Genomic DNA, 96,893 nt, shown 5'->3' with positions numbered 1-96,893 from the left:
GGCCTGCATTTGTTGTGGGGCCCGAATGGGTGATTCCCATTCTCCCTCTGGGGCGCGAGCACGCGGATCACCAGCGGAATCGGGGTAACCGCGGACGTGATCGAACGCCCGGATGGTGGATCACACCCGTCTCCGCGCAACCATCCGCCGATTTCCGGTGTCCGGCAGTTGACTGTTGCGGTGTCCAGCAGTTGACAGTGCGGAACGCGTGATTGCGCGGATTGCTCAGTCGGATGCCACCGCGGTCGACAGCCGCCGGGCGGCTTCGATCACCGCCGCGCCATGACGACGTCCCGGTGAACGGGTCAGTCGCTCCAGCGGCCCGGACAACGACACCGCGGCGATGACGGTGCCCGCCTCGTCGCGGACCGGTGCCGACACCGAGGCGAGTCCGGTCTCCCGTTCACCCACGCTCTGCGCCCACCCCCGCTCCCGCACCTGGGCGAGGACCGCCGCGTCGAAGGGGGCGGCACCGATCAGGTCGGGCTCCGGCTCGTCGGCGAACGCCAGCAGGACCTGCGCGCCGGACCCCGCCGTCATCGGCAGGGCGGCGCCGACCGGCACCGTGTCGCGCAGCCCGCTGGCCCGCTCGGAGGCCGCCACACACAGCCGCAGTGCGCCGCGGCGCACGTAGAGCTGGGTGCTCTCGCCGGTGGCGTGGCGCAGTTCGGTGAGGATCGCGTCGGCCTGGTCGACCAGCTCCCACGGCAACGGGGCCGCGATACCGGCGGCCGCCGCCAGCCGCGGACCGGCCACGAACCGCCCGGCCGGGTCGCGCCCGACCAGCCGGTGCACCTCGAGGGCGCTGGCCAGTCGATGGGCCGTCGCCCGGGTGAGCCCGGTGCGCGCGACCAGATCGGTGAGCGAGACGGGGCCGTGCTCGACGGCGGCCAGGACCAGGGCCGCCTTGTCAAGGACGCCGACTCCGCTAAGCTGTTTCATAAGCTGATACTGCCATCCTGAATCCTGGGACGACAACATCCTGGGGTGGCGACATCCCGAGCGGACCATCTCGGGACGACGTCACCCCACGGCGCTCACCGGCCGACGACGCCGGCCCCGCCAGCCCCGCCAGCCCTGCTGGCAGGGCTGGCACCCGGACGTCCCGACATCCGGGCGGTTCGGCGTCGTGGCGTCCGGGGCTGTGGCGCCCGGGATGTCGGCACCCAGCATCGACGAGCGGCGCGAGAACGACGAGCGCCGGAAACCGGAAAGGAGCGGGTCGGTCATGGGCCGCACACTCGCGGAGAAGGTCTGGGACGCCCATGTGGTGCGCGAGGCCGAGGGCGAACCGGATTTGCTGTACATCGACCTGCACCTGGTGCACGAGGTCACCTCGCCGCAGGCCTTCGAGGCGCTGCGGCTGGCCGGGCGGCCGGTCCGCCGGACCGACCTGACCCTGGCCACCGAGGACCACAACGTCCCGACGACGGACACGCTGCTGCCGATCGCGGACCCGGTGTCGGCCGCACAGGTCGAGGCGCTGCGCGGGAACTGCGCCGAGGCCGGTGTGCGGCTGTTCCCGATGAACGACCCCGGCCAGGGGATCGTGCACGTCGTCGGACCGCAGCTGGGGCTGTCCCAGCCGGGGATGACGATCGTGTGCGGGGACAGCCACACCTCCACCCACGGCGCGTTCGGCGCGTTGGCCTTCGGTATCGGCACCAGCCAGGTCGAGCATGTGCTGGCCACCCAGACGCTGCCGCAGCGGCGGCCGAGGACGATGGCCGTCACCGTCGAGGGTGACCTTCCCCCGGGCGTCACCGCCAAGGACCTGATCCTGGCGATCATCGCGCGGATCGGCACCGGTGGCGGTGCCGGGTACGTCATCGAGTACCGCGGTGCGGCGATCCGGGGCCTGTCGATGGAGGGCCGGATGACCGTCTGCAACATGTCGATCGAGGCCGGTGCGCGCGCCGGCATGATCGCGCCGGACGAGACCACCTTCGCCTACCTCGCCGGCCGTGAGCGGGTCGCCACCGGCACCGACTGGGACGACGCCGTCGCCTACTGGCGCACCCTGGGTTCCGACCCGGACGCCGAGTACGACCACGAGGTCGTGATCGACGCGACGACCCTCACGCCGTATGTCACCTGGGGGACCAACCCCGGCCAGGCCGCCCCGCTGGGCTCGCCGGTGCCGACCCCCGAGGACTACGCCGACCCGGCCGCCCGTGCCTCGGCGCAGCGGGCGCTGACCTACATGGGCCTCACGGCCGGCACCCCGCTGTCCGAGGTCGCCGTCGACACCGTGTTCATCGGGTCGTGCACCAACGGCCGGCTCAGTGACCTGCGGGCGGCCGCCGAGGTGCTGCGTGGCCGGCGGGTGGCCGACGGGGTCCGGGTGCTGATCGTGCCCGGCTCCATGCTGATCAAGGCCGAGGCCGAGGCCGAGGGTCTGGACGAGGTGTTCGAGGCGGCGGGCGCGCAGTGGCGCAGCGCCGGCTGCTCGATGTGTCTCGGGATGAACCCGGACACCCTGGCGCCGGGGGAGCGCAGCGCCTCGACGTCCAACCGCAACTTCGAGGGTCGCCAGGGCCAGGGCGGACGGACCCATCTGGTGTCCCCGGAGGTGGCCGCCGCCACCGCCGTCACCGGCCGGCTCACCGCCCCGGCCGACCTGTAGCGCCCGGACCGTCCCGCGCGCTCGACCCTGTCGTCGTCTCACCGCAGAAAGGAGCGTTTCCGATGGAGGCGTTCACCACCCACACCGGACGGGCCGTGCCGCTGCGCCGCAGCGACGTGGACACCGACCAGATCATCCCCAGCGACTGGCTCAAGCGCATCGAGCGGACCGGTTTCGGCGCCGGCCTGTTCTCCGAGTGGCGCGCGGACGAGAGCTTCGTGCTGAACAACCCCGCCTACGCGGGCGCCTCGATCCTGCTCGCCGGGATGGACTTCGGCACCGGCTCCTCCCGCGAGCACGCCGTGTGGGCGTTGCAGGACTACGGGTTCCGGGCGGTCATCTCCGCCCGGTTCGCCGACATCTTCCGGGGTAACGCGCTCGGTAACGGCCTGCTGCCGGTCCAGCTCGCGGCGCGGACGGTGGAGCGCCTGCAGACGGCGGTGGAGCAGGACCCGACCCTCGAGATCACGGTCGACCTGGTCGCCCGGGAGGTCCGCGGGGCCGATGTCACGGCGTCCTTCGAACTGGACGACTTCACCCGCTGGCGGCTGTTGGAGGGTCTCGACGACGTGGGCCTGACCCTGCGGCACGAGGAGCTCGTCACCGCGTTCGAGCGCACGCGGCCGGCCTGGTTGCCGACCACCGGCTGACCGGGTGACCCACCCCCGCGCGTGTCCCCGAGCCCCTGCGGCCAAGAATGTGATCGAAATCACATAAGGGCCGACAGGGGTGCGGGGGCGGGTTGGTGACTTGCCCTGCGGTGTCGGCAATCCGGTCACCGGTCATCGCCCGAGGCGTTTGGATGGCTACGTAGCAGAGTGGGCCTGCCCCCGTTGGAGGCGGCTGGCGACCAAAGCGTGACATTGAGCCCAAAAATTCCGGCGGCACTCGTCACTGAACGTGATGAATCTACCGGTTGGTTGGGGTGGTTCGCACAGCACGCATCCCGTCGCCCACTGGCACGAACCCGATGACGTGCGGGTTTGTGTGACGCGACACGGTGGCGGGAATTGCCCTCGCCAGTGGAGATGCCTACGGTGCAGCGCAGTGTGATGCCCGATCTGCTCCCCATCCCGCGCCCTGCGGGGCGTCCGGAGGTTGTCGTGAACAAGTCCCAGTTGGTTGACCGCATCGCCCAGCAGATCGAGGGCGGACGATCGAATGCCACCAAGGCGGTCGACGCGGTGTTCGACGCGATTCAGGAGGCCGTCGCCAGCGGCGAGAAGGTGACGATCACCGGCTTCGGCGTGTTCGAGCGGGTGGAGCGCGCCGCGCGCACCGGCCGCAACCCGGCGACCGGCGAGCCCGTGCACGTCGCCGCCTCCGTCGTGCCGAAGTTTCGGCCCGGTTCGGAGTTCAAGTCCAGCGTCTCGGCGAGCTCGGACTGACCGGCGGTGCGGGCGCCGGTCACGGCTGGCTGGCGCCCGCCGGTGCCGGTTACCGGTGCCCGCGCCGGACGGCCTGCGCCATGAGGTCATGCTGGTAGTCCGCGAGCCGGACGTCGTCCGACCCGCTGGTGTGCCGCTCCCACCGGCCGTCGGAGCGCAGGTCCCAGGCGGAGACCTGGTCGGAGAAGGCGTGGTCGAGCAGGTCGCGCAGGCTGTTGCGGTCCGCCGACTGACCCACCCGGACCAGCGCCTCGATCCGACGGTCGAGGTTGCGGTGCATCATGTCGGCGCTGCCGATCCAGAACTCGTCCGTGGACGCGAACTCCAGCATCCGGCTGTGTTCGAGGAACCGACCGAGAATCGATCGGACGCGTACGGTCTCCGAAAGTCCGGGCACACCCGGGCGTAGTGCGCAGATCCCACGGACCAGGCAGTGCACCGGCACGCCGGCCTGGGAGGCGTGGTAAAGCGCGTCGATCACCTGCTCGTCCACCAGGCTGTTCACCTTCAGCCGGATGCCACACGGACGGCCCTGCGCCGCCGCCCGTGCCTCGGCGTCGATCCGGGCCAGGATGCCGTCGCGCATGTGCTGGGGGGCGACCAGCAGCGAGCGGTACTCGGTCTGCCGGCTGTACCCGGTCAGCACGTTGAACAGGTCGGTGAGGTCGGCGCCCACCCCCGGGTCGGCGGTGAGCAGGCCCAGGTCCTCGTAGAGCCGGGCGGTCTTGGGGTTGTAGTTGCCGGTGCCGACATGGCAGTACCGGCGCAGCCCGCCGCGCTCCTGCCGGACGACCAGGCAGGTCTTGCAGTGGGTCTTCAACCCGATCAGGCCGTAGACCACATGGCAGCCGGCCCGCTCCAGTTCCCGGGCCCAGCGGATGTTCGCGCTCTCGTCGAACCGAGCCTTGATCTCGACCAGCACCACCACCTGCTTGCCTGCCTCGGCGGCGGCGACCAGCGCGTCCACGATCGGTGAGTCGCCGGAGGTGCGGTAGAGCGTCTGCTTGATCGCCAGTACCTGCGGGTCGGCGGCGGCCTGCTCGATGAACCGCTGCACCGAGGTGGTGAACGAGTCGTAGGGATGGTGGACCAGCACATCGCCCTCGCGCAGCACCGAGAAGAAGTCGGGGGTCTCCCCCTCCTCGATGGACAGCCGCGGATGGGTGATCGGAACCCGCGGCGGGTCGCGCAGCTCCGGGCGGTCCAGCTCGTAGAGCGCCCACAGCGCCGACAGGTCGAGCATGCCCGACACCCGGTGCACCTCGCGCTCGGTCACCTCGAGCTCGCGCATGAGCAGCGACAGCAGGTCGGTGTCGATGCCGGCGTCCACCTCGAGGCGGACCGCCGGGCCGAAGCGTCGCCGGGCCAGTTCCCGCTCCAGGGCCTGGAGCAGGTCCTCCGCCTCGTCCTCCTCGACCTCTAGGTCGGCGTTGCGGGTGACCCGGAACAGATGCGAGTTGATCACTTCCATGCCGGGGAAGAGCTGGTCGAGGTGGGCGGCGATGACCTCCTCGAGCGGCACGAAGCAGGCCTGCCGGTCCGGCTGGCCACCCCCGGCGCCGCCCTGGCCGCGACCGGCTCCACCCGCGTCCGGCTCGTCGGGGGACACCGGCACCAGCCGTCCGACGTTCTGCGGCACCTTCACCCGGGCGAAGCGGTCGGTCTCCCCACCTGGCTCCCGCACCTGCACCGCGAGGTTCAGCGACAGGCCGCTGATGTAGGGGAAGGGGTGGGCCGGATCGACGGCGAGCGGCGTGAGCACCGGGAAGATCTGCTCGTGGAAGTAGTCGTGCAGCCGTTCGCGCTGCGCCTCGCTGAGCTGGGACCAGAACCGGATGCTGATCCCGGCGTGGGCCAGCGAGGGCACCACCTCGTCGGTGAAGCAGCGCGACTGCCGCTGGGACAGTTCGGAGGCCGTCCGGCTCACCAGGTCCAGCTGCTCGCGTGCGCTCAGCCCGTCGGCGGAGCGCACGGCCAGACCCGTGGCCTCCCGGCGCATCAGCCCGGCCACCCGCACCATGTAGAACTCGTCCAGGTTGCTCGCGAAGATCGCCAGGAACTTCGCCCGCTCGAGCAGCGGCGTGGCGACGTCCTCGGCGAGCGCGAGCACGCGGGCGTTGAAATCCAGCCAGGACGACTCACGGTTGATGAACCGGTCGGCGGGAAGATCCGAGGGCGCGGGGGTGCGGGGCGCCTCCAACGGCTCGAGCAGACCGCTGCGGGCCTTACGCTGAGGCTGCTCGGGTCGGGTCGCCATCAGCTCGCTCATGACACTAGATGGTGCCAGTCCCCGGCGAACTCGGCACTGCGGCCGAATGGTCCGAGTGCCCCGCTCAGGGCGCGGTTGGCGGCGCGGTGTGGTCTGGGTCTCCCCCGACTGTCCCCGCTGTGAGTGGCTGGTCGCGGTAACGACAACCCTCGACCCGCCCGTCAGGGCCGAGTTAACGGTGTGGAAACACCTGGCGGCGACGATCGGCAGCGTGAGCGAAACATCGGCGCTCGCCGGGTCGGACCGGTGGGCTGACGGCGGTCGAGCGGGTGGGGCGGCGACCATCCGGAGCGTGTCCGAACTCACAGCGGCCGGCGTTGGTGGCGCCGCGACGGGTCGATCGTGAGCGGTCAGCAGGTGGCCACCGCCGCCGAGGATCTGCTGGGGCTGCCCGCCGGAACCCGGGTCGGCTACCAGATCACCCAGCGGCTCGGCTACACCTACGACGGCGCGGCGACCGCGCTGCGACACCGTCTGGTGGTCGTCCCGCCGCGGCGTCATGGTGACCAGTCGGTGCGGGAGTCGAGTCTTGTGGTCTCGGCGCCGGCCGCCGAGGTCACCTGGCAGCGCGGCGCCGACGGCCTGCGGGTGGCGGTGATCGAACTGGCGCGGGTGCCGTCCCGGCTCGACTTCGACGTCGAGGTGACCCTGGAGCGGATGGTCGGCGGTCCGCGACCCGCGCTGCGCGCCACCGCGCTGGGCGGGCGCAGGTTGCTCGCGTCCACCTCCCTGACCGCGCCCGACGCGGCGCTGACCGCCGCGGCCCGGGCGCTGCGCGCCGAGGACCCGCTGCTGACCGCCCGCCGGTTCTGCGCCTGGGCGCACAGCCACATCCGCTACGTCCCCGGCAGTACTGACGTGACGACGACCGCGGCCCAGGCCCTGACCCGAGGAATCGGGGTCTGTCAGGACCAGGCCCACGTGATGCTGGCGCTGTGCCGGGCGGCCGGTCTGCCGGCCCGGTACGTCTCCGGGCATCTGGTCGGCGACGGGCCGTCCCATGCCTGGGTCGAGGTGATCGTGCCCGACGGCCTGCCGGGCCGGCCGCGCCAGGCGGCTGCCGTGGGTCTGGCCGGGCTGCCGGGCGCGGTCGCGGTCGCCTTCGATCCCTGTCACGACCGGGAGGCCGACCTGCGCTACGTCACCGTCGCCGTCGGGCGGGACTACACCGACGTCGCGCCCACCTCGGGGCGTTACACGGGCACCGGCCGCGGTCTGCTGCGGACCACCCAGCGGGTGAGCGTGCTGGCCGTCCATCCGCCCGATGAGCGCTCCCCGAAGTCGATCGACGACCGAGAGTGACGACAGGCACCGTCAGGACCGCGCGGCACGCGGGATGCGTCGCCACTCTTTGTGGTAGGGCAATCACGAAATAGGGTCGCGTGGGGCGGCAACGACTCCTTGGCAACTTTCTGCGATCAGTTCGGCCGATGCGCGCGTTCTTCGCGGATCCCACTGTCCCGGGTGGCCGACGCACGGGGGAGGAGGGCGAGGCGGGTGTTGCTCGTCGACGCCACCGCCGTCGCCGCTGGGCTGGGTGCGGCGATCAGCTGCGGCTGGGCCGGGCGCCGGCTTGGCCGCTCCAGCGGCCGTTGGATGTGGTGGCTTGCGCTCGCCCTGTCCTGCTGGACCCTGGGTCAGGCGGTCTGGCTGGTGCGGCGCTTCGATCAGGCGATGGACGGCCGCCGGGGGATCACCCAGGTCGGCTACCTCGCGGATGCCGGACACCTGGCGATGCCGGTGCTGGCGCTGGCCGCCCTGGCCAGTGTGCCGGCGCGGCACGTCGGTCGACGCGGGGACCGGCCCTGGCCGCGCGGCGGGTCGGCGTCCCGGACGCGGCAGCCGGTGATGCCGCTGGGGCCACCGGCGACCCTGCTGGGTGCGGCCGGTGTCGGCGGTGGCCGGTGGGGCCCGGCCCTGGCGGCCGGCTTCGGCCGCACCGGCGCCGGGATCATGGCCGGCCTGCCCACCGGGGCCGCCGCGGTCGCTCTGGACGAACTGATCATGGCGGGTTCGCTGTTCCTGCTCACCTGGTCGGGGCTGCTCACCGGACTGCCCACCGAGACCGCCGCCGGCGCGGACCTGATGGCGGTGGCCTACCCGGTGGTGATCCTGGCGCTGGCCCTCACCGTCGTGCACGTGGCCGGCTACCGGGAGCCCGTCGACCGACCGGCGGTGCTCAGCGCGGGCGTGGGCCTGCTCGCGCTGGCCCTGGCGGCCCTGTGGAGCACCCGAACCGCCCTCGGGCCGCTACCGGTCCCGGGCCAGGGCCCTGGCCCGGGCTCCGGCCACCTGGACGTCTCCCGCGGCTGGGGGATGTCGGCGGGCCCCGTCGCCGCCGGGCTGGCCGCGACCACCGTGCTGGGAGCCCTGCTTGTGGTGGCGGCGGCGCTGCGGGTGGTCCGCCACGGCGGCGCCCCCCCGGCGCTTCGCGGTCCCGCCGGGTCGCGATCGGGGGCGCGCCGCCCGGGCGTCCCGCGGGGCGTCGGCGCGTGCGGCGGCCCGCTGGCGCGGCTGGCGGTGCCCTACCTCGCCGCGGGCGCGGTGGCGGCGCTGGTGCTGGGGCGGTCGCGGACGCGGGGTGCGCTCGACCCCGTCGAGGGCGTCGTCGTGGCCCTGCTGGTCACGGCGGTGGTCCTGCGCCAGCTGCTCACCGCGCGGACCAACGAGCGGCTGATCTCGGTGCTCGGCGACGCGGAACGGGAGGTCCGGCACTGGATCTCCCATGATCCGCTCACCGAGCTCGCCAGCCGGGAGCTGTTCCGCGAGCGACTGACCACCGCGCTTGCCACCCGCCGGCGCGACGGCAGCGACGTCGCCGTCGTCTACTGCGACCTCGACGACTTCCGGGTGATCAACGACAGTCTTGGTCATGCGGCCGGCGACCAGCTGCTGCGGGCCGTCGGGCAACGGCTGCGCCACTGCGTGCGCACGGCGGACACGGTCGCCCGACTCGGCTCCGACGAGTTCGCGATCCTGCTCGACGGTGGCCGGGAGCTGCCCGAACAGGTCGCCGAGCGGATCCTGACAGCGCTGCGCCAACCGGTCGCGGTGGGCGGCCACCAGTGGCCGGTGCACGCGAGTGTGGGCCTGGTCGTCGCCGGCCGGACCCAGGAGACGACCGAGGTCCTGCTGCGCCGCGCCGACATGGCGCTGCACGCGGCGAAACAGACCGGTCGCAACCGACTGGTGGTGTACCGGCCGGGCCTGGGCCAGACGCCGCAGGCGCAGCTCGTCGCCGGCACCCACCTGGCCGACGCGCTGGCCACGGCGCTGTGCCGGGGTGGCTGGTCGGCCGGGTTCGCCGTGCACTACCAGCCGATCGTGCGGCTGACCGACCACCGGCCGGTCGCCCTCGAGGCCCTCGCCCGGTGGACGGCCCCCGGCCGCGGCCCGGTACCGCCCAACACGTTCGTCGCCGCGGCCGAGAGCAGCGGGATCGTCGGCACCCTGGACGATATGATCATGGGCCTCGCCTGTGGGGAGATCGCCCGGGCGTTCCCCGACTCCAGCCTGCGGTTGCACGTCAACGTCTCGGCCAGCCGGGTGGCGGACATGACCCTGCTCGACAGCGTGGTGCGGGCGCTGGCGACCAGCCGGTTCGACCCGGCCCGGCTGGTCGTGGAGATCACCGAGACCAGCCGGCTGACCGATCTGCGCGGCGCGCGCGAGGTGCTCGACGAGGTACGCGCCCTCGGGGTGGCCGTCGCCCTCGACGACGTGGGCGCCGGCCACAGCACCCTGGCGGCCCTGCACCTGCTGCCCGTCGACGTCGTCAAACTCGATCGGACGCTGGTCGAGGCGCCGCGCGACGGCGGGCGGGTCGTGGCGATGCGCCGCTCGATGATCAGCCTGGCGCACGCGCTGGGCGCGGTGGTGGTGGCCGAGGGCATCGAACGGGAGACCCAACTGGCCGAACTCACCGAACTCGGCTGCGAACTCGGCCAGGGCTACCTGTTCGCCCGGCCCGGCCCGCTGCCGATCCCGCTGGTCGGCCGCGGCGACCCGCCGCCCCTCGCCGACTAGCGGGCGGGGGCGGCGGCGTGCAGGGCGGCACGGGTGTGGCGGCCGACGCCGAGGACGCGGGCCTCGGCCAGGTCCGTCGTCGTGTCCACGTCGCGGCGCAGGCCGGGCACCGCGGCGCCGAGCGTCACAGTGAGATCGACGGCGCCGGAGCGGCGATGAGCCGCGTGACTGTCCGCGCCGAACAGCGGGACCAGCGCGACCCCGGGCAGGGCGGTGAGCAGCACCGTTCCGGTGCCGGAGGTGTCGGCGAGCACCGCCCGCGGGTGACCCGCGGCGACGCTGAGGGCGTGGTGCAGCTCGGTCGGGCGCAGGGCGGGCAGGTCGGCGGACATCGCCGCCACCGGACGGTCCGGCCAGCGCTGGCGCGCGTGCTGGTCGCCGTGGCGCAGCGCGGGGTTGAGGCCCCGGTCGGGGCGGTCCGCCACGATCAGCAGCCGGGCGTCGGCGCCCGGCGCCCGGGTGAGCGTCTCGTCCACCGTCCGGTCGCCGCTGACGACCACGACGGCGCCGACGCGGTCCGGGGCGAGAGCGAGCACCGCCGTCACCGTGTCCAGCGCCATGGCGAGGGCCAGTCGGCGGCGATCGGATCGTTGCAGGCGGGACTTCGCTCGGTCCAGGTTCTTCAGGGGCAGCAGAACCGTCCAGGGCGCCTCGCCGCGGGGGAGCGACACGAAGCGACCCTAGGCCATGAGTCGGGCGGGCGTTGCGCACGATGGTCATGGGGGTTGCGTCTACGGTCGATGGCGAAGGGACGCCGAAGGGCGCCGATCTCCCTGAGGAGCAGTCATCGCCGAACCGATCAACGCCGCCCCCGCGGTCGACGTCGAACCGGCCCGGACCGGCCCGCCCGGTCACGTGCTGGTGGGCCGCCGGGCCGACGACGCCGGTCGCCCGTCCGTCAGCGAGGAGCCGATCCGGCGCGCGGTGGTGCTGACCGCCGGGTCCTGGGGAACGGTGTTCGCCAAGGTGCTCGCGGACGCCGGCGCCCGGGTCGATCTCGTCGCCCGCGACGGTGCGCTCGTGCGGGCCATCAACGAACGCCACGTCAACCCGCGCTACCTGCCCGCGGTCGGGCTCCCGGAGCGGGTGCGCGCCAGCACCGAGCCGGGGCCGGCGCTGGCGACGGCGCGGCTGGTGGTGCTGGCGGTACCGGCGCAGGTGCTCCGCCCGGCGCTGGCCCACTGGGCGCCACTGACCGCCCCCGACGCGATCTACGTGAGTCTGATGAAGGGCGTCGAGGCGGGCAGCACGCTGCGGATGAGCCAGGTGATCGCCGAGGTCGCCCAGGTACCGCCGGAGCGGGTCGCGGTGGTCAGCGGTCCGAACCTGGCCCACGAGATCGCCGCCGAGCATCCCGCCGCGACCGTCGTGGCCAGCACGTCCGCGCGGACCGCCCAGCTGGTCCAGACGGCCTGCTGGACGCCCTACTTCCGGCCGTACACCAGCGCCGACGTGATCGGCTGCGAGCTGGGCGGCGCGGTGAAGAACGTGATCGCCCTGGCCGCGGGCATGCTCGCGGGCATGGGGTTCGGGACGAACAGCGAGGCGTCCCTGATCACCCGTGGTCTGGCCGAGACCCAACGGCTGGGGACGGCACTGGGCGCGTATCCGATGACGTTCGCCGGCCTCGCCGGCCTCGGCGACCTCGTGGCCACCTGCGGGTCGACGCTGTCGCGCAACCGGACCTTCGGGGAGAAGCTCGGCCGGGGGATGACCCTGGGCCAGGTCGAGGCGGAACAACAGCAGGTCGCCGAGGGGGTGCGGTCGTGCCGACCGCTGCTGGCCATGGCCGACCAGCACGGGGTCGCCATGCCGATCACCCGACAGGTCGAACGCGTGCTGTACGAGGGCCTCCCGCCGCTGGAGGCGGTCAAGGAGCTGATGAGCCGCGAACCGGGCCCCGAGTACTGATCGCTAGTGGACGGCGGATACCTGGTCGGCGGCTGCCCGGTCGGCGGGAACCGGGTCGGTCTCGACCTGCGCGCCGACGGAGCGCAGCTTGCCGACGGGGTCCTCGTAGCCGCGCTCGAGGAACCGGGTGCCCCGGATGACGCTGGTCCCGTCCGCGCTCAGGGCGGCGAGCACATAGGCGAAGCCGGCCCGCAGGTCGGGGATCGTCAGGTCGACGCCGGTCAGCGGGGTCGGGCCGCTGACGACGGCGGAGTGCTCGAAGTCGCGGGCGGCGAACCGGCAGGACTTGCCGCCCAGGCACAGCGTCGACAGGGCGATGTCCGCCCCCATCTCGGCGAGCTGACGGGTGTACCCGAACCTGTCCTCGTAGATCGTCTCGTGGATCACCGAGGCCCCGCGGGCCTGGGTGAGCAGCACGACCAGCGGTTGCTGCCAGTCGGTCATGAACCCGGGGTGCACGTCGGTCTGCACGTGGGTGGCCTCCAGCGCACGGGCCCGGAAGAAGGTCATGCCGCGCGGGGTGACCTCGAACTCGCCGCCGAGTCGGCGCAGGTGGTTCAGGAAGGTCATCAGGTGGTCCTGGCGGGCACCGACCACCTCGATCCGGCCGTCGGTGGCCACGGCGGCGGCGGCGAACGAGGCGACCTCGATCCGGTCGTGGATCGGCGCGTGGGTCGCCCCGCGCAGCCGGTCGACCCCCTGCACCACGATCGTCCGGTCGGCCTCGACGTCGACCAGCGCACCCATCTGCTGCAGGAACAGGATGAGGTCGACGACCTCCGGCTCGACCGCCGCGTTCGAGATCACCGTGGTGCCCTGCGCGCGGACCGCGGCGAGCAGCAGGTTCTCCGTCGCGCCGACGCTGGGGAAGGGCAGCGCGACGTGCGTCCCCCGCAGCCCCAGGGTCTTGACCTGGACGGAGCGGACCTGCTCGACGATCTCCGCGCCCATCGCCCGCAGGCCGGCGAGATGGAAGTCGACCGGCCGCTTGCCGATCCGGCAACCCCCGGGCAGCGGGATCACGGCCTCGCCGACCCGGTGCAGCAGCGGACCCATCATCAGGATCGGGATGCGGTTCACCCCCGAGTAGGCCTCGGACAGGGAGGCGTCCGCGATCCGCTCGGTGGTCAGGCGCACGGTGTGCTCGTCGAGCCATTCGACGTGGGTGCCAAGCTCGGCCAGCATCCCGAGGACGACATCGACCTCGGCGATCCGCGGCACCCGGGTCAGTGTGCACGGCGCCGGGGTGAGCAGGGTGGCGACCATCAGCTTGGTGACCGAGTTCTTGGCACCGGAGGCCTCGACCGAGCCGTGCAGCGGTGCGCCACCGCGGATGCGGTACCACCGTTGGTCCGTGCTACCTGGCGTGGTCGCTGTCGTGCTGGGAGCCCCCACGGGCTGCCTCCCCTGGCAAGGGTGCGGATGCGTCAGGTCACGTTGGGCGGGGCGAGGGAAGCGGAGTCCGGATGGCCCGAACCGCCCGCCCGCCACGCCGCGATCGAAAAACTACCCACGGTGACGATAGCCGTGATCCACCGGTCCGATGCCGGCGCCGAGCGGGAACCCGGCCGCGAGCGCGCCGCTGACATAGTCCTTGGCGGCCTGCGCGGCCCGTGCCGGCGGATCGCCGCACGCCAGGCGCGAAGCGATGGCTGACGCGAGGGTACAACCGGTCCCGTGGGTGTGACGGCGATCATAGCGCGGGCCGCGCAGCTCCACGCGCACGGCTCCGTCGGTCAGCAGATCGACGGCATCGCCCGCCAGATGCCCACCCTTGACCAGCACCCAGCGGGGGCCGAGCGCCAGCACGGCCTCGGCGGCGCGCGGCAGGTCGGTCACATCCTCGATGGTGAAGCCGGTGAGCAGTCTGACCTCGTCCACGTTCGGCGTGACGATCGTGGCCCGCGGCAGCAGCCGGTGGCGCACCACATCGACCGCGTCCGGCGCCAACAGCGGGTCACCGTGCTTGGACACCCCCACCGGGTCGACCACCACCGGCGCGTCGATCCGGTCCAGCTCCGCGGCCACCAGATCGACCAGCGCGGCGGACGAGAGCATCCCGGTCTTGACCGCGTCGACGCCGATGTCGTCGACGACGGCGCGGATCTGCCCCCGCACGGCGTCGGTCGGCAGGTCCCACACGCCGTGCACCCCCAGCGAGTTCTGGGCCGTCACCGCCACGATCGCGCTCATACCGTGCACACCGAACGCGAGCATGGTCTTCAGATCAGCCTGGATTCCGGCGCCGCCGCCGGAGTCCGAACCGGCGATCGTCAACACCCTCGGCGGCGCCACCCCAACCTCGGGCTGCGCCCCGCTCGCGCTCGCAGGGCCGACCGGCCGGCTCAACGCAGCCTCGAGAACATCGGATATCCCGCCATTCGTATTCGGTTCACGGCCGCGGGTTCGGCGGCCGCGGTGGTGGCCGTCCTCACAATCGAGTACGGGCCGGGGGAGCTGGGCCGCAGGATTGCCGGCCAGAAGAGGTCCGCGTGGCAGCCGATGTGCGCTGGTCGACCGGGTAGGTGAAATTCCTCGGTCGCAGAACCTCTCATCCGGCCCGTTTGCCTGTTACCTTCTGTCGGCCCGTAGTTCTGCAGGGCGGGCTGTCGACGTCCGACGAGGGAGCGTCTGTGGTCCACGCGTACATCCTTATCCAGACCGAGGTGGGCAAGTCCGCCTCGGTTGCCAAGGAGATCGAGCAGATCCCCGGAGTCACTCAGGCGGAGGACGTGACCGGTCCCTACGACGTCATCGTCCGGGCCGAAGCGCCCACGGTGGACGACCTCGGGAAGATGGTGATGTCGAGGGTGCAGTCGGTCGACGGCATCACCCGCACACTCACCTGCCCGGTCGTCCACTTCTGAACATCGTCTCGGGTCGTCCCGCACCACCGCGGGCCGGCCGTCCACTGACCCGGTCCGGTGTCGCGCCAGGCCGGGTCGGCCATGCCGCCTGGGCGGCTGGACGTTCGGCCCGGGCGGCCAGCCATCCCGTACGGATGGTCGGACGTCCCGGGTGGGCGGCCAGCCGTCGCGCGCGGCGGATCGGTCGTGCCTGGCGGGGTGCTGGTCGTCCCGGGTGGGGCGGTGGTCGTCCCGGCCGGGGCCGGGGTGGCCGGGTCGTGGTCGGGGTCGTGGTCGTCCTGCTGGGCGCGGCCTGTGGCGGTCCCGGTCCGGTCCGGTTGACCAACGTCCCGGTGCCGGCGGCTTCGCTGGGAGCGGCCTGCGAGGCCCTGGTGCGGGCGCTGCCGTCATCGCTGGGTGCCCACCTGGATCGGCGCACGCTGAAGCCGGCACAGGCCACCGCGGTCGCCTACGGGCGTGGTCCCGCGGTGCTCACCTGTGGCGCGGCCGGGGTACCGGCGAGCTACCGGCCCGACGCGACGCTGTCCTTCGTCGACGACGTCGGCTGGTTCAGCGAACGGATCGGCGACGGTCTGCGGTTCTCGACGCCGACCCGTTCCCCGCACGTGGTGCTCTCCCTGCCCGCGACCACCCTGGCCGAGGTCCAGCCCTTCGACGTCCTCGTCACGGTCGGCGCCGCGGTCCGGGCGCACACCAGGGCCACCACGGCCTGACCCTGCCCCACCCCGGCCACCCGGGCGGAGCCGGTTCGAGAGGCCGTGCGGCCTCAGCGCAGGCCGGCGCCGGCGCCGAGGGCCGAGCGCACCAGCCGGTCGACCAATGCCGGGAAATCGAGGCCGCTGGCCGCCCACATGCGGGGGAACATCGACGTCGGGGTGAAACCGGGAATGGTGTTCACCTCGTTCACCACCACTTTGTTCTGGGGAGTGAGGAACACGTCGACCCGGGCGAGTCCGGCGCAGTCCAGGGCTTCGAAGGCCCGCACCGCCACGGCCTGGACCTCCTCGAGGATGTCCGGGGAAAGCACGGCGGGAACGTCGAACCGGGTGCGGTCAGTCACGTACTTCGCGTCGAAGTCGTAGAAACCGGTCGGGGAGTCAACGCTGATCTCAGCGGGCAGGCTCGCCTGCGCACCGGGCGCGTCGACACGGCCGAGGACACCGCACTCGATCTCCCGGCCGACGATGCCCGCCTCGATGAGCACCTTGGGATCGTGGGTGCGTGCCGTCTTGACGGCGGTGTCGAGGTCCGCCCAGGCGTCCACCCGGCTGATGCCGATGCTCGAGCCACCGCGCGCGGGTTTCACGAACACCGGCAGGCCCAGCCGCTGCCGATCGGTCTCGGTGAGGCTCTCGCCGGCACGCAGCACGACATACGGCCCGACCGGGAGACCGGCGGCCGCGAGCTGCGCCTTCATGTGTTCCTTGTCCATGGCCGCGGCGCTGGCGAACACCCCGGAGCCCACATAGGGGACCCCGGCCAGTTCGAACAGGCCCTGCACCGTGCCGTCCTCCCCGAACGGGCCGTGCAGGACGGGGAAGATCACGTCGATGTCGGCGAGTTCGCCCAGGGGGGCGTCCGTGGGATCGCGCGGGACGAGCCGGGGCGCGGTCGGGTCGGCGGTGAGGACCACCTGGCGACCGGCGGCGGCGCGCACGGCGGGCAGCTGCTCACCGTCCGCCCGCAGGACGTCGGCATCGGTCGCGAACACGATCCAGCGGCCATCCACATCGATGCCGATCGGGACCACGTCATAGCCGTGGCGGTCGAGCGCACGCACCACGCCACCGGCCGACACACAGGAGATCGCGTGTTCGGTGCTACGGCCACCGAAAACAACGGCAATACGGATCCGGCCCCGGGTTCCTGGCATGCGGGGACCCTAGCGGATCGGGGTGCCTGACCGGGCGGCCAGCCAGGCGGGAACCTCAGCCGCGGGTGACCTTGCCGGCCTTGATGCAGGAGGTGCAGACGTTCATCCGCCGCCGGGTACCGCCGACGATGCCCCGGACCGTCTGGATGTTCGGGTTCCAGCGACGGCGAGTGCGTCGGTGGGAGTGAGAGACCGACATGCCGAAGCCCGGTCCCTTGCCGCAGACGTCGCACACCGAAGACACGAGAAACACTCCGTCGAAATAGTCGCAGGCCCGGGGTCGAACTCCGGGATATCGGGCGGTCGGAACCGCGATCGTACTCATCCCAGTGGCCTGACGGCATGATCGGGAGAACGCGCACAGCGGAAACCGGTCCGAGCCTACCTCAGCCGCCGGGCTACCGGCCGACGCGATCCCCGCGGATGCGGCCGAGCCGGCCGCGCGGTGCCGGCCGGGCGGCCTCGTGGCGCTGGCCGGGCGGCACCGTCCGGCGGTCCCGGGGAACCGCGCGCCCCGTGGTCCCGGACGGACGGTCGGGGTGTGCGGGCACGGTTCTGTCGGTGCCGCAGTGCAGTATCGGAGGTGTGGTCGACCTTGACACTCCGTTGAAGACGCTGTTGGGGGCCCGTGCTGCCACCCTGCTGGCCGACGGGCTCGAGCTGCGGTCGGTGGGTGACCTGTTGGATCACCTCCCGCGCCGCTACCACGAGCGGGGTGAACTCACCGATCTCGCCGATCTGGTCGTCGGCGAGTCCGCCACCGTGGCCGCGCGGGTGGAGAAGATCGAGCGTCGACCGATCCGCTCCGGGCGGTCGATGCTGCGGGTCACCGTGACCGACGGCCGGCAGCTGTTGACGTTGACGTTCTTCAACCAGACCTGGCGCGAACGGGATCTTCGCCGTGGCGTGACAGCGCTGTTCGCCGGCAAGGTGGAGGAGTACCGCGGTCGGGTCCAGCTGACCAATCCCGAGGTGCACCTGCTCGAGGCCGACCCCGGCGAACTCGGCGGGAGCGGTGCGGGTGGCGGGGGCGCCGCGGGCGCGGCGCAGGTGGATGTCCTGGCTGGCGCGCAGGGCCGGGACGGGACGGGCGACGGGGCCGGCGCGGAGTTCGTGAACGCGCTGGTGCCGATCTATCCGGCGGCGGCGAAGGTGCCGAGCTGGACGGTGGCCCGATGCGTGCGCCTGGCCCTGGACTCGCTCGACCCCGTCACCGACCCCCTGCCGGCGGATCTGCGTCACCGTCGCCGGCTGCCGGGTCTGCTCGAGGCGTATCGCAAGGTGCACCAGCCGGCGAACCGCGGCGACGTGCGCCTCGGGCGCACCCGGCTGAGCTGGGACGAGGCGCTGGTGCTGCAGGTCGCCCTCGCCCGGCGTCGCCGCGAGGTGGAGGCGCTGGCGACGGTGGCGCGACCCGGCCGTCCGGATGGTCTGCTGGCCGCCTTCGAGGCCAGCCTGCCCTTCGACCTGACCGCCGGGCAGCGCGCGGTCGGCGAGGCCATCACCGCGGATCTGGGCCGTCCGGTGCCGATGCACCGACTGCTGCAGGGCGAGGTCGGCTCGGGCAAGACGGTCGTGGCGCTGCGGGCGATGCTCGCCGTCGTCGACTCCGGCGGGCAGGCGGTGCTGTTGGCGCCGACCGAGACGCTGGCCGCCCAGCACGAGCGCAGCCTGCGCGAGATGCTCGGTGACCTGGCACGGGCCGGGGAGCTCGACGGTGCCGAGCGGGCCACCCGGATCACTCTTGTCACCGGGTCGCTGGGCGCGCGGGCACGCCGTGAGGCGCTCACCGCGATCGCGGACGGGTCGGCAGGTCTCGTGGTCGGCACCCACGCCCTGTTGCAGGAGGACGTCCAGTTCGCCGATCTGGGCCTGGTCATCGTGGATGAGCAGCACCGTTTCGGGGTCGAGCAGCGCGACGCCCTGCGCGCCCGGGGCCGTCGGCCGCCGCACCTGCTCGTGATGACCGCGACGCCCATCCCGCGGACCGTCGCGATGACGGTCTTCGGCGACCTCGAGGTGTCGGAGCTCACCGAACTGCCCAGCGGCCGCTCACCGGTGGCCACCTTCGTCGTCCCGGCGATGGTGACTTCGTGGACCGACCGGATGTGGGGGCGCATCCGGGACGAGGTGGCCGCCGGCCGGCAGGCCTATGTGGTGTGCCCCCGGATCGGTGGCGCCGGTCCCGAGGACGGCGCCGACACCGAGGATCGACCGACCGCGACCGTGACCGAGGTGCTCCCGCAGCTCGTCGGCGGTGAACTCGCCGGCCTGCGGGTGGAATGCCTGCACGGCCGTCTGCCGTCGGCTCAGCGGGAGACGGTGATGAACCGGTTCGCGGCCGGCGAGCTGGACGTCCTGGTGGCGACCACGGTCATCGAGGTGGGGGTGAATGTGCAGAACGCGACCGTGATGGTGGTGCTGGACGCCGACCGGTTCGGGGTCTCCCAGCTGCACCAGCTGCGCGGGCGGGTCGGCCGCGGCGAAGCGGCCGGCTGGTGTCTGCTGCACACCGCGGCGGACCAGGACACCCCGGCCTGGCAGCGGCTCAGCGCGGTGGCCGCCACCACCGACGGCGCCGAACTGGCCCGTCTCGACCTCGTCCAGCGCCGGGAGGGCGATGTGCTCGGAGCCGCGCAGTCCGGTGGTCGCCGATCGCTGCGTCTGCTCGCGTTGCTGCGCGACGAGAAACTCATCCGGGAGGCCCGGACAGAAGCGTTCCAGCTGGTGGACGCGGACCCGGCCCTGACCGACCATCCCGCTCTGCGCCGCCTGCTCGCGACCGTGCTCGACGAGGAGAGCGCGGCTTTTCTGGAGAAGGGATGACAGCGTTCCGATGACTCGGATCATCGGCGGTACGGCCGGTGGACGGCAGATTATCGTGCCGCCCGGAAAATCGACCCGCCCAACATCCGACCGAGCCCGTGAAGGTCTGTTCAACACGCTCGCGACCTGTGTCGATCTCGCCGGGGCTCGCATTGCCGACCTTTACGCGGGTTCTGGTGCGGTCGGCTTGGAGGCGCTGTCCCGGGGGGCATCCCATGCCCTGCTGGTCGAGCGGGATGCCGGCGCGATCCGGACCTTGCGCCGCAACGTCGAGGCTTTGGGTCTTTGCGGCGCGGAGATCTGCCAGTCACCGGTGTCGCGTGTGGTGCAGAACACTCCGGGGAAGCCCTACGAGGTGATATTCCTCGATCCGCCCTACGCGCTGGGCGATCCTGAGCTCGGCGAGGTGCTGCAACAACTACGCGACGGCGCCTGGCTGGCCGCGGGCGGTGTCTGTGTGGTCGAGCGGTCGCACCGGTCGGCGCCGGTGGTCTGGCCGGATGGTCTGTGTGCGCTCCGTGAACGGAGGTACGGAGAGGGTGTCCTCTGGTACGGTACACGATCATGAGAAGGGCAGTCTGTCCCGGTTCATTTGATCCGATCACCAACGGCCATCTCGACGTCGTCATCCGGGCTAGCCGGCTCTTCGACGAGGTCGTTGTCGCAGTTTTGATCAACAAGAACAAGGCCACTCTGTTCACCGTGGAAGAGCGGATCGATCTCATCCGCGAAGCACTGCGCGATCATCCGTCCGCGCCGGACAACGTGATCGTGGACTCGTCCCAGGGGCTGGTTGTCGATTTCTGCCGGTCCCGGGGAATCCAGTCGATAGTCAAGGGCCTGCGGGCGGTCAGCGACTTCGACTACGAGCTGCAGATGGCGCAGATGAACAATTCTCTGGCCGGCGTCGAGACGCTGTTCATGAGCACGAATCCACAATATGCATTTCTGTCGTCGAGCCTGGTGAAGGAAGTCGCCCGCTACGGCGGCGACGTCTCGGGTCTCGTGCCCGACGTCGTGCTCAAGCAGCTGCGGGATCGGGCGTAGCGCCCCCGGCCGTCCTCAGGCTCCCGTCGGCGCGTGCTCCCGTGCGTCCGTGCGTGCTGGTCGGTGGGCGCCTTGGTCGTTGGACGGCGCGATCGGATAGGCTGGGGACAGTCGTCGTCTGGCCCCTATCGCCGGCCTTCGCCGTACGACCCCGCATCCATGCTGAACCCACCCCGGTGGGCTTCCTGAGCCGGACCTAGACGTGAACGCGACTGCCGCCATGAGTGGATCCCACCCCCGCCGCCGGACCCCCCGGGGCCCGCTTGTGCTTGACACCAGGGAGCTGGGCCGGCGGCCCGGTTCGCTGCTGCGTGTCCAGACCCGGGTGGAGGTTCCGGCGGGCCTGGGCACCGAGATGATCTGGATCGCCTCGGGCGCGCCAGCGGAGCTGGACCTGCGTCTCGAGTCGGTGATCGAAGGTGTCCTGGTCAGCGGGACGGTGATCGCGCCGTTGACGGGGGAGTGCGCGCGCTGCCTCGATCCGGTGTCCGACACCGTGACGGTCGAGCTCCTCGAGCTGTTCTACTACGCTGACCGCGCGGTGGAGGCCGGCGAGGACGAGGACGAGGACGAGGACGAGCGAGTCCTCGTCGACGACCGGGCTGATCTTGAACCCGCGCTGCGCGACGCGCTCGTGGTCGACCTGCCGTTGTCCCCGGTCTGCCAGCCGGACTGCGCGGGCCTGTGCGTCGACTGCGGCGTCCGCCTGGACGACGTGGGGTCCGACCACACCCACGACAGCGCCGACCCCCGGTGGGCGGCGCTGTCCGGCCTAGCGCGGGACACCTCGACCGGGCCCGATCCCGCGATCGACACCCCTGGTCGGGGAGCCGATCGCGGTGACGACGTTCGACCCTGACACGCTCGCCATCCCGGCGAGATCGTCACACCCCTGAAGTACGAAGGAGAGGGCACAGTGGCCGTCCCGAAGCGGCGCACGTCGCGCAGCAACACCCGTTCCCGCCGTTCGCAGTGGAAGGCCAAGGTGCCGACACTGTCGAAGTGCTCGCGCGGGCACACGGTCCGTCCGCACACGGTGTGCACCACCTGCGGTCGCTACAACGATCGTCAGGTGCTGGACGTCTGAGTTCGGTGTGACCCGGATCGCCCTGGACCTGCTGGGAGAGGGGCGGCCGACCGCCGACCTCCTCGAGGCCCTGCCGATCGCTCTGGACGCCGATCCGCACCTGACACTGATCCTGGTGACCGGTGCGGACGGTGTGGCGGACGACCTCGCCCGGCTCGGGATCACTCCCGGGGCCCGGGTGCAGGTCCGTCCCGCCGCCCGGAGCGTGCCGTCGGGTCCCGAGGCCGTGCGCGTCGTGCGTGCCCGGCGGGACTGCGGCGTGCGCGTCGCGGCCCGCCTCGTGCGGGACGGGCAGGCGGACGCCCTGGTGTCCGTCGCACCCGTCGAAGCGGTCGTGGCCGCGGCCCAGTTCACCTACGGGCTGCTGCCCGGGGCGACCCGGGCGGTGCTGGCCGCGGATGTCGGGTGCGCACCCGACGGCGATGCCGTCCATCGTGGTGTGGTTTCGCTGTGCGATGCCGGTGCGGCGGCGGGTGCGACATCCGACGAACTGGTTCAGGCCGCACTGCTCGCCGCCGTCCACGCGCGGGTGCGAGGTGTGTCCGGACGACCGAAGGTCGGGCTGCTCTCGCCCGGCCCCGCGCTGGCCGACCCCGTGCACGACGCCGTGGCCACACAGCTTCGCGCTCTGGACGTGGACTTCGTCGGGCCATGGATGGCCGGTCGCGTGCTGACCGCCGCCGGGCTCAGCGGCCAGCACGGTGGCCAGCTCGGCGGCCAACCGGGCCAACCGGGCGGCGATGTCGCCCGAACGGCCCAGGTGTCCGCGCCGCCCCGGGTGACCGACGAGGGCAGGATCGATGTCGTTGTCGCCGAGGGCCGCGCCGGGGCCATGCTTCTTTCGGTAGTCCGGGCCCTGCGGCCCGCGGCGGCGAGCTTGCGCCGAGGTCCCGAGGGGGAGCCGGCGAGGATGACACATGAGGACCATGACGTGCTGGGAGGAACGATCGTGCTGGGGGTTGACGCTGTCGTGACCCACGCCGGTCGGTCCGGAGGAGGATCCGTGGATGCCGCTGGCAGCGCACTGGTGACGGCGGTGCAGACCGCCTCGCTCGCGGTGCGTGGTGACCTGGTCGACCGCACCCGGGCCGCGATGGCGGCGCTGGTCTCGCGGCGTCGTGCGCTGGCCGGGATGCCCGGATGACCCGCCACCTGCCGCCGCCGCCCCCGCGCGGCGACCTGATCAAGGTGCTGGACTCGGCGATCGACACCGAGCTGCTCGACCGCGCCCTGACGCACCGCTCCTACGCCTACGAGAAGGGCGGCCTGCCCACCAACGAGCGCCTCGAGTTCCTCGGCGACGCGGTGTTGGGCCTCGTGGTCACCACGGCCCTGTTCGTGCGTCATCCCGACCTGGCCGAGGGACAGCTGGCCAAGCAGCGCGCCTCCGTGGTGAACATGCGGGCGCTGGCGGACGTCGCGAGGACCATCGGGCCGATCGGGCTCGGGCCGTATCTGCTGCTCGGCCGCGGCGAGGAGACCACGGGCGGACGGGACAAGGCGAGCATCCTCGCCGACACCCTCGAGGCGATCATCGGTGCCGTCTACCTGTCCGGTGGGCTCGAGGTCGCCTCCCGCTTCGTCCACCGGCTCTTCGATCCGCTGCTGGACGAGGCCGCCGGCCGTGGTGCGGGTCTCGACTGGAAGACGTCCCTGCAGGAACAGACCGCGCTGCTCTCGCTCGGCCCGCCGGAGTACACCGTCGACCAGGACGGCCCCGATCACGCGAAGCGGTTCACCGCCTACGCCCGGATCGCCGGCGAGTCGCTGGGCGAAGGCGAAGGCGGCAGCAAGAAGGAAGCGGAGCAGCGTGCCGCCGAGGCGGCCTTCGCGGTACTGGAAGGTCGGGTGGCAGCGGCGGCGAAGCTGGCGCAGGAGGCGAAGGCGGCCGCCACCGGTGTGGCCGCCACCAACGGTTCCGGGCCCGGTTCCGCCGGCCGGCACGATCGTGCCGCGACCGCGACCTCGCCTGTGACCCCGACCCCGACCCCGACCTCGACCTCGACCGCTGCCCCGACCTCGACTTCTGGCGTCGGCGAGTCGTCCGGCGCCTGAGCACGCGGATGGTGGATCATGCCTGAGCTGCCCGAGGTGGAGGTGGTCCGGCGCGGTCTGGAGCGCGGCGTCGTCGGCCGGGTCATCGCCGACGTGGACGTCCACCATCCTCGGGCCATCCGCCGGCACACCCTCGGAGCCGAGGACTTCCGGGCCGCACTGATCGGCCAGCGGATCATGGCCGCGCGTCGCCGGGGCAAGTTCCTGTGGCTGGCCCTGCGGGCGCCGACGCCGTCCGCCGACGCGCCGGCGTCAGGGGACGCGCTGCTCGCCCATCTGGGGATGAGCGGACAGTTGCTGGTGGTGCCATCGAACAGTCCGGACCAGACACATCTGCGTGTCCGGTTTACCTTCGCCGATGGTGGTCGTGAGCTCCGCTTCGTCGACCAGCGGACCTTCGGTGGTCTCGCGGTGGCCGTCGGCGGTGCCGAGCTGCCCGCGCCGGTCACCCACATCGCGCTCGACGCCCTCGACCCTGTCTTCGACCTGGATCAGGCCATCCGGCGCCTGCGCGCGCGACGTACCGGCCTGAAGCGGGCCCTGCTCGACCAGACACTGGTCAGCGGCATCGGGAACATCTACGCGGACGAGGCGCTGTGGGCGGCGCGGCTGCACTACGCCCGCCCGACCGAGACGATGACCCGGGAGCAGGCGCACCGCGTGCTGACCGCCGCCACCACGGTGATGTCGGCCGCGCTGGACGCGGGGGGTACCTCCTTTGACCGCCTGTACGTGTCGGTCGAGGGTGTCAGCGGTCTGTTCGAGCGATCGCTGCAGGTCTACGGGCGAGCGGGGGAGTCGTGCGCGCGTTGCGGGGGCACGATCCGCCGCGATGCCTTCATGAACCGCTCCAGCTTCACGTGCCCGACCTGCCAGCCTCCACCCCGCCACCCACGGTGGCAGTAGGGGATCGAGCTTGCCGTCGCCGCGGCGGGAGAATCCCGGGGCGGACCGTCAGGCGGATCAGAGTCTCGCCGCGGTCTGTGCCGGCTGCGCTCGCCGCGAGCCCGTAGCTCCGCGGCAGTGGGGTCGGCGCCGGATACCGGGCCGGTGAGCGAGCCGATCTTGGGTGTGGCGGCCGGCTGGCTGGTAGGGTCACACCCGCGATCGGCTCGCGGACGTAATGGTCGGAAGGTGGCGGATCAGGCCTTGCCACCGGGCAGGTTCGGAACAGCGGTCTGGGTCGGGCCGGCGGTCCGCGGCAGGGTGTAACCAGGGCCTATGATCGCTTTCTGGTTGTCGACCGGCGCTGGTGTGACGTGCCGGTCGCCGTTCGCGCTCGGGCTGGGTACGGGCAGAGCGCCGCCGTCCTGGTGGAAGTTCTGTCCGCAGCCGCTCAGTGCGAGGGCGGCTCCGGCGGCCAGGGCGATCAGTGCCGCGGAGGTCGACCTGCGGTGCGCGCGCGGGCGGGCGCGCACCGGGTCCGCAGACCGCCGCGGCGCGCTCGGCCGGCCTGCCATGTCTGAGAATGATGAGGTGTCCATGATGGCCAGTACCCTACCTCGCTGATGACCGACGAACGCCTGGAGTCAGTGGCAGGTGGCCCGACGGTGGTCCGCTTCACCGCCCGCGTATGTGGCCGCGTGCAGGGGGTCGGATTTCGCGACTATGTGCGTACTCGCGCTCGCAGACTCGGCTTGGTGGGTTCCGCGACGAATGTGTCCGATGGCACGGTCGAGGTGATTGCGGAAGGCGCGGTCGCGGCGTGTCAGGAGCTGGCGCGTCTGCTGGTGACCGATCATACTCCGGGCCGCACTGATCGGGTCGAACTTCTGTGGCGGAGCGCACAGGGCAATCTGGTCGGCTTTCGCCGCACGTGACGGCTTGTGGACGCTGCGCTGGTCATCATGTCGCCAGCATGACGACCGGGATTTGCGTGTTCACCGGATCGGTCAGCTGGGCATGTGGCATGCTCTTGACTTTCGACCCTCCGGCGTGGGACTCTGGAGCCATTGTTGGGGGCGCACTTTGATCTTTTTGGGTCTGGTGTTGTCCAACGCCCACTAGGTCACTCATCGTGGAGGACCATCACTATGGCGAAGGCCCTTTTCGGCCACGTCGGATCCGGCAACGATCTGCGCCTCTCTTATGAGGTGCGCCGGCTTCGCGCCCGGGTTGCGGAGCTTGAGGCGGAACTGGCTCGAGTACGCGACGTCAACGAGGCTCTGGTTGGTGGTGTCGACGTGCCGGAAGATGTCCGGGCGCTCGACGCGGAGCCGGCCTACAGCTGATCTGGCGGGGAGTCGGTTGCCGGGGGCAGGTTCCGGCGACTCCCAGTAGGTACCGAGTACCACCGATTCTCAATGTTCAGCGAACTACTATCTCGGCATTCCTCACTCTATGTGTTTATTCGGTTTCCGGGTGAGCGCGGGCTGGTGAGGGTGCCGGGCTTGTGATCTCGAGTGGCGGTCCCGTGTGCAGCGGCGCACGGATGGATCACATGACCAGCACCGCCCACATGCGGGTGTGAGACCGATCCGTCGGCGTAGGGGTATGGGCGGAGTGTAGCGTTTCGGCTACGCTCCGCTGCTCGTTAGGATGTCCATGTCCTGGCCGGCTGCCCAGAGAGATCTGTCGCCAGTCCGGCGCGTCCTCCTCACCGCTGCTCCGGAGTCCGGTGCATCTCAAGAGCCTCACCCTGCGGGGTTTCAAGTCCTTCGCCAGCTCGACAGCGCTGCATCTCGAGCCGGGAATCACCTGTGTGGTCGGGCCGAACGGCTCCGGTAAGAGCAACGTCGTCGATGCCATCGCCTGGGTCCTGGGCGAACAGGGCGCGAAGGCGTTGCGCGGCGGTGCCATGTCGGACGTCATTTTCGCGGGTACCCCCGCTCGCCCCGCTCTTGGCCGGGCCGAGGTCCTTCTGACGATCGACAATTCCGATGGTGCGCTGCCAATCGAGTACACCGAGGTCACTGTCGGTCGCATCCTCTTCCGTAGCGGTGAGAGCGAATACACGATCAACGGCACGACCTGCCGGCTGCTCGACATCCAGGAGCTCATGAGCGATTCCGGAATCGGGCGTGAGTTGCACGTGATCGTCGGCCAGGGGCAGCTGGACGCGGTACTGCAGGCCCGGCCGGAAGATCGTCGAGCCTTCGTGGAGGAGGCCGCCGGTGTCCTGAAACATCGCAAGCGCAAGGAAAAGGCGCTGCGCAAGCTCGAGGCGATGTCGGCGAACCTCACCCGGCTGACCGACCTCTCCGCCGAGCTACGCCGCCAACTCGGCCCGCTCGGGCGTCAGGCGGAGATCGCCCGTAAGGCCGGAGCGATCCAGGCCGCCCTGCGCGACGCGCGGCTGCGCCTGCTCGCCGATGATCTGAGCATCGCCCGCTCCACCCTGTCCGTCGACGCCGCCGACGAGGACGCGCTGCGCCGCCGCCTGGCCGAGACCCAGACCCGGCATCGGGACGCCGTCACCGGCGAGGAACGACTACAGGCCGCTCTGGCCGCCGCCGTCCCACGGGCCGCCGCCGCGCAGGAGACCTGGTACGCGCTGGTCTCCCTGCGGGAGCGGCTGCTTGGCACCCGATCGCTTGCCACCGAACGGGTCCGGCTGCTGCGCGCGGGCGGCGACGATCTGGCCGGCCGGCGCGATCCCGAGGAGCTGGAGCAGGAGGCCACCGCCGTTCGGGAGCAGGAGATGGTCCTGACCGAACGCCTGGAACTCGACCGTGAGCGCCTCGAGGAGGTGGTCACCCGACGGGCCGAGCTGGAGGCGACCCTCGCCCACGAGGAGCGGGAACTGATCGCGGCGGCCCGGGCGGCGTCGTCTCGCCGAGAGGAGATCGCCCGGCTGGCGGGCCAGGTCGAGGCGGCCAGATCGCGAGCCAGCGCGGCCGAGAACGAGATCACCCAGGCGACCGAGGCTGTCCGGGCCGCCCAGGAGCGCGATGCCGAGACGACCCGCTCCCACACCGATCTCGAGGTCGAACTCGAGCAGATGGACGGCGCCCGCGACGAACTCGCCGAGGCCCACACCGCGGCTGTCGCCGTCCACAGCACCGCCAACGAGCGACTGGAGACGCTGCGGACCGAAGAACGCTCCGCGGAGCGGGACCGGGCGTCCTGGGCCGCGCGCCGGGACGCGCTGCGGCTGTCGCTGGCCCCCGCCGACGGGGCGGCTGCCCTGCTCGAGGCGGCCAGCCGGGCCCAGCAGGGCGCCGGGGACGATCAGGACGTGCGATCCGACCCGGGTACGGCCGCGATCGCGGCGCCCACCGAGGCGGATCGCCCCGGTGGGCGCTCCGCCCGGCACGGGGACCGCGCCCAGCGATCCGCGGTCGGCGGGACCGGGGCGGCGACCGAAGCCGGCCCACCGCCGCCGCTTGACCCGGCGTTCACGGCCCTCGGACGGCTGTCGGCCGTACTGCGGGTGCGACCCGGCGCCGAGGTCGCAGTGTCCGCCGCGCTTGGACCCGCCGCGGACGCGTTGCTGGTGGCGGCGGCGGGCGACGTGCGCCTGGCCTTCGCCTGGCTGCGTGCGGCCGACGCCGGCCGCGCCACCCTGGTCAGCGCGGCCGCGGCGACCAGCGACACCGCCAGCGACACCGCCAGCGACACCGCCAGCGACACCGTCGGCGTCGGCGGGACGCTTCCGTCCGGTTGCGTGCCGCTTGTCGACCTGGTCGAGATCGTCGATGAACGGTTCTCGGTTCCGGTGCGGGCCCTGCTGGCCGGCACCGTTCTGGTCGAGGACCTGCCGAGCGCGGGCGCGGTCTTCGAGAGCCGTCCGCGGCTTCGGGTGGTCACCCGCCAGGGCGATCTGCTGGGTCCGGCCGTCTCGGTCGGCGGCAGCGCCCATCCACCCAGCGCGATCGAACTGACCGCCGCGGCGCAGGAGGCGCAGGCCGGGGTGGACGAGTCGACCCGCCGCGCCGAACTCGCCCATGAGGCGCTGGAACCGGCCCGGATGGAGGTCAGCCGAACCCGGGCGGCGATCGACGCCGCCTCCGCGGCGCTGCACAGCGCCGACGCGCGGTCCCGTGCCTTCCGCGAGCAGATGGCGAAACTCGAACGGGCCAGGGGTAACGCCGGCACCGAGGTGGTCCGCCTGGAGCAGGTCCGCACCCGCGCCGAGAGCACCCGGGACCGGACCTACGGCGCGCTGCACGAACTGGAGGCGGCCCTGGCGGCCGTCTCGGCCCGTCCGGAGGTGGACGAACGACCCTCCGCGGAGCGTGACCGGTTGGTGGCCGCCACCTCGGCGGTACGGGCGGCCGAGGTCGAGGCCCGGCTGGCGGTGCGGACCAGCGAGGAACGTGCGCGGGCGCTGCAGGGTCGGGCCGAGGGCCTGATCCGGGCGGCGGCGGGGGAGCGGGCCGCCCGGGCCGCCGCGGCCCGCCGCCGGGAGGTGCGTGATCGGCAGGCCGCTGTGGCCGCCGCCCTGGGCGACGCGGCGGGGTACACCCTGGACCGGCTCGACCTGTCCCTGGCCCGCGCGGCGACGGAACGCGAACAGGCCGACGCCCTGCGCCGCACCACCGAGGCGGATCTCGCCACGGCCCGGGAGCTCGGCCGCATACTCGCCGCCGCGCTCGCCGCGCTGCAGGACAACGCCCACCGCGAGGAGCTGGCCCGCGCCGAGAGGCGACTGCGGGTGGAGACGCTCGAGGCGAAGGCGATGGAGGATTTCGGGATCACCGCCGACGACCTCGTCGCCGAGTTCGGACCAGACCAGCTGGTACCGCCGGACGAGGTTCCCGGCGACCCACCGGGTGCGGCCGTCCCCTACGTCCGTGCGGAGCAGGCCGCCCGGGCCGCCACCGCGGACAAGCAGCTGGCCCGCCTCGGCCGGGTGAACCCGCTGGCCCTGGAGGAGTTCGCCGCGTTGCAGGAACGCGCGGCCTTCCTCAGCACCCAGCTGGAGGACATCCGATCCACCCGTCGGGACCTGCTGCAGGTGGTCGAGGAGGTCGATCTCCGCGTGCGGGAGGTGTTCGAGGCCGCGTTCGCGGACACGGCTCGGGAGTTCGAGATCGTCTTCGCCACGCTGTTTCCCGGTGGGGAGGGCCGACTGATCCTCACCCAGCCGGACGACATGCTGACCACCGGCATCGAGGTGGAGGCGCGCCCGCCGGGAAAGAAGGTGAAACGGCTGTCCCTGCTGTCCGGCGGCGAACGGTCGTTGATCGCGCTCGCCCTGCTGCTGGCGATCTTTCGGGCGCGTCCGTCGCCGTTCTACGTGCTCGACGAGGTCGAGGCCGCGCTCGACGACCGCAACCTCGGCCGGCTGCTGGAAGCCCTCGAAGGGCTGCGGCAGAAGTCCCAGCTCATCATCATCACGCACCAGAAACGCACGATGGAGATCGCCGACGCACTGTACGGCGTGGCGATGCGTGGCGACGGTGTGACCACGGTGATCAGTCAGCGGTTGCGGGAGCGAGCCACGGTCTGAGGCCACCCGGGCGGGTGTCCCACCCGGGTGAGCGTGCCGGGTCGGTCCGCGGATCTGTCAGGATCGGGGTGTGGAGCTCCTCATCCTGATCGTCGTTCTCGCCGTCGTCGTGGTGGCCACCGCGGGGCTCGCGGTGGGCAGCGCGGTGCGCAGGCGCCCCCGTCGGCGGCCGGAGGTGACCGGTTCCGGACCGGACCTTCTGACGCGACCGGGAGCCGATTCCGCCGACCTGACGCTGACCGGGCCGGACACGGGGGCACCGACGTCCGCCACCGCGTCCCCCGAGGCCGGTGCCGGTGTCGATGTCGCGCAGCCCGCGGCGGCCGGTTCCCCGCCGTCCGCTGATCTGCTCTCCGGTGGTTCGGGCGGTGGCGCGGCGACGACGGCCGAGCCGGCCACGCCGGTGGGCCCGCCCCGGCAGCGTCCCCCGACGGACGTGCCGGAGCCGGCCGCGGGTCGCCTGGTCCGGCTGCGACTGCGGCTGTCCCGGTCGCAGAACGCGCTGGGCCGTGGCCTGCTGTCGCTGCTGTCCGGCGACCGGCTGGACGAGGAGACCTGGGAGGACGTCGAGGCGACGCTACTGGGTGCGGACGTCGGCGTGGCGGCGACCACCGAACTGGTGGCGGCCCTGCGCGAACGGACCAGGGTGCTGGGTGCCGGCACACCGGCGCAGGCCCGCCAGATGCTGCGCGACGAACTGCTGGCCCAGGTCGGCACGAGCATGGACCGCACCCTGCTCACGGCGGTGCCCGACCGGCCGGCCGTGGTGCTGGTGGTGGGGGTCAACGGCACCGGCAAGACGACCACCTGCGGCAAGATCGCCCGTCTGCTGGTGGCGGACGGGCGATCGGTGGTCCTCGGCGCCGCCGACACCTTCCGGGCCGCGGCGGCGGACCAGTTGCAGACCTGGGGTGAACGGGTCGGCGCGCAGACCGTGCGTGGGGCCGAGGGCGGCGACCCGGCGTCGGTCGCCTTCGACGCGGTCCGTACCGGCATCACCTCGGGGGCCGACACGGTCCTGATTGACACCGCCGGCCGGCTGCACACCAAGGCCGGCCTGATGGACGAGCTCACCAAGATCAAACGAGTGGTCGGCAAGCAGGGTCCGGTCGACGAGGTACTGCTCGTGCTGGACGCCACCACCGGGCAGAACGCGGTCGTGCAGGCCCGGGTCTTCACCGAGGCGGTGGATCTCACCGGGGTCGTGCTGACCAAGCTGGACGGCACCGCCAAGGGCGGCATCGTCATCGCGGTGCAGCGCGAACTCGGGGTGCCGGTGAAGCTGATCGGCCTGGGCGAGGGCCCGGACGACCTGGCGCCGTTCGAGCCCGAGGCGTTCGTGGACGCCCTGCTCGGCGACCCCGCCTGAACCCGGCCGACCAGGCCACCCGCGGGGACCACAAAGTGGCGTGGGTCAAGGACTTCCCGTCGCCGTCGATGTGATCTACGCTTCATCGCGGAGTGCAGTCGGGAGGCTTCCCGACGCGTCGCGACAGGCGTCCCCGGCGCGGTACGGGCCGGGGGGTCAGCGTCCGGCGAGGCGACTCGCCGTCCTCAGCGCAGAGGGCGGATCCGGCCGGTGCCGACCAGGTCGGGGTCCGTGCGGGTGTGCCTCGCCGGGTCGCGCGCGTCCCGCGGCGACCGGGCGTCCGCGGCGGCGGTGTCCGCGACGGGTGATCGGCCGCGGGTGTGTTGTCCTCGTCGTCGGGTGCGTACGCTGGTGCCTGCGGTCCGCCTGCGATCTCGGAGTGTGCGCGTGTTCGACACCCTTTCCAGCCGCCTCGACAAGGTTTTCACGTCGCTGCGTGGTCGGGGTCGCCTGACCGATGCGGACATCGACGCGACCGCCCGCGAGATCAGAATCGCCCTGCTCGAGGCCGACGTCGCCCTGCCCGTGGTGCGCTCCTTCGTGGCGGCGGTCAAGGAGCGGGCGCGCGGGTCCGAGGTCAGCACGTCGCTGAACCCCTCCCAGCAGGTCATCAAGGTCGTCAACGAGGAGCTCGTCGCGATCCTCGGCGGCGGGACGACGACGCTGCGCTTCGCCAAGACCCCCCCGACGGTCATTCTGCTGGCCGGTCTCCAGGGCACCGGTAAGACGACCCTGGCCGGCAAGCTCGGCCGCTGGCTCAAGGACCAGGGGCACAGCCCGCTGCTGGTCGCGGCCGACCTGCAGCGACCGAACGCGGTCAACCAGCTGCAGGTGGTCGGCTCCCGGGCCGGGGTGGAGGTCTACGCCCCCGAGCCCGGCAACGGCGTCGGCGACCCCGTCCGGGTCGCCCGGGACGCCCTCGCGCACGCCCGCCGACACGTGTTCGACGTGGTCGTCGTCGACACGGCCGGCCGGCTCGGTGTCGACGAGGAGCTGATGCGCCAGGCCGCCGACATCCGCGACGCGGTCTCCCCGGACGAGATCCTCTTCGTGCTCGATGCCATGATCGGCCAGGACGCGGTCGCGACGGCCAGCGCGTTCGCCGACGGGGTCGGGTTCACCGGTGTGGTGCTCACCAAGCTCGACGGGGACGCCCGCGGTGGCGCGGCGCTGTCGGTCGCCCAGGTGACGGGCCGTCCGATCATGTTCGCCTCCACCGGTGAGGCGCTGGACGACTTCGACGTCTTCCACCCGGAGCGGATGGCGTCGCGCATCCTCGGCATGGGTGACGTCCTCACCCTGATCGAGCAGGCCGAAAAGGCCTTCGAGGTCGAACAGGCCGAGGCGATGGCGGCCAAGATGGCCGCCTCGGAGTTCACCCTCGAGGACTTCCTCGACCAGATGCTCGCCGTACGCAAGATGGGTCCGATCGGCAACCTGCTCGGCATGCTCCCCGGAATGGGGCAGATGAAGGAGCAGCTCGCGCAGGTCGACGACCGTGACGTCGACCGGGTGGTGGCCATCATCCGGTCGATGACACCGGCCGAGCGCCAGGATCCCCGCATTCTGCAGGCGTCGCGCAAGGCCCGGGTGGCCCGTGGTTCCGGGGTGACGGTGACCGAGGTCAACCAGCTGCTCGACCGGTTCGCCGAGGCCCGCAAGATGATGCGCCAGATGGCCGGGGGCATGGGCCTGCCCGGGGCGCTGGGGGGCCGGGGCAAGGCCTCGGCACGCAAGGCGCCCAAGAAGGGCAAGGGGGCCAACCGCAAGGGCAACCCGGCGGCGCGCGCGGCCGAGGCCACCAAGGCGCAGAACCCGAAGGCGACCCCGGCCGACCCGTTCGCCCCGGGCGCCGCGCTGCCCGGCGGCCTGCCGGACGGCATGCCGGATCTCGCAGCCCTCATGCGAGGACAGGGCGGGCTCGGCGGGCCGGGTGGTGGACCGGGTGGACCGGCGCCGCGAGGTTCGCGTCGCGGCGGTCGCTGACCAGCCCGGGTGGCATCCGTGACGGTGCCCCGGGTCGGGTGCCGCGATGCTGGTGGCACCCGACCCGCACGAGGTCTGGCAGACTGTAAGCTCTAGTGCAGGCCCTGCCTACCAGCGTCGGTGTGGCTGCCCCGGAAGAACCCTGAGTGGATGACCCTGCGTGGATGATCCTTGGTCCACCCGCAGAGTTTCCCCGCGTAGGGTGACGTCGTCCGAGTGGCCGTTCCGGCGCTGGTGCTCTCCCCGCCGCCGATTTCTCCGCACCCACGTGGGGCCCGGCGGTCACCGATACGTCTGGAGTCGTACGACCACCGTGGCAACCAAGATCAAATTGCAGCGCCTCGGCAAGATGCGCGAGCCGCACTACCGCATCGTCGTCGCCGACGCCCGCACCAAGCGGGACGGTCGGGTCATCGAGGCCATCGGGCAGTACCACCCCAAGTCCGACCCGAGCATCATCAAGGTCGACGCCGACCGGGTCGGGCACTGGCTGTCGGTCGGTGCCCAGCCCACCGAGCCGGTCGTGGCCATCCTCAAGGTCACTGGTGACTGGCAGAAGTTCAAGGGCCTGCCGGCACCGCCGCCGATGCTGGTCGCCGCGCCCAAGCCCGACAAGCGTGAGGTCTTCCAGGCCGCCGCCCGGGCCGCCGCCGGTGCCGAGGACCGTCCGGCGACCACTCCGAAGAAGGCGAAGAAGGCCGCGCCGGCGGAAGGTGCCGAGGCTCCGGCCGCAGATGCGTCGACGGCCGCGGGGCAGTAGGTGCTGGAAGCTGCCCTCGAGCATCTCGTGCGCGGCATCGTCGAGCATCCCGACGATGTCCGCGTGGACCTCAACAACGGCCGCCGTGGCCGCACTCTTGAGGTCAGGGTGCATCCGGATGACCTCGGCAAGGTCATCGGTCGGCGCGGGCGGACCGCCCGCGCCCTGCGCACCGTCATGGGCGGTGTCGGTGGTCGCGGGCTGCGGATCGACGTCGTCGATGTGGACCGCTAGCCGTCGTCCGCGCAGCGTCCCCCGTCCTGTCATCGGCGCCGGCTGATGGCCGGCGTCGACGACCCGATCGTCGTCGGACGGGTCGGTAGACCGCACGGCGTGCGCGGCGAGGTCACGATCGAGGTTCGCACGGACCTGCCGCAGCGCCGGTTCACGGTCGGTGCGGTCCTCGGGCGTGCGGGCGGCGGCGCGGCCCTCACCGTCACCGACGCCCGGTGGCACTCGGGCCGTCTGCTGCTGTGCTTCGAGGGCATCGGCGATCGTTTCGCGGCCGAGACCTTGCGCAACGTACTGCTCACCATCGACGCCTCCGACGCCGGATCGCCGGCCGACGACGACGATGCCGCCGGTGGGGCCGACGGCGATCCCGCTGATCTCTGGTGGGATCGCGACCTGGTCGGCCTCGCGGCCGTGACGACCACCGACGCGCCGCTCGGGCGGGTCACCGACATCATCCACTCCCCGGCGGGAGACCTGCTCGCCATCGCACGCCCAGGCGGCGGCGAACATCTCGTCCCGTTCGTTCGAGAGATCGTCCCGACGGTGGATCCGGTGGCCGGGCGCATCGTGGTCGACCCGCCGCCGGGCCTGTTGGAGCTCGACTGATCCGGGCTGGCGGGCCAGTCCACGTCCCAGCGGAGCCTCGTGATGCGTGCCGATGTGGTCACCATCTTTCCCGACTACCTGCAGCCGTTGCGGCTGTCGCTGGTAGGGCGGGCCCAGCAACGCGGGACGCTCGACGTGCGGGCGCACGACCTGCGCACCTGGACCAGCGATCTGCATCGCACCGTCGATGACGCCCCCTACGGGGGTGGGCCGGGGATGGTCATGCGCCCAGAACCCTGGGACGCCGCGCTGACCGAGATCTCCGCTGCCGTCCCCGGGTCCCGGCCGCGCGTCGTCGTCCCGACCCCGGCCGGGATGCCCTTCACCCAGCGCAAGGCCGAGGAGCTGGCGCGGGAGCCATGGCTGGTGTTCTGCTGCGGTCGCTACGAGGGCATCGACTCCCGGGTGGTCGAGGCCTGGGCCGACGACGAGATCTCCATCGGGGACTACGTGCTCGCCGGCGGTGAGGTGGCGACCCTGGTCATCCTGGAAGCGGTGGCTCGGCTGCTGCCCGGCGTGCTCGGCAACAGCGCGTCGGCGGCCGAGGACTCGTTCTCCGACGGGCTGCTCGAGGCGCCGGTGTACACCCGGCCGCAGGTCTGGCGGGGCATGGAGGTTCCCGCCGTGCTGCGTTCGGGCGATCACGGCGCGGTGGCCCGCTGGCGGCGGGAGCAGTCACTCACGCGTACCGGCCAGCGCCGCCCGGACCTGCTGGCCGAGGCCACCCGGACCGATCGCGAAGCCGACTGATCTCGTCACGAAGCGCGACCACTCTGGGTCGCACGGTCGGGTCACCCGCGCGTGTGGCACAGTAGAATGCAGTGTCCGCCGGTTCGTGGCCGGCTCGGTGACCCCTGCTTGGTCGCTCCCCGCGGGATGCCCGCGGTGGCGTAGGTCGACGTGTGGTCCGGGTCGGGCTCGAACACGGATCGTTCGCTGCGGCCATCGGCCGCCGGGCGATCCACCCCCACTTTCTTCAGGAAGCGACTGCCATGCACACCCTGGACAGCCTCGACGCCGAGTCGCTGAGGACCGACGTGCCCGAGTTCTGGCCGGGCGACACCCTCAAGGTTCACGTGCGGGTGGTCGAAGGAAACCGTCAGCGCATCCAGGTGTTCCAGGGTGCCGTCATCCGCCGCCAGGGCGGTGGCGTGCGGGAGACCTTCACCGTGCGCAAGGTGAGCTTCGGCGTCGGGGTGGAGCGCACCTTCCCGGTGCACAGCCCGATCGTCTCCAAGGTCGAGATCGTGTCGCGCGGTGACGTGCGGCGCGCCAAGCTCTACTACCTTCGTCAGCTGCGCGGCAAGGCCGCGAAGATCAAGGAGAAGCGCGAGCCGATCGCGCGCTGAGGATCTCGGTCCTCCGTGTCCCGCCTGGGTCCTGGTTGGCGACTTGCCGGCACTCCGTCCGCGTGTTGACCTCGTTTCTGGACCAAGATGGGAGTCACGGTCCGCAACGTCGTCGCGAGGGCGGCTGTTGGCACGTCGGCCGGTCCGATGAGCTCTGACGGCTGAACCAGCGAGGTGGCGGAGTGAACGCAGCGATCCCGGGTGGTCACCGTCCACATTCACATGCGGACGGTGATGAGTCGAACGCCGACGGTTGGGCGGGTGCGGACCCGCTCGCGGCCGAACGGCCGTCGCCATCAGCCGCTCGGCGCGACCCGGAGCAGAGCGCGCCCGCCTGGGGCGCGGCCGCGCCCCCACACCCGAGCGGTGCGCTGTCCGCCACCGACGACGCCGGGGCTGGCCCAGGTGGGCGTCCCCCCGCGGGCGGCCCGGATGCGGGCGGCTCGGACGCGGGCGACAGGGGTACGACCGACGCGGGTACGACCGACGCGGATCGACGCCCTGGCTCCGACCCGCGTGGCTCCGGTCCGCGTGGGCGTGGCTCGTTCCTGCGCGAGCTGCCGGTTCTGGTCTTGGTGGCCTTCCTGCTGGCGCTGCTCATCAAGGCGCTGCTGGTCCAGGCCTTCTGGATCCCGTCCGAGTCCATGGAACGGACGTTGCTGATCAACGACCGCGTCCTGGTGAACAAGGTGGTGTACCACTTCCGCGACGTCCATCGGGGCGAGGTGGTGGTCTTCAATGGCAAGGGCACCGGATTCGACCATCAGGAGTCGATCGTTCCCAAGCCGACGAACGTCGTCAGTCGCCTGGTTCGGGACGTACAGCGCCTGCTTGGCCTCGGCGCCCCGAGCGAGACGGACTTCATCAAACGGGTCATCGGCGTGGGTGGGGACACGGTCGCCTGCTGCGACGCGGAGGGCCGGGTGACGGTCAACGGCCATCCCCTCGACGAGTCCTACGTCTACGAGAACGACTACCAGCGTTTCGGCCCGGTGAAGGTGCCCGACGGCTACCTGTGGGTGATGGGTGACCATCGCGGCGCGTCCTCGGACGCCCGGCAGAACGGACCCGTCCCGCAGAGCAAGGTCGTCGGACGGGCGTTCGTGCGGGTCTGGCCTCTGAACCGGTTCGGTTTCCTGGGTGTCCCCGGCACGTTCAGCGGCATCCCCGCCGCGGCGACGTCATCGTCCTCGCGCGTCACGCCGCGGCCGACCGCGCCCAGCCCGGCCGCCCTGGGGCCGGCCGCCGGTTCGGCCGGCCCGGCGGATCCGTCCGGCTCGGAGCCGATCTCGGCCGACGGGCCGACGCTGGTGGCGCTGTCCATCGGTGTGGCGCCGGCATGGCGCTCGCGGCGGCGTTGGGACCAGGCGGCCCAGGTCGCAGGTCGGGGCCGGGACGGGTGACGCTGTTGTCCATGACACCGCGGCGGGCCACGGTGCGCCGTGACGCGGGCCTGTTCGGCTATGAACGCGCCTTGGCGCGCCGTGGGCTGGGCCCGGTGGCGGGCGTCGACGAAGCCGGGCGGGGTGCCTGTGCCGGCCCGCTGGTCGTGGCCGCCGTGGTGCTGCCGGCGGACGGCGGACGGCGACTGGGACGGCTGGCGGATTCGAAACTGCTGACCGAGGCGGTGCGGGAGCGGCTGTTCGACGACATCATGCTCGCAGCGGTCTCCTGGGCCGCGATCGTGATCTCCGCGGCCGAGATCGACCAGGTCGGTGTGCACACGGCGAACATCACCGGCATGCGCCGTGCGGTGGCGCGCCTGGACCAGCGGCCCGGTTATGTCCTTACCGACGGGTTTCCGGTCGCCGGCTTCGGCACGGAGTCGTTGGCGGTGGTGAAGGGGGATCGGGTCGCCGCGTGTGTCGCGGCGGCCTCGATCGTGGCGAAGGTGACGAGGGACCGGATCATGCGGGCGTTGCACACGCGTTATGCCGAGTACGATTTCGCGCAACACAAGGGATACGTCACCGCGGCCCACACGGCGGCGCTGGCGCGGTACGGGCCGTGTGACGAGCATCGGAAGTCGTACGTGAACGTGGCTGCGCACGCGACACCGACGGGGGACGCCCGATCTTCGCGCCTGGAGGACACGGTGCTTGCGACCAGCCTGCCCGGCGTCACGGAGTACGCATGAGCGCGGAAGATCTCGAAAAGTACGAGACCGAGATGGAGCTTCAGCTCTATCGCGAGTATCGCGATGTCGTCGGCCTGTTCTCGTACGTCATCGAGACGGAGCGTCGGTTCTACCTCGCGAACGAATACCAGATCGAGATCAGGAACAGCGGGGACGGAGAGGTCTTCTTCGAGCTGACCCTGCGTGACGCCTGGGTCTGGGACATGTTCCGTCCAGCCCGATTCGTGAAGAATGTTCGAGTTGTGACGTTCAAGGACATCAACGTCGAGGAGCTGACCAAGGCGGAGCTCTGAACCGTCCGCTCCCCATGCTCGTCCCGCGGATGCTCGCCCCTGTCTGATCTGGCCCTGTGGACAGCGTCGCGGTGTCCACAGGCCGGTGACCGTCGCTGGTTCGGCTCCCGGATCGCGCGGACGCTGAGGTCCGACAGACGGGCGAATGCCCCGCCGCGGACGGGAGCGCGACGATGCGGGCTAAGGACGAGCTGGGTCGCTTCGGCGAGGAGGTCGCCTGCCAGCACCTGGCCCAGGCCGGGGCGGCGATCCTCGACCGCAACTGGCGCTGCCGCGACGGCGAGCTCGACATCGTCGTGCGCGACGGTGGCGCTCTGGTGTTCTGCGAGGTCAAGACCAGGTCGAGCACCAGGTTCGGGTCCGCGGCGGAAGCGGTGGTGGGCCCCAAGGCCGCCCGGATCCGCCGGCTGGCGGCACGCTGGCTCGCCGAACATCCACATCCGCCGTCCCCGGTGCGCTTCGACGTGGTGCTGGTGTTCCGGCCGCGGCAGGGTCCGGTCAGCATCGAGCACCTGCGTGGGGCGTTCTGATGGCGCTCGCACGCACGCAGGCGGTGGCCGTCCTGGGCGTCGAGGGTCACCTGGTCGAGGTGGAGGCGGATCTGGCCGCCGGCCTGCCCCGCCTCACCCTGGTCGGCCTGCCCGACGCGGCCCTGCACGAGGCACGGGACCGGATTCGTGCCGCCGTGGTCAACTCCGGCGAACGTTGGCCGGACCGGCGCATCACCATCGGCTTGTTTCCCGCGACCCTGCCCAAGGCGGGCAGCGGATTCGACCTGGCGATGGCGGTCGCGGTGCTCGGTGCGGCCGCGGTGGTGCCCCGCGACGCCCTGCGCGGGTGGCTCTTCCTGGGGGAACTGGCCCTCGACGGGCGGGTGCGGGCGGTGCGGGGGGGTGCTGCCAGCGGTGCTCCGCGCGACCCGGGCCGGCATCGAGCGGGTGGTCGTGCCGGCGGCGAACGCCGCCGAGGCCGCACTCGTGCCTGGCGCCCGGGTGGAGCCGGCCGAGGATCTCGCCGGAGTGCTCGCCATGCTCCGGGGAGCGGCACCCGCCCCGGTCCGGGAGGCCTCACCGCGCAGCCCGGGGGCCACGGCGGCCCCACCCGGCATACCGGTGGACGAGGCGGGTGACCTGGCCGAGGTGGTCGGGCAGAGCCGGGGGCGCCTGGCGGTGGAGGTCGCCGCGGCGGGCGGCCACCACCTGTACATGCAGGGCCCACCCGGCAGCGGCAAGACGATGCTCGCCGACCGGCTCCCGGGCCTGCTGCCCGATCTCGACCGCGGCGCCGCCCTGGAGGTCACCACGGTCCATTCGGTGGCTGGGCAGCTTCCGGTCGAGGCCCCGCTGATCACCCGGCCGCCCTATCGCAACCCGCATCACAGCGCCACGCCCGCGGCGCTGGTCGGCTCGGGTGCGGCGGTGGTACGACCAGGCCTGGCCAGTCAGGCGCACCACGGCGTCCTGTTCCTCGATGAGGCTCCGGAATTCGGCAGGTCAAGCCTCGACGCGCTGCGCCAGCCGATGGAGACCGGCACGATCGAGATCGCCCGGGCCCGGGTGACCGCCCGCTTCCCGGCGCGGTTCCAGCTCGTTCTCGCGGCCAATCCATGTCCGTGCGCGAAGGCGCAGGGGTCGCGCTCGGCGGCCTGCGAGTGCCCGAGCCTGGTCCGTCGGCGCTACCTCGCCCGGCTGTCCGGGCCGTTGCTGGACCGCATCGACATCCAGGTGGCGCTCAGTGTGCCAAGTCGGGCCGAGCTGCGCGCCGACGCGCGGCGTTGCGAGCCGACAGCCACGGTGGCCGCCCGGGTCGCGCGAGCCCGCGAACGGGCGGCCACCCGATGGGCCGACACCCCATGGCGGTGTAACGCCCAGGTGCCCGGTCCGGTGCTGCGCCGCGACTGGCCGCTGCCCCGCGGGGTGGTCGCGCCGGCCGAACGGGCCCTTGAACGGGGCCTGCTGACCCTGCGCGGGCTCGACCGCGTGCTGCGCCTGGCCTGGACGTTCGCCGATCTCGCCGATCGGTCGCAGCCAGGAGCCGAACAGGTCGGGGCTGCCCTCGATCTGCGGCTGCCCGGGTGGGCGAGATGAGCGCGCGCGGCGAGTCCGCCGAGCCGGAGCCGGTCCGGCCGGGGCCGATCGAGGCGGCCGGTGGCGACGCGTCGAGCCCGGAGCGGCTCGCCCGGGTCGCGTTGTCCCGCGCCTACGGCCCGGAGCGGCGTGCGGTGGCTCTCGAGGTGGGCCGGTTCGGTGCCGCGGCGGTGTGGGAGCGGGCCCGGGCGGCGCACCCGGGGGTCGACCCACACCGCGATCTGGAGGCCGCCGCCCGGGTGGGGGCCCGCCTGGTGTGCCCCGGTGATCCGCAGTGGCCGACCTCGCTGGACGCTCTGGATCGCCTGCCCGGGGAGCGGGGCGGTGCGCTGCCGGGCGCGCCGTTGTGTCTGTGGGTGCGTGGTCCGGCGGATCCGCAGGCACTCGCGGCGAGGAGCGTCGCGGTGGTGGGATGTCGGGCGGCGACGGGCTACGGGCTCCATCTGGCCGGCGAGATCGCCTTCGACCTGGCCGAACGTGGCTGGACGATCGTGTCAGGAGCCGCTTTCGGCATCGACGCCGCCGCCCACGGCCGCACGATCGCGGTGCTCGCCGGTGGTGTCGATGTGCCCTACCCGGGCGCGCACGCAGGACTGCTGGCCGAGATCGCCGACGTCGGCGCCGTCATCAGCGAGATCGCACCGGGCACACCGCCGTTTCGGCGCCGCTTCCTGACCCGCAACCGGGTGATCGCCGCGCTGGGCCGGGCAACGGTGATCGTCGAGGCGGGGCTGCGCAGCGGGGCGCTGAACACCGTCGCGCACGCGCGGCGGCTCGGGCGTCAGGTGCTGGCCGTGCCGGGTCCGGTGACCAGCTCCACCAGCGCCGGCTGTCATCGGCTGCTACGCGACTTCCGGGAGCAGACCACCCTCGTGACCAGCGCCGACGACATCTGCGAGGAGATCGCCGACATCGGTTCGTTCGCCGGGCGCGAGAACGTCCGCGACGCCCGCGACGGGCTGTCCGCGATCGTCCGCGAGCTGTTGGACGCGATGCCCGCCCGGGCCACGATCGGACTGTCCGCACTGGCCGGTGCGGTGCGCCTGCGACCCCAGGACGTGCTGGCGATGCTGGGGCCGCTGGTCGTCGAGGGGCTCGTCGACGCGGTGCCCGGGGGATACCGGCTCACCGAACTCGGCCGGGCCCCGTCCACCACCCGCCGGCAGTGAGGTTCGGCCGGCCCGCGCGCAGGCCTTGACGGGTATGCCCGGCCACCGGCACCGTCCTGGACGTGACGGCAGAACAGGACGTGACGGCAGGACAGGAACCCGCGGAGGCGGGTGACGGCGGCCAGGGCTGGGCCGAGGCGACGGTGGCCTTCCGGCGCCATCTCATCGCCGAGCGCAACCGGTCCCCGCAGACCGTCCGGGCCTATCTGGGTGACCTCGCGGGTCTGCGCGCGCACGCGGCGCGGGCCGGGGCCGCCGATCTCGCCGAGCTGGATCTGAACCTTCTGCGCGGCTGGTTGGCCGCCATGCGCGTGGCCGGGGTCGCCCCGGCCACGCTGGCGCGTCGGGCCTCACTGGCGCGGGTCTTCTGCGCCTTCGCCGCCCGCCGTGGCCACCTCACCGAGGATGTCGCCGCCCGCCTGGTCGGCGCGCGCACGGTCCGCCAGGTCCCGCAGATCCTCAGCGCCGAGGCGGCCAGAACCCTGCTCGCCTCGGCACCCCCGCCCTCGCCGCCGCCGGCATCGGCGGCGGCATCGGCCGCGGGGGTGGGCCAGCAGCGTGAGGCGGCGGCGCGGACCCGGCGCGCTGTCGCGTTGCGCGATGACCTGGTGCTGGAACTGCTGTACGGCAGCGGGCTGCGGGTCTCCGAGCTGTGTGGCCTCGACCTCGGCGACGTGGACGATGAACGGCGCCTGCTGCGGGTGCGGGGCAAGGGCGGCCGGGAACGCAGTGTGCCCTTCGGGGTGCCAGCCGCGGCGGCCCTGCGCGCCTGGCTGCGGGCCGGGCGACCGTGGTTGTCGACCGGTGCCGCGGGGGCGGCCCTGCTGCTGGGTCAGCGCGGTGGACGCCTCGATCCGCGCGCCGTCCGGCGGGTGCTGCGGCTACGTATGGCTGACGCCGCCCTGCCTGCGGGGCTGACCCCGCACGGGCTGCGCCACTCGGCGGCGACGCACATGCTCGAGGGGGGCGCCGACCTGCGTTCGGTCCAGGAGTTTCTCGGCCATGCCAGTCTCGCGACCACGCAGATCTACACCCATGTGACGCCCGAACGGCTCCGGGCGGCCTTCGAACAGGCGCATCCCCGGGCCTGACCGACCCGGGGATGACGACCTGTTCCGCGCCGCCTGACGAGGCGGTGCTCCTACCTGGCGTTGACGCCGCCCAGCGGTAGCAGGCGGGGTGGGACGCGACGGAACATGCCCAGCGGATCCAGGTACTCGCTGCCGCGGAGCAGCCCCCAGTGCAGGCAGGCCGGAGCCGGGCAACCACCGTGACCGGCCAGCAGGGTGCCCAGCGGTTCACCGGCGCGCAGTACCGTGCCGACCTGGGCGGTGGGAAGCACGGGTTCGTAGGTCGTACGCAGCTCGCCGTGCGTGACCGTCACCACGCCGCGGCCCGCCACCGGCCCGGCGAAACTCACCGTGCCGTCGGCGGCCGCGATCACCGGGCCGCCGGGCGGGGCGGGCAGATCAACGCCGCGGTGCCCGGGCCCGAACGGCGTCGCCGGTCGCTCGAAGGCGCGGCTGACGGCGACCGGCCCGGGTAGCGGCCATCCCAACCTGGGTCGGGACCCGCCAGCAGCCGTAGCCGAGCCGCTCGCGGCCGGTGCGGGTACCCCGACCGTCGGCGAGGCGGTGACGCCCAGGGGATGCCCGGTGCCGGGCGGCGGCGCGGCGGGTGAGGTCGCGCCGCCGCCCGGACGGGTAGCGACCGGCGGGGGCAGGGCCGGTCGCCTGGAAGCCCCGGGCCTGGTAACACCCGGCCCGGGGAGAGGATCGGGGGTCAGATGGGTGATCGAGCCACCTGGGGTGGCCGTCGCGACCGGCAGCGTGGCGGGCGTCGCGTTCGGCACGGCCGGATGAGCCAGCGGCGCGAGGGCCTGGCGGATCGGATCGACCACGGCGACAGCGCCACGCGGCGGGCCGGGCCGGGGCGGCGGGGGCACCTCGGCGCCCGGCGCCGCCGCGAGTGCCGGCAGCCCGGACAGGACGTTGGCTCGCGGGTCCGCTCGAGGGTTGACCGGCAGGCGCGAAGGCCAGCCCAGGGCGATCAGGATGGCCAACGTCGGCACGACGAACCACCACGGATCGGGACGGGGTGTGCGGGGCATGGGCAACGACCTCCGGGGTCGGGGGAGGCGCGGCGGCCGGGATGGTCCGGGGTGCTCCCGGCCGCCGCTGGTCGACCCGCGAAGCGGCGGGTCGACCACGTTCCACGGTGCGGGTAATTCCACGGCTTGGAAAGCACGATGTTTCGCGCTGTGGACAATTTGCGCGGGGAAGGCCGCGGTCACGCCGCTGACCTGCGATGCGGCGACAGCGGGACGAACCGTTGCGGGACAGCGGCTGGGTCACCGTCCCGGGGGAGGCTGTGGACGGGGCTGGTACGCCGCCGGGTCGAAGATCGATTCGACGGTCGCGCCGGCCGCGCCGACGTGCCGGTCCACGCGGCCGGTGACGGGGGTCCCGGCGTGGGGTGACAGCCGCTGAGACCCCGGCGCTCGGGCGGGTATCATGACCACTGGGATCGGTCTCCGAACCCAGTTCGCACGCCCACTTCCGACCGGCCCGCAGCTGGTCTGACCGCCGGTATCGCCGCTGGCGGAACAGCCCGCGGGGCAGGTTCTCGGGAGGGTCGCCTCGGTCCGTCGCACCTGCGACGGCCATGACCACGGGCGTCAGGGGCGCCAGCCGCGGGGCGGCGCCGTCACAACCGAGGCGTCCGGCTGCGGCCGGGCGGAGAGGAGCGACGTGCCATGGCCGTCGTCACGATGAAGCAGCTGCTGGAGAGCGGCGTTCACTTCGGGCACCAGACCAAGCGCTGGAACCCGAAGATGAAGCGTTACATCTTCACAGAGCGTAACGGCATCTACATCATCGACCTGCAGCAGACCCTCTCGTACATCGACCGCGCGTACGACTTCGTCAAGGAGACCGTGGCCCACGGCGGCACGGTGCTGTTCATCGGCACGAAGAAGCAGGCGCAGGAGGCCATCGAGGAGCAGGCCGCGCGGGTCGGGATGCCGTATGTCAAGGAGCGCTGGCTCGGTGGCATGCTGACCAACTTCTCCACCGTCTACAAGCGGCTCCAGCGGCTCAAGGAGCTGGAGGAGATCGAGGTCACCGGCGGCACCGAGGTCCGCACGAAGAAGGAACAGCTCGTGCTGAGCCGGGAGAAGGCCAAGCTCGAGCGGACCCTCGGCGGTATCCGTGACATGAGCCGGGTGCCGAGCGCCGTGTGGGTCGTGGACACGAAGAAGGAGCACATCGCGGTCGGTGAGGCGCGCAAGCTGGGTATCCCGGTGGTCGCCATCCTCGACACCAACTGCGACCCCGACGAGGTCGACTACCCGATCCCGGGCAACGACGACGCCATCCGCAGCGCCGCCCTGCTGACCCGTGTGGTCGCGGACGCGGTCGCCGATGGTCTGATGTCCCGGGCCGGGGCCTCGAGCTCGGCGGACGCCAAGCCCGAGCCGGCGACGGGCAACGAGCCGCTGGCCGAGTGGGAGCAGGCGGTGCTGCGCGGTGAGGGCGCGGCGTCGGCGGCCGACGCGGCCCCGGCCACCGATGCCGAGGCGGCCAGCGACGCGCCTGCGGCCACCGAGACGCCCGCGGTCACCGAGGCGAGCGCGGCCACCGAGACGCCCGCGGTCGACGACGCGGCTGCCGTGGCCGCCGAGAGCGAGCCCCAGGCCCCGGTCGGTTCGGCGGTCTGATCCCCCTCGGGGCCGGGCGGCTTCGAGGCGGGTCGGCCCACGGCGGCATGGGCGGACAGCTCGTGAGACCGTTGATCCGACCCCGCGGTGCCGCGCGCCCCGGTCTGGACAACGACAGCATTCGATCTCACCGACGAGAAGAGCACCATGGCAGACATCCCCGTTGCTGACATCCGCAAGCTCCGCGAACTGACCGGGGCCGGGATGAGCGACGTCAAGAAGGCGCTGGTCGACCACGACGGCGACTTCGAGAAGGCAAAGGCCTGGCTGCGGGAGAAGGGCAAGGCGCAGGTCGCCAAGCGTGCCGCCCGTAGCGCCGCCAACGGCCTGGTCGAGTCCTACCTGCACCGGACCGACCCGCAGCTCCCGCCGACCCTCGGCGTGCTGGTCGAGGTGCGCTGCGAGACGGACTTCGTGGCCAAGACCGAGGGCTTCAAGCAGTTGGCCCGCGACCTCGCGCAACACATCGCGGCGGCTGACCCGCTGTACGTGAACGCCGACGAGATCCCCAACGAGGTGCTCGAGGCCGAGCGGAAGATCTACGAGGCGGCCGCGCGGGAAGAGGGCAAGCCCGAGGCCGCGATCACGAAGATCGTCGAGGGCCGGGTCAACGGCTACGTGAAGGCCAGCGTCCTGCTGGACCAGCCCTGGGTGAAGGACGGAAAGCTCACGATCCGGGCCATGGTCGACCAGGCCGGCGCGACACTGGGCGAGAAGATCGAGATCGCCAGGTTCTCCCGGTTCAACATCCGGCAGGCCTGAGCACGGGCGCACCGGTCGCGCTGATCCGGTCGGCCGCGGGGAACCGCGGATCGGATCGGATCAGACCGGACCAACCGGCGGGTGGTCGACCTGACCACCCGCCGGTTTCGCGTTGCCGGGCCCCGGCCGGTCCTCCGGTCGGGCCTCCAGCAGGAGCACCGGCCGGCACCCACCGGCGGGTGGGATTCATCGACCGTGGCGTGGCGTGCCACCCCGGGCCACCCGGCGGTGAGCCGGTACGGGACACTGCGTCGGACGGCTGTGCGAGCATCGTGATCGTAGCGAGCAGCGGACGGAAGGAACTGCGGTGATCGACGACACACTTCTCGATGCTGAGGAGAAGATGGAGAAGGCCGTCACGGTCGCCAAGGAGGACTTCGCGAACATCCGTACCGGCCGCATCACCCCCGCGGTCTTCTCCAAGATCGTGGTGGACTACTACGGTGCCCTGACACCCGTACAGCAGCTCGCGTCGTTCCACATCCCCGAGCCACGCATGGTGATCGTCACGCCGTACGACAAGTCGTCACTGGCGGCGATCGAGAAGGCCGTGCGGGACTCGGATCTGGGCGTCAACCCCAGCAACGACGGCACGATCATCCGGATCGTCTTCCCGGAGCTGTCCGAGCAGCGTCGCCGGGACCTGGTCAAGGTCGCGCGCGGCAAGGCCGAGGACGCCAAGATCAGCATCCGTAACGTGCGGCGACACGCCAAGGACGCCATCGACCGCATCGTCCGTGACGGCGACGCCGGTGAGGACGAGGGCCGCCGGGGGGAGAAGGACCTCGACGAGGCCACGCACCGCTATGTCGGGCAGGTCGACGAGCTGCTCCGACTCAAGGAAGCGGATCTGCTGTCAGTGTGATCCGCGCGGGTCGCCCTGTTCGAACCGGATTTCTGCGTCGGGATGAAAGCCTTCATGACGGCAGTCAACGGCCCGACCGTGGTTGACGGCGGGCAGAGCGCGAACCCCGAAGCACCGATGACGGCCCCGCCCCGGCGGTCCCGAGCGGGACGCGACCTACCGGCGGCGATCGGCGTCGGCGCGTTGCTGGGCGCGATCATCCTGGTCACGCTGTTCACCGTCCGTGCGGCGTTCACCGTCGTGGTCGGTGCCGCGGTCGCGATCGGGACGGTCGAGGTCATCCGCGCGCTGCGCCTGACCGGACGGCGCATCCCGATCGTGCCGCTGGCCGTGGGCGCGTTCGTGATCCCTCCCGTCGCCTTTCTCGGTGGGCTGGACGGCCTGCTGGCCGCGGTGCTGGTGACGATCGCGGCCGCGATCGTCATGCGGGTCCTCGGGCCGAGCGGCGGACTGCTGCGTGATCTGGCCGGCATCGTGTTCGTCGCCGCCTATGTGGGCTTCCCCGCCGGGTTCGCGGCGCTGCTGACCGGGGCGTCCCAGGGCAGCTTTCGGGTGCTGGCCTTCATCGGCACGGTGGTGGCCAGCGACATCGGTGGCTACGCGGCCGGCGTGCTCTCCGGTGGTCGCCACAAGCTGGCACCCAGCGTGTCACCGGGGAAGTCCTGGGAGGGTTTCGCCGGTTCCGTGTTCGCCTGTGTGACCGTCGCCGCGGTGGTGGTCGCCTGGCCGCTGGGGGCGCATGCCTGGCAGGGGATGCTGCTGGGGCTGGCCACCGCCGCCACCGCCACCGTCGGGGATCTCGGCGAATCGCTGCTCAAACGGGACATCGGTATCAAGGACATGGGCAGTCTGCTACCCGGCCATGGCGGCATCATGGACCGGCTGGACTCGCTGCTGTGCACCGCTCCCGTCTCCTGGCTGTTGCTGACAGCCTTCCTGCACTGACGTCGGCTGACCTGGACGTCCGGGCCGCCCCGCGGGTCCGGGGCGAATCACCGTATTCGTCTGGGCAGCGGCTGGCTGGCACACTGGAGCCGCTATGACTTCCTCGACCGCCCAACCCGGGTCAGCCCAACCCGGGTCAGCCCAACCCGGGTCAGCCCAACCCGGGTCAGCCCAACCCGGGTCAGCCCAACCCGGGTCAGCCCAACCCGGGTCAGCCCAACCCGGGCCGGCGACTCCCACGCCAGCGGCCCCCACGGCGCAGGCATCCGCGCCAGCCGACCGGTCGGTCAGCCTGACCCTGTCGCGGCGGACGGGGCGGCCCATCCGACACCTGGCCGATCTCTGCCGGGAGGATCGTCGGGCGGTCGCCGTCTCGCTGGGCCTGCCGGCCTTCCGTGCCGACCAGCTCTCCCGGCACTACTTCGCCCGGCTGCTCGACGCCGACACGGCCGCGCAGATGACCGATCTGCCCGAGCGGATCCGTGAGCCCCTGCTCGCGGCGCTGCTGCCGCGGCTGCTCACCCCGGCCAAGACACTGACCTGCGATGACGGCCAGACCCGCAAGATCGCCTGGCGGACCGGGGACGGCGCGCTCATCGAGTCGGTGATCATGCGCTATCCGGACCGGGCCACGGTCTGTGTCTCCAGCCAGGCCGGCTGCGGGATGGGCTGCCCGTTCTGCGCCACCGGTCAGGGCGGGCTGACCCGCAACCTGTCGACAGGGGAGATCGTGGAGCAGGTCGTCCACGCGGCGCGGGCGCTGCGCCGTGGCGACCTCGGCGAGGGCAACCGGCGGCTGTCGAACGTCGTCTTCATGGGGATGGGGGAGCCGCTGGCCAACTTCGACGCTCTCCTCGCGGCGCTGCACCGTCTGGTGGCCGAGCCGCCGGAGGGGCTCGGACTGTCCGCGCGTGGTCTCACGGTCAGCACGGTGGGCCTGGTGCCGGCGATGCACCGGCTGGCCGAGCAGCGACTGCCGGTGACGCTCGCGGTGTCCCTGCACGCGCCGGACGACGAACTGCGCGACGAACTGGTCCCGATCAACAACCGGTGGCCGGTGGCCGAGGTGCTGGCCGCGGCGTGGGCCTACGCCGAGCGCACCGGGCGGCGGGTCAGCATCGAGTACGCGTTGATCGACGGCGTCAACGACGACGTGCCTCGGGCGGACGCCCTGGCCACCCTGCTCTCCGGCCAGTTGGCACACGTGAACCTGATCCCACTCAACCCGACGGCCGGCTCGTCCTGGCGGGCCAGCGCGGAGTCCGGGCAGCGGGCGTTCGTTCGCCGGTTGCGCGAGCGTGGCATTTCCACGACGGTGCGTGACAACCGGGGGCGGGAGATCGCTGCCGCCTGCGGCCAACTGGCCGCCGAACCGGCCCAGCGCCGTGGCCTCCGGTAGTCCGCCGGGGGGCCGACGTCGCGCGGCGCTGCGGCACCGGACCCGCACGACGAACACCGTGTGGCTGCCGATCGTCGCGGCTGTGGGCGTCCTGCTGGTGTTGCTGTGGTACGCGATGTCGCGCGGGCCGGGCCCGGCGAGGACGACCGCGGCCGATGGCGGCCCGGCGGGTTCGGACAGTCCGCGGGCGGCCGCGGCGTCGTCCGCCACACCGACGCCAACGGTTCCCCCGCCGCCGACCAGTGGCTGTGTGACCGGTCGGACGCTGCCCTCGGGGGTCAGTACCCGCACGCTGCAGGTCGCCGGCGTGACCCGGTCCTACGTGCTCGCGGTGCCCACCGGCGCGGCCGGTGGCGCGGCCCGGCCGCTGCCGCTGCTCGTCGGCTACCACGACACCGGTCAGAGCGCGTTCGATCTCGAGGCGTACACGCACCTGGCTGACCAGGGCACCAGAGCGGGGTTCGTGGTCGCCTTCCCGGTCGGGGAGCGCGCCCGGTGGAACTTCCCGCGTTCGGCGGCGGTCGGGCCCGACGACGTGCTGTTCAGCGGGCTGCTGCTCAACGATCTGACCGGCCAGATGTGCCTGGACGTCGAGCGGATCTTCGCCGTGGGCTACGCCGACGGCGCGGACATGGTGCTCACCGCGCTGTGCGGGCTGCCGGGTCGCTTCGTCGCGGCCGTGGCGGTGGCGGCGAGTGTGCTGCCGACGTCGTGCGCTCGGCCGTCCGCCAGCCTGTTGGAGATCCACGGGGCGGGGGACCCGATCGCACCGCTGGACGGTGGCGGGCCGGCGCGGGCGGCGCCGTACACCGGCAGCGTCGCCCAGCCGGCGCCCGACCGGCTGGCCCGGTACGCCTCCGCGCTGGGCTGCTCGGGCGCCCGCTCCTCGGCCGTCGACACCGCCGACTGGTCCCGCACGGTGTGGTCGGGCTGCCCGGCTGACCGCGACGTCGGGCTGCTGGTCATGCAGGCCGGCGGGCACACCTGGCCCGGCGCCCAGGCCCGCCCGGAGCGCGGTGCGACGTCGATGGCACTGAACGCCACCATCGTCGCGCTCACCTTCTTCGGTTACACGCCGACGGCGGCCGACCTGGGCGGTGACGCCGCCACCGGTGGTGGCACCACGGTGCCGGGCCCGTCGGTGGCCCCGCAGGCCCCCACCCCGACCGCCCCGAGCGGCCCGGCGGGGGCGAGCGCGCCGCCCACCGCGCCCGCGCCGACGGCGAGCGGGTCCACGGCCCCACCGGTGGATGGCGACGGGCAGACACCCGCGACCACCGCCCCCGCGCCGCAGGTCACGCCCACCACGGCCGTCCAGAACGGGGCCGTGCGCGCCCGCTGAACGGGGCCGGCAGCAGGCGGCGAAGGGGGCCCCTGCCGGTCGGCCCGGACGGGTGGACCCGGACGTCACGATCACGGTTACCCCTCGGACCCATTGCGCATCATCGGGTGGTACCTGTCATGAACCGAACAGGGGGGCTCCGGCCCGGCGAGCGGCCTGCGAGAATGTGGGTGTGGTGGAGGCTTCGAACCTGCGTGAAGTTGTTCTGCTCGGGTCCACCGGCTCGATCGGAACCCAGGCCATAGACGTCGTGCGACGCAATCCGGAGCGCTTCCGGGTGGTGGCGCTGATGGGTGGCGGGTCCAGGGTCGACCTGCTCGCGGCCCAGGCTCTCGATCTCGGCGTGCAGGCGGTGGGTGTGGCCGCGGCGTCGGCGGCCCAGGATCTGCAGCTCGCCTTCTTCGCCGAGGCGAGTCGGCGGGGTTACCGCAAGGGCGAGTTCGCGGTGCCGAAGATCCTCGCCGGGCCGGACGCGGCCAGTGAGATCGCGGCCTGGCCGTGCGACACGGTGCTCAACGGCATCACCGGGTCGGTGGGTCTGGCTCCGACGCTGTCGGCGCTGGCCGCCGGGCACACGGTGGCGTTGGCGAACAAGGAGTCGCTGGTCGCCGGCGGTCCGCTCGTGCTCGACGCGCTCGGCGGCGACCCGAACCGGCTGGTCCCGGTCGACTCCGAGCATTCGGCGCTGGCCCAGTGCCTGCGTGGCGGCCGGCAGGAGGAGGTGCGCAAGCTGGTCCTCACGGCCAGCGGCGGGCCCTTCCGCGGCCGTCGGCGCGACGAGCTCGCCGCGGTCACCCGGGAGCAGGCGCTGGCCCATCCGACCTGGGACATGGGGCCGGTGGTGACCATCAACTCGGCCACCCTGATGAACAAGGGTCTGGAGCTCATCGAGGCCCACCTGTTCTTCGGCGTTCCCTACGACGACATCGAGGTCGTCGTGCACCCCCAGTCGCTGGTGCACTCGATGGTCGAGTTCACCGACGGTTCCACCATCGCCCAGGTCTCCCCGCCGGACATGCGCCTGCCGATCGCGCTCGCCCTGGGCTGGCCGGACCGGGTGGCCCACGCGCAGCCGCCGATGGACTGGACCCGTGCGCAGGCCCTGACCTTCGAGCCGCTGGACACCACGGCCTTTCCGGCGGTGGACCTGGCCCGTACGGCCGGTCGCCGGGGCGGAACGGCGCCCGCGGTGTTCAATGCGGCCAACGAGGAGGCGGTCGCGGCCTTCCTCGCCGGTCGCCTGCCCTTCGTCCGGATCGTCGATCTGGTGGCCGAGGTGATCTCCGAGCACCAGGTGATCGATCACCCTTCGCTCGAGGAGGTCTTCGCCACCGAGCGGGACGCCCGCGAGACCGCGCAGCGGCTGATCCGGCGCAACAGCGAGCGGGAGGCAGTGTGAGCTGTCCCTGTCGGCGGAGGCCGGCCTGATGGAGATTCTCGGCATCGTGGCGTTCGCCGCCGCACTGCTCGTGTCCGTGGTGGCGCACGAGGCCGGTCATTTCGTGACCGCGCGGCACTACGGCATGAAGGCGTCGAAGTTCTTCGTGGGTTTCGGTCCGACGTTGTGGTCACGTCGCCGCGGCGAGACCGAGTACGGGGTCAAGGCCATCCCGGCCGGCGGTTTCGTGAAGATCGAGGGAATGACGCCGCTGGAGGAGATCGATCCGGCGGACGAGCCGCGGGCGTTCTACAACGCGCCGGCCCGGGCCCGCCTCGTGGTCATGTCAGCCGGGTCGTTCGTGCACTTCGTCATCGCCATGGTGCTGATCTACGGGGTACTGGTCACGATGGGGACCACGCAGATCAGCGAGTCGAAGATCGGGTCGACGAGCTGTGTGGCGGCGACGGCGACCTGCGCGGGTCCCGGCCCCGCCGCGGCGGCCGGGCTGCGTCCCGGTGACCGGGTGCGCAGCTTCGACGGCGTGGCCGTGGACAGCTGGGCCCAGTTCACCCGCCAGGTGCGCGAGCACGGCGCCGGCCCGGCGACGCTGGTCGTCCGCCGCGACGGGCGCGACCTCACGCTCACCCCGAACCTCGTCGAGGTCCGGCGCAACCGGCTGACCGGCGCCGCCGGCAACGATCCGGTCGGTGCGCTCGGTGTGCGTCCGGGGACCGAAACGGTGCACTACGGCCCGCTCGCCGCGGTGCCGCACACGTTCTCGGTGATCGGCTCCGGGTTCACCGGGATGTATGACACGCTGACTCATCGCCTCGACGACCTGGGTAAGATCTTCGACAAGGACCGGGACCCAGAGGGCTTCATCAGCGTGGTGGGCGCGGCTCGCATCGGCGGGGATGTCGTGTCGGCGCCGGACAGTTCCGGTGTTGACCGGCTGCGTCAGTTCCTCGTTCTGGTCGCCGCGATCAACCTGGCGGTGGGAATCTTCAACCTGCTCCCGCTGCTTCCGCTGGACGGTGGCCATATCGCCGTCCTGGGCTTCGAACAGGCCCGACATGGCCTGCGTCGGCTGCGGGGATACCGTGGACCTGTCAAAAGGGTTGATTTCGCCAAGCTGCTACCGGCCACGTACGCCACGGTCGTCGTTCTGCTCGGGTTCAGCCTGCTCCTGCTGTCCGCCGACATCATCAATCCCATCCGTCTGAACCAGTGACGCGCATCAGTGGCCCGGCGCGGGTCGGAGGCGACCCGGGCAGTCCGCCGCGTTGCGTACTACTGCCCTGCGTCCCGCAGTCGACAGGCCGAATCAGTCGTACGTCGATCCCTTTTCTCGATTCGCCAGTGAGGACAACGTGACCGTTACTCTGGGCATGCCATCCGCTCCGGCGCGACCGCTCGGTACGCGGCGCAAGAGCCGGCAGATCCACGTGGGCAATGTCCCGGTCGGGGGTGACGCTCCGGTCTCCGTTCAGTCCATGTGCACGACGTTGACCTCGGACGTCAACGCGACCCTGCAGCAGATCGCCGAGCTCACCGCCTCGGGCTGCCAGATCGTCCGGGTGGCGGTACCAAGCCAGGACGATGCCGACGCCCTGCCGGAGATCGCCCGCAAGTCACCGATCCCGATCATCGCCGACATCCACTTCCAGCCGAAGTACGTCTTCGCCGCGATCGATGCCGGCTGCGCCGCGGTCCGCGTCAACCCCGGCAACATCAAGGCCTTCGATGACAAGGTCGGCGAGATCGCCCGCGCGGCCAAGGGCGCCGGCGTCCCGATCCGGATCGGCGTCAACGCCGGTTCGCTCGACAAGCGCCTGCTGGCCAAGTACGGCAAGGCCACCCCGGAGGCGCTTACCGAGTCGGCGCTGTGGGAGTGCTCGCTGTTCGAGGAGCACGACTTCCGCGAGATCAAGATCTCGGTGAAGCACCACGACCCGGTCGTGATGATCCAGGCCTACCGCCTGCTCGCCCAGTCCTGCGACTACCCGCTGCACCTCGGTGTCACCGAGGCCGGCCCCGCGTTCCAGGGGACGGTCAAGTCGTCGGTGGCCTTCGGCGCGCTGCTGGCGGAGGGGATCGGCGACACCATCCGGGTGTCGCTGTCCGCACCGCCGGTGGAGGAGGTCAAGGTCGGCTCCGCCATCCTGGAGTCCCTGGGGTTGCGCGAGCGTAAGCTCGAGATCGTGTCCTGCCCGTCCTGCGGGCGGGCCCAGGTCGATGTCTACACCCTCGCGAACCAGGTCAGCGCCGGCCTGGAGGGCATGGAGGTCCCGTTGCGCGTCGCCGTGATGGGATGTGTGGTGAACGGGCCGGGCGAGGCGCGTGAGGCCGACCTCGGCGTGGCCTCCGGAAACGGCAAGGGCCAGATCTTCGTCCGCGGCGAGGTGATCAAGACGGTGCCGGAGGCACAGATCGTGGAGACCCTCATCGAGGAGGCCATGCGCCTGGCCGAGCAGATGACGGACGCGGGCACCGCCTCCGGCGAGCCCACCGTCTCCGTCAGCTAGTCGGTCCGCCGGATGGGCCTGCCGCTGCGTTCCGCGCCGACGCGTCTGCTCGATGACCGCGATCTTCCCGCGGTGCGTGAGCTGCTGGCCCGCAATCCCGTCGCCGATGTCTTCGTGGCCTCGCGAGTCGAGGCCGCCGGGCTGGACCCCTGGCGCCTCGGCGCCGAGATGTGGGGCCACCTGGTGGACGGACATCTGGCCGCGGTGTGTTACTCCGGAGCCAATCTCTGGCCCGTCGCGGCGGGTCCGGTGTCGGCGAGACTGTTCGCCGAACGGGCCCGCCGCCAGGGCCGGAGATGCTCCTCCGTCGTCGGTCTCTCCTCGTCGGTCATGACGATGTGGCGCTATCTGGAGCCGGTCTGGGGCCGGGCCCGCGAGATCCGCGATGACCAGCCGCTGCTGGTCATCGACGGTCCGCCGCTGGTCGCCCCCGATCCGCTCGTGCGGCCTGTGCGGCCCGACGAGCTGGATGTCCTGCTGCCGGCCTGCATCGCCATGTTCACCGAGGAGATCGGCGTGTCGCCGGTGCTCGCCGACGGCGGCACCCTCTACCGGGCCCGCGTCGCCGAGTTCATCGGCCAACGCCGCTCGTTCGCCCACATCGTCGACGGCCGGGTGCTGTTCAAGGCCGAGGTCGGCGCGGTCGCCGGGGATGTCTGCCAGATCCAGGGGGTCTGGGTCGACCCGGCGCTGCGTGGCCGCGGGCTCGGCGCGGCCGGCACCGCGAGTGTCGTCGCGCTGGCCCGCGCCGCGCTGGCGCCGAAGGTCAGCCTGTACGTGAACGACTTCAACCATGCCGCCCGGCGGGTCTACGAGCGGGTCGGTTTCCAGCGGGTCGACACCTTCGCCTCGATCCTGTTCTGACCCCGTGCTCCTGTTCTGACCCCGCGCTCGACCCCCGGACCACCGGCGTCGTCCGTTTTGCGCCGAATGTGTGGCGATGTGGTGTGAATTGTTGCGCAACCATGTCCGGACGATGGCCGCACATGGCCAGTATCGGGGTTATCTGGGATGCTTACCATCCCGATGACTTCGATCGACTTGCATGGCGCGGGCCATCGCCCGCGTGAACTGGGGGTTTACATGAAATCGAGCCGCTTGTGGCGTGCTCTGACGCCACTGATCACCGTGGGCGCCGTGGCGCTCGCGTTGGTCGGCTGCTCCAGTTCGGGCAGCGACGGCTCGTCGGTCGACTCGACCAGCTCCACGCCCGGCCAGGTCAGCGGAACGCTCCGGCTGGGCTACTTCCCGAACCTCACCCACGCGCCGGCGCTGTACGGGGTCGAGAAGGGCATCTTCACCAAGGACCTCGGCTCCGGGGTCACGCTGAAGCCCGCGACGTTCAACTCCGGTACGCAGGAGGGCGAGGCGATCCTCTCCGGCGCGATCGACGCCGGCTACATCGGCCCGAACCCCGCGGTCAACAGCTTCATCAAGTCCAACGGTGATGCGATCCGGATCATCTCCGGGGTGACCTCCGGTGGCGCGTCCCTGGTGGTCCGGCCCGAGATCGCCTCGGTCGCCGACCTCAAGGGCAAGACGATCGCCACCCCGGGTCTGGCCAACACGCAGGACGTGGCGCTGCGCTACTTCCTGAAGAAGAACGGCCTCAAGACCGACACCCAGGGTGGCGGTGACGTCTCGATCAAGCCGCAGGACAACTCCCTGACGGTGGACGCCTTCCAGAACAAGGCGATCGACGGCGCCTGGGTGCCCGAGCCGACCGCGTCCCGGCTGGTGGCCGCCGGCGGCAAGGTGCTCGTCAACGAGGCCGACCAGTGGCCCGAGACGAACGGCAAGTTCGTCACCACGCTGCTGATCGTGCGCACCGACTACCTCAAGAAGAACCCGGAGATCGTCCGGCGCCTCGTCACGGCGAACGTGGAGTCGATCAACGGGCTCAACGCCGACCTGGCCGCGGGTGCGACGGTCGCCAACACCGCGCTGAGCAAGCTCACCGGCAAGCCGCTGCCCGACAAGGTGCTCGCCTCGGCCTGGAAGTCGCTCACCTTCACCCCGGACCCGATCGCGAAGTCGCTGCTGCTGTCGGCCCAGCACCAGGAGGAGCTTGGCCTGCTCAAGGGCGCCAAGCTGGACGGGATCTTCGATCTCACCACGCTCAACGACGTCCTGACCAAGCAGGGCAAGGCCACCGTCGCCGATTCCTGATCATTCGTAGGGCGGGCCCCGGTCAGCACCGGGGCCCGCGACCAGTTCGACCGGGGGAACAACCCATGACCGCAGTCCTGCCCGACACGGCCCTGCGCATCGACGGCGTCAGCCGGTTCTTCGGCACCGGCGCAGCCCAGGTACAGGCCCTGGACAACGTGAGCCTGGACGTCCGGTCCGGGGAGTTCCTCTGTCTGCTCGGCGCGTCGGGCTGCGGTAAGTCGACCCTGCTCGGGCTGATCGCCGGCCTGGACGCCCCGTCGACCGGCACGGTGGACACCGCCGGTCGGCGGACCGGGATGATGTTCCAGGACTCCGCGTTGCTGCCGTGGCTGACCGCCGGCGGCAACGTCGAGGTACCGCTGCGGCTGCGCGGCATCCGCAGGGCCGAACGTCGAGCCCGGGTGGACGAGCTGCTCTCGATGGTCCGCCTCGCCGGGATGGCGGACCGTCGCCCGCACGAGCTCTCCGGTGGGATGCGCCAACGGGTCAGCCTCGCCCGGGCCTTCGCGCAGGAGGCCGACATCCTGTGCATGGACGAGCCGTTCGGCGCGCTCGACGCGATGACCCGGGACCTGTTGCACGACGAGCTCGAACGGATCTGGCGGCAGACCGGGGTCACGGTCATCTTCGTGACCCACGACGTGCGGGAGGCCGTCCGGCTCGGGGACCGCATCGTGCTGCTGTCGTCCCGGCCCGGGCGGGTGGCCGAGGTCTTCGACGTCGACATCGACCGACCACGACGGATCGACTCGACCCAGGTGGCCGAACTCGCCACCCGGGTGACCACTCGGCTGCGTGAGGAGGTCGGCCGTCATGGCCACTGACATCGGCATCAACCGGAGTTCCCTGACCAAGGGCGACACCAGCGCGCCGGGTGACACCCGGACCGCGGCGGACGACCTTGACCCGGGTGTCCTCGCCGGTCTGGACGCGCTGGACATCCCGACCGCGCAGAGCCGGCCGCTGGCGGGTCGGGCCTGGGCGGCGGCTTGGCCGAAGATCGGCGCGCTCGTCGTGTTCCTGCTGGTCTGGCAGCTGGTGGTCTGGTCGGGCTGGAAGCCCACCTATGTGCTGCCCGGCCCGGTGTCGGCGTTGCGGGAGTTCGGCAGCCGCCTGGGCACCGGCCACTTCTGGGACGCGCTGGTCCGCACCATCGTGCGGGCGCTCAAGGGCTACGCGCTCGCCGTGGTGATCGGCGGCGTGGTCGGTCTGGCGGTCGCCCGGTTCACCGTGCTGCGCACGGCGATCGGATCGTTCATCACCTCACTGCAGACGATGCCCTCGGTCGTCTGGTTCCCGCTGGCCATCCTGCTGTTCAAGCTGAGCGAGTCGGCGATCCTGTTCGTGGTCATCCTCGGCGCGGCCCCCTCGATCGCCAACGGCGTGATCTACGGCGTCGACTATGTGCCGCCGCTGCTGGTCCGGGTGGGCCGCAGCATGGGTGCCCGCGGGTTCTCGCTCTACCGGTACGTCGTGGCGCCGGCGGCGCTGCCCTCGGTGCTGGCCGGACTCAAACAGGGCTGGGCCTTCTCCTGGCGCAGTCTGATGGCCGGTGAGCTCCTGGTGATCGTGCCCGGGCACCCGTCGATCGGGGCGGACCTGCAGAACTCCCGCGAACTGCTCGACGCGGTCGGCGTGATGGCCTCGATGATCACCATCTTCTTCATCGGTGTGGTCGTCGACGCCGCCTTCAACGCCGCCGATCGTCAGCTGCGGGCCCGTCGTGGGCTGGTGGCCGAGGGTAACTCGGCGGTGCGCGCCGCGCAGCGCGGCCGGTCGAGGAACACGGCGGCGCCCGGGTCCGCCGAGGCCACAGCCGCGGGTTACCCGCCGGCTGGCCCGGGCGCGATCGGCCACGACGGCGGCGGTGCGAATGGTGGTGGTGAAGCCGGTCAATCCTGACCGGTCGGCACGTCGGCGCACGTCGCCGGCACAATGGCTGCATGCAGATCTCCGCTCGCGCCGACTACGCGCTGCGCGCACTCCTGACGTTGGCGGCGAGTGACGGGCAACTCGTCAAGGGCGAGTCGCTGGCCCAAGCCCAGGATCTGCCGCTGCGCTTCCTCGAGAACATCCTCACCGATCTGCGTCGGGCGGGGTTCGTCCAGAGTCGGCGCGGGGCCGACGGCGGCTATCAGCTGGGCCGGCCCGCCGGCGAGATCACGATCGCCTCGGTGATCCGGGTGACCGACGGTCCGCTGGCCAGTGTGCGTGGCCGACGTCCGGAGGACGCCCACTACGAGGGCGCCGCCAAGAACCTGCAGGACGTGTGGATCGCCGTCCGGGTGAACCTGCGCCGGGTGCTGGAGAACGTGACCCTCGCGGACGTCGCCGGTGGCCGGCTGCCCGAGATCGTCACCTCGCTCAGCGGTGAGCCCGGCGCGTGGAGCGCGCGCTGAGACCACGCCCACGCCAGCACCTCGACCGGGCCGCGACCGCGACCAGGTGAGATCCGCACCGCGGCGGACGCGGGGGTCCGGGCCCGTCGGTCAGGTCGCACCGGTCAGGTCGCACCGGGCAGGGCACGGCTGGCGGTGGCCGGCGACGCGCCGGCGGCCAGCCGGGCCCGCTGGGCCCGCAGCGCCATCCCGGCCAGCGCGTCGACGGTGAGTGCCCGCAGGTCGGTGCCGACCTGCGCGGTGGCGTCGTGGGCGGCGGCCGCGCAGACGTCCTCGACCTGGCCCAGCAGGCGCAGGGCGGTGGGCACGTCGACCGGTGTGGTCGGCAGCCGGTAGGCGGCCAGTGCCGGCACCGGCGCGCCACCGCGCGCCTCGATCTGGGCGATCAGCTGGTCGCGTAGCCGCAGATGGGCCCGCCAGCCCTCGCGGGCGCGCTGGCGGGCGAGCGCACCCGCCGCTGTCGCCGCCTGTGGGGCGAGCGCCCCGCCGGCCGTGGCCGTCGCATAGATCGCGCCATGGCTGGCCGCGAGCATGGTGGTCAGGGCCCGCAGGATGGCTGCCTGCGGTGGTGGTGCGGCCACCCGCGCCGCCGTCGGGTTCGCCGCCGAGGTCGCTGATGTCGCCGGTGCGGTCGCGGCGGGCGAGGCCGTCGGTGTGGTCGTCGCCGTGGCCAGGGCGGGGTCGCCGTCCCGGTCGAGCATTTCGCTCTGGGCGCTTCCGGCGGCGAACAGGCTCGCGAACAGGGGGGCGAGCAGCCCACTGACCTCGAGGGCGTCGCCGCGGGCCGCGGTGGTGGCGGCGCTCTCGGCGCCGTGCAGGGTCTCGATCGTGGCGTGGAGCGCGGCGGGCGAGTCGTCGGTGCCGGCCGGCAACAGGTCAGCCGGTACCTCGCCGTTCGCCCGGGTCGGCGCCGCGGTGGTGGGGCGCCCGGCGGGTCCGGTCGCCGTGGCGGGTGGGACTGTCGTGGGGGCGGCCGCCGGGACCTGCGCGGCGACGGTGGTGACGGCGACCTCGTGATGGTCACGCAGGGTCTCGAACAGGGCACGCCGCGCCGGATGTCGCTGGGCGGCCGTGCCGTAGGCGACCGCGAGCGCCGCCGCGCGGGTGACCGCGGCCCGGGCGGCGGCCACATCCGCGGCCGACAGGGCCCGCCCGGGCACGCCGGCTCCGGTCGATCCGGTCCGGGAACAGCCGGCACCGGTTGCCGCGGCCAGCGCGATCGTGCCCAGCCCCGCCAGAACCCGCCGCCGGGAGGCGGGTGTGCGCCGCGCGGAGTCCACGGTCAGCAAGCTTCGCACACCGCACGGGTGATGCCCCGCGCACGCCGACGTCGGCGACCCGTGATGGTGTGCGCGGACCCCACGCGGGTGCCCCCGTGAGCCGGCCGATCTCCGCCTCGGGTGGGCGGCGGATGGCCCGTCCGCGGGGGGACGTACCCTGGGGATCTCATTCGTTGACGCCGACCACCGCGCACGAGGCGCGGGTGTCACCTCAATGGCCGTCCCGTGTCCCGTGACATGAGCTGCGTGGCGGCGCCCTGTGACGGTGCCGGTGCCACCCGCCCTGCACGGTTGGGCGGGTCCTGGGCGCGGAGCGTCACGAACCAGGGCGTATCGGCGGGGCGCGGGTCCCGGTCCGGGTGTTCGGCCGCCGCGAGTGCTCCGCCGCCCTGTGCGGTGGTGGCGCCGACGGCGTCGAGCGGCCCGTGAGCCGGGTCGGCGAGATGATCGGATGAACGGATGCGGGAAGGGACAAGGTAGGTGTCAGGCGCGGGGGACTCCGGTTCCGGGCGGGGGAAAGGCCGGGGTGCGGCCGGGGCGGGCCGGCACTCCGGTGCGGTGGTGCGTCCGCAGGTGCGGGCCAGGCTGGAGACCAGCCTGGCCGAGGCGGGTTTCGATCTCGAAGATGTGGTGGTGACCAAGGCCGGTGCGCGCAGCGTGGTCCGGGTGGTGGTGGACCGCGACGGCGGCATCGATCTGGACGTGGTGGCCGAGGCCAGCCGGGCCGTCTCGGAGCTGCTCGACGCGGCCGAGGCGGCCGGTGAGCCACTGACCGGCGGCGCCTATGTGCTCGAGGTCACGTCGCCGGGGGTGGATCGTCCGCTGACCCGGCCGCGGCACTGGCGGCGGGCCGTGGGTCGGCTGGTGACCGTGCGGGACCTCGAGGACGTCGAGGTCTCGGGTCGAGTGGTGTCCGCCGACGAGACCGGGGCAGAGCTCTCGGTGGCGGTCGGGCCGGCCAGGCGGGGTCGTCCCCAGCCGCGCCGGATCGACCGGATCGCGTTCGAGCGGGTGGCCCGGGCCACCGTCGAGGTGGAGTTCTCCGCCACCGGGTATGATGATCTTACCGATGCGCCGTCCTCGGCACCGGATGACGATCTCGATCCGCCGGCCGATCCGGATCCGATGACCAGTGACGAGGGCCGTCAGGTCGGCGCCGAGAGCGCGGCCGGTGAGGAGATGACCCGGTGAAGCTCGACGTGGCCGCACTGCGCGGGATCGAGCGGGAGAAGGAGATCTCCTTCGAAACCCTGCTGCAGGCGCTGGAGACCGCCCTGCTCACGGCCTACCACCACACCCCGGGCTCCGCGCCGGACGCCCGGGTGGTCATCGACCGCACCAGCGGCGAGGTGGCGGTGCTCGCCCGCGAGCAGGGGCCCGACGGCGCCAGCCGGGAGTACGACGACACACCGGACGACTTCGGCCGGATCGCCACGATGACCGCCAAGCAGGTCATCATGCAGCGGCTGCGGGAGGCTCGCCAGGAGGCGACCTACGGGCAGTACGCCGATCGGGAGCACGAGATCGTCTCCGGTGTGGTGCAGCACCACGGGCAGCGCGCCGGTTCCAAGGTGGTCCTGGTCGACCTCGGCACGATCGAGGGCGTGCTGCCGCCGGCCGAGCAGGTGCCCGGCGAGCGGCTCGAGCACGGTGACCGGATCAAGTGCTACGTGGTGCACGTCGCCCGGGGCATGCACGGGCCGACCGTCACGTTGTCGCGCACCCATCCCGAACTGGTCAAGGGTCTGTTCCGGCTCGAGGTCCCCGAAGTCGCCGACGGGACGGTGGAGCTGGCCGCGATCGCCCGTGAGGCCGGTCACCGCAGCAAGATCGCCGTGCGGTCGAAGGTGGCGGGGGTGAACCCGAAGGGGGCGTGCATCGGGCCGATGGGCGCCCGGGTGCGCGCGGTCATGGCCGAACTACGCGGTGAGAAGATCGACATCGTGGACTGGTCGGCGGACCCGGCGACGTTCGTCGGCAGTGCGCTGTCACCGGCCCGGGTGGCCCGGGTCGACGTGACGGACCTGGCCAGTCGCTCGGCCCGGGTGGTCGTTCCCGACTACCAGCTGTCGCTGGCGATCGGTCGAGAAGGGCAGAACGCCCGGCTCGCCGCCCGGCTGACCGGCTGGCGTATCGACATCCACTCCGACGCGGAAGGTCCGACGGCGGAGGCGGAGTCGGCCGGCGACGCCCCGGCCGTGCGCCGATCTTCCGCGACGGGCGGCCCCTCCCGGGGGCGGGCGGGATAGACTGGTCATGGCGTGCCGTGCGGAACCCATCCGTACCTGTATTGGATGTCGAAGCCGCGCGCCGAGTTCCGACCTCCTGCGTATCGTCGTGGACGGTGCCGAGCTCCTGCCGGATGCTCGTCGTCGGCTACGTGGCCGGGGTGCGCACCTGCATCCGGATCAGGCATGTCTCGAGCTCGCGGAGCGTCGCAAGGCGTTCCCCCGGGCCCTGCGTGTGCCGGGTCCACTGGAGGCGGAGCGAATCAGGCGGTACCTGGAGCAGCTCGGTTCCGGGGTGGTCGACCCGGTGACGCGGGTTGGTCGCCCGGAGCGGCCGTCGGGGTCCCGGCTGGCCGAGAAATCGGGTAAAGAAAGAGGGGCACCGCGCGGCAGCGGGGTGTCGGCAGGGAGGGCTCGGGCATCGGCGGTAGCCGGCATCCGGCCAGGTACACAGGCGGCGCCACATGACGTCGACACGGAAGCAGGTCGAGACAGCGATGATCGCTCAATGAGCACCCAGCCATGATCACGACCGGCAGGTAACGAGGTCACGCGGGCACGGACCGCGGGCCGATAGAAGGAGCACCGTGGCAGGAAAGGCCCGCGTACACGAGCTCGCCAAGGAGCTTGGTGTCGACAGCAAGACCGTTCTCGCCAAGCTGAAAGATCTCGGTGAGTTCGTGAAGTCCGCCTCGTCCACTGTCGAGGCACCCGTCGTGCGCAAGCTCAAGGAGGCGTTCCCGGCCGAGGGTGGTGCCGCCGGTGGCGGTCGCCCCGGTGGCCGGCCCGCCGGCAACGGAGCCCGTCCGGGCCCGCCGCCGCGTCCCGGCCCCGCACCGCGTCCCGGCCCCCGGCCGGTTCCCGGTCGCCCTGGTCCCGTTCCGGCCCGACCGGCTCCCGCGTCCGGGCCGTCCGCGCCCGCGCCGTCGGTGCAGTCCGCGCCCAGCCCCGTCGTGGCACCGGTGAGTCCGCCGAGCCCGGCGCCGGTGGCGGCGCCTCGTCCCGTGGCGGCCAGCGCCGCGGCGCCCGCCGCACCGGTGGCGCCCGTGGCACCGTCCGCGCCCGCGGCACCCGCGTCGACTCCGGCGGCGGCAGGTCCGCGCCCCGGCACGCCGGCGGCCCCGGGTGGCCGGTCCCGTCCGGGTGGCCCCGGTGGCTCGGCTCCGGCCGGGCCCGGTGGCGCCCCGGCTGGTGGCGCGCCCCGGCCAGGCCCGCGTCCGGGTCCCCGGCCGAGCTCGCCCGGTAACAACCCCTACACGACACCGTCCGCCGGGCCCCGCCCGTCGGGCGCTCAGTCCGGTGGTCAGTCCCCGGCCTCGCCGCCGCGTGCCGGTGGTCCGCGGCCGGGTCCGCGCCCCGGTGGCTCGCGTCCCGGTGGCGCTGGCCCCGGCGGTCCCGGTGGGCCTCGTCCCTCGCCCGGCTCGGTTCCGCCGCGGCCCGGTTCGCGCCCCGGTGGCCAGGGCAGCGGCATGCCGCCGCGCCCGGGTGGCAGCGGTGGCCCGCGTCCGGGTGGTAGTGGTGGTCCGCGCCCGAACGCGAACATGTTCCAGCCTCGTCCGGCCGGCGGCGCTCCCGGGCGTCCCGGTGGCGGTGGCGGCGGTGGCGGCGGCGCTCCCGGGCGTCCCGGTGGCGGTGGCGGCGGCGCGCGTCCCGGCGGCTTCGCCGGCCGTGGCGGTGCGCCGGGTCGTCCCGGTGGCGGCGGTGGCGGTCGGCCGGCGGCCGGCGGTCGCGGTCGCGGCGGTACCACGGCGGGAGCGTTCGGCCCCGGTGGGCGTGGGCGTCCCGGACGCCAGCGCAAGTCCAAGCGGGCGAAGCGGCAGGAATGGGAGAGCGGCCTGGAGGCGCCGCGGATGGGCGCGATGGTCCCCCGTGGCAACGGGCAGGCCATTCGTCTTCCGCGCGGCGCCTCACTGGCGGACTTCGCTGACAAGATCGACGCGAACCCCGGTGCGCTGGTCCAGGTCGTGTTCACCCAGCTTGGCGAGATGGTGACCGCGACGCAGTCCTGCACCGACGAGACGCTGCAGCTGCTGGGCGTCACCCTCGGCTACGAGGTGCAGATCGTCAGCCCCGAGGACGAGGACAAGGAGCTGCTGGAAAGCTTCGACCTGTCCTTCGGTGGGGCGTACGGCGACGACGTCGAGCTCGTCACCCGGCCGCCGGTCGTGACCGTCATGGGTCACGTCGACCACGGTAAGACGAAGCTGCTCGACGCCATCCGGTTCACCGACGTGGTCGCGGGTGAGGCCGGTGGTATCACCCAGCACATCGGTGCCTACCAGGTGCGGGCGACGGTCGACGGTTCCGACCGGCCGATCACCTTCATCGACACCCCGGGCCACGAGACCTTCACCGCCATGCGTGCCCGTGGCGCCCAGGTCACCGACATCGTGGTCTTGGTCGTCGCGGCGGACGACGGCGTGAAGCCGCAGACCATCGAGGCGCTCAACCACGCCCAGGCGGCGAACGTGCCGGTCGTCGTGGCCGTCAACAAGATCGACAAGGAGGGCGCGGACCCGGCCAAGGTCCGCGGCCAGCTCACCGAGTACGGCCTGGTCGCCGAGGAGTACGGCGGCGACACGATGTTCGTCGACGTCTCCGCCCGTAACCGGGTCAACATCGACGGCCTGCTCGAGGCCATCGTGCTCACCGCCGACGCCTCGCTGGACCTGCGGGCGCCGACGGACAGCGAGGCCCAGGGTGTCGCGATCGAAGGTCGTCTCGACCGTGGTCGCGGCCCGGTGGCGACGGTGCTCGTCCAGCGCGGCACGCTGCGCGTCGGTGACTCGGTCGTCGCCGGCGAGGCGTTCGGCCGGGTGCGCGCCATGCTCGACGAGCATGGCGACCAGGTGACCGAGGCGGGTCCGGCCCGTCCGGTGCAGGTGCTCGGCTTCACGAGCGTTCCCGACGCCGGGGACAACTTCCTCGTGGTGCCCGAGGACCGGGTGGCCCGTCAGATCGCCGAGCGCCGCCAGGCCCGCGAGCGCAACGCCGAGCTCGCGCTCAGCCGTGGCCGTCCGACGCTGGAGAACATCCTCGAGCGGATGAAGGAAGGCGAGAAGACCCAGCTCAACCTCATCCTCAAGGGCGATGTCTCCGGTTCGGTCGAGGCCCTCGAGGACGCCCTGCTCAAGATCGATGTGGGCGACGAGGTGGGTCTGCGGATCATCGACCGCGGTGTCGGTGCGATCACCGAGACGAACGTGATGCTGGCATCGGCGTCCGACGCGGTGATCATCGGCTTCAACGTCCGGCCGCAGGGCAAGGCGACGGAGCTGGCCGACCGCGAGGGCGTCGAGGTCCGCTACTACTCGGTGATCTACCAGGCCATCGAGGACATCGAGAACGCGCTCAAGGGCATGCTCAAGCCGGTCTACGAGGAGGCCCAGCTCGGCACCGCCGAGGTCCGGGAGGTCTTCCGGGTGCCGCGCATCGGCAACGTCGCGGGTTCGCTGGTCCGCTCCGGGATCATCCGGCGCAACGTCAAGGCCCGCCTCATCCGCGATGGCGTGGTCGTGGCGGACAACCTCACGGTCGAGTCGCTCAAGCGGTTCAAGGACGACGCCACCGAGGTGCGCGAGGGCTACGAGTGCGGTATCGGGCTCGGGTCGTTCAACGACATCAAGGTGGACGACATCATCGAGGCCTTCGAGCAGCGGGAGGTTCCCCGCACCTGAGGCACCACACGTCGCCGGGGCCGGTCGGATCGGTCGGCCCCGGCGGTGGTGGCGCCCCGTCCGACGGGGATGTCATGTGGATCGCAAGTCTGAGCCTTGATCTCCTTCTCGGGGACGTGCACTCCCTGAAGGAGAAGCGGTCCGTGGTCCGGCCGATCGTGGCCGAGCTGCGCCGTCGCTTCGCGGTCAGTGTGGCCGAGACCGGTCAGCTCGACCTGCATCGTCGCGCCGAGATCGGCGTGGCGGTCGTGGCCGCGGACCGTGGCCACTGCATGGAGGTACTGTGCGCCTGCGAGCAGCTCGTCGCGCAGCGCCCGGAAGTCGACGTTCTCGCCGCCCGCGAACGGGTGTTCACCGAGGACGACGCGGATGGTGCGTCCTTCCCGGATCCGGCCGTCCGGTAGCGGACGGGGCCCGCGGGGACGACGACGGACATGTGAACGAGGAGGTGGACGGTGGCGGATCCAGCCCGGGCGCGCCGGTTGGCGGTGCGCATCCGTGAGGTGGTCGCGTCCATGTTGGAACGCGGTGTCAAGGATCCTCGGCTCGGCATGGTCACGGTGACCGATGTCCGGGTCAGCCCGGACCTGGTGGACGCGACGGTCTTCTACACCGTCTACGGCGGCGAGGCCGACCGGCAGGCCTCGGCCGAGGCGCTGGAGTCGGCCCGCGGACTGCTGCGCAGCCAGGTGGGCCGGGCCACCGGGGTGAAGAACACCCCGACCCTGACCTTCGTGCACGACCGGCTGCCCGATGACGCCCGTCATCTCGAGGATCTGATCAGTGTGGCGCGGGCACGGGACGCCCGGCTGGTGGAGGTCCGTCGGGACGCGAGCCCCGCCGGCGAGGAAGATCCCTATCGACGTCCGCGGGTGATCGACGAGGACGACCCGCTCGAGGATGATGACGCCGTGGACGAGGGTACCGACGACAGCCGGGGGTACCTCGACGATCGGGACCGCGGCGCGGTCGGCGACCTTGATGTGACAGGCCGTTAGGGGAAGGCTCGCGGGTCGGCGGGCACGGCGAGGGAGACGGGCGATGATCGATCGGAGCGGCCCCGCGGCGGACCGGATGGCACTCGTCGGGCTGCTACGCGAAACCGTCGCCGCCGGCGAGGAGATCCTGCTGGCGGCGCACGTCGCTCCGGACGCCGACAGCCTCGGTTCGGCGCTGGCCCTGGGGCTGGCGCTGCGCCGTCTGGGCGCCCGGGTCCGGGTGTCCTTCGACGCCGAACCGTTCGCGGTGCCCCGCACGCTGCGTTTCCTCGCCGGCCAGGAGCTGCTGGTCGACCCGGCCGCGATCGGCGTCGCCCCCTACCTGGTCGTCACCCTGGACGCCGACAGCCCGGCACGCCTGGGTCGGCTCGCCGCGGCGGCCACGGCACCCGGCACCCGGACCGTGGTGATCGACCATCATCCGTCCAACACCCGCTTCGGCGCCGTCAACCTGGTCGACAGCACGGCCGCGGCGACCAGCGTGCTGGCCGTCGACGTCATCGACGCGCTCGGCGTGCCGTTGGACGTCGACATGGCCGCCGCCCTCTACGCCGGCCTGGTCACCGACACCGGATCGTTTCGCTCCGCCGCGACGACGGCCGCGGAGCACCGGCTGGCCGCCCGCCTGCTGGAGACCGGCATCCGCCACGACCTGATCAGCCGGGACCTGTGGGACGACCATCCCTTCGGCTATGTCCAGCTGCTGGGCTCGGTGCTCGGGCGGGCCCGCCTCGAACCCGAGCACGACCTGGTCTGGAGCTGGTGTGAGCAGCGGGATTTGCTGGCGGCAGGCCTCGCCCCGGACGAGATCCAGGGGTTCATCGACATCCTGCGCTCGGTGTCGGACGCGGAGGTCGCGCTGATCTGCCGGCAGGACAGCACCGGCTGGAACGTGTCGGTGCGCTCACGCGGTGGTCTCGACGTCGGCGCCGTGTGCGTGACCCTCGGCGGCGGCGGGCACCGGCTGGCCGCGGGCTTTCGCTCCACCGCCGAACTCGTCCCGCTGATGGACCAGGTACGCGCGGCGTTGGCACCGGCCACGGCGTTGGGCGCCCGGTGAGTCCGCACGGACGCGGCACCGGCCCGCAGGTGGACGGCCTGCTCGTCCTCGACAAGCCGGCCGGCTGCACCTCCCATGACGTGGTCGCGCGGGCCCGACGGATTCTGGGGCAGCGCCGGATCGGTCACGCCGGCACCCTCGACCCGATGGCCACCGGGGTGCTGTTGCTCGGCGCCGGACGCGCCACCCGGCTGCTGGGCCATCTCGCGCTGACGGACAAGACCTACACGGCGACGATCCGTCTCGGCCGGACGACCACCACCGACGACGCGCAGGGCGAGCCGTTGGTGGACCGGCCGGTCGACGTCGACGACGTGGCGCTGCGCCGGGAACTGGGCGCGCTCACCGGTCCGATCGACCAGGTGCCCTCGAGCGTGAGCGCGGTGAAGGTCGACGGTGTGCGGGCCTACGCCCGGGTCCGCGCCGGGGAACAGGTGGAACTCGCCGCCCGGCGGGTCACGGTGCACCGCTTCGACCTGTTGGCACGCCGCGGCGACGACCTCGACGTGGTGGTGGACTGCTCCAGCGGTACCTACATCCGGGCGCTCGCGCGTGATCTCGGGTCGGCGCTGGGATGCGGGGGGCATCTGGTGGCGCTGCGGCGCACCGTCGTGGGTCCCTTCGCGCTGGCGGCGGCGGTGAGTCTGGACACCTTCGCGCAGCGGGGAGCGGCGGCGCTCACACCGCTGGGGGAGGCGGTGTCGACCAGCTTCGCCCGCCGTGAGGTCGCCGGCGCGCAGGCTGTCGACGTCACCCACGGCCGGCGCCTGACGCCGCTGGGACAGCCCGGTACCTACGGGGTGTTCGACCCGGACGGGACGATGCTGGCGCTGGTGGAGGAGACCGCCGACACCGTCCGCTCGCTGGTCGTGTTCGCCCCGGCCTGAGGTGGATATCCGGTCGCGGTGACCGGGGGCGCCGAGGGCCGCGTGGCCCGGTGCGCCACCGGTGGTGGTGCCGCCCGGACGGTGCAGCGCGGGAATGTCCTAGGCTTCCCTGCGTGCATACGTGGCGGGGCGCCGAGAACACGCCGGCCGAGTGGGGCGGCGGGGTGGTCACGATCGGTTTCTTCGACGGCGTGCACCGGGGCCACCGGCGCATCATCGGTGAGGCGGTGGCCCTGGCGCACGATCGCGGCCAGCCGGCGCTGGCGCTGACCTTCGATCCGCATCCCGGCGAGGTGCTGCGTCCCGGCAGCCATCCGGCGTTGCTGACCACCCTGCGCTACAAGACCGAGCTGCTGGCCGAGATCGGTGTCGACGCACTGTGCGTGCAGCCGTTCACGGCCGGGTTCAGCCAGGTGTCGGCATCCGACTTCGTCCACGAGATCCTGCTGCGGCGGCTGCGGGCCAGCGTCGTGGTGGTCGGGGAGAACTTCAGCTACGGCCACCGGGCGGCCGGGCGGCTGAGCACGCTCATCGCCGACGGCGCGGCCGCCGGGTTCGAGGTGCGCGGCGTGCCGCTGGTCCGGGCGGGGGAGCGGGTGCTGTCCTCGACGGAGATCCGCCGTCTGGTCGCGGCCGGTGACGTCGAGTCGGCCGCGGCGGCGCTCGGTCGCCCGCACCGGGTCGAGGGTGAGGTCGTGCACGGCGACGCCCGCGGTCGCACGATCGGCTATCCGACCGCGAACATGGAGGCGACGCCGTGGGCCGCGGTGCCGGCCGACGGCGTGTACGCCGGGTTCGCCTGCTGGGGGGAGCATCGCCAGCCGGCCGCGATCTCCATCGGCACGAATCCGACCTTCGCCGGGCGAGAGCGCCGGGTGGAGGCGTTTCTGCTCGATTTCGACGGCGACCTCTACGGCGCGTACATGGCGTACGAGTTCACCCATCGGCTGCGTCCGACGTTGCGCTTCGACTCGGTGGACGAACTGGTCACCCAGATGGCCGCCGACGTCGAGACGACCCGGACGGTGACCCTGCCGGTGTGAGCCCAGGTCGCGGGGAGCCTCGATCGGTGGGAGCCCAGGTCGGACGGGCGAGGGCGGTCGGGCGCGGATGGCCGGCCGGTGACCGGGGGGTTCGCCGTCGGTTGATAAGCTTCGGGGTCAGGCGGGAGTGGCGTGTCCGGATCCAGCGGCGAGGTGGCCGCGGACCGGCTGTCGATCCGGGTGGTGAAGACCCCGGACGCACGCCGTCCCGAAGCAGAGGAGAGGGTTCAGCGTGCCGCTCGCGAGCGACGTCAAGCAGAAGATCATGTCGGACTATGCCACCGTGGAGCGGGACACCGGCTCGCCGGAGGTCCAGGTCGCGATGCTGACCAGGCGGATCAGTGACCTGACCGAGCACCTCAAGGTGCACAAGCACGACCATCACAGCCGCCGCGGCCTGCTCCTGCTGGTCGGGCGCCGGCGCCGGCTGCTGAACTACCTGTCGAATACCGACATCAACCGGTACCGGTCGCTGATCGAGCGACTCGGGCTACGTCGATAGCGCCCAAGAGGGAGCGGACCCGCTCGGGACGCTCCCTCTGCCGCATCGGGGGGTAGGTACCCGGTGCGGCAGGTGCCGGCGGGAGTCCCGCCGGCACGATGAAGGACCTGACCGGGTCCGTGACGGCGAGATCCGCCGGTCCTCGGTCGTGGTCGCCGGGTGCGAGCTTTCCGCTCGTGTTCCCGGGGGCCTCGACTGAGCACCGGCATCCTCGAAACGCGGACCCGGCCGGAACACACGATCGGCTGCGTGGACCCGGCCGACGACGAGGATGGAGTGGCTTCGAGTGGACGACTCGACACATGCGGCAGAGGCGGTCATCGCGACCCCGGCCGGTACCCGCACGGTGCGTTTTGAGACCGGCCGGCTGGCCAGGCAGGCCGCCGGATCGGCGGTCGCCTTCCTGGGCGACACCATGGTGCTGTCCGCGACCACGTTCAGCAAGCAGCCCAAGGAACAGCTCGACTTCTTCCCCCTGACGGTGGACGTCGAGGAGCGGATGTACGCCGCCGGGCGCATCCCCGGCTCGTTCTTCCGCCGTGAGGGCCGGCCCAGCGAGGACGCGATCCTCACCTGTCGGCTGATCGACCGGCCGCTGCGCCCGTCGTTCGCCAAGGGCCTGCGCAACGAGATCCAGGTCGTGGCCACCGTGCTCGCCCTGGACCCGAACACCCTCTACGACGTGGTCGCGATCAACGCGGCGAGCGCGTCGACGACGCTGTCCGGTCTGCCGTTCTCCGGTCCGATCGGTGCGACCCGGGTCGGCTACGTCGACGGTGAGTGGATCGCCTTCCCGACGCACGAGGAGCTCTCCCGGGCCACCTTCGACATGGTCGTCGCCGGCCGGGTCGTCGACGGCGGCGATGTGGCGATCATGATGGTGGAGGCGGAGGCGACCCCGGGCACGGTGGAGCTGATCGCCGGGGGCGCTCCCGCGCCGACCGAGGAGGTCGTCGCCGCGGGTCTGGAGGCCGCCAAGCCCGCCATCCGCGAGCTGTGCCGGGCGCAGAGCGAACTGGCCGCGGCCGCCGGCAAGCCGATCCGGGAGTTCCCGGTCTTCGTCGACCACCAGGACGACGTGTTCGACGCGCTGTCCGCCGCGGTGGGCGACGAGCTGGGCGCGGCGCTGCGCATCGCCGGCAAGACCGAGCGCGAGGCCGAGCTCGACCGGGTCCGCGGGCTCGCGGCGGAGAAGGTCGCCGCCCAGTTCGAGGGTCGGGAGAAGGAGATCAATCCGGCCTACCGGGCGCTGACCAAGAAGCTGGTGCGTTCCCGGATCGCCACCGAGGGTGTGCGCATCGACGGTCGGTCGACGACCGAGATCCGGGCGCTGTCGGCCGAGGTCGACTACATCCCGCGGGTGCACGGCTCGGCGCTGTTCGAGCGGGGCGAGACGCAGATCCTCGGCGTCACGACGCTCGCGATGCTGCGCATGGAGCAGACGGTCGACACGCTCAACCCCGACCGCACCAAGCGGTACATGCACAACTACAACTTCCCGCCGTACTCCACCGGTGAGACCGGCCGGGTGGGTTCGCCCAAGCGTCGCGAGATCGGCCACGGCGCGCTCGCCGAGCGGGCGCTGCTGCCGGTGCTGCCCAGCCGCGAGGAGTTCCCCTACGCGATCCGCCAGGTCTCCGAGGCGCTGAGCTCCAACGGCTCCACCTCGATGGGTTCGGTCTGCGCGAGCACGCTGTCGCTGCTCAACGCCGGTGTGCCGCTCAAGGCGCCGGTCGCCGGCATCGCGATGGGTCTCATCCACGCCGATGGCACCTACGTCACGCTGACCGACATCCTCGGCGCCGAGGATGCCTACGGCGACATGGACTTCAAGGTCGCCGGCACCCGTGACTTCGTCACCGCGCTGCAGCTGGACACCAAGCTCGACGGCATTCCCGCCTCGGTGCTGGCCGCCGCGCTGCAGCAGGCCCGCGGCGCGCGGCTGACGATCCTGGACGTGATGGCCGAGGCCATCGGCAGCCCGGACGAGATGTCCGCGCACGCCCCGCGGGTCATCTCGGTCAAGATCCCGGTCGACAAGATCGGTGAGGTGATCGGGCCCAAGGGCAAGATGATCAATCAGATCCAGGCCGACAGCGGCGCCGAGATCACCGTCGAGGACGACGGCACGATCTACATCGGTGCCGTGGACGGCCCGTCCGCCGAGTCCGCCCGTTCGGCGATCAACGCGATCGCGAACCCGCAGATGCCGGAGGTCGGCGAGCGCTACCTCGGCACGATCGTCAAGATCACGAACTTCGGGGCGTTCGTGTCGCTCACCCCGGGTCGGGACGGTCTGCTGCACGTGTCCAAGCTCAAGACGCTCTCCGGCGGCAAGCGGGTGGAGAAGGTCGAGGACGTGCTCACCGTCGGGCAGAAGCTCCAGGTGGAGATCACCGAGATCGACAACCGCGGCAAGATCTCGCTCTCGCCGATCGCCGAGGCCGCCGACGCGGCGTCGACCTCCTGACGGCCGCGTCGTGACCGACACGCCTACCCCGGACCTGGCCCCGTCCCGGCTGACCACCGGCGGGTTCACCAGCGAATCGCCGCTGGGCAGCACCGTGCGCCGCACGGTGCTGCCCAGCGGCCTTCGGGTCATCACCGAGCGGGTGCCGGGAGTCCGCTCGGCCGCGATCGGCGTCTGGGTGGGCGTGGGCTCGCGCGACGAGACACCGGTGACCGCGGGCTGCTCGCACTACCTCGAGCACCTGCTGTTCAAGGGGACGACCCGACGGGACGCGCTGACCATCAGCGCGTCGGTGGAGGCGGTCGGCGGCGACCTGAACGCCTTCACCAGCAAGGAGTACACCTGCTACTACGCGCGGGTGCTCGACACCGATCTGCCGATGGCCGTCGACGTCGTCGCCGACATGGTGACCAGCTCGCTGGTGACCGCCGACGACGTCGAGGCCGAGCGGGGCGTGATCCTCGAGGAGATCGCCATGCACGAGGATGACCCGGGGGACGTCGTCCACGACGTGTTCGCCGAGGCCATGCTCGGTTCCTCGGCGCTCGGCCGGCCGGTGCTCGGCACGATCGAGTCGATCGAGGGGCTCGGCCGGGAGACGATCGCCGACTACTACCACGGTCGCTACGTTCCCCCGGCGCTGGTCGTCGCGGTGGCCGGCAACCTCGAGCACGAGCGTGCGCTCGACCTGGTCGCCGACGCGTTCGGTGCGCGCCTGGGCGCCGGTGTCACGCCGCGGCCGGTGCGCGCCGGGCGGTACGCCTACCCGCCGGCACCCGGCATCGTGGTCTCCGAGCGGCCGACCGAGCAGGCGAACCTGGTACTCGGCACGGTCGGGCTGTCCCGGCACGACCCACGCCGGTTCGCCCTCGGGGTGCTCTCGACCGCGCTCGGCGGCGGGATGAGCTCCCGGCTGTTCCAGGAGGTCCGGGAGAAGCGCGGGCTCGCCTACTCGGTGTACTCGTTCGCCTCCCACTTCGCCGACGCCGGCCTGTTCGGCGTCTACGCCGGTTGCGGTCCGCGGCGCGCCGACGAGGTGCTCGCGATCGCCCGGGACGAGGTGCGGGCGATCGCCGAGCGCGGGATCACCGCCGAGGAACTCGACCGGGCCCGCGGGCAGAGCCACGGCTCGCTCGTGCTGGGCCTGGAGGACACCGGCTCGCGGATGAGCCGGCTGGGCAAGAGCGAACTCGCCCACGGGGAACTGCTCTCGGTCTCCGAGATCATCGCCCGGGTGGACGCGGTGACACTCGAGGACGTACGCGAGATCGCGGCGACCCTGGTGGCGCAGCCCTGGGCGCTGGGCGTCATCGGGCCGTTCGACGACCACGATTTCAGCGCCGCCGTCGCCAGCTGAGATCGGCCCGGGATCAGGCGGCCCCGCGGGGTGCGCGAGAGGGGAACAGGCACGATGAGTGATCGGCTGGCGGTCGGGGTGCTCGGGGCCCGCGGCCGGATGGGGGCCACGGTCTGCGCGGCCGTCGAGGCGGCACCGGATCTGGACCTGGTCGCGGCCGTCGACACCGGCGAGCAGCGGGAGCCGCTGCGCGCCGCCGACGTGGTCGTCGACTTCACCACCCCGGACGCGGTGCTCGACAACATCCGGTGGTGCGTCGAGGCCGGGCGGCACGTCGTCGTCGGCACCACCGGCTTCGACGACGCCCGGCTGGACACCGTCCGCGGCTGGCTCACCGGGTCCGCCGGGGTCGGCGTGCTGGTGGCGCCGAACTTCGGTGTCGCGGCGGTACTCATGATGACCTTCGCGGCACGGGCCGCCCGGTTCTTCGACTCGGTGGAGATCGTCGAGCTGCACCATCCGAACAAGATCGACGCACCGAGCGGAACGGCGCGGCGCACCGCGGAACTGGTCGCGGCGGCCCGCCGCGCCGCCGGGCTCGCCCCGGCCGGTCCGGACGCCACCACATCGGCCCTGGACGGGGCCCGCGGGGCCCGGGTGGACGACGTGCCCGTGCACGCCGTACGTCTGGCCGGGCTGGTCGCCCACCAGGAGGTCCTGCTCGGGGGCGCGGGCGAGACGCTCACCCTGCGCCACGACTCCTACGACCGGACGTCGTTCATGCCGGGCGTCCTGCTGGCGGTGCGCGAGATCGTCAGCCGCCCCGGTCTGACCGTCGGCCTGGAACACCTGCTCGACCTCGGCTGAGCCGGCGGGTCCCCGGCGGGTCCCCGGCGGGCCGGGCGGCATCGGCCTGGCACCAAGGTGCCGGGGAGTGCTGTCGGAGACCGCAAAAGATAGGTTCCCGGGTGTGGTCGGACACCTTGACCGCCGCTCGGCGGCGAGCTCCCACAGCGTCTACGGTATTGATCTTGGGACGACGTTCAGCTGCGTGGCCCGGGTCACCGAGACCGGTGAGCCGCGGATAGTCCCGTTGGCGGGGGACGCGCAGACCCTGCCGAGCGTGGTGCTGTTCGTCGGCGCCGACGACTACATCACCGGTCAGCCGGCCCGTGAACTCGCCCGCGCCCGTCCCGACGACGTCTGTTCCCTGGTCAAACGCAGGATGGGTGACGGCGACTGGCGTTTCGTCACCCAGGGCACGGCCTGGTCGGCGCCGGCGGTCAGCGGGCTGATCCTCAAGGCCCTCGTCTCCGACGCGGCCCTGGCGACCGGCGAACCGGTGCACGACGTCGTCATCACCGTCCCGGCCTACTTCGGCGACGAGGAACGGCGCGCCACGGTACTCGCCGGCGAGTACGCGGGGCTGTCCGTCGTCGATGTCATCAACGAGCCGACGGCCGCCGCCCTGTCCTACGGGTTCGCCCGGTTCGAGATCGGCGGCCGGCGCACCCTCGGTGGCCCGGGCACGGTGGCCGAGGAGGTCGCGCTCGTCTACGACCTGGGCGGCGGCACGTTCGACGTGACGGTGGTGGAACTGGCCGACCGGCGGGTGTCGGTCGTCGCCATCGACGGCGACCACCAGCTGGGCGGAGCGGACTGGGACGAGAAGATCGTGCTGCTGCTCGGTGACCGCTTCCTCGCCGAACATCCCGGCGCACCGGACCCGTTGGACTCCTCCGAGGCGGCCCAGGTCCTGCTGCTCGCCGCCGAACGGGCCCGCCGCGAGCTCACCGACGTCGAGCGGACCACCGTCGTCGTCGAGCATGACGGCCGGCGCACCGAGGTGGTGCTGACCCGGTCGGCGCTCGAGGAGCTCACCGCCGGCCTGCTGGACCGCACGATCGCCCTGACCCGGGCCGCCCAGCAGGCGGCGCTGGCCCGCGGGGTGCGTGGCATCGACCAGATCCTGCTGGTCGGTGGCGCCTCGCGGATGCCGGCGGTCGCCCGACGGCTGGCCGCCGAGTTCGGTGTTCCGGTGGCGCTCACCGATCCTGACCTGGCCGTCGCCCGTGGCGCGGCGATCTACGGTGAGAAGAAGGCGCTGGAACGACTCGTCCTCGCGGATCTGGTCACCCGCGGTCAGCTGGTCGACGGGGCCGGGGTCGACGCGGCCGCCCCGGAGGCGCTCGACGCGGCCTGCCACCGGTTGGCGCAGGCCCTGGACCTGCCGGCGTCCCGGGTCCGCCGGACGGTCGAGGTCCAGGTCGTCAACGTGGTGTCCCGCGGCTTCGGGGTGCTCGCGCTCAACCGGTTCGGTGACCAGAACGCGGTGTTCCTGGTGCACCGCAACGACCGGCTGCCGGTCGCCGTCGGACGGTCGTTCGGAACGGTTCGCGACGACCAGGACGCGGTCATCGTCCACGTCGTCGAACAGGCCGGTGGGGTCGAGTCGCCTCGGGTCGAGGACAACAAGGTGATCGCCGAGGCGGAGATCACCGGCATTCCCGCCGGTTTCCCGGCCGGCTCGCAGATCCACATCCAGTTCCGGATGGGCTTCGACGGCATCCTCGAGGTCACCGCGACCCACGAGGGTCTGGCGCAGCGGCCGCTGACGGTCCGGGTGGAGACCTCGGCGGCGCTCAGCCAGGCCGACGTCGCCCGGGAACATGAACAGGTGGCTCGGGCCCGTCGGGAACGGGCCACCGGCCCCGGTTTCGGCTCCGGCCCCGGCGCCGCGAACCCTGGGATCTGAGCCCGATGCCCGCCGTCGGCCCGCCCGGACCCACGCTTCCCGACTTCACCCCGGATGACTACCGCGCCCGCGTGCTCGCGTCGGTGCACCGCCGTGGCGGCGCCGAACACAGCGACCCGTTCGAGATCTACGACATCCCGCTGGCCGCCGTCGCCACCCTCACCGACACCCAGGTCCAGGCCCGCATCGACGAGGTCTGGGCGTTCTGGCAGCGCAACCGGGACCATCCCCGCTACCGCGGTGCGATCATCGGGCTGCTCGAGCGGCACGCCGAACTCGCCGCGGCCCTCGCCGACCGCACCACCCGGCTGGCCCTGTCCGAACGGGTCGCCGCGGCCCGCGCCGAGCGGGACGACGAGCGCTTCGCCGCCCTCGACGCCGCCGCCCGTCGACTCGTCGCCCGCTTCGGTGGCCTGCCCGCGGACCGCCTCGAGGGCCTGCGTACCTGGGCCGCGACCCAGGACATCACCGCCGCCGAGTTCGACACCCGTATCCGCCGGCATCGCGTCCTGCCCGCCGCCGGCACCGAGGCGGCCACCGGCCCGGCCCACGGCGAGCAGGTCTCGCCCGCGGTGCTCCGCCAGATCCGCTCCGACCTGGACGAACTCGCCCGGATCGCCGCGACCACCCCGCCGCGCGGCCTGTTCGACCTGCTCGGCCTGCCCACGGACGCCTCGCCCGAGCGGATCCGCGCCGCCCGCGACGCCGCGCTGGCCCGCAACCGGGCCCGTCGACCAGATCGCCGCCGGGCGCTGCTCGACGACCTGCTGGCCGCCGTCCAGACCCTGCTCGTCGACGGCGACCCCCACGCGTACCTGGACGCCCTCGCCGCCGACACCACCACCCGGCTGCGCCCACAGGTGGCCGCCGCCGTCCTGGTCGAGGACGCCCTGCTGCCCGCGGAGGCGGCCCGGCTCGTCGCTGCGGCCCTGGCTGACGGTCTCGACCCGCACCGGGCCCAGGCCGTCGTGCGGGCACTCGCCCGCGAACACGGTGTCGCCGCCCCACCGTTGCCCCCGATCGCCGAGGCGCCCGCGTCCGGTGCCCGCTCCCGGCGCGGCGGGACCGCCGCGCCGGCCGGCGAGCCGGGTGGTTCGACCTCGCGGCCCGCGGACCACTCGGCGCGCCGCCCAGCCGCCGGCCCGACCCGGGGCGCCCTCGACTGGCGCGTCCACGTCTCGCGGGCGCGGGCGGCGCTGCGGGCCGGACGTCCCGTGGCGGCCAGCGATCATGTCGCCGCCGCGCGGGAGGGCGCGGGAGAGACGCTGCCGCCCATTCGCGCCGTGGGGGACGAGGTCGAGGCGGCGATCCGGGCCGCCGCCACCGCCTGGGGCAGGCTCGCCGAGCTGGCCGCCGCCGCGCGCTATCGCGCGGTGCTCGACGCCGTGCGTCCGGTGGTCGCCGTGGCCGCCGACGTGCCAGGTCCGGGCGGCCAGTTGCCCGGTGAACTGCTCTCCCTCGCCGAGGCACGATGCGCCGCCGCCGACGATCTCGTCGCCCGGGCACGTGCCGCCGCGACCACGGGACCAGACGGCACGGGACCAGACGGCACGGGACCAGACGGCACGGGACCAGACGGCACGGGACCAGACGGCACGGGACCAGACGGCACAGGACCAGGCGGCGCCCAGGAGCGGTCGCGTCTGATCGACGAGGCACTGGCGCTGGTCGCCGACCACACCGAGGCGCTCGCCCTGCGCGACGCCACGGCGGCAACCGGTGGGTCGAGGCCAGCGCCGACGCGGGAGCAGGGGCCGACACCGGGGGCGGTGGCCGCGCCCGCGGGGGTGTGGGTGGGCTGGGAGGCCGGGTCGGTGGTGGTGCGCTGGCAGGCGTCGACGACGCCGGGCGAGGTCCGCTACCGGGTCAGTCGGATCGGCGGGGACGGCGCCAGCCGGGTGGTCGGCGTGACGTCGGCGACCGAGCTGGCCGACGGCGGCGCGTCCGCGGGCGAGGTGGCCTACGCGGTCAGCGCGGGTCTCGGCCCGGTCTGGTCGCCCCCCACCCGTAGTGATGCCCCCGCCGAGGTCGCCTCGGTGCCCGAGGCGGGTGATGGGCCGTCTACGCCGAGGACGGTGTCGCCGCCGCCGTCGACGATCGGCCTGCGCTGGGAGTCCGGTCGGCTGCGCTGGAACTGGCCGGCGGACTGCGCCGAGATGGTGGTGGTGGCCCGTGTCGACGAGCGGCCGCGGTCGGCGACCGACCCGGGGGCGTTCACCCGCAGGGTGACCAGTGCACGTCACCGCCGTGAGGGCGGGGTGGTCCTGCCGGCCGAACGGCCACTGCACGTCGCGGTGTTCCGCGGAACCCGCGACAGCGGCCGGCTGGTGATCGCGCCGACGGCGGCGGCCTGGCTGCGCCTCGAACCAGACACCGCGCGGAATCCACCCCCGACGTGATCCGCCCGAATGACGACGCCGGTGTAGTTTCCGGACCGATCAGCAGGAGCCGGCCTCCCAGGTGGTGCGGATGGGATTTCCCGTCGCCGCGCTGACGTAAGGGAGGGGTCCCCTGAAGGCGCCCGGGAGGCTGTGTACCATGCCCAAAGAGGTCGGTCGGGCTGATCTGGTCAGAATCTTGGGGGTGGCCGTGCGGCGAGGTCAGGGCATCATTTCCCAGGCGATGCAGGGCAGGCGGATGGTGTACAGCCGATCGCTGCGGCAGCAGTCTCTCCCCGTCGATTGTGGTTGATCCGATGGCCCTTTTCCCAGCCATCCAGGCGTGGGGAGAGGGGCTTGGCCCAGCTGCCTGGCATCGCTGCCAGGGCCGGTCAGGTGGCCTGTGGGCCGCACGATCCGGCCGGTCGGACCGGCCGGTCGTCGGAGTGAACCTTAAATCGTCCTTAATGATTCAGCTCCGGGAGCACTTCACGTGCGTGCGATAGTGACCGGCGGCGCCGGCTTCCTTGGCAGTCATCTCTGCGAGCGGCTCCTCGGCGACGGCTATGAGGTCGTCTGCTTTGACAACTTCGTCACGGGTCGACCAGAGAATGTCGATCATCTGCTGGCCGATCGGCGTTTCCGGCTTGTCAACCGGGATGTCACGGATTTCATCCACGTTTCCGGCCCGGTGGATGTGGTCCTGCACTTCGCCTCGCCGGCATCTCCGGTGGATTACTACGAGTTGCCGATCGAGACACTGAAGGTGGGGTCGCTCGGCACCTTCCACGCCCTCGGCCTGGCCCGGGAGAAGAACGCGCGTTTCCTGCTCGCGTCCACCTCGGAGTCCTACGGCGACCCGCTGGTCAACCCGCAGCCGGAGACCTACTGGGGAAACGTCAACCCGGTCGGTCCGCGCAGCGTCTACGACGAGGCGAAGCGCTTCGCCGAGGCGGTCACGATGGCCTACCGGCGCAAGCACGGAGTCGACACGGCGATCGTGCGGATCTTCAACACCTACGGCCCGCGGATGCGGGTGGACGACGGACGGGCCATTCCCGCCTTCGTGTCACAGGCGCTGCGCGACGAGCCGATCACCGTCTCGGGCGACGGCTCGCAGACCCGCTCGATCTGCTACGTCGACGACCTCATCGACGGGATCGTCCGGCTGCTGCACTCCGACCTGGCCGGCCCGGTCAACATCGGCAACCCGCACGAGATGTCGATCCTCGACACCGCGCGGCTCGTGCGTGATCTGTGTGGTTCGTCCGCGCCGATCACCTTCGTCCCCCGGCCGACCGACGATCCCTCGGTGCGTCAGCCCGACATCACCCAGGCCCGCACGCTGCTTGGCTGGGAACCGAAAACGGAGCTGCACGACGGTCTGAACCGCACGATCTCGTGGTTCGCGGGTCAGCTCATCGAGCGCCGCCAGACCGTCGCCTGACCGCCGGGTGAACACCAGCCCGCCGGCTCACACCGGTGTGATTCACCGGGGGGCCGCCGCGCGACCAGGGAGTTATGTTGTCCCGGTTCCGGCTGGCCGGACGTCGGCCGCCGAGATGTCGACGACGAGGGTGCCAGCGGCGTGGATGAAGGGGGCGCGACGATGACGTCGACGCAGGCCACCAGAACGGTCCTGGTCACCGGGGCGACGGGATTCATCGGTTCGCACACCTGTGTGGACCTGCTGGCCGCGGGACACCGGGTGATCGGGGTCGACAACTTCCTCAACTCCTCGCCCCGGGTGCTCGACCGGATTGGCAAGATCGCCGATCGTGAACTCGACTTCGTCCGCCTCGACGTGCGGGACCGGGCCGCCCTCGACGAACTGTTCCGCCGCCAGCCGATCGACGCGGTGGTGCACTTCGCCGCGCGCAAGGCGGTCGGCGAGTCGGTCGAGATGCCGCTGGCCTACTACGACTCCAACGTGGGCGCGACCCTCGGCCTGCTGCACGTGATGGGCGAACACGGCGTGCGGGACCTGGTCTTCTCCTCGTCCTGCGCCATCCACGGCACGGTCGACAAGGTGCCGATCACCGAGGACGCGCCGGCTCGTCCGACGAACCCGTACTCGCGCACGAAGTGGATCTGCGAGCAGATCCTCGCCGACCTGTGCGTCGCGGACCCGCGCTGGCACATCACCTCGCTGCGGTACTTCAACCCGGTCGGTGCGCACCCGTCCGGCCTGCTCGGCGAGGACCCGCGCGGCGTGCCGAACAACGTGATGCCCTACATCGCGCAGGTCGCGGTGGGACGCCGCGCCGAACTGTCCGTCTTCGGGGACGACTACCCGACCCCGGACGGCACCGGTGTGCGCGACTACATCCACGTGGTCGACCTGGCCCACGGCCACCGCCTCGCCCTGGACCACCTTCGCGATGTCGCCGGGCACCGGGTCATCAACCTGGGCACCGGCCAGGGGACATCCGTCCTGGAACTGCTCGCGGCCTTCTCCGCGGCCTGCGGACGAGAACTGCCCCGGCGCATCATGGCGCGCCGCGCCGGGGACGTCGCCGCCCTGGTGGCCGACCCGACGCTCGCCCGCGAGGCGCTTGGCTGGACGGCGCGCCACGACGTCGCCCAGATGTGCCGGGACGCCTGGGAGTTCCAGCGCCTCAACCCGACCGGATATGACGACGAGGGAGCCTGATGACCACGCCGGAGCGCCCTGACCAGGCAGCGGACCGCACGTCCCGACCGCGCCTGACGGTCGTCGGAACCGGATATCTCGGCGCCACCCATGCCGTCTGCATGGCGGAGCTGGGATTCGAGGTACTCGCGGTCGACGTCGACCAGTCGAAGATCGAGCGGCTGTCCGCGGGCGAGATCCCGTTCTTCGAGCCCGATCTCGCCGACCTGCTACGGGCGAACCTGGCCACCGGTCGGCTGCGTTTCACCACCTCCTTCGAGGAGATCGCCGCGTTCGGCGACGTCCACTTCGTCTGCGTCGGCACTCCGCAGCAGGCCGGCGGCAACGGCGCGGACCTGAGCCACCTCAACGCCGCGATCGAGCGGCTGGCACCGCTGCTGACCCGTCCCTGCCTGGTCGTCGGCAAGTCCACGGTGCCCGCAGGCACCGCCGCCGGCATCGCCCAGACGCTGGCCAGGCTCGCCCCCGCCAACCACACCAACGGCGCCGCCGCCGGGACGAACGGCGCCGCCGCCGGCTCGAGCAGCGCCGCCGCCGCGCTCGGAGGCGTCCAGCTGGCCTGGAACCCGGAGTTCCTGCGGGAGGGTTTCGCGGTCGCCGACACCCTGCGACCGGACCGGCTGGTCTTCGGTGTGGCCTCGCCGGCCGCCGAAGGCGCGCTGCGGGCCGCGTTCGCCCCGGTGATCGCCCAGGGCGTCCCGGTGATCGTGACCGACTACGCCACCGCCGAACTGGTCAAGACCGCGGCCAACTCGTTCCTCGCGACGAAGATCTCCTTCATCAACGCGATGGCCGAGGTGTGTGAGGCCGTCGACGCCGATGTGCTGACGCTGGCCGAGGCGCTGTCCCACGATGTGCGCATCGGCGGGAACTTCCTGCGGCCCGGGGTGGGCTTCGGAGGTGGCTGCCTGCCCAAGGACATCCGCGCCTTCCAGGCCCGGGCCGATGAGCTCGGCGTCGGTGTCGCGCTGCGGTTTCTGGGCGAGATCGACGAGATCAACAACCGTCGGCGCGACCGGGTCGTCGAACTGCTGGCCGCGGCCCTCGACGGCACGCTCGCGCACCGTCGGCTGCTCGTGCTCGGCGCCGCGTTCAAACCGAACTCCGACGACGTGCGGGACTCACCCGCCCTCGCCGTGGCCGACCTGTTGGCCCGCACCGGCGCGCAGGTCACCGTCGTCGACCCGGTGGCCACGCATAACGCCCGCCGGGCGCTGCCGACGGTCGCCTACAGCGACCGGGTCGAGGACAGCGTGGTCACCGGGGCGGACGCGGTCGTGCTGCTCACCGAATGGCGGCAGTTCGCCGAGCTTGACCCGGCCAGGCTGGGCCCGCTGATGCGTCGCCGGGTGGTCATCGACGCCCGGCACGCCCTGGACGGCGACCGCTGGCGGCAGGCCGGCTGGGTCTACCTGGCGCCCGGCCGGCCGACCGGGGTCATCCCCACCGGCGTCCCGGCCCAGTGGCCGGTGCCGACGTCCGCCGCGTCGACACCGCCCGCGCAGGTCGCCGCGGCCACCCGGATGCCGGCCCACGCGCCACAGGTCGGCTAGGGCGATCGGCTGATCGGCCGCCGGCGGCCGGTCGCCGGCGGGCCGGGGATGGCCGGCCGCAGCGGGGATCCCCGAGATGTGGATATCCACCGGTAGGGTACGAGGATGGTCCAGGAGAACGTGGCGGCGCCCGGCGACGCGCCGATCGTGCGGCCCCTGCCCATCAGCGGCTTTCCCGAGTGGTTGCCCGAGGTCCGGGTCATCGAACAGCGCTGGCTCGACACGATCCGGCGGATCTTCGAGAGCTACGGGTTCTGCTCGGTGGAGACACCCTCGGTCGAGGCCCTCGACGTGCTGATGGCCAAGGGGGAGACCTCGCAGGAGGTCTACGCCCTGCGCCGGCTGCAGGCCGACGCCGACGACGACAGCGCCCGGCTCGGTCTGCACTTCGACCTCACCGTGCCGTTCGCCCGGTACGTCGCCGCGCACTTCAACGAGCTCGTCTTTCCGTTCAAGCGGTACCAGACGCAGCGGGTGTGGCGGGGCGAGCGGCCCCAGGAGGGCCGGTTCCGCGAGTTCACCCAGTGCGACATCGACGTCATCAACGTCGACCGGATGCCGTTGCACTTCGACGCCGAACTGCCGCGGATCGTGCACGAGGTGCTCACCACCCTGGGTGTCCCACCGTGGACCCTCAACATCAACAACCGGAAGGTTCTGCAGGGTTTCTACGAGGGGCTCGGCGTCGCCGACCCGCTCGCGGTGATCCGCATCGTCGACCGGATGGACAAGATCGGCCGGGTCGGGGTCGGTGACCTGCTCGCGACGCGGGCCGGTCTCGCCCCGGACCAGGTCCAGGCCTGCCTGGACCTCGCCGCGATCCGGGTGGCCTCCGACGCCGAGGTGGTCGAGCGGGTTCGGGAGCTGCGGGTCAAGTCGGATCTGCTCGACGAAGGCCTGGATGAGCTCGCCGCCGTACTGGCCGACCTGGCCGACCTGCCCGCCGGCAGCGTGGTCGCCGACCTGTCGATCGCCCGCGGCCTCGACTACTACACCGGCACCGTCTACGAGGCGAAGTTCGTGGACTGGCCGGACTTCGGCAGCATCTGCTCCGGTGGGCGCTACGAGAACCTGGCCGGTTCGTTCATCCGCCGCAGCCTGCCCGGCGTCGGCATCTCGATCGGTCTGACCCGTATCTTCGCGAAGCTGCTCGCCGAGGGGCTGCTGACGCTGGGCCCGGCAAGTCCCGCCGATGTGCTCGTCGTCATCCCGTCGGCGGCCCGCCGGGCGGCGGCGCTGTCCACCGCGGCGCAGCTGCGCGGGCGTGGCCTGCGGGTGGAGACCTACCACCAGCCCGACAAGCTGGCCAAACAGGTCCGGTACGCGGTGCGCAAGGGCATCGGCCACGTCTGGTTCCCTCCGTTCGACGACGGCCGTGACCACGAGGTCAAGAATCTGACCACCGGCGACCAGACCACCGCCGACCCGACCGGATGGACGCCGCCGAGCGCCTGAACCGATCTGGCCGATCTGGCCGATCTGGCCGGTCGGCAGGTCGGTCGGCCCGGATGCGCGCGGCGGGGATGCCGCCGCGCCATCGCGGGAGGGCCGCCCACCGCCGCGGGCCCGGTGGCCGGGGGGTGACGGGGGCGAAGACCCCCGGCCAGGCCGGGTCTCGCCGCGGGTGCGGGCGATGCGGACACCTGCCGTTTGGGGAGCGGCGAGGCGTCCATCTCCGGTGTACCACGCGTCGCGGGGGGCCCAACCGTCGCGCGTCGATCGCGTGACCGGACGGGTAAGTGGATGCCGACACCGGCCCGCTTGGGCGATTGCTGGCCGGCTCGGCGCATTGCTGGCCCTGATCGACGGATTGCCGGACGCTCGACCGGATGCGGCGGTTCGCGGGGTGACGCCAGCGTCTACCGTTGGGAGGTCCGTGCCCGATCCCGGGTCGCGGGTCGGATGGAGGTGGCAGTGTCGCAGCCGGCAGCCGAACCGGTGCCCGGGTCGGAGTCCAGGGACGGCGCCGTACCAGCGCCGGACCACCCGCGGGTCCAGGTGATCGCGAAGACGGAGTTCCTCCCACCGTCGGACGTCCCCTGGAGCACCGATGCCGACGGTGGTCAGGCGCTGGCCGAGTTCGCCGGCCGGGCCTGCTACCAGAGCTGGAGCAAGCCGAACCCGGCGACCGCGACGAACGCCGGCTACCTGCGCCACATCCTTGACGTCGGGCACCTGTCGGTCCTGGAACACGGCACCGTCACGCTCTACGTCACCGGGGTGTCCCGCAGCCTCACCCACGAGCTGGTCCGCCACCGGCACTTCTCCTACAGCCAGCTGTCGCAGCGCTACGTCCCCGAGCGGGACGCCGCCGTCGTCGAACCCGAGGTGGTCGCCGCCGACCCGGCGCTGCACGCGCTGTTCCAGCGGGCCACGGCCGCCTCCCTGGCCGCCTACGGTGAACTGTTGGAAGGCCTGGAGAAGCACTTCGCCGACGTCTCCGCGCCGACCTCCAGGCGTAAGCAGGCCCGCCAGGCAGCCCGTTCGGTGCTGCCGAACGCGACCGAGACGCGGATCGTGGTCACCGGCAACTACCGGGCCTGGCGGCACTTCATCGCGATGCGGGCCAGCGAGCACGCCGACGTGGAGATCCGCGGCCTGGCCGTGACGATCCTGCGGGAGCTGCAGGCCGTGGCGCCGAACGTGTTCGCCGACTTCCGCATCTCCACCCTCGACGACGGCACCGAGGTCGCCTCCAGCCCGCTGGTCGGCGAGGGCTGACCACCCGCGGCCCGCTCGCCGGTCCAGGTTGACCCACGGTGAGGGAACGCGCCGTTCAAGTCAGGTAATGTCCTGACTTGTGGCAGGCATGCCTGGTGGTGCGAGCGGCGCGGGCGGGCGGCCTGGTCTCGGGCGGCCGTGGCGGTGGCGTCGACGCGACGACGCCGCCCACGCCTCGGTGCTCGACCTCACCGACGTCGACGAGGTCACGATGACCCTGCTCGCCCCACCCCCGCGCTACCAGGGGCTGCGGCGCCGGGTCGTCGACCAGTTCACGCTGGTCAGCGCCAACCGCTGCCGGCTGGCCCGGTCGGTCAACTGGGGTCCGCTGGACGAGGTGCTCACCGAGATCGTCCCGGCCACCGGGGCCGGCCGCGTCGACACGTCCGGTCGGCTCCCCGCCGAGGTCAGCGTCCTGGTGCCGGTCTCGACCCTGTCCAAACGCGCCCTGGTGGCCTTCGACCTCGTCGGTCCGGGCGGCACCGACGCCCATCTGATGCCGTACGGCACCTCCGTCGCGGTACAGGGCAACCTGGTCGCGCGGCTCGCCGACGCGGCCGGCGTCCCCCTGGAGATGCCGGCACGCCGCGTCGTGGACGCGATCTCGCGCTTTCGGCCCGGCCGGCTCTCGGGTAACTATCCGGTCCTGCTTCCCCCCGCCGGTCGGCCGGTGCGTCCGGACGCCCTCGAGGCCTACCTCGCCCTCGAGGCCGACCTCGACGTACCGCGGCCGCGGCTGGCCCGCTGGGGCGAACTCGTCGCCGACACCGAGCGGGTGCTCGCGACCGCGTTGGCGGAGCCGTTCGACGCGCTGAGCAGCGCCGAGACCCTGCTGCTCGCGGTCGGTGAGCTCTGGCGTGACCCGGACGTCCCCGACGGGCTCGATCCGGACGCGATCGAGGGCTATCTCGGCGCGTTCGTCACCTGGGTCGACGCGCTGGTGCTGGCCGGCCCGCCCGCCGAGCCGGTGCTGACCACCGTCGCGGAGTACGGCCGGCGCTGGGAGGCGCTGGCAGCCATCACCGTGGACCCGTACCGACCGTTCCTGATCAAGTCGAGCGAGGAACTGCGGACCGTTCTGGTACGCGGTCGTGCGGTACCCGGTGGGCCTGGTCCCGGTGGGGGCGCTGGCGGGTCCGGGGTCGCCCGGTGGTCGGCGCGCTGGCGGGCCGCGCTGCGCCCCGCGGCGCTGATCGATGTCGACTCCGCCGGCACCGGCAGCTACCACGTCAGCATCGGCACCGACGACACGTCCATCGAACTGGACACTCCGGTGATGGTCGACCAGTTCGGCGATCCGGTCGGCCGCACCTACATCGAGGACCTACAACGCAACCGGGAGGTCTTCGCCTTCTACACCACCGACGCCCGCCGCCCGCCGCGATCTCGGCTGGTGGTCCGGCTCAGCGTGTCGGCGGACGTCAGCCGGGTGACCGCGGGGGTCGGTCTGCTGATGCTGCTCACCGTCGTGGTGTCGGTGCTACCGATCGATCTCGCCCCGGACGCGGTCGCTGTGATCACCCTTCCGTCGTCGTTCGCGGCGACGCTGCTGCTCACCCGCGAGCGCTCCAGCCTGGCCGCGTGGGTGCTCGGCCCGGCGAAGACAGCCCTGCTCATGCTGCTGGTCGCCCTGTCCGTGCTGGCCGGTGCGCGGGCCGCCGGGTGGCGCGCCCCGGCGGAGGCCGGCTCGCTCTCGGGGGTGCGGGCGGGGGCGCTGGCGGCCCCGGTCGAGGTGTCGGCGGGGCCGCTCGGAGTGCCGCTGGCATCATCCGGGCCACGGATGGAGTCCGGATAACCGGTTGCCACCATCCTCGACCGGCTTCGTGGCGGTACTCTGAAGGCCCCCAAGCGGCTGACGGGACGGTGGCGGATGCCGAAGAACTACGGCCCGGGTGTTGCCCTTGGCGCATCACGGGCCGGCGGGCTGCGGTCGCTGGTACGTCTCGGGCGCCGGGAACTGTGGCAGCGGCTGGATCGCAACATGCTGGGTGCTGGCGGGCAGGGAGCCGACCGGGCGACCCGTTCGCCCGGTCGTGTACCCGGAGGGTCCGTGCGCGCTCACTGAACGTGAGATGCGTCGATCGTCCCCGGGGCGCGGCTCGGGGACGGGTCGGTGTTGCTCGCCTGCGGGCGGCCCGGGCTTCGTGGCTCGCCGCCGGCAGGTGCCCCATGGGCGTCCGTTGTGGGCGGACGCGCACCATGGGTGACACGCCGGTCTGGCCGGCGTGGCCGGCTCGATGGACGATGGGCCGGCCATCTGATGCGCGGATCGGTGTGTGCTCGAAGCGTGGACTGGTGGAGACGGTGAATGTGGGTTCGGTGGGCCGTGCGATGTGAGCCGGCCGGAAGAGACGATTGTCGGAGGTGCGCTCTAGCGTGACCGGTATGTCAGTGTTGCCGCCGGCGCCGTTCGGGCGCATGATCACGGCAATGATCACGCCGTTCGGGGCGGATGGTGCCCTGGACGAGGCGGGTGCCGCCGCGCTCGCGACCCACCTGGTCGAGGTGGGCAATGAGGCGCTCGTCGTCAACGGCACCACAGGCGAGTCGCCGACCACGAGCGACGCCGAGAAGACCCGGCTGATCCGGGTCGTCGCGGAGGCGGTCGGTGGGCGCGCCCGGGTGGTCGCCGGGGTCGGCACCAACGACACCGCGCACTCCGTCGAACTCGCCCGCGCCGCCGCGGCGGCCGGTGCTGACGGGCTGCTCGTGGTGGCGCCCTACTACAGTCGGCCACCGCAGGCGGGCCTGCTGCGCCACTTCACCCTCGTCGCCGACGCGACCGACCTGCCCGTCATGATCTATGACATCCCGGTCCGGACAGGAGTGCCGGTCGAATCCGAGACGCTGCTGCGTCTGGCTGAGCATCCACGGATCGTCGCCGTCAAGGACGCCAAGGACGACCTGGCCGCCTCCTCCCGAGTGCTGGCCCGTAGCGACCTGGCCTATTACGCCGGCACCGACGCGCTCACCCTGCCGCTGCTGTCGATCGGCGGCTGCGGAGTGATCAGCGTCGTGTCACATGTGGCGACCCGCGCCATCCGCACCATGATCGAGTCCTTCGCCGCGGGTGATGCCACCCGGGCCCGGGCACTGCACGAGGCACTACTGCCCGCTTTCGAGGGCATCTTCCGCAGCCAGGGGGTGATCCTCGCGAAGGCGGCGCTGGCGGCCGCGGGCCTGCCCGCTGGGCCGGTCCGCCCGCCCCTGGTCGACGCGACGCCCGCCGAGATCACCCAGTTGCGCGTCGACCTCGCTGCCGTGCCCGGCCTGGATGTCACCCTCGCGCCCGAATCAGCCCACGGCCATCGATATGCCGTCGTCGCAGCGGGAGAGTCCGCATGAGCCATCCGCACCCTGAGTACGGACCCCCGCCGGCGTTGCGCGCCGACGGTCTGCGCATCATCCCGCTCGGCGGGGTGGGCGAGATCGGTCGCAACATGACGGTCTTCGAACACGCCGGCCGGCTGTTGATCGTCGACTGCGGTGTCCTGTTCCCCGAGGACTTCCAGCCCGGCGTCGACCTGATCCTGCCGGACTTCACCGCCATTCGGGACCGTCTCCACGACATCGACGCGCTGATCCTCACCCACGCGCATGAGGACCACATCGGCGCCGTCCCCTACCTGTTGCGTGAACGTCGCGACATTCCGATCATCGGCACCCGGCTCACCCTGGCGCTGCTGACGGCCAAGCTCGCCGAGCACCGGATCAAGGCGGTCACGCAGGAGATCCGGGAGGAGGAGCGGCACAACTACGGCCCGTTCGAGTGCGAGTTCTTCGCGGTCAACCACTCGATTCCGGACGCCGTCGCCGTGGCCATCCGCACCGACGCCGGCCTCGTGCTGCACACCGGCGACTTCAAGATGGACCAGCTCCCCCTGGACGGGCGTCTGACCGACCTCGGCGGTTTCGCCCGGCTCGGCCGCGAAGGTGTCGACCTGCTGCTGTCCGACTCGACGAACGCCGAGGTCCCAGGGTTCGTCACCTCGGAGCGGGAGATCGCCCCCGTGCTCGACGGGGTGTTCCGGGACGCGACCAGGCGGATCATCGTCGCCTGCTTCTCCAGCCACGTGCACCGGGTGCAGCAGGTACTCGAGGCGGCCGAGGCGCATGGCCGTTCGGTGTGCTTCGTCGGGCGCTCGATGCTGCGCAACATGGGTGTCGCCCGTGACCTGGGGCTGCTGCGGGTGCCACCGGGTCTCGTCGTCGACCTGCGTGACCTCGATTCGCTGCCCGACCGCAACATCTGCCTGGTCTCCACCGGTTCGCAGGGTGAGCCGCTGTCGGCACTGTCGCGGATGGCCAACCGGGACCACCAGATCCGGATCGAGACCGGTGACACGGTCGTGCTCGCCTCCAGCCTCATCCCCGGCAACGAGAACGCCGTCTTCCGGGTCATCAACGGGCTCACCCGCCACGGTGCGCGGGTCGTCCACAAGGGCGTCGCCAAGGTCCACACCTCGGGCCACGCGCCGGCCGGTGAACTGCTGTACGTGCTGAACGCGACCAGGCCGTCCAACGTCATGCCCGTGCACGGCGAATGGCGTCACCTGCGCGCGCACGCCAAGCTCGCCGAGGCCACCGGCGTGCCCGCCGACCACGTCGTGCTCGCCGAGGACGGCATGGTCATCGACCTGCTCGACGGTCGGGCCCGGATCACCGGGGTGGTCCCCTGCGGTTATGTCTACGTCGACGGCGCCGCCGTCGGCGATGTCGGGGAGCCGAGCCTGAAGGACCGGCGCATCCTCGGCGAGGAGGGCTTCATCACGATCACCGTCGTGGTGGACGCCGCGGCCGGCAAGGTCGTCGTCGGGCCGGACATGTCGGCCCGCGGGTTCACCGATTCGCGTAGCACCTTCGACCCGGTGGCGAAACTCGTCGCAGACGCCCTCGCCGACGCGATGCGCACCGGTATGAACGACACCGCCGCGCTGCAGCAACTCGTGCGGCGGACCGTTGGCCGTTGGGTGAACGAGAACTACCGTCGCCGCCCCATGATCCTTCCGGTGGTGCTGGAGGTCTGAGCGGCGCGTGCCGCCGCACGCGCCGCGGCACGCCCGGTTCGTCGGGGTTGCAGTGACTAGGCCTCCTTCCTGTGTACCGTTTCGACGGTGGCCACACGGACTAGTGGCGCGCGGGCGCGTGCGCAGACGGGGACGGCCACGCCCCGACCTGGGGGCGGCGGACGTCAGGGCGGCAAGGCTCGCCCGCCAGCACGACCGGCGGTCCGGCCAGCCCGGCCTACCCGGCCGCCGCTGTCGTTGCTGATCGGGCAGGTTGTCGTACGCACCTGCTACCGGTCATGGATGTCGGTGGCGACGCTGCTCGGCACGGTGCTGCGGCACACCGGGCGCAATGCGCGCGATCTGCGCATCGACCCGGCCCACCGGCGGGACGGGCTGGGTCTGGCCGCCTTCGGCGGTGCGATCCTCGCCGTCGCCGCGGTGTGGTTCGCCGCCGGCGGGCCGGTCGGCGACTTCGTGGCCGGCACGCTTGAGCTGTTCGTCGGCGCCGGTGCCTGGATGCTGCCCCTGTTCGGTCTGGGCGCCGCCTGGCGGCTGGTCCGCTCGCCGACCGACCCCGACAGCCGCGGCCGTGTGGTGATCGGCTGGTCGGCGTTCGCGGTCGGCGCGCTCGGCGTGGTGCACATCGCTCGTGGCCTGCCGGATCTCGGTGACGGGCTGAGCCGGGTGCGGGGTGCCGGCGGCCTCGTCGGTCTGATCGGCGGGCTGCCCCTGGCCAGCGCCGTGACCCCCATGATCGCCGTCCCGCTGCTGGTACTGCTCGCGCTGTTCGGCGTCCTGGTGATCACCGCGACCCCGATTCGTCAGGTCCCGGAACGCCTGATCGCCCTCGTCGACCGGCTCACCGCCGGTGTCCGCGAGCCGCGTGCCGGCCAGGACCCCGAGCCCGAGGCCGACTACGACGAGGAGTTCCACGCCGCCCCCGCCGCCGCGGCTGTCTCCGCACCCGTCGAGGTGTACGACGTCGAGGCCGACCGGCCAGCCGGTCGCCGTGGCTCCCGGCGCCGTCAGCCAGCCCCCGACCCGGTGGCCGCCGCGTCCGCGGACGTCGGCCTGGATCTGTTCGGCGAGGTCGCCGGCCCCGAGGCCGACACCGGCTACGCCACACCGGAACCCGCCCAGCCCGCCGCGGCCGCCCCGGCGCCCAGCCCGCGTCGGCGGGAGCGGGCCGCGAAGGCGACCGCGGGTGCCGCCGACACGGCGACCGGCCTGCCTGCCGCCGCCGAACAGATCGAGTTCCTGGTGCCACCGGGCGAGGGCGACTACGTGCTGCCGTCCCCGACGTTGCTGCGGTCCGGGACACCGCCGAAGGTCCGTTCCGCGGCGACCGACACGGTGATCGCCTCGCTGACCGACGTGTTCGCCCAGTTCAAGGTCGACGCCCGGGTCACCGGCTTCACCCGCGGCCCGACAGTGACCCGTTACGAGGTCGAACTCGGCGCGGCGGTGAAGGTCGAACGCATCACCCAGCTGGGAAAGAACATCGCCTATGCCGTGAAGAGCCCGGACGTGCGGATCATCAGCCCGATCCCGGGCAAGAGCGCCGTCGGCGTCGAGATCCCGAACACCGACCGGGAGCTGGTGTCCCTCGGCGACGTGCTGCGCAGCGGTGAGGCGCTTGGCAACTCCCATCCGCTGGTCGTGGGCCTTGGCAAGGACATCGAGGGCGGCTACGTCCTGGCGAACCTCGCGAAGATGCCGCACATCCTCATCGCGGGCGCGACCGGCGCGGGCAAGTCGACCTGCATCAACACGCTGATCACGTCGGTGCTGGCCCGGGCGACCCCCGATCAGGTCCGGATGGTGCTGGTCGACCCCAAGCGCGTGGAGCTCACCAGCTACCAGGGCATCCCGCACCTGATCACCCCGATCATCACGAGCCCGAAGAAGGCCGCGGACGCGCTGCAGTGGGTCGTGAAGGAGATGGAGAACCGCTACGAGGACCTCGCCGCCTGCGGAGTACGTCATGTCGATGACTTCAACCGCAAGGTGCGCTCCGGCGAGATCGTCGCCCCGCCAGGTTCCGAGCGGGTGTACACCCCGTACCCGTACATCCTGACCATCGTCGACGAGCTGGCCGACCTGATGATGGTCGCCCCGCGCGACGTCGAGGACGCCATCTGCCGGATCACGGCGATGGCCCGCGCCGTCGGCATCCACCTGGTCCTCGCCACGCAGCGTCCCTCGGTGGACGTCGTCACCGGTCTGATCAAGGCGAACGTCCCGTCCCGCCTGGCGTTCGCGACCGCCTCCCTCGCGGACAGCCGCACCATCCTCGACCAGGCCGGCGCCGAGAAGCTCGTCGGCCTCGGCGACGCCCTGTTCCTGCCGATGGGCGCCGGTAAGCCGGCGCGCATCCAGGGCGCCTTCGTCTCCGAGGACGAGATCGCCGCCATCGTCGACCACACCAAGGAACAGGCCCCGCCCGCGTTCCGGGTGGACGTGTTCGATCCGGGCAGCGAGCCGAAGAAGGACATCGACGAGGAGATCGGCGATGACCTGGCCCTGTTCCTGCAAGCCGTGGAGCTCGTCGTCAGCACCCAGTTCGGCTCGACGTCGATGCTGCAGCGCAAACTGCGGGTCGGCTTCGCCAAGGCCGGCCGCCTGATGGACCTGATGGAAAGCCGCGGCATCGTCGGCGCCAGCGAGGGCTCCAAGGCCCGCGACGTGCTGGTCATGCCCGACGAACTGGAAGGCCTGCTCACCACCCTGCGAGCCGGCTGACTGGGGGAGCACGCCCGGGTGAGTCCGCTTTCAGCGCCGGGTCGGGAACCGTACACTCGCACCCGGGTGCCTCCACTGTAGTAGGCAGCAAACGGACGGTGCGGAGGTCGCGTCATGCAGTCCGTGGACGATCCGCAGCCGGCCAGCGCCGGCTCGCAGCTCGCCGCGGCCCGCCGCGAACGTGGCCTGACAGTCGACGAGGTCAGCGAGCGCACGCGGGTCCGGGTCGCGTTGATCGAAGAGATCGAGCGAGACGACTACGCGCACTGCGGCGGCACGGTGTACGCCCGTGGTCACCTCCGCAGCATCGCGACGACTCTGGGTCTTGAGCCCGGCCCAGTACTGGCCGCCTACGACGCAACCCATGAGTCGGTGGCCGGCCCGGTTCTCGTCGTCCCCCCGGGTGAGTTCGATCCGCTGCGCGGATCCTCCCGTGGCGGCGGCCGTACCTTCCGCTGGGGCACCGCCATGATTGTTTCTCTGCTGGCAGTGTGTCTGGTCGCCATCGTCATCCTCCTGTTGCCCGGTGGCGATTCGTCTGATTCGTCTGACTCTGCGCGCCAAGGTCAGCCGAGCACCCCAGCGAGCGAGCCCGCGGCCCCGCCGCCGTCGGCCAGTGCTCCGCCACCCACCACTCCCGCTCCTGCCGGGGTGAATCTCGTGCTGACCACTCCAGAAGCCCAGAGCTGGCTGGAGGTTCGCGACGATCAGAGTCACATTCTTCTCTCTCAGCTACTCCAGTCCGGAGATTCCCGCACAATCACCGCTCCCGGCGCACTGCGCATTCGGATGGGAAATGCCGGCGCTGTCGCCCTGTCCTGCAACGGCCGGGCACTCGGTTCTTCCGGCGGTGAGGGCCAGGTGGTCACGATCACCGTTAGCGCGGCGGACTCCGGCGGCTGTGAGGTAGGCGGCGGCGGTGGCTCGGCCGCGCTCGCCACCGCACCGTCGGCCAGCGTCAACTGACCTGTCAGCTGCGCTACGCCGTCAGCCCATATCGTTCTCCTTCGTCGAGAATGGCCGCGTCAAGGGTCGGGACGAGGACGGGCTGAGAACCGGAATCGCGATTCGCGGGCGGCGTGCCGAGAAGAACCCGGCCATCGGAAGCATGAACGGTAACCGTGCCGTCGTGGTCACGGCGAAGCGCAAGATTCTGGTCGTGGATGGCGCGATGATGCGTGCCGCAGACGAGCAACAGCCTTTCGATGTTCGTCTCACCGCCGTCAGCATGCCATTCATCCAGATGATGGATCTGCAGCCAGCGCGTGTGCTCGCAGGAGGGAAACCGACAGACGCCCTCGTCGCGGAGATACACGGCGTCACGAACTCTGCTGGTGGGTAGCCGGTTGCGCCGGCCCAGACGCAACGGGTTGTTCTCACGGTCGGTCAGCAACGCACGGATCATGCCGTCGCAGCCAAGCCGGCTGACCATGCCGGCCGGCAGTCCGACGGTCCAGCCGCCGACGGAAGCGAGACCAGCGGGAACCCGCCCTCGTGACGCCTGCGTCCTGCGTTCGGACTGCTCGCTGTTGCTGCGGTTCCGCGGAACATCCTGACCGGCGACGTCGGCCTTATCGCGCGCGGCCTCGGACGCCGTCTCGTCGGCGTGGGCGCTGCCCTCGTCCTCATCCGTCCCGGGAGCGGTGACGTGGACGTTGAACGTGTGTGGCGAGTTCTGGAGCTTCGGCGCCTGATGATGCAGGAACGCCTCGGCGAGCGAGATGAGGGCATCCGCGTCGCGGCTCTGGCCACGGCCCAATGGCCGTAGGTTAA

Annotated in this window: 83 protein-coding genes and 1 pseudogene; 72 read left to right on the top strand and 12 right to left on the bottom strand. The window is 72.1% G+C overall.

Translation table 11 applies throughout. The features are described 5' to 3' along the window. Positions 1-225 precede the first annotated feature (225 nt). Positions 226-942 (bottom strand): IclR family transcriptional regulator, encoded by a 717-nt coding sequence (locus G6R24_RS00420; protein ID WP_163547087.1) that lies wholly within the window; start codon positions 940-942, stop codon positions 226-228. Between the two features lie 81 nt (positions 943-1,023). After that, on the bottom strand, positions 1,024-1,230 hold the full coding sequence (locus G6R24_RS00415) for a hypothetical protein (protein ID WP_163547085.1): 207 nt from the start codon (positions 1,228-1,230) through the stop codon (positions 1,024-1,026). On the opposite strand from G6R24_RS00415, the gene leuC reads away from it, so the two are divergent. From leuC to G6R24_RS00400, 3 genes are all read left to right on the top strand, one after another. Beyond that, positions 1,229-2,626, top strand: coding sequence for a 3-isopropylmalate dehydratase large subunit (leuC, locus tag G6R24_RS00410; RefSeq protein WP_163547084.1), 1,398 nt, complete (start codon positions 1,229-1,231; stop codon positions 2,624-2,626). The two genes, G6R24_RS00415 and leuC, sit on opposite strands and share 2 nt — an antisense overlap. Before the next feature lie 62 nt (positions 2,627-2,688). Further along, on the top strand, positions 2,689-3,276 hold the full coding sequence (gene leuD / locus G6R24_RS00405; RefSeq protein WP_163547082.1) for a 3-isopropylmalate dehydratase small subunit: 588 nt from the start codon (positions 2,689-2,691) through the stop codon (positions 3,274-3,276). A 453-nt stretch (positions 3,277-3,729) separates the two neighbouring features. After that, the gene (locus G6R24_RS00400; protein ID WP_163547079.1) at positions 3,730-4,014 is read left to right on the top strand and encodes an HU family DNA-binding protein; all 285 of its coding nucleotides are present in this window, start codon (positions 3,730-3,732) and stop codon (positions 4,012-4,014) included. A 49-nt stretch (positions 4,015-4,063) separates the two neighbouring features. Here G6R24_RS00400 and G6R24_RS00395 read toward each other — a convergent pair whose 3' ends face one another. Then, entirely contained in the window at positions 4,064-6,283 is a 2,220-nt protein-coding gene (locus tag G6R24_RS00395) for an RNA degradosome polyphosphate kinase (protein WP_163547077.1), read from the bottom strand. A gap of 342 nt (positions 6,284-6,625) precedes the next feature. On the opposite strand from G6R24_RS00395, the gene G6R24_RS00390 reads away from it, so the two are divergent. Then, positions 6,626-7,585 (top strand): transglutaminase family protein, encoded by a 960-nt coding sequence (locus G6R24_RS00390; protein ID WP_225437901.1) that lies wholly within the window; start codon positions 6,626-6,628, stop codon positions 7,583-7,585. Positions 7,586-7,780: 195 nt separating this feature from the next. Next, on the top strand, positions 7,781-10,309 hold the full coding sequence (locus tag G6R24_RS00385; protein ID WP_225437899.1) for a putative bifunctional diguanylate cyclase/phosphodiesterase: 2,529 nt from the start codon (positions 7,781-7,783) through the stop codon (positions 10,307-10,309). Here G6R24_RS00385 and cofC read toward each other — a convergent pair. Continuing rightward, a complete protein-coding gene (cofC, locus tag G6R24_RS00380) occupies positions 10,306-10,980 on the bottom strand; it encodes a 2-phospho-L-lactate guanylyltransferase (protein ID WP_163547076.1) in 675 nt (224 codons plus the stop codon). The genes G6R24_RS00385 and cofC overlap by 4 nt on opposite strands. Before the next feature lie 241 nt (positions 10,981-11,221). On the opposite strand from cofC, the gene G6R24_RS00375 reads away from it, so the two are divergent. After that, on the top strand, positions 11,222-12,220 hold the full coding sequence (locus tag G6R24_RS00375) for an NAD(P)H-dependent glycerol-3-phosphate dehydrogenase (protein WP_175084816.1): 999 nt from the start codon (positions 11,222-11,224) through the stop codon (positions 12,218-12,220). Between the two features lie 3 nt (positions 12,221-12,223). On the opposite strand, the gene murA is transcribed toward G6R24_RS00375, so the two are convergent. Both murA and thiD read right to left on the bottom strand, forming a co-directional pair. Further along, a complete protein-coding gene (gene murA, locus G6R24_RS00370) occupies positions 12,224-13,615 on the bottom strand; it encodes a UDP-N-acetylglucosamine 1-carboxyvinyltransferase (RefSeq protein WP_163547074.1) in 1,392 nt (463 codons plus the stop codon). Between the two features lie 111 nt (positions 13,616-13,726). Continuing rightward, a complete protein-coding gene (gene thiD, locus G6R24_RS00365) occupies positions 13,727-14,569 on the bottom strand; it encodes a bifunctional hydroxymethylpyrimidine kinase/phosphomethylpyrimidine kinase (RefSeq protein WP_391530090.1) in 843 nt (280 codons plus the stop codon). 284 nt (positions 14,570-14,853) lie between these two features. Between thiD and G6R24_RS00360 the strand changes: the two genes are divergently transcribed. Both G6R24_RS00360 and G6R24_RS00355 read left to right on the top strand, forming a co-directional pair. Continuing rightward, positions 14,854-15,087, top strand: a complete 234-nt coding sequence (locus tag G6R24_RS00360) for an Lrp/AsnC family transcriptional regulator (RefSeq protein WP_009742309.1) — start codon at positions 14,854-14,856, stop codon at positions 15,085-15,087. Between the two features lie 257 nt (positions 15,088-15,344). Continuing rightward, positions 15,345-15,800, top strand: a complete 456-nt coding sequence (locus G6R24_RS00355; RefSeq protein WP_225437897.1) for a DUF3515 family protein — start codon at positions 15,345-15,347, stop codon at positions 15,798-15,800. Positions 15,801-15,853: 53 nt separating this feature from the next. Here the strand turns inward: G6R24_RS00355 and G6R24_RS00350 are convergent, their stop codons facing one another. Both G6R24_RS00350 and rpmB read right to left on the bottom strand, forming a co-directional pair. After that, the gene (locus G6R24_RS00350) at positions 15,854-16,960 is read right to left on the bottom strand and encodes a D-alanine--D-alanine ligase family protein (RefSeq protein ID WP_163547070.1); all 1,107 of its coding nucleotides are present in this window, start codon (positions 16,958-16,960) and stop codon (positions 15,854-15,856) included. 55 nt (positions 16,961-17,015) lie between these two features. Then, positions 17,016-17,204, bottom strand: a complete 189-nt coding sequence (rpmB, locus tag G6R24_RS00345) for a 50S ribosomal protein L28 (RefSeq protein WP_163547068.1) — start codon at positions 17,202-17,204, stop codon at positions 17,016-17,018. 341 nt (positions 17,205-17,545) lie between these two features. Between rpmB and recG the strand changes: the two genes are divergently transcribed. The 8 genes from recG to mutM all read left to right on the top strand — a co-directional run bounded on the left by recG (position 17,546) and on the right by mutM (position 24,881). Beyond that, positions 17,546-19,786 carry an ATP-dependent DNA helicase RecG gene (gene recG, locus G6R24_RS00340; RefSeq protein ID WP_163547105.1) on the top strand — a complete coding sequence of 747 codons (2,241 nt, stop codon included), beginning with the start codon at positions 17,546-17,548 and terminating at the stop codon, positions 19,784-19,786. A 10-nt stretch (positions 19,787-19,796) separates the two neighbouring features. Then, positions 19,797-20,354: a 16S rRNA (guanine(966)-N(2))-methyltransferase RsmD gene (gene rsmD / locus G6R24_RS00335; RefSeq protein WP_163547066.1), complete on the top strand. Its 558-nt coding sequence runs from the start codon at positions 19,797-19,799 to the stop codon at positions 20,352-20,354. Continuing rightward, the gene (coaD, locus tag G6R24_RS00330; protein ID WP_163547064.1) at positions 20,351-20,833 is read left to right on the top strand and encodes a pantetheine-phosphate adenylyltransferase; all 483 of its coding nucleotides are present in this window, start codon (positions 20,351-20,353) and stop codon (positions 20,831-20,833) included. The genes rsmD and coaD overlap by 4 nt, the downstream gene beginning before the upstream one ends. Before the next feature lie 220 nt (positions 20,834-21,053). Beyond that, complete coding sequence (locus tag G6R24_RS00325; RefSeq protein ID WP_163547062.1) at positions 21,054-21,692, top strand: YceD family protein; 639 nt, start codon at positions 21,054-21,056, stop codon at positions 21,690-21,692. 57 nt (positions 21,693-21,749) lie between these two features. Continuing rightward, positions 21,750-21,920: a 50S ribosomal protein L32 gene (gene rpmF, locus G6R24_RS00320; RefSeq protein ID WP_163547060.1), complete on the top strand. Its 171-nt coding sequence runs from the start codon at positions 21,750-21,752 to the stop codon at positions 21,918-21,920. Positions 21,921-21,927: 7 nt separating this feature from the next. Next, positions 21,928-23,064: a phosphate acetyl/acyltransferase gene (locus tag G6R24_RS00315; RefSeq protein WP_163547058.1), complete on the top strand. Its 1,137-nt coding sequence runs from the start codon at positions 21,928-21,930 to the stop codon at positions 23,062-23,064. Next, positions 23,061-23,975, top strand: coding sequence for a ribonuclease III (gene rnc, locus G6R24_RS00310; protein WP_163547056.1), 915 nt, complete (start codon positions 23,061-23,063; stop codon positions 23,973-23,975). The genes G6R24_RS00315 and rnc overlap by 4 nt, the downstream gene beginning before the upstream one ends. An 18-nt stretch (positions 23,976-23,993) precedes the next feature. Then, positions 23,994-24,881 carry a bifunctional DNA-formamidopyrimidine glycosylase/DNA-(apurinic or apyrimidinic site) lyase gene (gene mutM, locus G6R24_RS00305; RefSeq protein ID WP_163547054.1) on the top strand — a complete coding sequence of 296 codons (888 nt, stop codon included), beginning with the start codon at positions 23,994-23,996 and terminating at the stop codon, positions 24,879-24,881. Positions 24,882-25,117: 236 nt separating this feature from the next. Here the strand turns inward: mutM and G6R24_RS00300 are convergent, their stop codons facing one another. Continuing rightward, positions 25,118-25,393 (bottom strand): hypothetical protein, encoded by a 276-nt coding sequence (locus G6R24_RS00300; RefSeq protein ID WP_225437895.1) that lies wholly within the window; start codon positions 25,391-25,393, stop codon positions 25,118-25,120. 90 nt (positions 25,394-25,483) lie between these two features. Between G6R24_RS00300 and G6R24_RS00295 the strand changes: the two genes are divergently transcribed. From G6R24_RS00295 to G6R24_RS00215, 17 genes and pseudogenes are all read left to right on the top strand, one after another. Continuing rightward, on the top strand, positions 25,484-25,795 hold the full coding sequence (locus G6R24_RS00295; protein ID WP_163547052.1) for an acylphosphatase: 312 nt from the start codon (positions 25,484-25,486) through the stop codon (positions 25,793-25,795). A 213-nt stretch (positions 25,796-26,008) separates the two neighbouring features. Further along, positions 26,009-26,206: a hypothetical protein gene (locus G6R24_RS00290; protein ID WP_163547050.1), complete on the top strand. Its 198-nt coding sequence runs from the start codon at positions 26,009-26,011 to the stop codon at positions 26,204-26,206. 386 nt (positions 26,207-26,592) lie between these two features. After that, positions 26,593-30,369, top strand: a complete 3,777-nt coding sequence (locus G6R24_RS00285; RefSeq protein WP_163547048.1) for an AAA family ATPase — start codon at positions 26,593-26,595, stop codon at positions 30,367-30,369. 70 nt (positions 30,370-30,439) lie between these two features. Beyond that, entirely contained in the window at positions 30,440-31,738 is a 1,299-nt protein-coding gene (ftsY, locus tag G6R24_RS00280) for a signal recognition particle-docking protein FtsY (RefSeq protein ID WP_163547047.1), read from the top strand. Positions 31,739-32,125: 387 nt separating this feature from the next. Continuing rightward, complete coding sequence (gene ffh, locus G6R24_RS00275; RefSeq protein WP_163547045.1) at positions 32,126-33,724, top strand: signal recognition particle protein; 1,599 nt, start codon at positions 32,126-32,128, stop codon at positions 33,722-33,724. Positions 33,725-34,037: 313 nt separating this feature from the next. Beyond that, positions 34,038-34,484, top strand: coding sequence for a 30S ribosomal protein S16 (rpsP, locus tag G6R24_RS00270; RefSeq protein ID WP_163547043.1), 447 nt, complete (start codon positions 34,038-34,040; stop codon positions 34,482-34,484). Further along, complete coding sequence (locus tag G6R24_RS00265; protein ID WP_163547041.1) at positions 34,485-34,718, top strand: RNA-binding protein; 234 nt, start codon at positions 34,485-34,487, stop codon at positions 34,716-34,718. It abuts the gene before it with no gap. Between the two features lie 45 nt (positions 34,719-34,763). Next, entirely contained in the window at positions 34,764-35,324 is a 561-nt protein-coding gene (gene rimM, locus G6R24_RS00260) for a ribosome maturation factor RimM (protein WP_163547039.1), read from the top strand. A 42-nt stretch (positions 35,325-35,366) separates the two neighbouring features. After that, positions 35,367-36,074 carry a tRNA (guanosine(37)-N1)-methyltransferase TrmD gene (trmD, locus tag G6R24_RS00255; RefSeq protein ID WP_163547037.1) on the top strand — a complete coding sequence of 236 codons (708 nt, stop codon included), beginning with the start codon at positions 35,367-35,369 and terminating at the stop codon, positions 36,072-36,074. A 242-nt stretch (positions 36,075-36,316) separates the two neighbouring features. Further along, on the top strand, positions 36,317-36,673 hold the full coding sequence (gene rplS, locus G6R24_RS00250; protein WP_163547035.1) for a 50S ribosomal protein L19: 357 nt from the start codon (positions 36,317-36,319) through the stop codon (positions 36,671-36,673). 182 nt (positions 36,674-36,855) lie between these two features. Beyond that, positions 36,856-38,076: a signal peptidase I gene (lepB, locus tag G6R24_RS00245; RefSeq protein ID WP_225437893.1), complete on the top strand. Its 1,221-nt coding sequence runs from the start codon at positions 36,856-36,858 to the stop codon at positions 38,074-38,076. Positions 38,077-38,087: 11 nt separating this feature from the next. After that, positions 38,088-38,810: a ribonuclease HII gene (locus tag G6R24_RS00240; RefSeq protein ID WP_163547100.1), complete on the top strand. Its 723-nt coding sequence runs from the start codon at positions 38,088-38,090 to the stop codon at positions 38,808-38,810. Then, a complete protein-coding gene (locus G6R24_RS00235) occupies positions 38,807-39,103 on the top strand; it encodes a DUF2469 domain-containing protein (RefSeq protein ID WP_163547032.1) in 297 nt (98 codons plus the stop codon). Before G6R24_RS00240 ends, G6R24_RS00235 begins: the two co-directional genes overlap by 4 nt. A 173-nt stretch (positions 39,104-39,276) precedes the next feature. Further along, on the top strand, positions 39,277-39,633 hold the full coding sequence (locus G6R24_RS00230) for a YraN family protein (RefSeq protein ID WP_163547031.1): 357 nt from the start codon (positions 39,277-39,279) through the stop codon (positions 39,631-39,633). After that, positions 39,633-41,190: pseudogene (locus tag G6R24_RS00225) on the top strand (YifB family Mg chelatase-like AAA ATPase). The gene G6R24_RS00230 and the pseudogene G6R24_RS00225 overlap by 1 nt, the downstream one beginning before the upstream one ends. Beyond that, positions 41,187-42,359, top strand: coding sequence for a DNA-processing protein DprA (locus G6R24_RS00220; RefSeq protein ID WP_163547029.1), 1,173 nt, complete (start codon positions 41,187-41,189; stop codon positions 42,357-42,359). The pseudogene G6R24_RS00225 and the gene G6R24_RS00220 overlap by 4 nt, the downstream one beginning before the upstream one ends. Positions 42,360-42,421: 62 nt before the next feature. Continuing rightward, on the top strand, positions 42,422-43,450 hold the full coding sequence (locus tag G6R24_RS00215) for a tyrosine-type recombinase/integrase (RefSeq protein ID WP_276529330.1): 1,029 nt from the start codon (positions 42,422-42,424) through the stop codon (positions 43,448-43,450). 50 nt (positions 43,451-43,500) lie between these two features. Here the strand turns inward: G6R24_RS00215 and G6R24_RS00210 are convergent, their stop codons facing one another. Then, positions 43,501-44,469, bottom strand: coding sequence for a murein hydrolase activator EnvC family protein (locus G6R24_RS00210; protein ID WP_163547027.1), 969 nt, complete (start codon positions 44,467-44,469; stop codon positions 43,501-43,503). A 645-nt stretch (positions 44,470-45,114) separates the two neighbouring features. Here G6R24_RS00210 and rpsB point away from each other — a divergent pair. The 14 genes from rpsB to G6R24_RS00140 all read left to right on the top strand — a co-directional run bounded on the left by rpsB (position 45,115) and on the right by G6R24_RS00140 (position 59,867). Further along, positions 45,115-46,077, top strand: a complete 963-nt coding sequence (rpsB, locus tag G6R24_RS00205; protein ID WP_163547025.1) for a 30S ribosomal protein S2 — start codon at positions 45,115-45,117, stop codon at positions 46,075-46,077. Between the two features lie 147 nt (positions 46,078-46,224). Then, a complete protein-coding gene (locus tag G6R24_RS00200) occupies positions 46,225-46,839 on the top strand; it encodes a translation elongation factor Ts (RefSeq protein ID WP_163547023.1) in 615 nt (204 codons plus the stop codon). Positions 46,840-47,146: 307 nt separating this feature from the next. Then, positions 47,147-47,704, top strand: a complete 558-nt coding sequence (gene frr / locus G6R24_RS00195) for a ribosome recycling factor (protein ID WP_163547021.1) — start codon at positions 47,147-47,149, stop codon at positions 47,702-47,704. Between the two features lie 54 nt (positions 47,705-47,758). Further along, positions 47,759-48,649: a phosphatidate cytidylyltransferase gene (locus tag G6R24_RS00190; protein ID WP_163547019.1), complete on the top strand. Its 891-nt coding sequence runs from the start codon at positions 47,759-47,761 to the stop codon at positions 48,647-48,649. Positions 48,650-48,743: 94 nt separating this feature from the next. Next, positions 48,744-50,048, top strand: coding sequence for a dual-specificity RNA methyltransferase RlmN (gene rlmN / locus G6R24_RS00185; RefSeq protein ID WP_163547017.1), 1,305 nt, complete (start codon positions 48,744-48,746; stop codon positions 50,046-50,048). An 82-nt stretch (positions 50,049-50,130) separates the two neighbouring features. Then, positions 50,131-51,390, top strand: coding sequence for a CE1 family esterase (locus tag G6R24_RS00180; RefSeq protein ID WP_225437891.1), 1,260 nt, complete (start codon positions 50,131-50,133; stop codon positions 51,388-51,390). A gap of 175 nt (positions 51,391-51,565) precedes the next feature. Next, positions 51,566-52,789 carry a 1-deoxy-D-xylulose-5-phosphate reductoisomerase gene (dxr, locus tag G6R24_RS00175; protein WP_175084815.1) on the top strand — a complete coding sequence of 408 codons (1,224 nt, stop codon included), beginning with the start codon at positions 51,566-51,568 and terminating at the stop codon, positions 52,787-52,789. A 28-nt stretch (positions 52,790-52,817) separates the two neighbouring features. Then, entirely contained in the window at positions 52,818-54,002 is a 1,185-nt protein-coding gene (locus tag G6R24_RS00170; protein ID WP_163547011.1) for a M50 family metallopeptidase, read from the top strand. A 139-nt stretch (positions 54,003-54,141) separates the two neighbouring features. After that, positions 54,142-55,296: a flavodoxin-dependent (E)-4-hydroxy-3-methylbut-2-enyl-diphosphate synthase gene (gene ispG / locus G6R24_RS00165; RefSeq protein WP_163547009.1), complete on the top strand. Its 1,155-nt coding sequence runs from the start codon at positions 54,142-54,144 to the stop codon at positions 55,294-55,296. Between the two features lie 12 nt (positions 55,297-55,308). Continuing rightward, positions 55,309-56,160, top strand: a complete 852-nt coding sequence (locus G6R24_RS00160) for a GNAT family N-acetyltransferase (protein ID WP_163547007.1) — start codon at positions 55,309-55,311, stop codon at positions 56,158-56,160. 219 nt (positions 56,161-56,379) lie between these two features. After that, on the top strand, positions 56,380-57,465 hold the full coding sequence (locus G6R24_RS00155; protein ID WP_163547005.1) for an ABC transporter substrate-binding protein: 1,086 nt from the start codon (positions 56,380-56,382) through the stop codon (positions 57,463-57,465). Positions 57,466-57,530: 65 nt separating this feature from the next. Beyond that, on the top strand, positions 57,531-58,292 hold the full coding sequence (locus tag G6R24_RS00150; protein ID WP_163547003.1) for an ABC transporter ATP-binding protein: 762 nt from the start codon (positions 57,531-57,533) through the stop codon (positions 58,290-58,292). Beyond that, complete coding sequence (locus G6R24_RS00145; protein ID WP_163547001.1) at positions 58,282-59,370, top strand: ABC transporter permease; 1,089 nt, start codon at positions 58,282-58,284, stop codon at positions 59,368-59,370. Before G6R24_RS00150 ends, G6R24_RS00145 begins: the two co-directional genes overlap by 11 nt. Before the next feature lie 41 nt (positions 59,371-59,411). Next, positions 59,412-59,867 (top strand): RrF2 family transcriptional regulator, encoded by a 456-nt coding sequence (locus G6R24_RS00140; RefSeq protein WP_163546999.1) that lies wholly within the window; start codon positions 59,412-59,414, stop codon positions 59,865-59,867. Between the two features lie 104 nt (positions 59,868-59,971). Here the strand turns inward: G6R24_RS00140 and G6R24_RS21760 are convergent, their stop codons facing one another. Next, a complete protein-coding gene (locus tag G6R24_RS21760; RefSeq protein ID WP_225437907.1) occupies positions 59,972-61,147 on the bottom strand; it encodes a DUF4439 domain-containing protein in 1,176 nt (391 codons plus the stop codon). Between the two features lie 480 nt (positions 61,148-61,627). Between G6R24_RS21760 and rimP the strand changes: the two genes are divergently transcribed. The 25 genes from rimP (at position 61,628) to G6R24_RS00010 (ending at position 96,086) form a co-directional block, all read left to right on the top strand. Further along, complete coding sequence (rimP, locus tag G6R24_RS00130; protein ID WP_225437890.1) at positions 61,628-62,338, top strand: ribosome maturation factor RimP; 711 nt, start codon at positions 61,628-61,630, stop codon at positions 62,336-62,338. Further along, positions 62,335-63,396, top strand: coding sequence for a transcription termination factor NusA (gene nusA / locus G6R24_RS00125; protein WP_163546997.1), 1,062 nt, complete (start codon positions 62,335-62,337; stop codon positions 63,394-63,396). Before rimP ends, nusA begins: the two co-directional genes overlap by 4 nt. A gap of 7 nt (positions 63,397-63,403) precedes the next feature. Continuing rightward, the gene (locus tag G6R24_RS00120; RefSeq protein ID WP_163546995.1) at positions 63,404-63,901 is read left to right on the top strand and encodes a YlxR family protein; all 498 of its coding nucleotides are present in this window, start codon (positions 63,404-63,406) and stop codon (positions 63,899-63,901) included. A 61-nt stretch (positions 63,902-63,962) separates the two neighbouring features. After that, positions 63,963-67,052 carry a translation initiation factor IF-2 gene (gene infB / locus G6R24_RS00115; RefSeq protein ID WP_163546993.1) on the top strand — a complete coding sequence of 1,030 codons (3,090 nt, stop codon included), beginning with the start codon at positions 63,963-63,965 and terminating at the stop codon, positions 67,050-67,052. A 74-nt stretch (positions 67,053-67,126) separates the two neighbouring features. After that, positions 67,127-67,456, top strand: a complete 330-nt coding sequence (locus tag G6R24_RS00110; RefSeq protein ID WP_163546990.1) for a DUF503 domain-containing protein — start codon at positions 67,127-67,129, stop codon at positions 67,454-67,456. 51 nt (positions 67,457-67,507) lie between these two features. Continuing rightward, positions 67,508-68,050 (top strand): 30S ribosome-binding factor RbfA, encoded by a 543-nt coding sequence (rbfA, locus tag G6R24_RS00105; protein WP_163546989.1) that lies wholly within the window; start codon positions 67,508-67,510, stop codon positions 68,048-68,050. Between the two features lie 43 nt (positions 68,051-68,093). Continuing rightward, positions 68,094-69,110, top strand: a complete 1,017-nt coding sequence (locus G6R24_RS00100; protein WP_163546987.1) for a DHH family phosphoesterase — start codon at positions 68,094-68,096, stop codon at positions 69,108-69,110. Then, positions 69,107-69,997 (top strand): tRNA pseudouridine(55) synthase TruB, encoded by an 891-nt coding sequence (gene truB, locus G6R24_RS00095; protein WP_163546985.1) that lies wholly within the window; start codon positions 69,107-69,109, stop codon positions 69,995-69,997. The genes G6R24_RS00100 and truB overlap by 4 nt, the downstream gene beginning before the upstream one ends. A 113-nt stretch (positions 69,998-70,110) precedes the next feature. After that, entirely contained in the window at positions 70,111-71,040 is a 930-nt protein-coding gene (locus G6R24_RS00090) for a bifunctional riboflavin kinase/FAD synthetase (RefSeq protein WP_163546983.1), read from the top strand. Positions 71,041-71,272: 232 nt separating this feature from the next. After that, complete coding sequence (gene rpsO / locus G6R24_RS00085) at positions 71,273-71,542, top strand: 30S ribosomal protein S15 (RefSeq protein ID WP_163546982.1); 270 nt, start codon at positions 71,273-71,275, stop codon at positions 71,540-71,542. Between the two features lie 286 nt (positions 71,543-71,828). Continuing rightward, positions 71,829-74,012 carry a polyribonucleotide nucleotidyltransferase gene (locus tag G6R24_RS00080; protein WP_163546980.1) on the top strand — a complete coding sequence of 728 codons (2,184 nt, stop codon included), beginning with the start codon at positions 71,829-71,831 and terminating at the stop codon, positions 74,010-74,012. Positions 74,013-74,022: 10 nt separating this feature from the next. Continuing rightward, positions 74,023-75,369 (top strand): M16 family metallopeptidase, encoded by a 1,347-nt coding sequence (locus G6R24_RS00075; RefSeq protein WP_391530098.1) that lies wholly within the window; start codon positions 74,023-74,025, stop codon positions 75,367-75,369. A 54-nt stretch (positions 75,370-75,423) separates the two neighbouring features. Further along, entirely contained in the window at positions 75,424-76,176 is a 753-nt protein-coding gene (gene dapB, locus G6R24_RS00070; protein WP_163546978.1) for a 4-hydroxy-tetrahydrodipicolinate reductase, read from the top strand. 103 nt (positions 76,177-76,279) lie between these two features. Then, positions 76,280-78,064, top strand: coding sequence for an Hsp70 family protein (locus G6R24_RS00065; RefSeq protein WP_163546976.1), 1,785 nt, complete (start codon positions 76,280-76,282; stop codon positions 78,062-78,064). Between the two features lie 5 nt (positions 78,065-78,069). Further along, complete coding sequence (locus G6R24_RS00060) at positions 78,070-80,463, top strand: hypothetical protein (protein WP_163546974.1); 2,394 nt, start codon at positions 78,070-78,072, stop codon at positions 80,461-80,463. 472 nt (positions 80,464-80,935) lie between these two features. Beyond that, entirely contained in the window at positions 80,936-81,889 is a 954-nt protein-coding gene (locus G6R24_RS00055; RefSeq protein WP_163546972.1) for a UDP-glucuronic acid decarboxylase family protein, read from the top strand. A gap of 162 nt (positions 81,890-82,051) precedes the next feature. Beyond that, positions 82,052-83,095, top strand: coding sequence for a UDP-glucose 4-epimerase GalE (galE, locus tag G6R24_RS00050; protein ID WP_163546970.1), 1,044 nt, complete (start codon positions 82,052-82,054; stop codon positions 83,093-83,095). Then, positions 83,095-84,648 (top strand): UDP-glucose dehydrogenase family protein, encoded by a 1,554-nt coding sequence (locus G6R24_RS00045; RefSeq protein WP_225437888.1) that lies wholly within the window; start codon positions 83,095-83,097, stop codon positions 84,646-84,648. The genes galE and G6R24_RS00045 overlap by 1 nt, the downstream gene beginning before the upstream one ends. A gap of 105 nt (positions 84,649-84,753) precedes the next feature. Next, positions 84,754-86,103, top strand: a complete 1,350-nt coding sequence (gene hisS, locus G6R24_RS00040) for a histidine--tRNA ligase (RefSeq protein WP_163546968.1) — start codon at positions 84,754-84,756, stop codon at positions 86,101-86,103. Between the two features lie 447 nt (positions 86,104-86,550). Further along, positions 86,551-87,369, top strand: a complete 819-nt coding sequence (thyX, locus tag G6R24_RS00035; protein WP_391530155.1) for an FAD-dependent thymidylate synthase — start codon at positions 86,551-86,553, stop codon at positions 87,367-87,369. A gap of 88 nt (positions 87,370-87,457) precedes the next feature. Beyond that, entirely contained in the window at positions 87,458-89,164 is a 1,707-nt protein-coding gene (locus tag G6R24_RS00030; protein ID WP_225437903.1) for a hypothetical protein, read from the top strand. A 590-nt stretch (positions 89,165-89,754) separates the two neighbouring features. After that, positions 89,755-90,714 (top strand): 4-hydroxy-tetrahydrodipicolinate synthase, encoded by a 960-nt coding sequence (dapA, locus tag G6R24_RS00025; protein WP_175084806.1) that lies wholly within the window; start codon positions 89,755-89,757, stop codon positions 90,712-90,714. After that, positions 90,711-92,396: a ribonuclease J gene (locus tag G6R24_RS00020; protein WP_163546964.1), complete on the top strand. Its 1,686-nt coding sequence runs from the start codon at positions 90,711-90,713 to the stop codon at positions 92,394-92,396. Before dapA ends, G6R24_RS00020 begins: the two co-directional genes overlap by 4 nt. A 282-nt stretch (positions 92,397-92,678) precedes the next feature. Then, complete coding sequence (locus tag G6R24_RS00015) at positions 92,679-95,120, top strand: FtsK/SpoIIIE family DNA translocase (protein ID WP_225437886.1); 2,442 nt, start codon at positions 92,679-92,681, stop codon at positions 95,118-95,120. A gap of 114 nt (positions 95,121-95,234) precedes the next feature. Then, positions 95,235-96,086 (top strand): helix-turn-helix domain-containing protein, encoded by an 852-nt coding sequence (locus tag G6R24_RS00010; RefSeq protein ID WP_163546962.1) that lies wholly within the window; start codon positions 95,235-95,237, stop codon positions 96,084-96,086. A gap of 13 nt (positions 96,087-96,099) precedes the next feature. Here the strand turns inward: G6R24_RS00010 and G6R24_RS00005 are convergent. Beyond that, a partial coding sequence (locus G6R24_RS00005; RefSeq protein ID WP_163546960.1) for an HNH endonuclease signature motif containing protein occupies positions 96,100-96,893 on the bottom strand: 794 nt, incomplete at its 5' end.

This window comes from Candidatus Frankia nodulisporulans (assembly GCF_902806475.1).
Taxonomy (GTDB): Bacteria; Actinomycetota; Actinomycetes; order Frankiales; family Frankiaceae; genus Frankia; species Frankia umida.
The sequence above is the reverse complement of the archived record's forward strand: the minus strand, read 5'-3'. Positions and strand labels throughout refer to the sequence as shown.

Excerpts from the sequence above, each read along its gene's own strand:
- G6R24_RS00420 (WP_163547087.1), bottom strand. The coding sequence starts at position 942 with ATGAAACAGCTTAGCGGAGTCGGCGTCCTTGACAAGGCGGCCCTGGTC.
- leuC (WP_163547084.1), top strand. The coding sequence starts at position 1,229 with ATGGGCCGCACACTCGCGGAGAAGGTCTGGGACGCCCATGTGGTGCGC.
- G6R24_RS00415 (WP_163547085.1), bottom strand. The coding sequence starts at position 1,230 with ATGACCGACCCGCTCCTTTCCGGTTTCCGGCGCTCGTCGTTCTCGCGC.
- leuD (WP_163547082.1), top strand. The coding sequence starts at position 2,689 with ATGGAGGCGTTCACCACCCACACCGGACGGGCCGTGCCGCTGCGCCGC.
- G6R24_RS00395 (WP_163547077.1), bottom strand. The coding sequence starts at position 6,283 with ATGAGCGAGCTGATGGCGACCCGACCCGAGCAGCCTCAGCGTAAGGCC.
- G6R24_RS00350 (WP_163547070.1), bottom strand. The coding sequence starts at position 16,960 with ATGCCAGGAACCCGGGGCCGGATCCGTATTGCCGTTGTTTTCGGTGGC.
- rsmD (WP_163547066.1), top strand. The coding sequence starts at position 19,797 with ATGACTCGGATCATCGGCGGTACGGCCGGTGGACGGCAGATTATCGTG.
- coaD (WP_163547064.1), top strand. The coding sequence starts at position 20,351 with ATGAGAAGGGCAGTCTGTCCCGGTTCATTTGATCCGATCACCAACGGC.
- G6R24_RS00325 (WP_163547062.1), top strand. The coding sequence starts at position 21,054 with ATGAGTGGATCCCACCCCCGCCGCCGGACCCCCCGGGGCCCGCTTGTG.
- rnc (WP_163547056.1), top strand. The coding sequence starts at position 23,061 with ATGACCCGCCACCTGCCGCCGCCGCCCCCGCGCGGCGACCTGATCAAG.
- mutM (WP_163547054.1), top strand. The coding sequence starts at position 23,994 with ATGCCTGAGCTGCCCGAGGTGGAGGTGGTCCGGCGCGGTCTGGAGCGC.
- G6R24_RS00295 (WP_163547052.1), top strand. The coding sequence starts at position 25,484 with ATGACCGACGAACGCCTGGAGTCAGTGGCAGGTGGCCCGACGGTGGTC.
- G6R24_RS00290 (WP_163547050.1), top strand. The coding sequence starts at position 26,009 with ATGGCGAAGGCCCTTTTCGGCCACGTCGGATCCGGCAACGATCTGCGC.
- rimM (WP_163547039.1), top strand. The coding sequence starts at position 34,764 with ATGGCCGGCGTCGACGACCCGATCGTCGTCGGACGGGTCGGTAGACCG.
- trmD (WP_163547037.1), top strand. The coding sequence starts at position 35,367 with ATGCGTGCCGATGTGGTCACCATCTTTCCCGACTACCTGCAGCCGTTG.
- rplS (WP_163547035.1), top strand. The coding sequence starts at position 36,317 with ATGCACACCCTGGACAGCCTCGACGCCGAGTCGCTGAGGACCGACGTG.
- G6R24_RS00240 (WP_163547100.1), top strand. The coding sequence starts at position 38,088 with ATGACACCGCGGCGGGCCACGGTGCGCCGTGACGCGGGCCTGTTCGGC.
- G6R24_RS00235 (WP_163547032.1), top strand. The coding sequence starts at position 38,807 with ATGAGCGCGGAAGATCTCGAAAAGTACGAGACCGAGATGGAGCTTCAG.
- G6R24_RS00230 (WP_163547031.1), top strand. The coding sequence starts at position 39,277 with ATGCGGGCTAAGGACGAGCTGGGTCGCTTCGGCGAGGAGGTCGCCTGC.
- G6R24_RS00220 (WP_163547029.1), top strand. The coding sequence starts at position 41,187 with ATGAGCGCGCGCGGCGAGTCCGCCGAGCCGGAGCCGGTCCGGCCGGGG.
- G6R24_RS00210 (WP_163547027.1), bottom strand. The coding sequence starts at position 44,469 with ATGCCCCGCACACCCCGTCCCGATCCGTGGTGGTTCGTCGTGCCGACG.
- rpsB (WP_163547025.1), top strand. The coding sequence starts at position 45,115 with ATGGCCGTCGTCACGATGAAGCAGCTGCTGGAGAGCGGCGTTCACTTC.
- G6R24_RS00200 (WP_163547023.1), top strand. The coding sequence starts at position 46,225 with ATGGCAGACATCCCCGTTGCTGACATCCGCAAGCTCCGCGAACTGACC.
- G6R24_RS00190 (WP_163547019.1), top strand. The coding sequence starts at position 47,759 with ATGACGGCAGTCAACGGCCCGACCGTGGTTGACGGCGGGCAGAGCGCG.
- rlmN (WP_163547017.1), top strand. The coding sequence starts at position 48,744 with ATGACTTCCTCGACCGCCCAACCCGGGTCAGCCCAACCCGGGTCAGCC.
- G6R24_RS00170 (WP_163547011.1), top strand. The coding sequence starts at position 52,818 with ATGGAGATTCTCGGCATCGTGGCGTTCGCCGCCGCACTGCTCGTGTCC.
- G6R24_RS00160 (WP_163547007.1), top strand. The coding sequence starts at position 55,309 with ATGGGCCTGCCGCTGCGTTCCGCGCCGACGCGTCTGCTCGATGACCGC.
- G6R24_RS00155 (WP_163547005.1), top strand. The coding sequence starts at position 56,380 with ATGAAATCGAGCCGCTTGTGGCGTGCTCTGACGCCACTGATCACCGTG.
- G6R24_RS00150 (WP_163547003.1), top strand. The coding sequence starts at position 57,531 with ATGACCGCAGTCCTGCCCGACACGGCCCTGCGCATCGACGGCGTCAGC.
- G6R24_RS00145 (WP_163547001.1), top strand. The coding sequence starts at position 58,282 with ATGGCCACTGACATCGGCATCAACCGGAGTTCCCTGACCAAGGGCGAC.
- G6R24_RS00140 (WP_163546999.1), top strand. The coding sequence starts at position 59,412 with ATGCAGATCTCCGCTCGCGCCGACTACGCGCTGCGCGCACTCCTGACG.
- G6R24_RS00120 (WP_163546995.1), top strand. The coding sequence starts at position 63,404 with ATGGCGTGCCGTGCGGAACCCATCCGTACCTGTATTGGATGTCGAAGC.
- G6R24_RS00110 (WP_163546990.1), top strand. The coding sequence starts at position 67,127 with ATGTGGATCGCAAGTCTGAGCCTTGATCTCCTTCTCGGGGACGTGCAC.
- G6R24_RS00100 (WP_163546987.1), top strand. The coding sequence starts at position 68,094 with ATGATCGATCGGAGCGGCCCCGCGGCGGACCGGATGGCACTCGTCGGG.
- dapB (WP_163546978.1), top strand. The coding sequence starts at position 75,424 with ATGAGTGATCGGCTGGCGGTCGGGGTGCTCGGGGCCCGCGGCCGGATG.
- G6R24_RS00060 (WP_163546974.1), top strand. The coding sequence starts at position 78,070 with ATGCCCGCCGTCGGCCCGCCCGGACCCACGCTTCCCGACTTCACCCCG.
- galE (WP_163546970.1), top strand. The coding sequence starts at position 82,052 with ATGACGTCGACGCAGGCCACCAGAACGGTCCTGGTCACCGGGGCGACG.
- G6R24_RS00045 (WP_225437888.1), top strand. The coding sequence starts at position 83,095 with ATGACCACGCCGGAGCGCCCTGACCAGGCAGCGGACCGCACGTCCCGA.
- hisS (WP_163546968.1), top strand. The coding sequence starts at position 84,754 with ATGGTCCAGGAGAACGTGGCGGCGCCCGGCGACGCGCCGATCGTGCGG.
- thyX (WP_391530155.1), top strand. The coding sequence starts at position 86,551 with ATGGAGGTGGCAGTGTCGCAGCCGGCAGCCGAACCGGTGCCCGGGTCG.
- G6R24_RS00030 (WP_225437903.1), top strand. The coding sequence starts at position 87,458 with ATGCCTGGTGGTGCGAGCGGCGCGGGCGGGCGGCCTGGTCTCGGGCGG.
- dapA (WP_175084806.1), top strand. The coding sequence starts at position 89,755 with ATGTCAGTGTTGCCGCCGGCGCCGTTCGGGCGCATGATCACGGCAATG.
- G6R24_RS00020 (WP_163546964.1), top strand. The coding sequence starts at position 90,711 with ATGAGCCATCCGCACCCTGAGTACGGACCCCCGCCGGCGTTGCGCGCC.
- G6R24_RS00015 (WP_225437886.1), top strand. The coding sequence starts at position 92,679 with ATGTCGGTGGCGACGCTGCTCGGCACGGTGCTGCGGCACACCGGGCGC.
- G6R24_RS00010 (WP_163546962.1), top strand. The coding sequence starts at position 95,235 with ATGCAGTCCGTGGACGATCCGCAGCCGGCCAGCGCCGGCTCGCAGCTC.